This is a genomic window from Anabaena sp. PCC 7938, from assembly GCF_049315035.1.
Taxonomy (GTDB): domain Bacteria; phylum Cyanobacteriota; class Cyanobacteriia; order Cyanobacteriales; family Nostocaceae; genus Anabaena; species Anabaena cylindrica.
The window spans coordinates 350,172-465,514 of record NZ_CP186034.1 but is presented as its reverse complement, the minus strand read 5'-3'; the positions used below and the strand labels follow the sequence as shown (position 1 = coordinate 465,514).

At 38.6% G+C, this 115,343-nt stretch carries 110 protein-coding genes, 1 tRNA gene and 4 pseudogenes (2 of these 115 cut by a window edge); 49 read left to right on the top strand and 66 right to left on the bottom strand.

The window, feature by feature from the left end:
* Together urtA and ACOWPH_RS02270 are read left to right on the top strand one after the other, a co-directional pair.
* Positions 1-1,072 carry the 3' portion of an urea ABC transporter substrate-binding protein gene (gene urtA, locus ACOWPH_RS02275; RefSeq protein ID WP_015213800.1) on the top strand. It extends 188 nt beyond the left edge of the window, so 1,072 of the gene's 1,260 nt are visible here — the last part of the coding sequence; its start codon lies beyond the left edge, outside the window; it ends in the stop codon at positions 1,070-1,072.
* A gap of 22 nt (positions 1,073-1,094) precedes the next feature.
* Positions 1,095-3,203: a sensor histidine kinase gene (locus ACOWPH_RS02270; protein ID WP_015213799.1), complete on the top strand. Its 2,109-nt coding sequence runs from the start codon at positions 1,095-1,097 to the stop codon at positions 3,201-3,203.
* Positions 3,204-3,395: 192 nt separating this feature from the next.
* Here ACOWPH_RS02270 and ACOWPH_RS02265 read toward each other — a convergent pair whose 3' ends face one another.
* The 6 genes from ACOWPH_RS02265 to ACOWPH_RS02240 form a co-directional block, all read right to left on the bottom strand.
* Entirely contained in the window at positions 3,396-3,638 is a 243-nt protein-coding gene (locus ACOWPH_RS02265) for a hypothetical protein (RefSeq protein WP_015213798.1), read from the bottom strand.
* Between the two features lie 324 nt (positions 3,639-3,962).
* The gene (locus ACOWPH_RS02260; RefSeq protein WP_015213797.1) at positions 3,963-4,370 is read right to left on the bottom strand and encodes a type II toxin-antitoxin system VapC family toxin; all 408 of its coding nucleotides are present in this window, start codon (positions 4,368-4,370) and stop codon (positions 3,963-3,965) included.
* On the bottom strand, positions 4,352-4,561 hold the full coding sequence (locus ACOWPH_RS02255) for a DUF2281 domain-containing protein (RefSeq protein WP_015213796.1): 210 nt from the start codon (positions 4,559-4,561) through the stop codon (positions 4,352-4,354). The genes ACOWPH_RS02260 and ACOWPH_RS02255 overlap by 19 nt, the downstream gene beginning before the upstream one ends.
* A gap of 258 nt (positions 4,562-4,819) precedes the next feature.
* Positions 4,820-5,605 carry a hypothetical protein gene (locus ACOWPH_RS02250; protein ID WP_015213795.1) on the bottom strand — a complete coding sequence of 262 codons (786 nt, stop codon included), beginning with the start codon at positions 5,603-5,605 and terminating at the stop codon, positions 4,820-4,822.
* Positions 5,606-5,764: 159 nt separating this feature from the next.
* Positions 5,765-7,045, bottom strand: a complete 1,281-nt coding sequence (gene serS / locus ACOWPH_RS02245) for a serine--tRNA ligase (RefSeq protein WP_015213793.1) — start codon at positions 7,043-7,045, stop codon at positions 5,765-5,767.
* A gap of 339 nt (positions 7,046-7,384) precedes the next feature.
* The gene (locus tag ACOWPH_RS02240; RefSeq protein WP_015213792.1) at positions 7,385-7,954 is read right to left on the bottom strand and encodes a DUF3611 family protein; all 570 of its coding nucleotides are present in this window, start codon (positions 7,952-7,954) and stop codon (positions 7,385-7,387) included.
* Positions 7,955-8,091: 137 nt separating this feature from the next.
* Between ACOWPH_RS02240 and ACOWPH_RS02235 the strand changes: the two genes are divergently transcribed.
* Entirely contained in the window at positions 8,092-8,622 is a 531-nt protein-coding gene (locus ACOWPH_RS02235; protein WP_015213791.1) for a cofactor assembly of complex C subunit B, read from the top strand.
* Between the two features lie 431 nt (positions 8,623-9,053).
* Here the strand turns inward: ACOWPH_RS02235 and ACOWPH_RS02230 are convergent, their stop codons facing one another.
* Positions 9,054-9,371 (bottom strand): DUF3155 domain-containing protein, encoded by a 318-nt coding sequence (locus tag ACOWPH_RS02230; protein WP_015213790.1) that lies wholly within the window; start codon positions 9,369-9,371, stop codon positions 9,054-9,056.
* A 609-nt stretch (positions 9,372-9,980) separates the two neighbouring features.
* On the opposite strand from ACOWPH_RS02230, the gene ACOWPH_RS02225 reads away from it, so the two are divergent.
* Positions 9,981-11,333, top strand: a complete 1,353-nt coding sequence (locus tag ACOWPH_RS02225; RefSeq protein ID WP_015213789.1) for a GAF domain-containing sensor histidine kinase — start codon at positions 9,981-9,983, stop codon at positions 11,331-11,333.
* A 153-nt stretch (positions 11,334-11,486) separates the two neighbouring features.
* On the opposite strand, the gene ACOWPH_RS02220 is transcribed toward ACOWPH_RS02225, so the two are convergent.
* From ACOWPH_RS02220 to ACOWPH_RS02185, 8 genes are all read right to left on the bottom strand, one after another.
* The gene (locus ACOWPH_RS02220; RefSeq protein WP_015213788.1) at positions 11,487-12,728 is read right to left on the bottom strand and encodes an S-layer homology domain-containing protein; all 1,242 of its coding nucleotides are present in this window, start codon (positions 12,726-12,728) and stop codon (positions 11,487-11,489) included.
* A gap of 285 nt (positions 12,729-13,013) precedes the next feature.
* The gene (locus ACOWPH_RS02215; protein WP_015213787.1) at positions 13,014-13,706 is read right to left on the bottom strand and encodes a hypothetical protein; all 693 of its coding nucleotides are present in this window, start codon (positions 13,704-13,706) and stop codon (positions 13,014-13,016) included.
* Between the two features lie 523 nt (positions 13,707-14,229).
* The gene (locus ACOWPH_RS02210; RefSeq protein ID WP_015213786.1) at positions 14,230-15,870 is read right to left on the bottom strand and encodes an iron uptake porin; all 1,641 of its coding nucleotides are present in this window, start codon (positions 15,868-15,870) and stop codon (positions 14,230-14,232) included.
* Positions 15,871-16,247: 377 nt separating this feature from the next.
* A complete protein-coding gene (locus tag ACOWPH_RS02205) occupies positions 16,248-17,831 on the bottom strand; it encodes an iron uptake porin (protein ID WP_015213785.1) in 1,584 nt (527 codons plus the stop codon).
* A 620-nt stretch (positions 17,832-18,451) separates the two neighbouring features.
* The gene (locus tag ACOWPH_RS02200; protein WP_015213784.1) at positions 18,452-19,051 is read right to left on the bottom strand and encodes a Crp/Fnr family transcriptional regulator; all 600 of its coding nucleotides are present in this window, start codon (positions 19,049-19,051) and stop codon (positions 18,452-18,454) included.
* Positions 19,052-19,346: 295 nt separating this feature from the next.
* The gene (gene phoU / locus ACOWPH_RS02195; RefSeq protein WP_015213783.1) at positions 19,347-20,015 is read right to left on the bottom strand and encodes a phosphate signaling complex protein PhoU; all 669 of its coding nucleotides are present in this window, start codon (positions 20,013-20,015) and stop codon (positions 19,347-19,349) included.
* Positions 20,016-20,041: 26 nt separating this feature from the next.
* Entirely contained in the window at positions 20,042-21,385 is a 1,344-nt protein-coding gene (locus tag ACOWPH_RS02190) for a sensor histidine kinase (protein ID WP_015213782.1), read from the bottom strand.
* 53 nt (positions 21,386-21,438) lie between these two features.
* Complete coding sequence (locus ACOWPH_RS02185) at positions 21,439-22,194, bottom strand: winged helix-turn-helix domain-containing protein (protein ID WP_015213781.1); 756 nt, start codon at positions 22,192-22,194, stop codon at positions 21,439-21,441.
* 539 nt (positions 22,195-22,733) lie between these two features.
* On the opposite strand from ACOWPH_RS02185, the gene ACOWPH_RS02180 reads away from it, so the two are divergent.
* Together ACOWPH_RS02180 and ACOWPH_RS02175 are read left to right on the top strand one after the other, a co-directional pair.
* A complete protein-coding gene (locus ACOWPH_RS02180; RefSeq protein WP_015213780.1) occupies positions 22,734-23,717 on the top strand; it encodes a hypothetical protein in 984 nt (327 codons plus the stop codon).
* Positions 23,718-23,812: 95 nt separating this feature from the next.
* A complete protein-coding gene (locus ACOWPH_RS02175; protein ID WP_015213779.1) occupies positions 23,813-24,892 on the top strand; it encodes a hypothetical protein in 1,080 nt (359 codons plus the stop codon).
* Positions 24,893-25,193: 301 nt separating this feature from the next.
* Here ACOWPH_RS02175 and hisA read toward each other — a convergent pair whose 3' ends face one another.
* From hisA to ACOWPH_RS02160, 3 genes are all read right to left on the bottom strand, one after another.
* The gene (gene hisA, locus ACOWPH_RS02170) at positions 25,194-25,967 is read right to left on the bottom strand and encodes a 1-(5-phosphoribosyl)-5-[(5-phosphoribosylamino)methylideneamino]imidazole-4-carboxamide isomerase (RefSeq protein WP_015213777.1); all 774 of its coding nucleotides are present in this window, start codon (positions 25,965-25,967) and stop codon (positions 25,194-25,196) included.
* An 81-nt stretch (positions 25,968-26,048) separates the two neighbouring features.
* Positions 26,049-26,393: a DUF3593 domain-containing protein gene (locus ACOWPH_RS02165; protein WP_015213776.1), complete on the bottom strand. Its 345-nt coding sequence runs from the start codon at positions 26,391-26,393 to the stop codon at positions 26,049-26,051.
* Complete coding sequence (locus ACOWPH_RS02160; protein WP_015213775.1) at positions 26,390-26,725, bottom strand: DUF2499 domain-containing protein; 336 nt, start codon at positions 26,723-26,725, stop codon at positions 26,390-26,392. Before ACOWPH_RS02160 ends, ACOWPH_RS02165 begins: the two co-directional genes overlap by 4 nt.
* 33 nt (positions 26,726-26,758) lie before the next feature.
* On the opposite strand from ACOWPH_RS02160, the gene csaB reads away from it, so the two are divergent.
* A complete protein-coding gene (csaB, locus tag ACOWPH_RS02155; protein WP_015213774.1) occupies positions 26,759-27,811 on the top strand; it encodes a polysaccharide pyruvyl transferase CsaB in 1,053 nt (350 codons plus the stop codon).
* 278 nt (positions 27,812-28,089) lie between these two features.
* On the opposite strand, the gene ACOWPH_RS02150 is transcribed toward csaB, so the two are convergent.
* The 3 genes from ACOWPH_RS02150 to ACOWPH_RS02140 form a co-directional block, all read right to left on the bottom strand.
* Positions 28,090-29,379 carry a hybrid sensor histidine kinase/response regulator gene (locus tag ACOWPH_RS02150; RefSeq protein ID WP_042465858.1) on the bottom strand — a complete coding sequence of 430 codons (1,290 nt, stop codon included), beginning with the start codon at positions 29,377-29,379 and terminating at the stop codon, positions 28,090-28,092.
* Positions 29,380-29,489: 110 nt separating this feature from the next.
* Positions 29,490-31,298, bottom strand: a complete 1,809-nt coding sequence (locus ACOWPH_RS02145) for a putative bifunctional diguanylate cyclase/phosphodiesterase (protein WP_015213772.1) — start codon at positions 31,296-31,298, stop codon at positions 29,490-29,492.
* A 20-nt stretch (positions 31,299-31,318) separates the two neighbouring features.
* A complete protein-coding gene (locus ACOWPH_RS02140; protein ID WP_015213771.1) occupies positions 31,319-34,447 on the bottom strand; it encodes a GAF domain-containing protein in 3,129 nt (1,042 codons plus the stop codon).
* Positions 34,448-34,822: 375 nt separating this feature from the next.
* On the opposite strand from ACOWPH_RS02140, the pseudogene ACOWPH_RS02135 reads away from it, so the two are divergent.
* Together ACOWPH_RS02135 and ACOWPH_RS02130 are read left to right on the top strand one after the other, a co-directional pair.
* Positions 34,823-35,963, top strand: a pseudogene (locus ACOWPH_RS02135) (protein kinase domain-containing protein).
* A 235-nt stretch (positions 35,964-36,198) separates the two neighbouring features.
* Positions 36,199-36,909, top strand: coding sequence for a DUF305 domain-containing protein (locus ACOWPH_RS02130; protein WP_015213769.1), 711 nt, complete (start codon positions 36,199-36,201; stop codon positions 36,907-36,909).
* A gap of 75 nt (positions 36,910-36,984) precedes the next feature.
* Here the strand turns inward: ACOWPH_RS02130 and ACOWPH_RS02125 are convergent, their stop codons facing one another.
* The 5 genes and pseudogenes from ACOWPH_RS02125 to gndA all read right to left on the bottom strand — a co-directional run bounded on the left by ACOWPH_RS02125 (position 36,985) and on the right by gndA (position 43,188).
* The gene (locus tag ACOWPH_RS02125; protein WP_042464764.1) at positions 36,985-37,725 is read right to left on the bottom strand and encodes a DUF4435 domain-containing protein; all 741 of its coding nucleotides are present in this window, start codon (positions 37,723-37,725) and stop codon (positions 36,985-36,987) included.
* A gap of 297 nt (positions 37,726-38,022) precedes the next feature.
* Positions 38,023-39,687 (bottom strand): annotated as a pseudogene (locus ACOWPH_RS02120) (IS1634 family transposase).
* Positions 39,688-39,802: 115 nt separating this feature from the next.
* The gene (locus ACOWPH_RS02115; protein WP_042464761.1) at positions 39,803-40,090 is read right to left on the bottom strand and encodes a DUF4435 domain-containing protein; all 288 of its coding nucleotides are present in this window, start codon (positions 40,088-40,090) and stop codon (positions 39,803-39,805) included.
* A 3-nt stretch (positions 40,091-40,093) separates the two neighbouring features.
* Positions 40,094-41,536, bottom strand: coding sequence for an AAA family ATPase (locus tag ACOWPH_RS02110; protein ID WP_015213767.1), 1,443 nt, complete (start codon positions 41,534-41,536; stop codon positions 40,094-40,096).
* Between the two features lie 221 nt (positions 41,537-41,757).
* The gene (gndA, locus tag ACOWPH_RS02105) at positions 41,758-43,188 is read right to left on the bottom strand and encodes an NADP-dependent phosphogluconate dehydrogenase (RefSeq protein ID WP_015213766.1); all 1,431 of its coding nucleotides are present in this window, start codon (positions 43,186-43,188) and stop codon (positions 41,758-41,760) included.
* A gap of 218 nt (positions 43,189-43,406) precedes the next feature.
* Here gndA and ACOWPH_RS02100 point away from each other — a divergent pair, with 218 nt between their 5' ends.
* Positions 43,407-44,198 (top strand): Ycf66 family protein, encoded by a 792-nt coding sequence (locus ACOWPH_RS02100; protein ID WP_015213765.1) that lies wholly within the window; start codon positions 43,407-43,409, stop codon positions 44,196-44,198.
* On the opposite strand, the gene ACOWPH_RS02095 is transcribed toward ACOWPH_RS02100, so the two are convergent.
* Positions 44,195-44,404 carry a hypothetical protein gene (locus tag ACOWPH_RS02095; protein ID WP_015213764.1) on the bottom strand — a complete coding sequence of 70 codons (210 nt, stop codon included), beginning with the start codon at positions 44,402-44,404 and terminating at the stop codon, positions 44,195-44,197. The genes ACOWPH_RS02100 and ACOWPH_RS02095 overlap by 4 nt on opposite strands.
* Before the next feature lie 572 nt (positions 44,405-44,976).
* Here ACOWPH_RS02095 and pgsA point away from each other — a divergent pair.
* From pgsA to ACOWPH_RS02080, 3 genes are all read left to right on the top strand, one after another.
* Positions 44,977-45,483 (top strand): CDP-diacylglycerol--glycerol-3-phosphate 3-phosphatidyltransferase, encoded by a 507-nt coding sequence (pgsA, locus tag ACOWPH_RS02090; RefSeq protein WP_042465853.1) that lies wholly within the window; start codon positions 44,977-44,979, stop codon positions 45,481-45,483.
* Positions 45,484-45,619: 136 nt separating this feature from the next.
* The gene (locus tag ACOWPH_RS02085; RefSeq protein WP_015213762.1) at positions 45,620-45,856 is read left to right on the top strand and encodes a hypothetical protein; all 237 of its coding nucleotides are present in this window, start codon (positions 45,620-45,622) and stop codon (positions 45,854-45,856) included.
* Positions 45,857-45,916: 60 nt separating this feature from the next.
* On the top strand, positions 45,917-46,180 hold the full coding sequence (locus tag ACOWPH_RS02080; protein WP_015213761.1) for a hypothetical protein: 264 nt from the start codon (positions 45,917-45,919) through the stop codon (positions 46,178-46,180).
* A gap of 64 nt (positions 46,181-46,244) precedes the next feature.
* On the opposite strand, the gene ACOWPH_RS02075 is transcribed toward ACOWPH_RS02080, so the two are convergent.
* Entirely contained in the window at positions 46,245-47,177 is a 933-nt protein-coding gene (locus ACOWPH_RS02075) for an NAD-dependent epimerase/dehydratase family protein (protein WP_015213760.1), read from the bottom strand.
* A gap of 235 nt (positions 47,178-47,412) precedes the next feature.
* On the opposite strand from ACOWPH_RS02075, the gene ACOWPH_RS02070 reads away from it, so the two are divergent.
* The 5 genes from ACOWPH_RS02070 to ACOWPH_RS02050 all read left to right on the top strand — a co-directional run bounded on the left by ACOWPH_RS02070 (position 47,413) and on the right by ACOWPH_RS02050 (position 52,781).
* Positions 47,413-48,555 (top strand): glycosyltransferase, encoded by a 1,143-nt coding sequence (locus ACOWPH_RS02070; RefSeq protein ID WP_015213759.1) that lies wholly within the window; start codon positions 47,413-47,415, stop codon positions 48,553-48,555.
* A 112-nt stretch (positions 48,556-48,667) separates the two neighbouring features.
* Positions 48,668-49,426 (top strand): sugar transferase, encoded by a 759-nt coding sequence (locus ACOWPH_RS02065; protein ID WP_015213758.1) that lies wholly within the window; start codon positions 48,668-48,670, stop codon positions 49,424-49,426.
* Positions 49,427-49,900: 474 nt separating this feature from the next.
* On the top strand, positions 49,901-50,980 hold the full coding sequence (gene gmd, locus ACOWPH_RS02060; protein ID WP_015213757.1) for a GDP-mannose 4,6-dehydratase: 1,080 nt from the start codon (positions 49,901-49,903) through the stop codon (positions 50,978-50,980).
* Between the two features lie 23 nt (positions 50,981-51,003).
* Complete coding sequence (locus tag ACOWPH_RS02055; RefSeq protein ID WP_015213756.1) at positions 51,004-51,948, top strand: GDP-L-fucose synthase family protein; 945 nt, start codon at positions 51,004-51,006, stop codon at positions 51,946-51,948.
* A 224-nt stretch (positions 51,949-52,172) separates the two neighbouring features.
* Positions 52,173-52,781, top strand: a complete 609-nt coding sequence (locus ACOWPH_RS02050) for a 5-formyltetrahydrofolate cyclo-ligase (RefSeq protein WP_015213755.1) — start codon at positions 52,173-52,175, stop codon at positions 52,779-52,781.
* Between the two features lie 3 nt (positions 52,782-52,784).
* Here the strand turns inward: ACOWPH_RS02050 and ACOWPH_RS02045 are convergent.
* From ACOWPH_RS02045 to ACOWPH_RS02030, 4 genes are all read right to left on the bottom strand, one after another.
* A tRNA-Pro gene (locus tag ACOWPH_RS02045) sits at positions 52,785-52,858 on the bottom strand.
* A 120-nt stretch (positions 52,859-52,978) separates the two neighbouring features.
* A complete protein-coding gene (locus ACOWPH_RS02040) occupies positions 52,979-53,344 on the bottom strand; it encodes a DUF1818 family protein (RefSeq protein WP_015213754.1) in 366 nt (121 codons plus the stop codon).
* A gap of 7 nt (positions 53,345-53,351) precedes the next feature.
* Positions 53,352-53,870 carry a hypothetical protein gene (locus ACOWPH_RS02035; RefSeq protein ID WP_422665662.1) on the bottom strand — a complete coding sequence of 173 codons (519 nt, stop codon included), beginning with the start codon at positions 53,868-53,870 and terminating at the stop codon, positions 53,352-53,354.
* A 281-nt stretch (positions 53,871-54,151) separates the two neighbouring features.
* Entirely contained in the window at positions 54,152-54,388 is a 237-nt protein-coding gene (locus ACOWPH_RS02030) for a DNA-directed RNA polymerase subunit omega (RefSeq protein ID WP_015213752.1), read from the bottom strand.
* 107 nt (positions 54,389-54,495) lie between these two features.
* On the opposite strand from ACOWPH_RS02030, the gene ACOWPH_RS02025 reads away from it, so the two are divergent.
* Positions 54,496-55,041: a hypothetical protein gene (locus tag ACOWPH_RS02025; protein WP_015213751.1), complete on the top strand. Its 546-nt coding sequence runs from the start codon at positions 54,496-54,498 to the stop codon at positions 55,039-55,041.
* 16 nt (positions 55,042-55,057) lie between these two features.
* On the opposite strand, the gene ACOWPH_RS02020 is transcribed toward ACOWPH_RS02025, so the two are convergent.
* Complete coding sequence (locus ACOWPH_RS02020; RefSeq protein ID WP_015213750.1) at positions 55,058-56,209, bottom strand: extracellular solute-binding protein; 1,152 nt, start codon at positions 56,207-56,209, stop codon at positions 55,058-55,060.
* Between the two features lie 565 nt (positions 56,210-56,774).
* Between ACOWPH_RS02020 and ACOWPH_RS02015 the strand changes: the two genes are divergently transcribed.
* The gene (locus ACOWPH_RS02015) at positions 56,775-57,149 is read left to right on the top strand and encodes a hypothetical protein (protein WP_015213749.1); all 375 of its coding nucleotides are present in this window, start codon (positions 56,775-56,777) and stop codon (positions 57,147-57,149) included.
* On the opposite strand, the gene cobT is transcribed toward ACOWPH_RS02015, so the two are convergent.
* The 3 genes from cobT to ACOWPH_RS02000 form a co-directional block, all read right to left on the bottom strand.
* Complete coding sequence (cobT, locus tag ACOWPH_RS02010; protein WP_015213748.1) at positions 57,126-58,256, bottom strand: nicotinate mononucleotide-dependent phosphoribosyltransferase CobT; 1,131 nt, start codon at positions 58,254-58,256, stop codon at positions 57,126-57,128. The genes ACOWPH_RS02015 and cobT overlap by 24 nt on opposite strands.
* Positions 58,257-58,338: 82 nt before the next feature.
* On the bottom strand, positions 58,339-59,073 hold the full coding sequence (locus ACOWPH_RS02005) for a DUF2232 domain-containing protein (protein ID WP_015213747.1): 735 nt from the start codon (positions 59,071-59,073) through the stop codon (positions 58,339-58,341).
* Positions 59,074-59,086: 13 nt separating this feature from the next.
* Positions 59,087-59,785: a Crp/Fnr family transcriptional regulator gene (locus ACOWPH_RS02000; protein ID WP_015213746.1), complete on the bottom strand. Its 699-nt coding sequence runs from the start codon at positions 59,783-59,785 to the stop codon at positions 59,087-59,089.
* A gap of 414 nt (positions 59,786-60,199) precedes the next feature.
* Between ACOWPH_RS02000 and ACOWPH_RS01995 the strand changes: the two genes are divergently transcribed.
* Both ACOWPH_RS01995 and ACOWPH_RS01990 read left to right on the top strand, forming a co-directional pair.
* Entirely contained in the window at positions 60,200-64,669 is a 4,470-nt protein-coding gene (locus tag ACOWPH_RS01995) for a hypothetical protein (RefSeq protein WP_096713171.1), read from the top strand.
* A 448-nt stretch (positions 64,670-65,117) separates the two neighbouring features.
* On the top strand, positions 65,118-65,825 hold the full coding sequence (locus ACOWPH_RS01990; protein WP_015213743.1) for a sugar transferase: 708 nt from the start codon (positions 65,118-65,120) through the stop codon (positions 65,823-65,825).
* A 61-nt stretch (positions 65,826-65,886) separates the two neighbouring features.
* Here ACOWPH_RS01990 and ACOWPH_RS01985 read toward each other — a convergent pair whose 3' ends face one another.
* The gene (locus ACOWPH_RS01985; protein WP_015213742.1) at positions 65,887-66,720 is read right to left on the bottom strand and encodes a carbohydrate ABC transporter permease; all 834 of its coding nucleotides are present in this window, start codon (positions 66,718-66,720) and stop codon (positions 65,887-65,889) included.
* A 150-nt stretch (positions 66,721-66,870) separates the two neighbouring features.
* Here ACOWPH_RS01985 and ACOWPH_RS01980 point away from each other — a divergent pair, with 150 nt between their 5' ends.
* The gene (locus ACOWPH_RS01980) at positions 66,871-68,517 is read left to right on the top strand and encodes a metallophosphoesterase family protein (protein ID WP_015213741.1); all 1,647 of its coding nucleotides are present in this window, start codon (positions 66,871-66,873) and stop codon (positions 68,515-68,517) included.
* A gap of 122 nt (positions 68,518-68,639) precedes the next feature.
* Here the strand turns inward: ACOWPH_RS01980 and ACOWPH_RS01975 are convergent, their stop codons facing one another.
* From ACOWPH_RS01975 to ACOWPH_RS01955, 5 genes are all read right to left on the bottom strand, one after another.
* Positions 68,640-68,855: an NAD(P)H-quinone oxidoreductase subunit O gene (locus ACOWPH_RS01975; RefSeq protein ID WP_015213740.1), complete on the bottom strand. Its 216-nt coding sequence runs from the start codon at positions 68,853-68,855 to the stop codon at positions 68,640-68,642.
* 277 nt (positions 68,856-69,132) lie between these two features.
* Positions 69,133-70,092 (bottom strand): hypothetical protein, encoded by a 960-nt coding sequence (locus ACOWPH_RS01970; protein ID WP_015213739.1) that lies wholly within the window; start codon positions 70,090-70,092, stop codon positions 69,133-69,135.
* A gap of 268 nt (positions 70,093-70,360) precedes the next feature.
* Complete coding sequence (locus ACOWPH_RS01965; protein WP_015213738.1) at positions 70,361-71,194, bottom strand: DNA-formamidopyrimidine glycosylase; 834 nt, start codon at positions 71,192-71,194, stop codon at positions 70,361-70,363.
* A 133-nt stretch (positions 71,195-71,327) separates the two neighbouring features.
* Positions 71,328-71,546, bottom strand: coding sequence for a photosystem I reaction center subunit IV (locus ACOWPH_RS01960; protein ID WP_015213737.1), 219 nt, complete (start codon positions 71,544-71,546; stop codon positions 71,328-71,330).
* A 230-nt stretch (positions 71,547-71,776) separates the two neighbouring features.
* A complete protein-coding gene (locus tag ACOWPH_RS01955; RefSeq protein ID WP_015213736.1) occupies positions 71,777-72,361 on the bottom strand; it encodes a PAP/fibrillin family protein in 585 nt (194 codons plus the stop codon).
* Positions 72,362-72,607: 246 nt separating this feature from the next.
* On the opposite strand from ACOWPH_RS01955, the gene ACOWPH_RS01950 reads away from it, so the two are divergent.
* Positions 72,608-72,844 carry a DUF3134 family protein gene (locus ACOWPH_RS01950; RefSeq protein ID WP_015213735.1) on the top strand — a complete coding sequence of 79 codons (237 nt, stop codon included), beginning with the start codon at positions 72,608-72,610 and terminating at the stop codon, positions 72,842-72,844.
* 82 nt (positions 72,845-72,926) lie between these two features.
* Positions 72,927-74,030: a phospho-N-acetylmuramoyl-pentapeptide-transferase gene (gene mraY / locus ACOWPH_RS01945; RefSeq protein ID WP_171815784.1), complete on the top strand. Its 1,104-nt coding sequence runs from the start codon at positions 72,927-72,929 to the stop codon at positions 74,028-74,030.
* A 230-nt stretch (positions 74,031-74,260) separates the two neighbouring features.
* On the opposite strand, the gene ACOWPH_RS01940 is transcribed toward mraY, so the two are convergent.
* The gene (locus ACOWPH_RS01940; protein ID WP_015213733.1) at positions 74,261-74,440 is read right to left on the bottom strand and encodes a PCP reductase family protein; all 180 of its coding nucleotides are present in this window, start codon (positions 74,438-74,440) and stop codon (positions 74,261-74,263) included.
* 281 nt (positions 74,441-74,721) lie between these two features.
* Between ACOWPH_RS01940 and ACOWPH_RS01935 the strand changes: the two genes are divergently transcribed.
* Positions 74,722-75,321 carry a pyridoxamine 5'-phosphate oxidase family protein gene (locus tag ACOWPH_RS01935; RefSeq protein ID WP_015213732.1) on the top strand — a complete coding sequence of 200 codons (600 nt, stop codon included), beginning with the start codon at positions 74,722-74,724 and terminating at the stop codon, positions 75,319-75,321.
* A 104-nt stretch (positions 75,322-75,425) separates the two neighbouring features.
* Here ACOWPH_RS01935 and ACOWPH_RS01930 read toward each other — a convergent pair whose 3' ends face one another.
* Together ACOWPH_RS01930 and psb28 are read right to left on the bottom strand one after the other, a co-directional pair.
* Positions 75,426-75,941, bottom strand: a complete 516-nt coding sequence (locus ACOWPH_RS01930; protein ID WP_015213731.1) for a MogA/MoaB family molybdenum cofactor biosynthesis protein — start codon at positions 75,939-75,941, stop codon at positions 75,426-75,428.
* A gap of 50 nt (positions 75,942-75,991) precedes the next feature.
* Positions 75,992-76,327 (bottom strand): photosystem II reaction center protein Psb28, encoded by a 336-nt coding sequence (gene psb28, locus ACOWPH_RS01925; RefSeq protein ID WP_015213730.1) that lies wholly within the window; start codon positions 76,325-76,327, stop codon positions 75,992-75,994.
* Positions 76,328-76,396: 69 nt separating this feature from the next.
* Here psb28 and ACOWPH_RS01920 point away from each other — a divergent pair, with 69 nt between their 5' ends.
* The gene (locus tag ACOWPH_RS01920; RefSeq protein WP_015213729.1) at positions 76,397-78,157 is read left to right on the top strand and encodes an alkaline phosphatase; all 1,761 of its coding nucleotides are present in this window, start codon (positions 76,397-76,399) and stop codon (positions 78,155-78,157) included.
* Between the two features lie 248 nt (positions 78,158-78,405).
* Here ACOWPH_RS01920 and ACOWPH_RS01915 read toward each other — a convergent pair whose 3' ends face one another.
* Positions 78,406-79,515: a CobW family GTP-binding protein gene (locus ACOWPH_RS01915; RefSeq protein ID WP_015213728.1), complete on the bottom strand. Its 1,110-nt coding sequence runs from the start codon at positions 79,513-79,515 to the stop codon at positions 78,406-78,408.
* A gap of 630 nt (positions 79,516-80,145) precedes the next feature.
* Positions 80,146-80,292: pseudogene (locus ACOWPH_RS01910) on the bottom strand (Uma2 family endonuclease); the annotation flags it as partial.
* 147 nt (positions 80,293-80,439) lie between these two features.
* Between ACOWPH_RS01910 and cysS the strand changes: the two are divergent.
* From cysS to ACOWPH_RS01890, 4 genes and pseudogenes are all read left to right on the top strand, one after another.
* Positions 80,440-81,921, top strand: coding sequence for a cysteine--tRNA ligase (gene cysS, locus ACOWPH_RS01905; RefSeq protein ID WP_015213727.1), 1,482 nt, complete (start codon positions 80,440-80,442; stop codon positions 81,919-81,921).
* The gene (locus ACOWPH_RS01900) at positions 81,887-83,056 is read left to right on the top strand and encodes an AI-2E family transporter (protein WP_242043215.1); all 1,170 of its coding nucleotides are present in this window, start codon (positions 81,887-81,889) and stop codon (positions 83,054-83,056) included. The genes cysS and ACOWPH_RS01900 overlap by 35 nt, the downstream gene beginning before the upstream one ends.
* A gap of 129 nt (positions 83,057-83,185) precedes the next feature.
* Entirely contained in the window at positions 83,186-84,622 is a 1,437-nt protein-coding gene (locus tag ACOWPH_RS01895) for a TldD/PmbA family protein (RefSeq protein WP_015213725.1), read from the top strand.
* A 91-nt stretch (positions 84,623-84,713) separates the two neighbouring features.
* Positions 84,714-86,064 (top strand): annotated as a pseudogene (locus ACOWPH_RS01890) (TldD/PmbA family protein).
* An 85-nt stretch (positions 86,065-86,149) separates the two neighbouring features.
* On the opposite strand, the gene ACOWPH_RS01885 reads toward ACOWPH_RS01890, so the two are convergent.
* From ACOWPH_RS01885 to ACOWPH_RS01875, 3 genes are all read right to left on the bottom strand, one after another.
* Positions 86,150-86,380, bottom strand: a complete 231-nt coding sequence (locus tag ACOWPH_RS01885) for a Ycf66 family protein (RefSeq protein ID WP_350341317.1) — start codon at positions 86,378-86,380, stop codon at positions 86,150-86,152.
* A 144-nt stretch (positions 86,381-86,524) separates the two neighbouring features.
* Positions 86,525-86,902 carry an STAS domain-containing protein gene (locus ACOWPH_RS01880; protein WP_015213722.1) on the bottom strand — a complete coding sequence of 126 codons (378 nt, stop codon included), beginning with the start codon at positions 86,900-86,902 and terminating at the stop codon, positions 86,525-86,527.
* Between the two features lie 55 nt (positions 86,903-86,957).
* Positions 86,958-89,309: an ATP-binding SpoIIE family protein phosphatase gene (locus tag ACOWPH_RS01875; protein WP_015213721.1), complete on the bottom strand. Its 2,352-nt coding sequence runs from the start codon at positions 89,307-89,309 to the stop codon at positions 86,958-86,960.
* Between the two features lie 435 nt (positions 89,310-89,744).
* Between ACOWPH_RS01875 and ACOWPH_RS01870 the strand changes: the two genes are divergently transcribed.
* Both ACOWPH_RS01870 and ACOWPH_RS01865 read left to right on the top strand, forming a co-directional pair.
* Positions 89,745-89,942: a hypothetical protein gene (locus ACOWPH_RS01870; RefSeq protein ID WP_015213720.1), complete on the top strand. Its 198-nt coding sequence runs from the start codon at positions 89,745-89,747 to the stop codon at positions 89,940-89,942.
* The gene (locus ACOWPH_RS01865) at positions 89,939-90,322 is read left to right on the top strand and encodes a type II toxin-antitoxin system VapC family toxin (protein ID WP_015213719.1); all 384 of its coding nucleotides are present in this window, start codon (positions 89,939-89,941) and stop codon (positions 90,320-90,322) included. Before ACOWPH_RS01870 ends, ACOWPH_RS01865 begins: the two co-directional genes overlap by 4 nt.
* A 187-nt stretch (positions 90,323-90,509) precedes the next feature.
* On the opposite strand, the gene ACOWPH_RS01860 is transcribed toward ACOWPH_RS01865, so the two are convergent.
* Positions 90,510-90,599: a nucleotidyltransferase domain-containing protein gene (locus tag ACOWPH_RS01860; RefSeq protein WP_350341316.1), complete on the bottom strand. Its 90-nt coding sequence runs from the start codon at positions 90,597-90,599 to the stop codon at positions 90,510-90,512.
* 278 nt (positions 90,600-90,877) lie between these two features.
* Here ACOWPH_RS01860 and ACOWPH_RS01855 point away from each other — a divergent pair, with 278 nt between their 5' ends.
* Both ACOWPH_RS01855 and ACOWPH_RS01850 read left to right on the top strand, forming a co-directional pair.
* Entirely contained in the window at positions 90,878-91,069 is a 192-nt protein-coding gene (locus ACOWPH_RS01855; RefSeq protein WP_422665660.1) for a hypothetical protein, read from the top strand.
* Positions 91,069-91,461 (top strand): type II toxin-antitoxin system VapC family toxin, encoded by a 393-nt coding sequence (locus ACOWPH_RS01850; protein ID WP_015213717.1) that lies wholly within the window; start codon positions 91,069-91,071, stop codon positions 91,459-91,461. The genes ACOWPH_RS01855 and ACOWPH_RS01850 overlap by 1 nt, the downstream gene beginning before the upstream one ends.
* Before the next feature lie 274 nt (positions 91,462-91,735).
* On the opposite strand, the gene ACOWPH_RS01845 is transcribed toward ACOWPH_RS01850, so the two are convergent.
* Both ACOWPH_RS01845 and coaD read right to left on the bottom strand, forming a co-directional pair.
* Positions 91,736-92,407: a hypothetical protein gene (locus ACOWPH_RS01845; RefSeq protein ID WP_015213716.1), complete on the bottom strand. Its 672-nt coding sequence runs from the start codon at positions 92,405-92,407 to the stop codon at positions 91,736-91,738.
* Positions 92,314-92,868 carry a pantetheine-phosphate adenylyltransferase gene (gene coaD / locus ACOWPH_RS01840; protein WP_015213715.1) on the bottom strand — a complete coding sequence of 185 codons (555 nt, stop codon included), beginning with the start codon at positions 92,866-92,868 and terminating at the stop codon, positions 92,314-92,316. The genes ACOWPH_RS01845 and coaD overlap by 94 nt, the downstream gene beginning before the upstream one ends.
* Before the next feature lie 303 nt (positions 92,869-93,171).
* On the opposite strand from coaD, the gene lgt reads away from it, so the two are divergent.
* From lgt to ACOWPH_RS01825, 3 genes are all read left to right on the top strand, one after another.
* On the top strand, positions 93,172-94,050 hold the full coding sequence (gene lgt / locus ACOWPH_RS01835; protein ID WP_015213714.1) for a prolipoprotein diacylglyceryl transferase: 879 nt from the start codon (positions 93,172-93,174) through the stop codon (positions 94,048-94,050).
* A gap of 187 nt (positions 94,051-94,237) precedes the next feature.
* Positions 94,238-95,050 carry a precorrin-4 C(11)-methyltransferase gene (gene cobM, locus ACOWPH_RS01830; RefSeq protein ID WP_015213713.1) on the top strand — a complete coding sequence of 271 codons (813 nt, stop codon included), beginning with the start codon at positions 94,238-94,240 and terminating at the stop codon, positions 95,048-95,050.
* 103 nt (positions 95,051-95,153) lie between these two features.
* Positions 95,154-95,507 carry a phenylpyruvate tautomerase MIF-related protein gene (locus tag ACOWPH_RS01825; protein ID WP_015213712.1) on the top strand — a complete coding sequence of 118 codons (354 nt, stop codon included), beginning with the start codon at positions 95,154-95,156 and terminating at the stop codon, positions 95,505-95,507.
* 84 nt (positions 95,508-95,591) lie between these two features.
* Here ACOWPH_RS01825 and ACOWPH_RS01820 read toward each other — a convergent pair whose 3' ends face one another.
* A complete protein-coding gene (locus tag ACOWPH_RS01820) occupies positions 95,592-95,735 on the bottom strand; it encodes a hypothetical protein (protein ID WP_171815783.1) in 144 nt (47 codons plus the stop codon).
* 54 nt (positions 95,736-95,789) lie between these two features.
* Here ACOWPH_RS01820 and rlmN point away from each other — a divergent pair, with 54 nt between their 5' ends.
* Positions 95,790-96,860, top strand: coding sequence for a 23S rRNA (adenine(2503)-C(2))-methyltransferase RlmN (gene rlmN / locus ACOWPH_RS01815; protein ID WP_015213711.1), 1,071 nt, complete (start codon positions 95,790-95,792; stop codon positions 96,858-96,860).
* Between the two features lie 65 nt (positions 96,861-96,925).
* Here the strand turns inward: rlmN and ACOWPH_RS01810 are convergent, their stop codons facing one another.
* Positions 96,926-97,105 carry a hypothetical protein gene (locus tag ACOWPH_RS01810; protein ID WP_015213710.1) on the bottom strand — a complete coding sequence of 60 codons (180 nt, stop codon included), beginning with the start codon at positions 97,103-97,105 and terminating at the stop codon, positions 96,926-96,928.
* Positions 97,106-97,643: 538 nt separating this feature from the next.
* On the opposite strand from ACOWPH_RS01810, the gene ACOWPH_RS01805 reads away from it, so the two are divergent.
* From ACOWPH_RS01805 to ACOWPH_RS01790, 4 genes are all read left to right on the top strand, one after another.
* Positions 97,644-97,820, top strand: a complete 177-nt coding sequence (locus ACOWPH_RS01805) for a DNA cytosine methyltransferase (RefSeq protein ID WP_244887741.1) — start codon at positions 97,644-97,646, stop codon at positions 97,818-97,820.
* On the top strand, positions 97,801-98,112 hold the full coding sequence (locus ACOWPH_RS01800) for a DNA cytosine methyltransferase (protein ID WP_052334516.1): 312 nt from the start codon (positions 97,801-97,803) through the stop codon (positions 98,110-98,112). Before ACOWPH_RS01805 ends, ACOWPH_RS01800 begins: the two co-directional genes overlap by 20 nt.
* A 116-nt stretch (positions 98,113-98,228) precedes the next feature.
* Entirely contained in the window at positions 98,229-98,696 is a 468-nt protein-coding gene (locus tag ACOWPH_RS01795) for a hypothetical protein (protein WP_052334515.1), read from the top strand.
* An 87-nt stretch (positions 98,697-98,783) separates the two neighbouring features.
* The gene (locus ACOWPH_RS01790) at positions 98,784-99,050 is read left to right on the top strand and encodes a hypothetical protein (RefSeq protein WP_042464750.1); all 267 of its coding nucleotides are present in this window, start codon (positions 98,784-98,786) and stop codon (positions 99,048-99,050) included.
* 22 nt (positions 99,051-99,072) lie between these two features.
* Here the strand turns inward: ACOWPH_RS01790 and uvrC are convergent, their stop codons facing one another.
* The 7 genes from uvrC to ACOWPH_RS01755 form a co-directional block, all read right to left on the bottom strand.
* The gene (uvrC, locus tag ACOWPH_RS01785) at positions 99,073-100,950 is read right to left on the bottom strand and encodes an excinuclease ABC subunit UvrC (protein WP_015213709.1); all 1,878 of its coding nucleotides are present in this window, start codon (positions 100,948-100,950) and stop codon (positions 99,073-99,075) included.
* A 165-nt stretch (positions 100,951-101,115) separates the two neighbouring features.
* The gene (locus tag ACOWPH_RS01780; RefSeq protein ID WP_015213708.1) at positions 101,116-102,024 is read right to left on the bottom strand and encodes an NF038130 family PEP-CTERM protein; all 909 of its coding nucleotides are present in this window, start codon (positions 102,022-102,024) and stop codon (positions 101,116-101,118) included.
* A gap of 322 nt (positions 102,025-102,346) precedes the next feature.
* Entirely contained in the window at positions 102,347-103,543 is a 1,197-nt protein-coding gene (locus ACOWPH_RS01775; protein ID WP_015213707.1) for an LL-diaminopimelate aminotransferase, read from the bottom strand.
* A gap of 161 nt (positions 103,544-103,704) precedes the next feature.
* Positions 103,705-104,040 (bottom strand): thioredoxin family protein, encoded by a 336-nt coding sequence (locus ACOWPH_RS01770; protein ID WP_015213706.1) that lies wholly within the window; start codon positions 104,038-104,040, stop codon positions 103,705-103,707.
* Between the two features lie 209 nt (positions 104,041-104,249).
* Positions 104,250-105,029, bottom strand: coding sequence for a PspA/IM30 family protein (locus ACOWPH_RS01765; RefSeq protein WP_015213705.1), 780 nt, complete (start codon positions 105,027-105,029; stop codon positions 104,250-104,252).
* Positions 105,030-105,311: 282 nt separating this feature from the next.
* A complete protein-coding gene (locus ACOWPH_RS01760; protein ID WP_015213704.1) occupies positions 105,312-105,989 on the bottom strand; it encodes a PspA/IM30 family protein in 678 nt (225 codons plus the stop codon).
* Positions 105,990-106,092: 103 nt separating this feature from the next.
* On the bottom strand, positions 106,093-107,280 hold the full coding sequence (locus tag ACOWPH_RS01755) for a hypothetical protein (protein WP_015213703.1): 1,188 nt from the start codon (positions 107,278-107,280) through the stop codon (positions 106,093-106,095).
* Positions 107,281-107,305: 25 nt separating this feature from the next.
* Between ACOWPH_RS01755 and ACOWPH_RS01750 the strand changes: the two genes are divergently transcribed.
* Both ACOWPH_RS01750 and ACOWPH_RS01745 read left to right on the top strand, forming a co-directional pair.
* The gene (locus ACOWPH_RS01750; RefSeq protein ID WP_015213702.1) at positions 107,306-107,851 is read left to right on the top strand and encodes a DUF721 domain-containing protein; all 546 of its coding nucleotides are present in this window, start codon (positions 107,306-107,308) and stop codon (positions 107,849-107,851) included.
* Positions 107,852-108,276: 425 nt separating this feature from the next.
* Positions 108,277-108,591 (top strand): hypothetical protein, encoded by a 315-nt coding sequence (locus ACOWPH_RS01745; protein WP_015213701.1) that lies wholly within the window; start codon positions 108,277-108,279, stop codon positions 108,589-108,591.
* Between the two features lie 137 nt (positions 108,592-108,728).
* On the opposite strand, the gene menB is transcribed toward ACOWPH_RS01745, so the two are convergent.
* Complete coding sequence (gene menB / locus ACOWPH_RS01740) at positions 108,729-109,562, bottom strand: 1,4-dihydroxy-2-naphthoyl-CoA synthase (RefSeq protein WP_015213700.1); 834 nt, start codon at positions 109,560-109,562, stop codon at positions 108,729-108,731.
* 308 nt (positions 109,563-109,870) lie between these two features.
* On the opposite strand from menB, the gene ACOWPH_RS01735 reads away from it, so the two are divergent.
* Both ACOWPH_RS01735 and ACOWPH_RS01730 read left to right on the top strand, forming a co-directional pair.
* The gene (locus ACOWPH_RS01735; RefSeq protein WP_015213699.1) at positions 109,871-110,059 is read left to right on the top strand and encodes an RNA-binding S4 domain-containing protein; all 189 of its coding nucleotides are present in this window, start codon (positions 109,871-109,873) and stop codon (positions 110,057-110,059) included.
* A gap of 248 nt (positions 110,060-110,307) precedes the next feature.
* Positions 110,308-110,568 carry a hypothetical protein gene (locus ACOWPH_RS01730; RefSeq protein WP_015213698.1) on the top strand — a complete coding sequence of 87 codons (261 nt, stop codon included), beginning with the start codon at positions 110,308-110,310 and terminating at the stop codon, positions 110,566-110,568.
* A 42-nt stretch (positions 110,569-110,610) separates the two neighbouring features.
* Here ACOWPH_RS01730 and ACOWPH_RS01725 read toward each other — a convergent pair whose 3' ends face one another.
* On the bottom strand, positions 110,611-111,579 hold the full coding sequence (locus ACOWPH_RS01725) for a glycosyltransferase (protein ID WP_015213697.1): 969 nt from the start codon (positions 111,577-111,579) through the stop codon (positions 110,611-110,613).
* A gap of 452 nt (positions 111,580-112,031) precedes the next feature.
* Positions 112,032-113,369 carry a carboxyl-terminal processing protease CtpB gene (gene ctpB / locus ACOWPH_RS01720; RefSeq protein WP_015213696.1) on the bottom strand — a complete coding sequence of 446 codons (1,338 nt, stop codon included), beginning with the start codon at positions 113,367-113,369 and terminating at the stop codon, positions 112,032-112,034.
* Between the two features lie 319 nt (positions 113,370-113,688).
* Here ctpB and ACOWPH_RS01715 point away from each other — a divergent pair, with 319 nt between their 5' ends.
* Together ACOWPH_RS01715 and ACOWPH_RS01710 are read left to right on the top strand one after the other, a co-directional pair.
* Positions 113,689-114,444, top strand: a complete 756-nt coding sequence (locus ACOWPH_RS01715) for a YdcF family protein (RefSeq protein ID WP_015213695.1) — start codon at positions 113,689-113,691, stop codon at positions 114,442-114,444.
* 18 nt (positions 114,445-114,462) lie between these two features.
* Positions 114,463-114,939, top strand: a complete 477-nt coding sequence (locus ACOWPH_RS01710) for a DUF2887 domain-containing protein (RefSeq protein ID WP_081593670.1) — start codon at positions 114,463-114,465, stop codon at positions 114,937-114,939.
* Positions 114,940-115,087: 148 nt separating this feature from the next.
* Here the strand turns inward: ACOWPH_RS01710 and recJ are convergent, their stop codons facing one another.
* Positions 115,088-115,343: the 3' end of a single-stranded-DNA-specific exonuclease RecJ gene (recJ, locus tag ACOWPH_RS01705; RefSeq protein ID WP_015213694.1), read on the bottom strand. 2,048 nt of this gene lie beyond the right edge of the window; 256 of the gene's 2,304 nt are visible here — the last part of the coding sequence; its start codon lies off the right edge, out of view; its stop codon occupies positions 115,088-115,090.

Genomic DNA, 115,343 nt, shown 5'->3' with positions numbered 1-115,343 from the left:
CAATGCCAAAGGAGGTATTTTAGGTAGAAAAATTCAACCAATTATTGTTGATGGTAAATCCGATTGGAATACATTTGCGAAACAAGCTAAAAACCTGATTACTAAAGAAAAAGTAGTTACAGTTTTTGGCTGTTGGACTTCCGCCAGTCGTAAAACAGTAAAGCCTATATTTGAAATATACAATCATCTATTGATTTATCCTGTTCAGTATGAAGGACTAGAAGAATCGCCAAATATTGTTTATACAGGTGCAGCCCCAAACCAACAAATTATTCCAGCCGTAAAGTGGTCTTTTGATAATTTAGGTAAACGATTTTTCCTGGTTGGTTCTGATTATATTTTTCCTCGGACAGCCAACGCAATTATCAAAGATCAAGTAACCGCTTTAAAGGGAGAGATTTTAGGAGAAGAATATATACTTTTGGGTAGTAATGAAGTAAATAACGTCGTCGCTAAAATTTTAAAAACTCAACCCGATGTCATTTTAAATACAATTAATGGTGATAGTAATATTGCTTTTTTTAAGACCTTACGACAAGCGGGAATTAGCTCTGATATAATACCTACTATTTCCTTTAGTATTGCTGAAGAAGAATTGAAATCGTTACCAAACAAATATGTAATTGGTGATTATGCAGTTTGGAATTATTTTCAAACTATTAATAATCCTAATAATAGTGAATTTACTCAAAATTTTCAAAAAAAGTATGGAAAAAATAGAGTTACATCTGACCCCATTGAAGCTGGGTATTTTGGAGTTTATTTGTGGGCGCAAGCAGTTAAAGCTGCTGGTATAGATGAAGTCAATATAATTCGGGAATATATCAAAGATCAAAGTTTTAATGCACCGGAAGGAGTTGTATACATAGATGCTAATAACCAACATACCTGGAAAACAGTTAGGGTTGGGAAAATTCAGTCAGACGGACAATTTAAAATTGTTTGGAATTCAGGTAAACCAATTCGTCCCATACCTTATCCTATCTCTCGTTCTAAAGCTGAATGGGAAATATTTATAACTAATCTTTATCGAGGCTGGAATCGAAACTGGGCTAATCCTAATACTAATTAGAAAAATACTTTAAGATTTGGAAGTGAAGGATTTGAAAAATAAAAAACTTGTTAATAAACTTCTGTTTTGGTTTTTATTAATTGCCTTAGTACCTCTGAATATAGTTACCTCTATACAATATTACATGGTCAAGAATTCTTTAACAAAAGAAGTTGATAATAATTTGGTGTCTATTGCAGACAGTAAAGCAAAATTTTTGGATTTTTATATTAATGAAAAACAAAAAAATGCGGCAATTATTGCACAAATGTCAAATATAATAGAGGCAACAGAAAAATATCAAAAAGCTTTTAATGAAAATGGAATTAATGCCAGAGAATATGAGCAGATAGACAAAAGATATCGTCGGTCTATTACTAATTATTTAGATATATTTACTTATTCTGATATCTTGTTAATCTCTCAATCAGGAAATACTATATTTTCTGTAAATAACAGTAAAGAAATAATAGGGAAAAACTACTATCAAGAAAATTATAAAAATTCTGAACTTGCAAAAGTATTTGACCGTGCCAAAACATTAATGCAAGTAGAAATATCGAATTTTACCTATTATATATCTAATAATGAACCCGCTGCTTTTATTGCTGCTCCTATTTTTAAGAATAATCTGATTATTGGTGTAGTAGTGCTGCAACTGAATAATCAAGAATTTAATAAAGTAGTCAATGACTATACTGGATTAGGCAAAACAGGTGAGATAATTGTAGCTTCATTAGTTGATGAACGCATAATTTTTACTGCTCCAACTAGACATGACCCAAAAGCAGCTTTTCAAAGATATATCAATATTCGCAACGATAAATCACACCCACTCAATCAAGCAAATCAGGGAATTAAAGGCAATAGCATCACAATTGATTACCGGGGTCAAGAAACAATTAGTGCCTGGAGATATTTACCTTCTTTGAATGCAGGAATTTTGGTAAAAATGGATGTAGCAGAAGTATTTACACCCTTAAAAACCCTCCAAAATATTGTTATTCTTTTAGGAATTATTACACTTATATTAGTTATAGTGGCAGCTATAGCAGTAGCAAAATCTATTTCTCAGCCAGTTATTGAACTTACCGAAATAGTTCAAGAATTTGCTCAAGGAAATCTCAAAAAACAAGCATCTGTTCTTAGCAATGATGAAATTGGTCAATTAGAACTGTCATTTAATCGCATGGCAGCACAACTTAAAGCATCCTTTGAAACCATTCAAGAACGGGAACAGGAACTGACTACAGCCAAAGAACAACTAGAAAAAGTTTTAGCAGAGGTGCAGCAGGAGGCACATCAACTAGCTTCTCAATTGATTCAAAGTGAAAAGATGTCGAGTTTGGGACAGTTAGTAGCGGGTGTGGCCCATGAAATTAACAACCCCATTAACTTTATTTATGGTAATCTCACTCCTGCCAATGAATACATTCAAGATTTACTCAGACTGCTAAAACTTTATCAGCATCACTATCCTCACCCAGTCAAAGAAATTGAAGATGAAGCAGAAGCAATAGATATTAACTTCTTAATTAAAGACCTTCCTAAGCTGCTGGCTTCAATGGGAATTGGTGCTAAAAGAATTACAGAAATTGTACGTTCACTGCGAAACTTTTCTCGTTTAGATGAGGCAGAAATGAAAGCAGTAAATATCCATGAGGGTATTGATAGCACACTAATGATTTTAGAAAATCGTTTCAAAGCCGCATCTAATCGTCCAGCAATTGAGGTGATTAAAAACTACGCTGATTTACCACTAGTAGAGTGTTATACAGGGCAACTTAATCAAGTATTTATGAATATTCTTGCCAATGCAATTGATGCTTTGGAAGAGAGCAAAATCAAGAATTTTGTAGGTTTAGAGAAACTCCAGATTCAAATTTACACGGAATTAATTAATGACGAGCAAGTAAGTATTCGCATTATAGATAACGGTGTTGGTATCCCAGAGAAATTAAAAAAACTATTGTTTGATCCTTTTTTTACTACTAAACCTATAGGTAAAGGAACGGGTTTAGGTTTATCTATTAGTTATAAAATTATTACTGAACAACATCAGGGAAAATTGCAGTGTATTTCTTCTCCTGGAAATGGTACAGAATTTATAATCACCATTCCCTTATATCAAAATCTTAAAAAGGTTAACTAAGAGACTTCTAATCAAAAAATGTACAAAAATTTCTTGTGCGTGTAGGACGAAAAGCCCGCTAATCAATAAAGAACGGGCATCATGCCCATCCCACAAGATTGGATATAGCGGTATGCATTTGAATGAAATACATCTTCACTACCAGTTTATTGATTGAGTAAAGCTAAAATAGCAGAAGCATCTACAACAACTTCACTCATTCAAACTTTCCTCTTTTCGTTCCTGAATTAATTCTTCAGAAAGTTTTCTACTAGCAGGAATATATTTTCTAAAAATAGCCTGAGCATTTTGCACAGAAGTTTGCAGATGATGTTCAATTGGGCGATCTTTTAATACAAGCACAGCGTTATATTCTCCCATTGGAATATCTACAGAAGAATTGACTAATAATTTACCATCATTTGTTATAGTTACTTTTATGTCTAGTGTTTTCATAGTTAACTCAATTAGTAAATGATCATGTTAATGATACTAAATATGTCAGAATCAGGATGTCCCGGATGTTTTTTAAAAATTCATCTATATTTTCAGAAATTGCATTTTGTCTGAATCAGGATGTCCAGGATTTGAGGATGTACAGGATAATTTTTAATATTTATCTACATTTTCAAAAATTGCGCTAATTCAAACATCTCAGAATTTCAAAATCAAATATTATCCTGTTAATCCTTTAATCCTGGATATCCTGATTCTGACAGTTAAATATTAATAGAAATCGGTGCATTACATTTCATTAACGCACCCTAAAAGATGAGCGATCTATTTCATCAAATAAGTATTAAGCTCAGAATATTGAGAAAATAAACCATCAATACTGGCTAGTTTTGCTTGATACTCTAGTGTTGTAGCAATAATTAAACGGTCAAATGGATCTTTGTGAACAGGAGATAAATCTACAGCACGACAAGCAATTTCCGCAGTCAAGGGAAACAATGTAATACCTGCTGGTTTTAATGCTTCCTGAAACCATTGATTAGCAGTACAAGGTAATTCTAGCCTTCCTCGTTGTTGTGCCAGTGCTATTTCATAACAGGAAATAACGCAAATACCTACTTCGTCAGCCGTTTCAATAGCTTCTCTCCAATGGGTAGGAAATTTATCAAATTGTTGATTAATAAACCAGAACCAAATATGAGTATCAAGGACTATTATTTGAGATATTCCCACTCTTCTTCATTGACAATAGGTCTAACTATATCACCTAATGTTTTACCTTTACCAGCGATAGAATCAGGAGGAGTACGGCGTTTTTTTGCTGGTAATTTATGTTTGAGAAATTGAATAAAATCTAAAACTTCTTGTTGTTTATCTGCTGGTAATTCTCGAAAATTTTCTAGAACTGCTTGTTCAATAGTCATAGTTTTACATCTAGGATTATAATGTAATTATATTATATTAATCACTTTTCGTCTGAATCAGGATGTCCAGGATTTGAGGATGTACAGGATGATTTTTAATCTTCATCTACATACTCAGAACTTGCGCTGATTCAAATATCCCAAAATATCAAACTCAAATATAATCCTGTTAATCCTTTAATCCTGGATATCCTGATTCAGACAGTTAAATATTAATAGAAAACGGTGCGTTACATTTCATTAACGCACCCTACAAGTTTACTCTGAAAATTTCTCAACCCAAATAATATCTTTATCAATTTGCAAAATTTGCCTATCAATAGCTACTTTCATATCTTCACTTGGGCGCAATGCTTTTTCCTTTTGATAGCGAATTCTACGCCGCTCATGGGCGGCTAGTTTAGAATTATAAATACCTAAAAAATCTCTACCAGCATAAATACTACGTGAACGAGAATCCGCTTGAATTGATCTCATATTAGCTATTAATTCACGTTTTTGTAATTGCAACTCTTTTTTTTGTTGTTTTAGTTCTTTCAGAAGTATTTTTTGTTCTTTAGGAGAGTTAGGTGTAAAATCTATAAATTCTTGTAATTTTTCCACAATGCTTGCTAAAAATACTATGTATTGTTCTTTAATACCCATTATTAAATAATCTAAAATTTTATTATTTTGAGTTACTTCTGTTTCAAGATTATTAGCTATATTAATCAGTTCTTCTATTTTGGCTTGCGCTTTCTTATCCCATTCCTCTACCTGCTGGAATGTGGAGAGATTTTTGAAATCACACATCATTTCCATATAGTTACTCTCTATTTTTAGCTTTTCTAGTTGTATTTTGTTACATATTTTGTTATAATTTTGAGCAAAGTTTTTTCCACTGGGTGTTAAAAATACCCAAAAAAGTAACCCTAATGATAATGATAAGAATCCTATAGCCACTATAGGAGCAATACCAACATTAAAGTCTTTTGAAAAAACTAACCAACAGGAAAAAATAGCTATACAGAAGATTGCAGTAATAATTATTTGAAACTGAGGCATAATAGTATTTACATAGATAATATGCAAGATAATATTTTATCCGATTTTCATAAAAATTCTGAATTTTTATTATATGTGAATCCTATAATCAGGGATTATACAAAATTGATTTGTATATCCCTTTATGTATCGGTGTTTTTAGTCGTCAACCCCCCTAAACTACAAAACCTCCCTCCCTAAAAACGATCGCAATACTTCAGGTACTTTAATCGTCCCATCTGGTTGCTGATAATTCTCCAAAATTGCCGCCATAGTCCTTCCTACAGCTAAACCAGAACCATTCAAAGTATGCACAAACTGCGTCCCTTTCTTACCAGCTTCCTTAAATCGAATATCCGCCCTTCGTGCTTGAAAATCAACACAATTAGAACAACTAGAAATCTCTCGATATTTCCCAGAAGATGGCAACCACACCTCTAAATCATAAGTCTTTGTTGCCCCAAAACCTAAATCAGCAGTACATAAATTAATCACCCGATAAGGCAATTTTAAAGCCTGTAAAATACTCTCTGCACTTCCGACTAATTTCTCTAATTCATCGAAAGAATCTTCCGGTTTTACTAATTTCACCAACTCAACTTTATTGAATTGATGCAACCGAATTAAACCCCGCATATCCCGTCCATAACTTCCTGCTTCTCGACGAAAACATGGAGTATATGCACAGTGATAAATTGGTAATTCTTCCGCGTTGATAATTTCCCCCCGATAAAAATTAGTCACAGGAACTTCCGCAGTAGGAATTAACCACAATTCATCATCTGCACATTTAAAACTTTCTTCTGCAAACTTGGGTAATTGTCCTGTTCCTGTTAAGGAATCAGTATTTACTAACAACGGTGGACTAATTTCTATATACCCATTTTCAATATGCTTTGAAAGCATAAATTGAATTAATGCTCTTTCTAAAGCAGCACCCGCACCTATCAAACTCACAAACCGACTTTGGGCAATTTTTACGGCTCTTTCAAAATTGAGAATACCCAATTTTTCCCCAAGTTCCCAATGTGGTACAATATTCTGATTTTGGGGTATATATTCATCTCCCCATTTTCTTACTTCTGTGTTGTCGTTTTCACTTGCACCAATGGGTGTAGAATCACTGGGTAAATTAGGAAGTGCTAACAGTGATTCTTGAATTTGCGCTTTTAATTCTTTTTCCTGGGGTTCTAATTCGCTTAATGTGGTTTTGAGAGCGTTTCCTTCATCCTTTAAAGCTTGAATTTCTGGATCTTGAGGATTAACACCAGATTTTACTTTTTGTCCGACTAGTTTACCAATTTCATTGCTACGGGCTTGGAGTTCATTGCGTTTTGTTTCTAATTCCCGCTGTTTTTGGCTCAAATCTAATATGGGCTGAATGTCGTATTTACCACTACGACTGTTCAATTTGTCTTGTACGAATTGGGGATTTTCTCTAATTTGTTTAATATCCAGCATTTTTTGGTTGTCAGTTGTTAGTTGTCAATTGTTAATAGTAGGGGTTTAGCGCAATGCTCATGATTGTCAATTTAAACCCAAATCCTTACCATATCTCGCTCTCAGCCTTTGATTGGGAATGCTATCACAAGGCTCTATCTAGATATGTCACAAAAGGAAGGCAGAGCCTTTTATAATTCATTCCCATACAGAGTATGGGAACGAGAAAACGAGAAATTTTTTAGAATTCATTCCTATACAGAGTATGGGAACGACAAAGAGAAATTTGTTTAATATCTAGCATTTATTGGTTGTTTTCGGTCGATTCTAAGTTGTTATATCATTATCTTTCTGAAATTCTCACTTGGTAATGCGATTTAGTAAAAATAGGGACACAACCAGTCCTGCAAAGTGGGCTGAAATGGTGTTTGTGTTTGCTTGAACTACGAGCATATCTAAACCGCTAATAATCCGCGTAGGGTCGAATAGTTGGGTAGTTACGGCTTGGGGAGATATTGACCTGGCTACCAGTGTACCGACGATCGCTTGCGCTCCTAATAGAGTAACCAGTATTCCTCCTAAATTCACCCATAGCCCCAATCTTAAAACTTGCACTGTTTCGAGTTTACGTGGGCGATTGCTAGGATTGGGTGATTGTAATTTTTTGCCAATTGTGGTGTACCGATAGGCTAAGTAAATTCCCACACCTAAAACAACCAGTCCACAAATGGCGAGAAATACACCAAATCCAGTTCCAGGATTGTTATTTGGACTTCCTGATCTTTGACTAAAGATGGCAAATAATAAAACAATAATCCCAGAAATGACACCCAGTACTAGTTGAATCCACAGACTAATCCAACCTGCCAAGCGAAAATGTTTAGCGATCGCTAGGAGATTAGTTGATGGGGTTTCGGAGTTTTGTGACATAAATAACTGGGGATTGGGGACTGGGGATTGGGGATTGCTAAAAAACAATTATTGTATACGCTTAAAATCCTGACAATCCTCATCAATAATAATTGATAATAAGTAAGTCTGATCCAGTCAAAAAGTAACAATTAATTATGGATACTGCTATTGTGCCATCTACTTTCCTGCTAACTTTGTTGTTATCAGTGGGGCTGTTCTTTTTTATTCGCGCTTCTACTAAAGACCGCATAGAAAGAGCGCAATTAATATCTGAGCAAGACGAAGCCGCTTTGATGAGCCAACTGAAGGAGTATTTTTTATCCCGATCCTATCGTGTGACATCTGTAGATAAAGAAAAGAATCAAGTGACTTTTGAAGGGTTTGTCAGACCTAGCTGGTTTTTAGCTATATTTTTGACTTTTTTAGCAGCTGTTGGCTTTGCTTGTCTATCACTAGTTTTAGCTCAACTTTTTTCTAGTCAAAGTCCATTTTTATTTTCTTTAGTGCTGCTGTCACCTTTAAGTGGTATATTTTATTGGCAAAAATCTGGAAGACTTGAGAAAGTGTCACTCAAAATGGAATCAATCCAAAGGGAACAACACTCCTCAAGTAAAATAACTGTGATTGGCCATCGAGATGAACTTGCTGAGTTACAGAGGGCTTTACAGTTAGAGATGGTTGATTGAATCTTGGTTGCTAAGACAATCACCTAATGATGAAGTGCGGACTTCTGACTGACTGTTGAAAAAACGGAACAGTAGGGAGGAGGCAAAACAAATCTAGTGTTGGCAGTTTTTCTTACGACTTCTGTCGTAGGGAAAATTTTAGATTGGTTGACAGAGGGTCTTGGCAATCCAAATCATAATAACACGATTAAAATGCTTGTAAATGCGTTTATCTCTGTTGCTACTCCCTGCTGCATCAGCATACTAGATATCAATTCCGGCAACTGAGTCGGCTGCAAAGGAGTTGATGTTCCAATTTGGAGAAGCTCTACTGGCAGTTCAGCTACAAACTTAAAGAAAATTGAATTTTTGCATAAACTGAGCAATTTTGCCAGTTAATTAATGTCAGAGTCAGAAGTCAGATTCAATGCGGAAGAGGATCATTTTAGATGTTAGCGACTGCCCACAGCCACTAATTCTTGACCAGCAGGAGGTTCCAAAACTCGCAGGCTGGGAAACAAGAAATGATTTTCTTCTACGTATTGAGCGCCAAACAGACCTTTTTCAGCCCAGAAATAACGGTCTGTGGTGTGTTCGTTTCTTTTTACAAGTAGCAAGGCAGGAGGCAAAATACCCTCAGCTTGAATGAATTTTCTCGCTGCTGTCACAGGTTTATCTTCGCCACTCTCGATGCTATATTGAGGCACGTGTTCTAAAATCCGTCGTCCTTCTTGGCGACGACGACTTTTCCGTTTACGTCTCCTTGCCAACCTATTGTCCTCCTCTTTCAAGCTAAAAGATTGTAGTCATAGCTACAAAACCCGTCGTAATTATATGAGTTATAATTTAAAAAATCAATAGTTTTTAATGTTTTGATACAACAAAATTTATCTGTTTGAACTTTAGAAAAAATATTACTAGGTTGTGTGGGAAGTCAGGAGGCAGAAAACAGCAGTTATAAGGGAAGAAAGGTTGTTTAATACAAATGAGTGAACCTGTTTAACCGGATAGTTCTTTTCGCTATGCTTAACTAAAAATATCATTCCCGGAAATAAAGCATTAATGAGAAGATTTAGGTAAGCTTGATAAAATGAGGTAGTAAACAACTTAGTGTGTTTTCTAATTTTCCCTGCTATGGAGCATAGGAAAAAATAACTATCTACTAAAAAAAGCTGAAAAATCTGATATACAGCAGAAGTCAGGAGTCAAACTGGCTTGGTATCTAGGTTTCAATTCTGATTCTGTACCGTATGGCTACGCCACGCAAGCTATCGGCTGACGTTCACGGCGAAGCCTCATTGATCTGCAATCTGCTGTAATTTGCTTTCTTGTCTCCTGCTTTTTTGTACTAGTCCTTAATTCTGAGCAAAAACCAAAAAATGTTAATGTCTGCCAGTTCTGATTTTATTGCTCTGTGTCGAGAGCAAATATCGCTGCTAACCCAAGGACTGGGAGCGTCTTTGAGTGTTGTATATTTAACGCAGGAATTGGTAGAAACTTCTACGGGTGAGGCCCAACTAATTCCGGTGGTTGTTTACCCGGAAACTTCAGTATTAAGGACAAGGGATCAATTGGCAGAGACGGCATTAGGTAAGCAAATACAATTTGATTCGGTTTTGAGATTACCAAATCAGCAGGGGAAGTTACTGACAGCAGGATCAGTGCTTCCTACTCCTTTACAGGAATCTGCAAATAAAGATTCAGCCCAGCCCAATTTAGAAGATGAAGAGATATTCTGTGGTAATCAAATTGTTTTACCGCTGATCTATGAGGGTGTGATGATGGGATTGTTGGTGACGGGGAGGGAGGACAGAACCTGGGATGAGGGAGAGGAAAGGGAAATTCAACGGATAGCCCAAACTATAGCGATCGCTTGTATTTTAGATCAACGTCGGGCTTGGTTGGAGCAGCAGTTACATCAGCAACAAATTTTCCAGGAAGCACAACGGGATTTGTTAGATAATCTTTTGCACCAGTTTCGCAACCCTTTAACCGCTATCCGCACTTTTGGGAAACTGCTATTTAAGCGACTGCGACCGGGAGATACTAACCGGGATGTAGCAACTAGTATTGTCCGAGAGAGCGATCGCTTGCAAGAATTGCTGCAACAGTTTGATCAAGTAATTGACCTCAGTGAGGCAGATTTAAAACCGATTTCTCTCAGAGAATCTCAAGTTGTGGAAGCATCTGTACAAAAAGATGTCAAGCCACTGCTATTACTGCCGGGAACAGGGGAAAAGGTAATTGATTGCTCACTAACAGATTTATTAATACCATTATTAATATCGACTCAAGCTATTGCCCAGGAGCGCAATCTCGATTTGATCGCAGATATTCCTGAAAATTTACCGTTGGTAAGAGCTAATATCAAAGCATTACAAGAAGTTTTGAGTAATATTATTGATAATGCTTTAAAGTATACCCCCGCCGGCGGTAAAATTTGGATTCAAGCAGGGCAAAAAAGAACTAATTTTCAAGGGATAGCGATTAGTGACAATGGGCCTGGTATTCCACCGGAAGACTTAGAACATCTGGGTGAAAGACATTACCGGGGTGTACAAGCACAAACAGAAATTCCTGGTACAGGTTTAGGAATTGCGATCGCAAAACAATTAATAGAACAAATGCAAGGTGAAATAGAAGTTTTCAGCCCTGCATTTAACTTAAACATGAACTCACTTGCAAACCCAGGAACGAAGTTTATTATCTGGCTACCTGAAGTTAAACGCTAGTAGAGATGTTCATAGCAATTCCCAAGCTCATGAAATACACCCCACCCTCTCGTTGGTAAGGGGAGTGTTGGGGAGGGGTAATTTTGTAGATCATGCTTAATGGGAAACGCTATATTTGTAGAGAGGTTACATGAAACGTCTCTACATTATTTGTTATTGGAAGGAGATTAACAGGTTTTGATTAATTGTCATTTGTAAATCGGTGTTGGGTTCAATGGTGATTAAATCAACGCTATTCTTACCGAAGAAAAGACCAATTAGCGCCCCAATACCAGCACCTCCTAGCACTTCTTCTGTGGCAATAGCGCGATCGCCTGTCACCGCAGATACCGCCGCTGCTGCTCCTGCACCCAATACGGTATTTTTGATAATTGAACTAGTGCTAGTTCCCTTTCTCACAGTTTCGGTTTTGGTGATCACATCAGAAGTTGCACTAATGTTATATTGTTGACCGGATGGCAAAACTAATCTCTGAGCCACAAATTGAGAACCACCCTGTGCTGGTCTGAGTTCACCTATAACCTGGCTACCAGCAGGAATCACTACCGCACCATCTTGGGTAATCACATTTTGTGATGTTGTCAAAGTTAAAGGTGCAGTTTCATCTTTGGTGACAAGAATTTTTTCCGCCTTCTCATACTTCACAGGAATAGTAGTTCCTTGGGGAATGGTGATAGATGTCAGTGGTGGCGGAGTAGTTTGCAGAGCAACAATATAAGGTGAGTTAATTGCTGTAGCTTGATTAGAACTCACCAATGCTTGGTAAATAAAAGCTGCTACCTGCGCCCTAGAAGCAGTAACACCGGGATTGAGGAAGTTAACGTTAGGATAGTTGACTACAATTTTTCTTTCTGTTGCCGCAGCGATGGGGGTGCGGGCATAACCAGAAATACTAGTGGAATCGTTGAAGTATCCCAAGGTGCTTTCAACATTACTAGTAGCAGCATATTCCAAACCGTTAGCCAGAGAAACTAAAACTTGTTCGCGGGGAATAGCTTGGTTTGGTCTGAAAACATTGCCTGGATATCCAGATAGGAAACCGATGGTGTAAGCCTGTCTAATGGCACTGTATGCCCAATAATTAGTGGGTACGTCGTTAAAATTGATTGGTTGCCGTTGTGCTGACTTATTAAAAGCCTTGTTAATCATCGCGGCAAATTGAGCGCGTGTAACCGGTTCTTCTGGACGGAATGTACCATCAGGAAATCCTGCAATTACACCCCGTTGTGATAATTGTTGAATAAATTGTGATGCCCAGTAGTTAGATGAGACATCTGAAAAACTAGTTTGAGCTAGGGAGGGTGTAGCTGTTATTAAGGGTGCTACAGTACCCACTGTGACACTCAAGGCCATCAATAGGGCTGTTTGTGATTGCAAGCGATTTAAATTTAACATTGGTTTTACCCTGTAAAAATTATGTGTTCTTTTTGTTAACTGTTCTGTTAACTACCTAGACAATTTTGACATTAAACAGTTCCCTCTGTTTCTTATATTTTGTCAATAGTTTTACCTGTAGCTTTGGTAATTGTAATAAATAGGACTTTAGGAATAGAGGTGCATAGGGCTTTAGTAATACAGTAAATATTACTGAGCATATAAAAGCAAGCGATCGCCCACATTATTTAGAGTGGCGATCGCTATTCTAGATTAATGAAAGTTGCAACTTCAATTACATTAAGTCTAGTAACGAGAAAGCACTAAATTGGACACAAGTGTGATATCTAAATCATCTTCCGGTCGTAGAACAAAGACATCAGCTTGTTTTTTCCGAATTAGTACACTTGCTAAAGCTCCTGCTGCACCACCACCAAGAGTTTCCAAAATCTCAATTCTCTTGTTACCTGTAATCAATGCAATCACACTAGCAGCACCTGCACCAATAGCAGCATCAGTTAATATCTGTCCAGTATTACTTCCCTGGGAGATTCTTTCAGTTTCAGTAATAGTTCTAGAGTTGGCATAAATCTGCTGCCGCTGCCCTGAAGCAAATACTAATTCTCTCGCTACAAAGCGTACACCTTGGTTATTTACATCATCTCTATTTCTCGAATAACTACTATTTAAATTGACTGGTTGTAATTCTCCGATAACTTCAGTTCTAGCGGGAATCAAAACATTTCGGTTACTGTCGATAATATCGTTAGCTATTATCAGAGTCAGAGGTAATGTCTCTCCAGGATTAACAATTACCTTCTCTTTTTCATAGGTAACAGGTAAGGTGACATTGGCCGGAATAGTAGTATTTCGAGATTGATTAAGATTGAATTGTGCTTGAGCAGGAGCAAAGGCAAACAAGGGGGTAACTGCACCCGTAGTAATTGCCACTGCCATCAGTGCCGCAGTGCTAGATTTCCAACGCATAAGACGACTCATAAGGTAGGTTCCAATAACTTGCGATATCTCTGAAGACGTGAATTGAGTAGGATAGTTTCTTTTGTTATCTTCAGGAGAAAACCTATTGACGCTCACACTCAGGTTTTACCTTTCTGTGACGATAGAGGCAGAGCCTCTGTGATAGCATTCCCAGTCAGAGACTGGGAACGAGATAATCACTAGCAGTAAGTCCCCTCACTTGAATTTTGTACTCAAAATCAGTAGGGACTTACGACGAAATAGTTAAATCTAGCAAATAAACAGCTAATAATGTGCAAACAAAAACCCGGCCTTGGGCGGGTTTAAAATTGTAGGACAGAAGAAACGCCTACTTTGCTAATAACTCAACCTGAGTTCGGTGTTAGGAGTTAGGAGTTCGGAGTTTCTCCTATGCCTACGGCACGGCTTCGCCGAACGGAGTTATGATTTTTAAGAGCGAGAGAATAAGGGTTTGAGACTCCTACTGGGGGCGAGTTTTCCACAAATTATCTTATGTCGAACTCAGGTTAACTCAACATTCAAATTAGAAGCTGAATGTAGTACGTAGAGTACCTACATAGATGGTGTCGTTATTATTGTTGTGTTCAGGATTAAAGATTACTAGCAAACCGGGGGTAATCATAATGTTGTCGGAAATTTTCATTTTGTAGAGAGCCTCTGCATGATAAGAAGTACCAGATTCTTTCGTAAAATTACCAGGAAGAATGTTATTAGGATTGCTAACATCAGTAACTTTAGGAGGTTGACCGAAGATTAGACCTAAGGTGTTACCTTGTCTACCGAAGTCTTTCACACCCAGGGTAGTAGCCCAATAAAAAAAGCTTGCATCTTCAGGTCCAACCTGGTTGTTTGCTGTGGTGTAACCAACCCAACCACCAAGAGTCAATTTAGAACTTGGTTGGAAGGTAGCTTGCAAACCGTAGTTGTCCGATACAACAGGAACAGGAACGCCGAAATTATTCACAATACCATTGGCGTAGGAACTTCCTGTTTTGCCAAACAGGTCTGTTGTACCGGCTTTCTGATAAGTGCGAGCATAGGTTAAACCAACATTGAAAGCTTTATTTGGCTTGAAAGCTAACTGCCCGAAAATAGTGTTATTACCATCGAAAATCCCGTTCTTATCAGCAGGATTAGCAGCACTATTCCTACCTGTAGCAAAATAAGCTGCACTTAAAGTCAATGGGCCTTGAGGATTAAAGTTAACAGTTATACCTGCACCGTCATTAGCTTGGCGATAGATGGGGCTGAAACGTCCATAACGGGAGAGAGCGCCTGAACCACTGCTTCTAAAATCAGGGTTGAAGACGTTGACGTTTTCATTCAACTCACCACCAACAGCATCAATCTTGACACGAATTCTTTCCCCAAAGTTGAAAGCGTAGTTTAGTTTGTCAACTCTGACACTATTATTAGTATTACCGTCATAACCCAAACGGGTCATGTTAGTGCCTGTAACGCCATTGTTTTCGATGATATTTTTCGCTTCCAAACGGGTTTGCAACAGATCTGTACCCATGAAGCTACTTTCTAAGCTCAGGCGCACCCGGTTAGAAAAAGTGGTGTTGCCGTCTAATTCAGCATTAGGATTGGTACCTTCTTTATTATCAGCTTGCTTATCACCAAATGCCTGAGACACGCTGAAAATAGCCTCACCCTTCAGCTTGGTGGTGGTGGAGAATTGATTAGCTTCTAATTCAGCAGTACGAGCTTCTAAAGCATCAACACGACCGCGCAGGGTTGCTAATTCAGCAGAAAATTCTTCTTGTAAACGCTGTAAGGTAGCTAAATCTTCTTTGTTTACCATGTCAGCGGTAGCTGTAGCAATCAGTTCGTTAACCCGGTCTAAGCAGGCATTCAAACCAGCTGCAAATTCATATCGGGTCAAAGCACGATTACCACGGTATGTACCGTTGGGATAACCTGCAATACAGCCATAACGCTCAACCAAAGACTGCAAAGCTTGAAACGCCCAGTCTGTAGGTTGTACGTCAGAAAATTGAGAAACGGAAGTTACTTGACCGATGCTGTTTGATTCTTTGGACAACTGAGCAACGCTGGTTGCTTGTTCGTTAACTTCAGCCGCTAACGCGCTATTCGCAGACAAAAATGTAGCTGCAATAACTGGACTTACCTTGAGGATATTCCAAAATAATTTTGTCATTTTTTTACTCACACACACTAAAAAAAGGATTTTTTGAATTTGGTAAAGGTATTGATACTACTAAATTAATGTTCTTCAGTTTTTTTATAGAAAACGAAGTTCCAAATCGTTGAAAGCTTTATTAAATAGGCATTTACTTGAAAAAAATGGCTCTCCTAGACTTCATTTGATAAATTAATACTAAAAAACACCTAAAACATTTGATATAAATAGATTTCGCTAAAATTAGGATCAGAGATTTAATAAAAATAACACAAGAGCCATAATTAATTCATTAGACATCTGAACGAAAAAAATGTATAGAAGTTCAATGGAACTTCTATACAAGGGTTCTAGTAAATGCACATTCAATGTTTACCAGATGTCCATTACTCAAATTAGAAGCTGAAGGTGGTACGCAGAGTACCAATGTAAATTGTGTCTCTGTTATCGTTATGTTCAGGATTCAAAATCACTAACAAACCAGGTGTAATCAGAATGTTGTCAGAAATCTTCATCTTGTACAGACCTTCTATATGATAAGAAGTACCGTTGTCGTCTCCATTAGCAATATTGCTAGTGCTGGTAGCTTTAGGTGGTTGACCGAAGATTAGACCTAAAGTGTTACCTTGTCTACCGAAGTCTTTTATGCCAAGGGTGGCAGCCCAATACCAAACATCAGCACTCTTGTTTGTAGTTTCTGATTTTACATCAGAATAACCGCCCCAACCACCAACTGTAATTTTGTCAGTGGCTTTAAAGCTTGCTTGCACACCGTAGTTGTTTAAAGAGGCCGGTTCATTGTTAACTACTCTGTTAGCAAAACTACTACCGGTGCTATCAAAGATGTTCTGAGAAGAACCATAGTAGCTACGTACATAGGTCAAGCCAATACCCAATTTATTGCTGGGTTTAAATTCCAATTGAGCCAGTGCTGCATAGTTACCATCCAATAAGCCACTACCAGCACTAGGATTATTAGCTTCGTTTGCTAAGTAACCAACGCCAAGGCTAATTTTTCCTTTGGGATTAAACTGAACTTGTAAACCAGCTTCGCCACCATGACGATAGATGGGGCTGAAACGACCATAGCGAGATATAGAACCGCTACCACTGCTACTGAAATCTGGGTTAAAGCTATTGAAGAAGTCGTAGAAGTCTCCACCGACAGCGTCAACTTTTACTCTGATATTTTCACCAAAGTTAAAGGCATAGTTCAACTGGTCAAGTTCAACGCTGTTGTTGTTATTGCCATCAAAACCAAGACGAGTCATACTCGTACCGGTTCTAGCACCATCAAATTGGATATTATTGCGAGCTTGTAGACGAACTTGTAGCCTGTCTGTACCAGTAAAGCTGCTTTCTAAGCTTAAGCGTACCCGGTCAGAGAAAGTTACATTATCTTGTAAGTCATCACCACTACCATCAGCTTTTTTGTCACCAAAAGCACCAGACAAAGCAAAAATAGCCTCACCCTTCAGTTTGGTGGTGGTGGAGAATTGATTAGCTTCTAATTCAGCAGTACGAGCTTCTAAAGCATCAACACGACCGCGCAGGGTTGCTAATTCAGCGGAAAATTCTTCTTGTAAACGCTGTAAGGTAGCTAAATCTTCTTTGTTTACCATGTCAGCGGTAGCTGTAGCAATCAGTTCGTTAACCCGGTCTAAGCAGGCATTCAAACCAGCTGCAAATTCATACCGGGTCAAAGCACGATTACCACGGTATGTACCGTTGGGATAACCTGCAATACAGCCATAACGCTCAACCAAAGACTGCAAAGCTTGAAACGCCCAGTCTGTAGGTTGTACGTCGGAAAATTGAGAAACGGAAGTTACTTGACCGATGCTGTTTGATTCTTTGGACAACTGAGCAACGCTGGTTGCTTGTTCGTTAACTTCAGCCGCTAACGCGCTATTCGCAGACAAAAATGTAGCTGCAATAACTGGACTTACCTTGAGGATATTCCAAAATAGTTTTGTCATGTTCTTACTCTCACACACACACTTAATGAACATCAAAGTGATGATAAAGCCCCGTTACAATTCAGGGTATTCACTCACAAAGTTTCAGTAATGACTATACATTATTTATCATAGTTAGCACAACCCCCCTTGTTAATTTTTGACCTATCAAACTAAGTTTGGTGATAAAACCCACAGAGGGTAAGGAGTATGGGGTATGGAAAAAACTAAAATTCTAATAAAGTTATAAAGATGTGGAAGGATACAAGATGGCATTAGACATATTCGACAAAGATTAATACTTCTAGAGTCCGAATTTCAGAAGTTTTTAGCTGACTGCTTATAGTTCTGTTTGTGCAAATCTGGGGAAGTGGAGGATGGAGGAAACATCTTTATGAGGTGGCTGTTGTAGTTAAGCTGAATAGTTTAGAATCCTCAGCAGATGAAACACAAATATAATTCCAATTCGCCATGAAATGTAATTATATGGATATTGAAAACTTTATCTAATTCTGTATCTCTGACAGAAACGTTAGCCATACGCAACGTAGTGAAGCTTTTGATTAGTGTTTTGTTCGCAAAGCATTACACAGGGAAGGAAAGAGTCTCACGCTATATTTGCAGAGTTGAGATGCACCCCGCTAATCCAATTGCCCTCTTGTTAACTTGGGTGGTAAGTTCAGAACTATACTCCGTTTGTAACGTAATATTTTTCCTTCTTCTTCAAATTTCTGCAATAGGCGTGTAACTGTGACTCTAGTTGTGTTGAGTACCTCTGATATATCCTGATGAGTTATATTTAGATCAATTAGTTTACCCTGTTCTAAGTCACGACCAAATTTTTCACTTAACCACACTAAAAATTGCCACAATTTGAGGGAAGTTGGTTTTCGATGTAGTATGCTTATCAGTTCTTCTGCTTGTTGAATGTGGCATAACAAAGAGTTGATATCTTCATGCCAAATGTTAGGAGGAACAATGCTCGCCTCGACACTTGTTAAACATTCAATTTGGTAGGGTTTGACTTTGGATAAAGGATGGCCAACTATATCTCCTAAGCCCCAATATCCTAAGGTGATAGCTGCTCCATTTTCATTCCAGGTTGAGGTACGAACTATACCGCGATCAATACGCCATAAAACATCATTGCCGATGGGAATTACTGACCGACGAGTAAATAAATGTTGGGGAAATTGTTTATTCTCAGGAGATCTTAGGGTTTGGTTAGTAGAATACGTCATTTTTGGGTAAATGGGTAGGGAATTTAAATGAAGTATCCTGACAAATAAACAGATGAATGTTCAATAAGTAATTAGATAGAAGATATTTTTTAAGTTATCTTCCATTTACTGTAATAGTGCAAGTTTAAGGATAGGTTAGCTTTTAGCTAAAAACGATAAAAACTCTCACGCTAAACCCTATCCACCTTGAAAGCCATAGTTTTTTGGAAGTCCTTAAGTACCCAGGCAAAATGAATTACACAGATTATTTTCCTGTTTCCTTTCTCTACCAATGAATTTAATTTTGTCTGACTGCTTAAGAACGTTGACCTGTGACAATGTATGCTACTCGTTGACCAATATTAGTAGCATGATCTGCCATTCGTTCTAGACAACGAATTGCTAATGTTAAGAGCAGAATTGGCTCAATTATCCCTGGAACATCTCGTTGATATGCTAATATCTGATACAGATGCTCGTAAGCGTTATCCACAGCATCATCTAAATACTTAATACGCCGTCCACTGACTTCATCCAAATCGGCTAAAGCCACTAAGCTGGTTGCTAACATTGCTTGGGCATGATGAGACATCAATGCAATCTCTGGTAGAGTGTCATGGGGTGGATAAGGAAATATTTTAATGGCGATTTTGGCTAAATCCTTGGCGTAATCGCCAATGCGTTCTAGATCTCTGACTAATTGCATATAAGCACTAAGGCAGCGTAAATCTTGAGCCGTGGGTGCTTGTACTGTCATGATTGATGTACAGTCAGATTCTATTTGTCTATAAAAACGGTCAATTTTTTTATCTAATCGGGGGAGTTCCTCAGCTGCTGTTAAATCGCGGGCAAATAATGCTTGGTGACTGAGGCGAAATGATTGTTCTACCAAAGCTCCCATACGCAATACATCGCGTTCTAACCGCCTAACGGCGCGTACTGGCTGTGATTTTTCAGAATTGGAATCATGAATAACAGCTTTCACACTTGTAATCTCAAAATTGTATTTTTTTAACTATAATCTTGCTTTGGTGAGTTTGCCATTATGCTTGGTAGATGAATTTGCATCCAAGCGCCACCTGTTTCTGGATGGTTCATGGCTTTGATTTCTCCACCGTGGGCGATAACCATCTGCTGGACGATCGCTAAACCCAAGCCACTACCAGTAATTGCTGTTGTTGTTTGGCCTTGAGGAAGTGACTCATGATGTCTGGCTTTATCTCCTCGATAAAATCGCTCAAACACATGGGGTAAATCAGTTGCAGCAAAACCAATACCGGAGTCAATGATATTAATTTCCAAGATTTGAGAGTTGCGATCGCTAAAAGCATTGCTATTGAGCAATTTATTAACAGAGATAATATTAATTTCAATGTAAATAGTTGTCCCTGGGGGGCTGTATTTGATACTATTATCCAATAAATTGACAAATACTTGGTAAATACGAGATTTATCGCCTTGAATGTAGATGTTTTCGAGTCCAGAATAGGAAATATTCAGATTTTGATGTTTTGCAAGTGGTTCTAGAGTTTCCCACACCGAAGCGATGAGCGATCGCACTTCCACTGTTTCTAGATGCAATTGCATGGTGGAATTTGTTTCCATTTGCGTCAGTTCTAACCAACTTTGCACTAAATTAATCAGCCGATCCACTTCTTGCATCAAACGGTTAACCCAACGATCCAAAGGTGGTTCTAAGCGGGATTGGAGAGTTTCTGCTACCAAACGAATAGAAGTCAGGGGAGTTCTCAATTCATGAGCTAAATCAGAAAAAGAGCGATCGCGCTGCTGATTCATATCTAGCAACGGTTGGCGATTTTCTAAAAATACCCCCACTTGTCCTGCCACCAAAGGTAAACTAGAAGCCTGTAAAGTCAAAGGCTTTAACTCTAACATAGCTGTAGCATTTTCACGAGACGGGTGAAAAACCCATTCTCGCACTTGCGGCTTTTGCCAATCACGAGTTTGTTCAATTAACTGATCAAGTTCATAAGACCTTACCAACTCTAACAACAAACGTATCTGTCCTGGTTGCCACCTTTGCAGATGCAAGATCTCCCGCGCCTGTTGATTACACCATAGCAATTGATTTTCTTCATCTACTTGCAAATATCCTAGAGGTGCAAAATCTAGTAATTCCTTGTAAGTTTCCAACGACAACTGCAAATCTTGCCTTTGTCGCTTCACCATTGACATTTCTTGCCGTAAGCGTGGTAACAAAGGCAACCCTATCCTACCAGAACGGGAACTTAACGGCTGGAGTACTTGCTCCAAATAGCCGTTCATTTGCACCTGTTGCCACAACAAGAATCCAATACCGACCACTAAACCCAGAAAAAATCCTAATAAAAGCATTTGAGTAGTTAGTTTCTATATAACTACTAAAAACTAACAACTATCCTCAACAATTAGCCAAACCGATAGCCAAAACCTCTCACAGTCACAATATATTCTGGATGACTGGGGTCTTCCTCTAGCTTTTCCCGTAACCAGCGGATATGAACATCCACAGTTTTGCTATCACCGACAAAATCTGGACCCCAAACCTGATCTAGTAGTTGCTCTCGTGACCATACCCGGCGAGCATAACTCATAAACAGTTCCAGTAAGCGGAATTCTTTAGGTGATAGATTTACCTCTTGGCCACGAACCAGCACCCGGCACTCTTGAGGATTTAAGCTAATCTCCTTATACTTTAGTACTGGAATTTGCGGCACAATACTTAAACGTTGTTGACGGCGCAGTAAAGCGCGACAGCGAGCCACCAATTCCCTCATACTAAATGGTTTAGTCAGGTAGTCATCTGCTCCCACTTCTAAACCCAGCACCCGGTCAGTTTCACCACCTTTGGCACTTAACATCAAAATTGGGACAGAGTTGCCTTGATGACGCAACAGACGACAGATATCCAGCCCATTAATTTGCGGCAGCATCAAATCTAAAAGCACCAAATCAAAGGGTAATTCTCCAGAATTGGGTTCGCAGCTTTTGAGGTATTCTATAGCTGCTCGTCCATCAGTAGCAGTGATCACTCCATACCCTTCTTCTTCTAAGGCCACAACAAGCATTTCCCGGATGAGTTCTTCATCTTCCACTACGAGAATGCGGCTGGTTTGTCCAAGATCCGTTTTGGCAGAATACTTAGTTAATTCGCTGGTATACATTGATAACACAGGGTTTTGAAACTATATTTGATATCGATAATCCTTGAACTGCCGACAATCCACATTTATTTCGAGTGTATCTATTTTTGGTAGATTGTGCTGTATATAACAAAATAACTATACTATAAATCACATTGTCTACTAGCGACAAAGTATTTTTGGTGACTTTGCATATTTATCCCGATTTATCCGAAATGAGTTAAATTCTGTCTTGACAATCATAAATTAGTTGAGTATGATTCTAGTACAAAATTACTATATCTTGTGTTTTACAGACTAAGCTTAACCGGAATAACTCTCGGCTACAAAGTGTGCTTTTACTGCTGTTTGTAGTAGATATCTGTAGAAATTAAATATGCGTTTTTCGGAACTCTCGTAAAGACGTTCCATGAAATGTCTCTACATTCTTTTTCGGAGATATTTAGTATTTATACTGAGTTAAAAACGCCGTTTGAAAAGCTAATCTTATGTCTGCATAGGGTATATTTTGTATATCTGTACTACCCATGTAATCATTACCTATTTCCTGGAGTTGAAATATGACCGCAAGTGTAATCAAAGACAGCAAACAACAACTAGTACAGGAATTTCAACAAATTCGTGCAGAAAGAAAAAAACTAGAAGCCAAAATAGCCACAAAACAAGAGGAAGCAGAAAAAGCCAAAAACCAAGAAATTTTAACAGCAGCTTCTACCTACACCGTTGATAGTATTGTTAAAGGTTTAGCTGACTTACAATTAGAATTTGGTAGCATCGTTAACGCACTTTCTGAAAAATTAGCTCAAGAAAACTCTAAATTAGATGAACTCAATCAAGCCATAGAAATAGAAACTCAACGTCTACAAGAACTACAGCAAATTAGAGTTGTAGCAGATACATTAGATATTTTTACGCAAGAACATCAAGAAAAGTTAAGAATTTTAGAACAAGATACGGCTAATAAACGGGAATCACTAGAAAAAGAAGTTGCTCTCAAGCGTAAAGAATGGCAAAAAGAGCAAGCTGAATTTGCAGAAAAACTGCAAGCATATATTGAGTTATTAGCTAAAGAACGTCAGCAGGAACAAGAAGAATATCAATATAAATTAGAAAATACTCACAAACTAAATACAGATACTTATCAAGCTATAAAACGTAAGTTAGAACTGGAAATACAAGAAAATACCCAACAGAAAGAAAAAGATTGGGCAGAAAGAGAAAAAATCCTCACTGAACGTCAACCCCTAGTCACTGAATATCAAAAGAAAGTTGCTGCATTTCCTACTGAATTGGAAGAAGCAATTAAGAAATCTAGAGAAGATGCAATTAAAGACACTAGCCAAAAAGCAAAAGTTGAAGCTGATTTATTTGAAAAAGAATGGGAATCTACAAAACAGAGTTATGAAGCTAAAATTCAATCTCTGGAAGAAACAATTCAGAAACAGATTCAGCAAATTGAAGGTATTTCTACTCAACTGCAAACCGCTCTTACACAAGCGCAAGATTTGGCAATGAGAGCTTTTGATAGTTCAAATTCTAAATAGTGCTTAGTTCTGAATGTTGATAATGTTGGGTTTCCTTACGTCAACCCAACCTACAAACGTTAGTTAGATAGTTTAATATTTTTTAGAGGTTAATTATGGTAGCAAAAAAACCAACTGATAAAAACACAAAAGCGGAAATTCTTCAGGCTTATGAGGATTTAGTCAAAGAACAAGTTGCTCTTAAAACAGAATTGTCAAAAGCACAAAAAGAACCCCAGTCTGTACCTCAAGAAAAACCAAAAGCAGAACCTAAACCAGTTATGACTCAGCCTACTAGTATTCAGCAAAAGATGAATAACACTATTGATAGCTTGATGAAAATTCAGCTAGGTTTTGGTGGTGCTGCAAATGAATTATCAGAACAGCTTAGTACAAAAGCTTCTAAATTAGCAGAAATTGGGGAATCTGTAACCACTGAAATTCAACAATTATCCCAACTACATAACTTAGAAGTATCTGAAAATATTTTAGATACTCTAATTGAGTCTTATGATGAAAATGAAAAAGCTTATCATGAAGAATATAGTGAACGCTATGAGGTTTTATCACAAGAAATATTAGAACTGAGGAATACTTGGACAAAAGAACAGGAGGAACATCAACGGACAATTAAAGAACGGAATGATAATCTCAACAGAACTCGACAACGGGACGCAGCAGAGTATAAATATGATTTAGAACTCCAACGTAAATTAGCGAGTGATGAATATGAACAGCAGCAGAAAGTTTTATATAAAGAACTGGAAGAATTGCAACAAGTAACAGAAAAACAATGGACTGAACGAGAAAAAACAATTTCTGAAGGAGAAAAGCAATTTGAAGAATTGAAAACTAAGGTAGAGGCTTTCCCGAAAGATAAAGAAGCTGCAATTAAAAAAGCAACTGAGGAGGGTAAAGGTATTGCTAGTTATCAAGCGAAAGTAAAAGCCGATTTAAATGCTAAAGAAGTAGAAGGACAAAAACGTTTTTATGAACAAAGGTTACAATCTTTAGAATTGACCATTACTAATCAGGAAACTCGACTACAGAACCTATCTAAACAGTTAGAATCTGCCCTCAAACAAGTTCAAGATTTAGCTGTTAAAGCAATTGAAGGAACTGCAAATGTAAATTCATATCAGGCTATTAAAGAGATAGCCTTAGAACAGGCAAAAAGTCAGGTAAAAAATAAATAATTCCGGCTTTACATTTTTATATTTGGTTAGACATCGACCGAATTTAAATAATGCATATCCTCTAATCCTTGTAGAGACGTTCCATGGAACGTCTCTACATTTTTTTTCGGAGGGGTCTATTCTGTTTTTGGTTTTCCTAGTCCTTTAGGAGGCTGAGGTTTTTTAGCTTTTGTGTATATCTGCTGTGTTTTAAGCTTTGGCTTAGAAGTTGCTTTTTGGTTAGACATCGGAATTCACCTTGACCTTCGATGATAATTTTATCTACAAAAGTAAGATAAATTATTCCCGAAATCTGGAATGTTCAAGCAAAGCTAGAAAAATCTAAGTTGGGTGGAATATCTTGAATGCGTCCTGGTCCGATCGCACGTAATGCTTCTTTGAGGATAATATCTTCAGTATACAAAGCTTTGCCAACTATTACGCCTGTTACACCTTGGGGTTCTAAGGCTAATAAACTTAACAAGTCGGTAATTGAACTTACACCACCAGAAGCGATGATAGGAATGGAAATTGCAGCTGCGAGTTCTCGTAATGCGTCCAGATTTGGCCCTTCTAAAGTACCATCACGGTTGATATCGGTGTAAATAATGGCTGCTGCACCTAGTTCTTGCATTTGGGTAGCGAGTTGGGTGGCTAAAATTTCAGAGGTTTCTAACCAACCGCGAGTTGCAACTAAACCATTACGGGCATCTATGCCAACTATAATCTGTTGGGGAAATTCTTGACAGAGTTGTTGAACTAGCTGGGGTTGTTCGACAGCAACGGTGCCGAGAATTGCCCAATTTACGCCGAGATTAAATAATTGTTGCACACTGGAGCGATCGCGCAATCCCCCACCTACTTCAATGGGGATAGAAACCGCGTTAGTGATAGCTTCAATTGCGGCTAAGTTAACGATTTTTCCGGCTTTTGCGCCATCTAAATCAACTAAATGCAATCTTGTCGCACCTTGTTCTGCCCATAGTTTGGCAACTTCGACGGGGTTTTCGCTAAATACTTGCGATCGCTCATAGTCTCCTTTATAAAGTCGCACACAACGACCTTCGAGTAAATCAATTGCTGGTATTACTTCCATAATTGGTAATGGGTAATGGGTAATGGGTAATTGGTAATTGGTAAGGTGCTAAAAAAAGCTGAAATCCGTGATTGTGATTGCTTACAGTAAATAATTATCTTTCTCCTGCTCCCTGCCCCCTGCCCCCTGCGTTTCCTGCCTGTCACCTAAATCTCGCACTGCTTGGCGAAAACCTAACACTAGTACAATGTTGGCAAGAGTTAAAAAGACCTCTGCACCACCATGTAACCAATCTATATTGGCTAATTGTTCTCCATAAGCGACTTTGGCATAAATACCTGCGGGGATAGTAACGCCGACGAATACCAAAGTACCGTAAAATCCATATAGGGCTAAACGTGGCATTTGCGGACTGCGGCTGATAAACCACAAGAAACCCAAATAGGGAAACAGAGAAAGGGCAAAAAGGGTTTCTTTTGATATCATTGCTCTGATTTGATAGTTTTTGGCTCAACTGGGTTTGTAGACTTGGTAGAACGCCAAATCCACACCGCTGCTGCCCAAAGGGTAAAATTACCAACTAATGTCATGGCAGCTTGCAGCGTCACTATCCATTCTAGCGATTCGGCGTTGTCGAAATAATGCCAAGTGCAAGCACACATGGCGCTGATTAAAGCTGGTAACATGGCAAAGGACAATCCCCACCAACTACGGTTTTTTGTGAGTTCACCATAAGTCCAAATTAACCAAATAGCGACTATCCACTCAATGACGCTAGAAATATGAATTATCCAGGTGGGAATCGAAAGAGCGTGCATAATTAATTCAAAATTCAAAATCTAAAATTTAAAATGGTGAAGATACGGGCGTTATTGTCTGGGTATTACGGTAAAGGTAATGGTGGTGATGAAGCTTTGTTGGCGACACTTCTGCAAATGCTACCACCTGATGTAACGCCTGTGGTGCTTTCTGGGAATCCTGAGGAAACTAAAAAGCGTTATGGTGTGGAAAGTTACAACCGTATGGCGTTTTTGCAGATTATCAAAGCTTTGCGTTCCTGTGATGCTTTCATCTGGGGTGGTGGAAGTTTAATGCAGGATGCGACTAGCAGCATTAGCCCTTTTTATTATGGGGGATTAATGGCTTTAGCTCAAGCGATGGGTTTGAAAACTGTAGCTTGGGGACAGGGAATAGGGCCTTTATTGCGATCGCAAACTCGTTGGTTAGCAAAGCGAAATTTTGCTCTTTGTACTAAAATCAGTGTACGCGATCGCTCTAGTGCGGCTTTATTATCAAATTGGGGCATACCTCATATTCTTGCACCTGATCCAGTTTGGGCTTTAGAATCTAAACCAGTAACAGAATTAGCAGATTTACCAAAACCTAGAATTGCCGTTATTTTAAGAAATCATCCCCAACTTACAGAAACTCGGTTAGCAAATTTAATCCATGCCTTAGTTGATTTACAACAAGCTACCCAAGCATTTATTTTATTATTGCCTTTTCAAAAAAGTGAAGATTTAGATATTGCAGAAAAAATTCAACTGCAATTAAAAGATGTTAGTAAAATTATCTGTGCAGAAGATCCACAACTTTTAAAAGGTATATTTCGTGGTGTAGAAATGGCAATAGGGATGCGTCTACACAGTTTAATTATGGCAGCTAGTGAAGGTTGTCGTTGTTTTGCTTTGAGTTATGACCCCAAGGTTAACCATTTGATGGAAGATTTAGAAATACCTGGATGGGATTTAAAGGATTTACCAACTGATGTAGATTTAATGAGTAAAACCTGGATTCAATATTATCACAATAGCGAAGCATTATCATCTGAGAAAATACAATCTTTAGTAAATGGAGCTTTTTTACATCGGGATTTATTGAGAGCATCATTGAGTAATAAGTAGGGCTAGGAGTCAGGAGTTCGGAGTTCGGAGTCAGGAGTCAGGAGTTAGGAGTTCGGATTAGAAGAATAGTCTTGAATTTGGTCAAGTGATAAGTTTTTGATAGTTTCAACGCTTATTCCTTGAACCTGATTCACCTTTTTAACCTTCAAACTCTTGATACAGCAGTTTGCGTAGTTAGGAGGTACAAAATCTAAATTGAAACCTATACACAAAGCCAGTTCTACTCCTGACTTCTGACTCCTGAATCCTGACTCCTGCTGTATGTCTTTACCATAATTTTACAATTTTGAGATTGGAAGTTCAATCACAAATTCTGAGCCTCCTTCAGGACAATTATGATAAATTAAATTACCTTGATGAAGATCATTAATAATTTGGTAGGTAGTAAATAAACCTAATCCATATTTTTTACCAACTAATTTTGTCGTAAAAAATGGCTGAAATAGACTAGATCTATTTTCTGCGGCAACTCCTATGCCATTGTCTTTAATACTGATGATTATTTTATTGTCTGTAGTGTGTGTATGAATCCAAATTGTAGGTTGAAATGAATTATCAAGATTTAAATTTATTTTTGCTTCCAGGGCATCAATAGAATTTTGCAAGAGATTTATTATTGCTTGGTTGAATAGATTTACATAACCAGTGAATTCTGGAATATCTACATAGTCTTTGATAATAGAAATATTAGGTAAATCATCTTTTATTTTAAATTGATAACCTAATGTGACGATAGTGCTATCGATATTTTCGTGAATATCAAATATTTTTATCCCTGATTTATCAAGACGATAAAAAATATGTAGAGCTTGAATGACTGAGCGAATTCGTTCTGCTCCGGTGCGAATAGAATGAAGAATTCTTGTGAAATCTGGAAGCAGAAAATCCAGCTCAATTTCTGCCATAAAATTTTTGATTTGTGGAGTTGCATCTGGAAATGATTTTTGATAAAGTCGAATCAGATTAATTAATTGTTCGCTATATTCAGAAGCAGGATTAATATTACAAAGAATGAAACTGAGTGGGTTATTAATCTCATGAGAAATTCCGGCTGCAATTCGGCTGGCATTAATGAGATTTTCTTTTTGAATAAGTTCAGATTGGGCATTTTGTAATGACAGAAACATAGTCTGTAGTTTTTCATTGCTGGATATTAAATCCTTTTGTAAATTTTGGATTTTTAATTGAGTTCTTACTCTGGCTAGTACTTCTTCTAAATGAAATGGTTTAGTAATGTAGTCAATACCTCCAACTTCAAAGGCACGAACCTTATCATCAACTTCATTGCCAGCACTTAGAAAAATCACGGGAGTTGAACTAGTTTTGGGGTCATTTTTTAAATATTTACATACTTCATAACCTCCAATTCCTGGCATATTGATATCTAAAAGTATCAAATCAGGAAGAAGTGAATTAACAGCCATTAATGCTGCTTGTCCGTTGATTGCTTTCCGAATTTGATAATTTTCTTTAGATAGAAAATCGGATAAAAAACGAATATTTTCAAGTTTGTCGTCAACAATGAGAATATCCGCTATAAATGCGTTATTTTGTGGACGCATATTCATGGTTTTTTTTAAGTAAAAACAAAAATTAGACAATTGTGAATTTTGGATTGACCCCACGAAAAAATCCGGGGCTTGTACCATTAAGAACTCATTGGTTATTGATGAGATTATTAAAAATTTGTCGATATTAATTTAGCTAGATTGTCAGAATCTAGAGGTTCAGAAAAAAAGTAGCCTTGACCAAAATGACAATCTAATAGTTGCAGTTGGCTTAGTTGTTCAGCAGTTTCAATTCCTTCGGCTATGAGAGTCATGCCCATTGTTTTGGCAATTTGGATAATTGCAGTTACCAATCCCAAACTATCAGATTTTTCAGTTAAATGCTGAATAAATGAGCGGTCAATTTTGAGGTTATCAACAGGAAAATAATGCAAATAGCTGAGTGATGAATAGCCTGTGCCAAAATCATCTATACTTAATTGAATATGTCGTTCTCGCAAATTAGAAATAATATTAGCAGCAGAGGCAAAATTTTCCATGATGGCTGTTTCAGTGATTTCTAGCTTTAAGCATTTTGGCGAAAGTTGACTTTCTATCAAGATATTATCAATTTGCTCAACAAGGTTAGATTGAGAAAACTGGTAAGCTGATATATTAACGCTGATGGTAAATGATAAATCTACAATCTGTTGTTGCTGCCAGAGACGAAGTTGCTCACAAGCTTCTTTAAGTACCCAGTGACCTAGTTTTAAAATCAAACCTGTTTCTTCTGCAATAGGGATAAATTCTACTGGAGCAATACATCCTTGAGTAGGATGATTCCAGCGAATCAGGGCTTCAGCACCTATAATTTTGCCTGTTGCCAGATTAATAATGGGTTGATAATTGAGAACAAACTCTTGTTGTTGAATGGCTTTCCGTAAATCTGTCTCCATTTGTAATCGTTCACAAGCAGTTTGATGCATTGTCGCTGCGAAGATTTGGTATTGGTCCTTACCTGCGAATTTGGCTTGATACATGGCTATATCGGCATCTCGCAGCAAAGCATCAGGGTCAGAGTAAGTTGAGCAGTCGGCAACAATGCCAATGCTAAATGAGAGAAAAATTTCTCGCTCTTGGAGATAAAAGGGGTGGGCAAAATGGTTAGAAATTCCTTCGGCTATGTGAATAATTTTAACAGGATCAGAGAGTCTGGTGAGCAAGAGAACAAATTCATCACCTCCTAAACGTGCCAAGACATCTTCTGGATGTAAAAGGGATTTGAGACGTTGAGAAACGGCAATCAGTAGCTCATCTCCTACTGGATGTCCTAAAGAGTCGTTGATAATTTTAAAGCGATCGCAATCCAAATAAAATACAGAAAATTGATAATCAGAATTTGACTCTTGTTCTTTGATAGCTTGCCAAAGTCGCTCCATTAACAATGCACGGTTAGGTAGCTTAGTCAATGGATCTTGAAAAGCCATTTCTGCAAGTTGGGAATTGGCGATTTCTAGCTGTTGGGTACGTTCTTTTACTCGTTCCTCTAACTGTGCATTAAGATCGCAAATTGTTTGTTGAGCTTTAATGATTGTCAGTTGATGTTGAACCCGTGCTAATACTTCTTCTATATGGAATGGTTTGGTAATATAGTCTGCACCACCTACTTGAAAAGCCTGGACTTTATCAGCAACATCATCTGCTGCACTTAAAAAAATGATGGGAATATGAGCCGTCTTGGGATTTGATTTCAGTTCTTGACAAACCTGATAACCATTCATATCCGGCATTCTGATATCTAATAAAATTAGACTAGGTGGAGCCGCTACAGTTGCGGTAATTGCCATTGTGCCACTGAGTGCCTTACGAGTCTGGTATCCATTGCGCTCCAAAATACTGGAGAGGAGACGAATATTTTCCAGAACATCGTCAACAATTAAGATGTTGATATGAGTCGGTTTTTGTGGTATAAGTTGATTTGTGTGGCTGTCAATGGTCATAAATTTACCTTAAAATATCCTCATTCTTTTGGTTGCGTTAATAACATCAATTTGTCAAACTGATAACTTTCAATCAGTCCCGTTAAGGCTGCAATCAAAGAAGTTTGCTCAGGGGGGATTTGAGCAATGAGGTGAAGACTACTCATATCATTACCTTGGACTGCCGCAAAGTGTAATTCATGAATCCATTCCGCTGGCATAATAGCTAAGGCCTTTTGATCAAGAACATATTCGGATGAAAACGAAATTGTGTTCAGGGTAATATCACTGTCAGAAGTCGATTCATACAAGTATTCTATTTGAAGATACTTGGATAAGATTTCTAGAATTTCTTCCCAGCGGAATGGTTTGCTAACAAAATCGTCACAACCTGCGTCTAAGCTTTCCTGTCGCTGTTCGGTAAAAGCACTGGCAGTGAGAGCAATAATTTTAGTCGGGGTGAAACTTTGTTCAGTTGCTAATTCTTGTTCTAGTTGACGGATGCGCTGAGTTGCTTGATAGCCATCAATAATAGGCATATGCATATCCATAAAGGTGAGGTGAGGTTGCCATTGCTGCCAGAGTGCGATCGCAATTTGTCCATTTTCAGCTTCCTTCACTTCAAAGCCTAATCTGATCAAGATTTTACTCAGTAGCAATCTGTTAGTAGCATTATCTTCAGCAATCATAATCCGATAGTGCTGCCCAGGTACAATACTGATTGCATGATCAACGGGAAATGAACTGGAATTAGGGATTGCTTTTGTCAAACTAACTGGAATACTAAAACTGAAACAACTACCTTGTCCTAGTTTGCTAGTAACACTAATTTCTCCACCCATCAACTGCACAAACCGCTGACTGATTCCCAATCCTAAACCTGTTCCTTCTTTAGATCTTTGACCTGCTTGTGTTTGCTGAAATGCCTGAAATAAATCACTCAGTTCTTCGACGGCAATACCAGGGCCTGTATCCTCAATTGCGAATAAGAGGATATTCTCTCTTCCTGCATCCCCAGTAAATGACTCCTGACTACTAACTCGCAAGGATACACTTCCTTTTTCAGTAAACTTAATGGCATTGCCTAACAGATTAATGAGTACCTGACGCAATTTGTTTTCATCAGTTTTGATATGCTGAGGAACACTAATATCACAGTTAAACCTTAGTTGTATGCCTTTAGATTGTGATTTCATCAGAAACATGGCTTCCAAACTGTAAAGCAACTTATGCAAATCAAACTCTGTTTTATAGAGTGAAATCCTGCCAGCTTCAATTTTCGACATCTCCAGCACATCATTAATCAGCGCTAACAAATGTTCACCACTTTGGTTAATAATTTCTATATACCGTTGATAGTCAATAGTTAAGGATTTATCCTGCTGCATCAACTGAGTAAAGCCCAGAATGGCGTTGAGGGGGGTACGCAGTTCATGACTCATATTCGCCAAAAATTCACTTTTAGCCCGATTCGCAGCATCAGCAGCTTCTTTAGCTCGTTTGAGTTCCTCTGCCTGTTGCTGGGTTTGGGCAAGTAGTTCTGCTTGTTGCACCGCTACCCCCAATTGATTACCAATTTGGGTGACAATACCAATTTCTGCCTGTTGCCAGTTGCGGGAATTACTATTTTGATAAACTGCCAACAAACCCCAGAGCTTTTTGCCGCAAAAGATGGGAGTAATAATATAAGCTCGTGCTTGCAATTCTTCTAAAAGATTGAGATAGCAAGAATCAAATCCGGCTGTGTAGATATCATTAACGCAGCAGTAGGTATTTTTTTGGCGCAACATACCGCCTTTGTTGTCTTGTAAATAGGTATCATGGCTCAAAACATCTGTAGTACTCAGTTTAGTGGTGACACAATTGGGTTGATCTACAGCGGTTTGGGTAAGTTTGGGATCTTTTGCTCGTCCAGGTAGCAAGATATTCCATTTTTGATTTACTGACTCAGAAACTAATTCCCCACTCCAATCGGGTTGGAAGCGATAAATCAAAACGCGATCGCACTCTATAGTTTGTCGTAATTCTGTAGTGGTGATATTAAAAATTGATTCCAAATTCAGGGTTTGACGCATTCGCAAAATTACCCTGTTAATCGCCTGTTCCCGCTCTGCCATCGCCCTCATCGCAACTTCAGCGGCAATTCGTTCGCTAATTTCACTTTCCAGGGCGTTATTGGCTTTGACAAGTGCAGCAGTACGCTCTTCAACTCGGAATTCTAGTTCTTCATAAGCATGGTCTTTTTCTTCTTCTGCCCATTGTCGTTGCAGTTCAGCAGCAGCTCGTGCGGCAAATACGTTCAATAGTGTTGTGGTGCGCTCATCTACTATAAATGGTTTAACATCAATAATGCAGAGATTACCAATCACATTTTGATTGATATCTAGTAAGGGCAAGCCTACATAACTCTGTGCGTCCATGTTTTTGAGCAATGGAGGATGAGGAAAAAGCTCTTGCAACTGACTTGGATAAGAACACAATACCCGATTCTCTACTACTTTTTGGCAAGGAGTATCCGTTAATTCATATTCAATATTTTCTGCTAAATTGGAGACAGCCCAAAGCGCCAAAGTACGCAGACTAGGTGTGGAATTATTAACAGTTTTAGACACTAGCGCGTAGGACACATTTAAGGCTGTGGCTAGGTTCTGCACCAGCGCCGGAAAAAAATCGTTTCCAGTCACCGAAGCAGTTCCAGCTACAATCATTTCCAAAGTTTCTTCGGTGCGTTGCCGTTCTGCTATTTGCTTTTCTAATTCTTTGTTGATGCTTTCTAAGTGTTCTGGTGTTCTTAATGCCAAAAATTGCGGCAGGAGTTCTATTAGTTGTAAAGCCGTATAACAAGACACTAAAGCAGTCATAGCGCGTTCAATGCCAGAAATCCAGTAGTCTGGATGCCATAGAGTCCAAATATCAAGCAGGTGTCCGATACCACAGAGGACAATAAATGCCCCAAAGAGGATAAATACTTTGGAGAAGGGAATATCACTCCGCTTGCGGACAAAGTAGATCAGCATGACTGGAATAGAGAAATAAGCGATCGCAATTAGCGCATCACTGACTAAATGCAAACCGACAAGAGGCGTTTGCCAGAGATAGCAATGTCCATGGGGCATATATGAATTATCCACCAAAAAACGCGGAAATAATTCCCATAATATTGTTTGCATAGTTTCACCTTGTTGTCATTAATAGGCATTATCATTAATCCAATACAGGGAGACTGAGAATATCTCAAATGTGTAAAATATTTAACTCTGTCACCAAAAATTAGGCAATTTTACATAAGAAAATCACTTGTTTACCAACCAAATCAACTGACACGAACTCATACTTAAATTTCTTAAGTAATCAGAAATTTTCATCTTTACTGGCTTAAATTGTTACACTAAAAACCCTAAAATGCTATCCCAGATAGAACTTTAAGCTATTGACTTAAACTTAGGGGTCAGTTTCCCTTCTGCCTCCTAACTCCTGCCAAAATTTAATCATCACCCTTTGGCAACCCACAAGGCACAATAAAGACAAGTACGAGTTATTTTTTTATGAGTTACTGTCTGAACCCCCATTGTTCCAAACCTGAAAACCCTAATGATGTCAAGTTTTGTCTAACTTGTGGCACGAAGTTACTTCTTAAAGAACGCTATCGCGCTATTAAACCCATCGGACAAGGTGGTTTTGGTAGGACTTTTTTAGCAGTAGACGAGGATAAACCCTCAAAACCACCCTGTGTCATTAAGCAATTTTACCCCCAAGCCCAAGGTACAAATACGGTACAAAAAGCGGTAGAATTATTTAATCAAGAAGCAGTACAGTTAGACGAATTGGGGCAACATTCCCAAATTCCTGCACTTTTGGCATATTGTAGCCAAGATGATAGGCAGTATTTAGTACAGGAATTTATTGATGGACTCAATTTAGCCCAGGAATTAGCACATAAAGGTGCTTTTAATGAAACGCAGATTCGGCAATTATTGAATGATTTATTGCCAGTGCTGCAATTTTGTCATGCTAGACAAGTTATTCATCGAGATATTAAGCCAGAAAATATTATTCGTCGGAGTAGTGATCATAAACTCGTTGTAGTAGATTTTGGGGCTGCTAAATCTGCCACAGGCACAGCTTTGAATCACACAGGTACAAGTATAGGTAGTCCCGAATATGTCGCACCAGAACAAATGCGAGGGAGGGCGATTTTTGCCAGTGATATTTATAGTTTAGGTGTAACTTGTATTAATCTTTTAACAGAGCGATCTCCCTTCGACAGCTATGATACCCACAATGCGACTTGGATTTGGGGACAATATCTTAAAACTCCCGTCAGTAAAGAATTGAATCAGATTATTGACAAAATGGTAGAAAGCATCCCCAGCCGTCGCTACCAAACAACTGATGAAGTTCTTAATCATTTAAATCGTCACCAGTCACCAGCAAATATCCCAACCGCGATAATCACTAAACCCGTCACCCCAGTATCCCTTACTTCTCCCCCCACTGTTTTTAATCAAACTTCTCCTGAAATTGAAAAAGAATTACAAGAACTAAAAAACACAATTTACAGGTGGTAAGGTACAACCACAAAATGTTCCTGAACAACCATCTAATCCTACATCTGTACCTACTAGTAATAATCCTATAGACAAAGAACTAGAGGAAATGAAAGCTAAGTTTATGGGTAATGGGTAATTGGTAATTGGGAAGGATTCAGGATACAGAATATTTGATATAGCAGGGAACTCTTAACAGAAGAGAAAAATATTCTTCTTCTTCCTTCTTCCTTCTTCCTTCTTTCTCCTGACTCCTGACTCCTGACTCCTGACTCCTGACTCCTGACTCCTGAATTCTTACTCAAAATAAATTACATCAAGGCTTGACTCTCCAGCTAACTAGAGACTTTAGAATGAAATCAGGAAATATTTAGATGCTCCCTATGCAACTTTCTACACTAAAAAACAGCTTCTTGTCATTGACCTTAGTAGCGATCGCTTCTGTACCCAGTGGATTGTTAACGGCCTGTTCTACAACTGATTCCCAAAACCAAGCATCCAACCCTGCCACCACTGCCACTACTACAAATGACAAGCAACCAATGGATCATGGTAGTGGCATGATGAATCACAGCATGACAATGGATTTAGGCCCAGCCGATGCCAACTATGATTTACGCTTTATTGATGCCATGATTCCCCACCATCAGGGTGCAACCGTAATGGCCAAAGAAATAGAACAGAAATCGAAACGCCCTGAAATCAAAAAGCTAGGAGACGAAATAACCAACGCACAAAACCAAGAAATCACCCAGATGAAACAGTGGCGTACAACTTGGTATCCCAAAGCGGGAGATAAACCAATGGCTTATGATGCCAAAATGGGACATGACATGGAAATGTCACCTGAGCAAAAGCAAGCCATGATGATGAATATGGATTTAGGTGCAGCTGATGCAGAATTTGACCTGCGCTTTATCAACGCCATGATTCCTCACCATGAAGCAGCTGTAGTGATGGCAAAAGATGCTTTGCAAAAATCTCAGCGTCCTGAAATTAAAAAATTGGCTGAAAATATCATCAAATCCCAAGATGCAGAGATTAACCAAATGAAACAATGGCGGCAAGCTTGGTATAAAAAATAGATATCGACCGAATTTAAATATGCGTATCCTAGAACCCTTGTAGAAATAAATTCTTAGTGCGATGTAGCGATCGCACTAATTCAGTTCTCTAGCTAGTTTGTCTTTGATTTCTTGCATCTGTTGATTTTCGACAGCATTATAAAGAAGGAGATATATTAAACTGGTGTTTAACATAGTCTTAACGTCTCGTCTTCCAAGATTTTCGATACGACTAATTGTGTTATTAATATCTTTGTATTCACTTAGAGCCTTTTTTACTTCTTCTATTTTTAAATTCTTTAATATTGTAATGAGTTTTCTCATAAAAGGCTCAACAAATTGGTCTAATACACCATGTCCACAGCAAAATGACAAAATATCTTCTGGACGTATTGAGTATTGTTCTATTAACCGATTTTGTATATCAGGAATACCATGTATAAGAATTGAGTCATACCAAGCATCATCATCCATTACTTCTTTTAGTTTTTGTAATGTATCTTGTACTCTATCTTCAATGCTTTGAAATAATGTCTTCTCATCTCCAATATTGTCGAATTGACTATTTTGAAAGTTCAAAATTGTTCCAAATGCTTCGTTATTTATAAGATGATTAAAATTATTCCTTTTGGCTTCTTTGAAGTAGAACCAAACGTAAAATATAGGGGAAACTCTTTGGGAAATATTTTCAAGTAAACTCTGAAAATCATAGCTTTCGGTGGTTAAACTTTTGCATATTTCATTTAATGACAAATGATTACACTGAAAGTTCTCTTTACTATAAACAACTGTATGGTAAATATAGTTAGCGATATACCAAATATCTTTATCGTACAACCCACATTCCGCAGATGTGACTCAGATTATTGATATTTTTGAAAAATTCTAGCTAGGAAAATTTTATCTACCTAATTTTTCTGGCTGAATTTAACTTTATTTGCCAAAAGATAGAGCTTATTAAGTAAGAGAACTCCACAAGTTTTTAAAATAGATTCTCTCTCTCAATTAAAGTAGTCATTTTCGGTAAAATAAACATGACAATTAAAGCCAAGAATATTTCCGTCTTCGCTAAAAACTTCTATTTACTACTTTTACCCTTGAACTTTCTACATCTTTTAGGTCAAATAAACCACATCAAGTAATTAGATAATATTTACTACAACTCTTTCCTAAATATCTGACAATCTTTTCACGTTCCTCCGTTAAATTGCTCATTTGTTTCTGTCCATTTATGATTACCAAATGTACAGCCTGAAACATCTGAAATACCCACCTCATTGTCGGTTTATTTGTGATTTTCTTAACTTGATTTCTAATCCCATCATCAAATTTAGCTAATTCTTGCCTTAATTTTCTTTGGGCAAGGTTATAGACTAACAAACACAATCCCATTATCATTGCTATTGCTTCTACTCTTTCCGGGGTTTTGACAAATACGCTTGATGTAAAAAACAATGGGTCTTTTAAAAATCTAAATCCTCTTTCGTTAGATTGTTGAGCTTTGTATTCTTCTAATACCTGTTCATCACTCAATTCATTTCTATCTAATACATTCGTTGCTAATATAAATCTCCCTGCTTTGATTTTTTCAGTTTCTATTACTTCTCCCCTTGTTTCTATTTCACCTTTAACTTGATATTTTATTTGACTTGGTTCGGTCAATTTGCTTGGTCTACCTGCTGTTTTATATTCTGGTTTCTCTATGTATTCAATTTCTTTTGTTTGGTGATATTTCCAGGATTTTGATAGCTTTTCTATTGCTATTTTAGCATCTGCCTGACAGGCAAACTCTTGCCTGGATAGTTTACTGAGTGCGGCTTTTGCTTTTGATTCCTGTTTTTTTACTTGTTTTTCTACCTGTTGGATACTTGATTTTTTTCTTATTTCACTTTCGACGATTATCCATCTTTGTTTTATGCCTCCATATTCTGATTCTTTGGCTGCTATTTTATAGCCTGGTATTTGACCATTTTTCCATTCTGATTCTTTTATATCTACGATTTTATTTTTTGCTTCTTTGATACTTATTGGTACTCTTGTTATCCATTTCAGTTCTCTCATTGCTGCTAAGTTTTCTGTTGTATACAAGGCACTATCTGCTACACTTATTCCCTCAAATGTCCATTGTTTTTAAATTCTTTTAATCTCTCTACAAATACACTTTTATCATCTACATTTCCTGAGTCTACTTTTAAATATAATGGGATGTCTCCATCTCCTGTTACTATCATGTCTATGATAAATTGTTTGAGGTCTGGTCTTTTATCTCTTGAGTATCCATGAACTATTTCTATTGCTTTCATTTCTGGTTCTCTTTCTAATTTATCCTCTGCTGTTTCTTGTTTTGTTTGTTCTATTTCTTCGATTTCTTTTTGTACTCTCCTTCTACACTCATTGATGTTCCATCTAAATGGATAATATCCGTTTCTACTTGGAATTTATGGGCTGCTTTTATGGCTACTGCTGTAAATATTTTTGTTGTTCCTATTTGATGATATTTGTCTAGTTCTCTTCCTAGTTTGTCGTCATTTAAATGCTCTGGTAATACTCCTTCTCCTATTAGATGTTCTGTTGCTTTTCCTACGAAAAATTCTCCAAATAGGTATAATGGGCGCTTAAAAACCCTAATCCATTTAAGATCATTGCTTTTACTACTTGTCCTGGTGTTAGGGTTTCTTTTGTTTTTATTCCTACCATTTTATTCACTTCTTCTACCAATTCCATCTCGTCTATTATTCCCGCTACTATTCCTAAATGGTCTATATCTAGGGTTTGTATGGCTTCTTGAGACTCTTTCATGGCTTTTCCCCTCTCTATTTGACGCTTATTATTTTAACAAATAAAAGCCTGAAATCTTTGCTAGGCAATCTTTTCAGGCTTTTCTTTCTCTCAATTTTTAATTCCTAAATTTGCTTTAGTATCTGCGGAATGTGGGGTACAAGTATTCGCAATCACTATCAATGCAAATAATAAATTTTCTATTAACGAACTCTTTAAAGTTCTTCAAAATAGATTTTCCACGTGTTCCTTTTTTATTGGGATATGGAAAATAAATTCTATTTCTTAAATTCGGTTTAACATTTTCAATAATAAGTCTCCAAAATTCTTCATCATAAAAATCTTCAACCAATACAGAAATATCACACCTCTTCTGACGAGCCTCTCCTTCGATTCTTTCAGCAGCAACTTCATACAAATTCATTAATTACCGTCCTCCCTGAAACCCCTTAAAAGCCAATTTATTTAAATATATATCATTCGCTTTAATTCCATAATAGGTTCGTGCTTCTTCAAGTGATCTAATTTCATCCATATTTCTTGCTTTCCCAAGCAAAGTGCTGAAAGTTATAATGTCAGGAAGCAATTCCAGGTTTTCATTGATGTTGTGATTTATATTGTGAATAAATTCAATGCCTTCTTCAACCCCACTGACTTTTTTAATCAAAGTATTAAGAGTTATATTATTAGGCTTGACATGAGATGATTCACTACAGGTTTCTGCTGTCATTAAATCAAAAATATCTTTTGCATCTTTATAATTATTGAGCTTGGAAATAAGAGTAGTAAATGTTATGACATCAGGATCAATCGTATTTTCTTTCAGGAAATCCAACAATTGAAGGCATTCATCTTTTGTAAATAAAGTATATTCATTAATTTTGCGATTAAATTGATAAAGTTTACGTGACGTGTCCCCTGAAAAGCTGCCAAAAATATTTTTTATTTCTTGTACACGCTCTCCTAATTGATCAGTTTTTTCTTTTAAAATGGTACTTTCTGTTACTAAATCTGAAGTTGACTGAATATCTTCTATTTGTGTGACTTCTTCAATCCAGCCTTGATACCAAACAGTTGGTGAATGAGTTGTGATGATAATTTGGCAATTTGGATTTATCTGCCTTATGTTTGAGATTAAACTCCTTTGCCAATCAATATGCAGCGATATTTCCGGCTCGTCCATTAATAATATATAACCTTTCCCGTCTTGAAGTAAGGTTGTTAATAAGATAATCAACATCTGTTTTTCTCCAGATGACAGATTCTTTGGTAATATTGGTGTTTGAATACCTTCTTTTAAAAAGTGAAATTTCTTTTCATTAAATTTTTTTTCTGTATCACTAAATAGTTGAGTTAATATCTTAATAAATGTATTTTTAGTTTCATAGATAGATTCAATTTTATCTAATTGATTTCTTCTTGTTGCTTTATCATCTATTTTAAATATTTCTTCTACTTGATTAGATAAATCTCTTTGATAAGTAACGAATTCTTGTTTTAACTTATCCAGTTGGTAGTCAAGCAATGTAGTATTTTGTTTTAACTTCTTTTCAACAACATCAAAAGTATTAATAAAGTTTATATTCGGTTGATAATTAGTAATTTCTTTGTTTGCTGTTATACTTCTACTTTCACTATTAACTCTGACGACAATATCATCTTCTAACTCGATAATTATTTCATCAATGGGATCAAATAACCTAAAATCCAATTTGCTATCTTCAACAGGCAATACTGCTTCGTAAAGCATTCGTAGTATCGTTGATTTCCCTGAACCATTTTTACCAATTAAAACATTTACGTCTTCATTGAGCGTCCATAAGAAATCATTTCCCCACAAATTTTTAATTTCAATTTTTCTTATATACATAGCTTTTTTATGTTTATGAGATTATTTTTTATTTTTAATGACAATCAATATTATTACTATTACTACTGGCACGATATTTGTTCAGTGACTATAGCATAACTTTTGAACTAAATTCAATAGCATCTTTATCTTACGATTAAGGGCGGGAAAACCCCGCCCCTGTAGTCAAACTTGCCGAAATCAACAGCAAGGACTTACTTTAAAGCTTAACCAGAAGTATCTTACTTCTTAGCTTCAGCAATGGGAACCCATTCAGTGTGGAAACTGCCAGACTTATCAGTACGGAGATAAGTATGAGCGCCGAAATAGTCGCGTTGTGCTTGAGTCAAGTTTTGAGGCAAGCGATCGCGGCGGTAACTATCGAAGTAATCTAGAGAAGCACTAAAAGCTGGAACAGGAATACCCAACTTAGCAGCAGTAATAATTACTTCCCGCCAAGCATTTTGTCTATCCAGAATTGTTTGCTTAAATTCAGGTGCTAATAGCAAGTTTGGCAAAGCTGGATTTTCGTCAAAAGCCTTCTTAATCTTATTCAAGAAACCAGCGCGAATAATACAACCACCCTTCCAAATCCGAGCCATTTCACCCAGATTCAAATCCCAATTGTAAGTTTTGGAAGCTGTAGATAACAGAGCCATCCCTTGAGCATAAGAACAGATTTTGGAACAATAGAGTGCATCACGCACCATGTTCACAAAAGCCTTGATATCTCCGGTATACTTAGCAGTAGGGCCAGTCAGTTGCTTAGAAGCAGCAATCCGCTCATCTCTGATTGAAGAGAGAATCCGAGCATTTACAGCAGCGGTAATTGTTGGAATCGCAACGCCCAATTCTAAAGCAGTTTGTACAGTCCAACGTCCAGTTCCCTTTTGACCGGCAGCGTCAACAATCAAATCAACTAGGGGTTTCTTGGTTTCTGGATCAACGTAGGGGAAAATATTAGCTGTAATCTCAATCAAAAATGAATTGAGTTCATCAGTTGTATTCCATTGGGTAAACACTTCATGTAGCTGAGTAGGGTTAAGTCCAGCCACATTTTTCAGCAAATCGTAGGCTTCTGCAATTAACTGCATATCACCGTACTCAATACCGTTGTGTACCATTTTTACATAGTGACCAGATCCACCAGGTCCAATATAGGTAACGCAAGGGCCGTCATCGACTTGAGCAGCGATCTTGTTGAAAATGGGGGACAAGTACTCATAGGAACTTTTTGTACCACCAGGCATCAGCGAAGGTCCATTCAGCGCACCTTCTTCACCACCACTGACACCCATACCAAGATAGCGTAATCCAGTAGGTTCTAATTCCTGAGTGCGTCTTTCAGTATCTTCAAACCAAGAGTTCCCACCGTCGATAATGATATCACCTTCTTGTAGCAAGGGCTTAAGCTGTTGAATTACTGCATCAACAGGCTTACCAGCTTGTACCATCACCAAAATTTTACGGGGACGTTCTAGTGCAGCAACAAATTCTTCCAAGGTGAAGGCGGCAACAACGTTCCGTCCTCCTGCACGCTGCGCCATGAAAGCATCGGTTTTTTCACGAGAGCGGTTGTAAACTGCAATTGGGAAGCCATTACGCTCAACGTTGAGAGCAATGTTCTCGCCCATAACGGCTAATCCAATCACACCAAAGCTTTGTAGGGTCATAAATTTGTTTGGCTAACTCTTGCAGATCCTTTCTCTTTAAGGGTAATCCGAGATTTTCGCTTCACTCCTAAAGAAGATATTAAGAGTTGATGTAGACGAAAAAGAATCACAACTAACATCAATAATTAATTTTAATTTGTATCTAAGTCAACAATTTAGTCACAAAATTTGCAAAATTAAAATATCGAGTCAAATGAAACAGTAAGGAGTATCCAAAAATGCTGGCATATGTCCTAGCGTTAGTCGTCGGACTTGGGAGTTTAGCCATCTACATGGCAGCTTTCTTCTTCCCTGAAATCCACCGTAAGAATGATTTTGTCTGGAGTGGTGTGGGGCTATTTTACGCTTTGGTATTATGGATTTTTACACCGCGTATTACTGGCGGTCTTTTACTCGGTCATGTAGCCAGTGTAGCTCTGTTGGTTTGGTTTGGCTGGCAAACTCTCTCATTACGGCGACAACTCACACCAGAGGTACAACAAACGCCAATACCCAGTCCTGAACTAGTGAAGATGAGTATACAAGAACAGGTATCTAATTTTTCTGTGCGGGAAAAGCTGGGACAATTACCAGCCTTAATTGGCGGTGTTTTCAGTGGTGTCAAAGGTAAGCTACAGCAAACTGTGAGCAAAAAACCACCTGCACCCATAGATAAACCTACAGTGGAAATTATTGATAAAATAACTCCTGTTCCAGAACAAGCAAGTGCAACAGAAACATCACCTGCTGAAGCGGTAACTGTTCCCGCACCAGAACAATCTGTTGAGTCTATCCCCACGATTGACACGGAAGCACCAGCAGCAAAGGTGAGTGAGGAAGTTACACCTGAAAATGTACCAGAAGCAACACCCCCAAATCCTCCTACTCCTGAATTAGTCGCAGAAGCACAACCAGAAACTGGGGAACAACAACCAATTCCTGTTGAGGAAGTTGCCCCAGATGCGGTACTTGCGCCTCCAGCAGAAGCACCACCGGAAAAATTACCGCCAAATCCAGAAACTGGGAGTTAGAAACTGGGGACTGGGGATATAGGAAAATCATCTGGTTCCCAGTTCCTTTTGCTGTTTATGCCACACTTAGGGCAGGTACTAAATGACTTTTCTTGTTCGATTTTTAAAATCATCCCAATTCCAACATGAAGGCGATGTGATATGACTTTCACACCACTTAAATCAAGAATTTCTGTTAGAATTTTAATATCTCTTTTACCAGTCATAATTTTCAATTTATCTAAAAATGGACTAGGTTGTATTTATAGTTAATAATAAATATCCTTTGTATGTCAACCCCTGCAAGACTTTTAGCTACTATTTGATACATTTTTTATGCTATTTAATGAAATTAACTATAGCCTTTCCCACTCTAGTTTAGATACAAAATTACCCCTCCCCTTACCAAGGGGAGGGTGCGCGACAGCGCGGGTGGGGTGTATTTCATGAGCTTGGGAATTGCTATAATACTTTGGCATAACAAGTACCGAAGATCCTTAAAATTTAACTGTCTGAATCAGGATATCCAGGATTCAAGGATTAACAGGATGATATTTGAGTTTGATATTCTGGAATATTTGAATTAATTTAATTTCTGAAGCTTCAGATTAATTTTAATAAAACATCCTGTACATCCTCAAATCCTGAGCATCTTGATTCAGACAAGAAAATTAACTGTTTTAACTAGTGTTCGGTTGTGAGGTAGTATTAGCATGGGCGTTGAAGTTAGAGTAGTGCGTTAAGTGTAAATCAAATGTAACGCACTGCTTTCTATATTGATATGAATAAAAAAATGCAAATGAATTTGCCCAACTGGATTACTTTTTCTCGACTTTTGGGAATACCATTTTTGCTTTATGGTTTATACAATCCCACTAATGAAGCTAAATGGATATGTTTAACGATATTTTTAATTGCAGCTTTGACTGATTGGTTAGATGGTTATTTAGCCAGAAAACTTAACCAAATTACTGATTTAGGTAAGTTTCTTGATCCTTTAGTAGATAAATTATTGGTACTTGCACCGTTATTGGTTTTGGTGGAATTAGGAAAGATACCAGCTTGGGGAGTATTTGTGATTTTAGCACGGGAATTAGCGATCGCAGGTTGGCGAGTTAATCAAACCACCATCACCGGTGCAAATATTTGGGGTAAACTCAAAACAGTCAGTCAAATCATAGCCATATCACTACTAATTGCACCCCTATCACCAGTTTGGCAACTGCCCTCATTAATTGCCTTTTGGGTGTCTGTGACTTTGACTGTAGTATCTGGTATAATTTATTTTATACCACCTAAAATTTAACTAATACCCCATAATCGTCCCAAAAAACCAGCCTAACTTACCTTAGTTGTGTTGATTTATTAAATCTGAGACAAAAATTCGACATAAATCGGAAATTCATGAGAATATAAAGAAAATATTAAATAATTCAAAACTCATGATAACTGCTAAATTGATCCAACAGCTTTGGGCTATAATTGAATCCACCCAAGTCAGTACCCTGCTCCAGTTTGACGATAACGCTTTAGTACAGTTGCTCATCCAGCAACTAACAGCCAAGCAGAGTCTTGACGCTAAAGAAACTCCGAGCATTGATACTTACATCAAATCTAAACTGCCCCTAATTCGTGATACGGCTGAAAGCAGAATGTCTCTTGGGCAAGGCAATAATTAGCACAACTAACCAAATAGTTATTCATTGCTAAACATATCTCTAAAGTCTAAACAGTATAATATGATTAATCACTGGCTAAGTATTGCCCTAGTAGCTTATCTAATCGGAGCGGCGATTGAAGGGGTTAGTGCAGCCGGTCATCTATCTCATTCAACAACAGATCTAAATAAAAGTACACAAGAAAATCCTCAAGAATCTGGAAATTCTCATGTTTACAGTTGGCGAATTATCGCTGCTATTGCCTCAGTAAGTTTCTGTGGAGCTTTTTGCTGGCCTTGTCGTTTGCTGCACCGTTCACTTAAAGACGGTAATGATAGTTTTTAAAATAATTCATAATATTTTAGTAAGTGTCCCCAACCTTAGCAGAATGGGGAATTATGACGTTAGGTTAAACAGCCTTTAAAATTTCGTCATCCACAGAAAAATCTTTTTCTATTTTATCTCTGCCACTAGCTAAATAATCGCTTTCTAAAGAATCTTTCAAACCAGAAATTAAATCATATTCAGGTTGCCAGTTTAATTCTGTCATTGCTTTATTCACCGAGGCGAAAAAGTGTTGTACTCGCATGGGGAAGGCTTTGCGCTTGCCGAAATCAAATTTTTTCGGGTCATAATGGACAATTTTAACATCATCTGGTGATTTGCCAGCAGCCACAGCGCAAGCACGAGCTAAACCATCAAAAGTGACAAAGCGATCGCCTGATATATTATAAATCTGCTGGATAGCTTTTTGATTGCCGATCACCTGAGACATTGCTTGAGCTAAATCCTGGACATGACCTAGCTGGGTGAGGTGCATTCCATTCCCAGGAATTGGAATCGGGCGATCGCGTACAATTCTATCAAAAAACCAGCCTTCCAATTCGTTATAGTTTTTCGGCCCGTAAATATAAGTTGGACGAATAGAAGTAAAAGGAATTCCTGATTGTTGCAGATAAGCTTCCGTTTCATGCTTACCTTTGTGACGACTCTTAGGATCAACAGCATCACCTTCTATATGTGGCATTTGGTCAGACTTGAGATATACCCCAGCCGAACTCATATAGACAAAATGTTGGACACGTCCTGCAAAAATTTCTGCTAGTGGTTGCGTATCAGTGAGTTCCCTGCCATTATTATCAAAAATGACATCAAAGTTTTCTTGTGATAACTTGGCTTTTAACTGGCTAGGGTCAGTGCGATCGCCTATAATTTGTCCTACTGCCTCTGGTGCTGGAAAATTACCGCGATTAAACAATACCACCTCATGCCCAGCCTCTACCAATAGCTGAGTCAAATAGACACCGATAAACCTAGTTCCACCAATAACCAGAATACGCATAAATTCTCAATTCCTATGTCAGCTATTTTCTTTCATCACCATTATCTTTGAGGTTATCAGGTTGCAGCATCATCCTGGAACATCTTTTGGTAGGATTACATCTTGTGCCTAATTGAGAACCACAGGGAATAGGTAATTGGTAATGGGTAATTGGTAATTGGTAGAAGTTTTTCCAATCCTCCTGCCCCTTGCCCCCTGCCCCCTGCCTCTTACCCCTGTCCCCTTACATTAAACTGTGTCCTTGAAATATGCTTTGGTTCATGAGTGGCTCACACCTAAAGCCACAGGTGGTTCAGAACTTGTTGTCCAAGAAATTTTGAATCACATTGATGCTGATTTATATGCCCTAATTGATTTTGAATCTAGGAATCCTGAAAGTTATCTTTACAAGCGTCAGATTGGGAGAACGTTTCTTCAGCACTTGCCATTAGCTCGCACAGGTGTACAAAAATATCTACCGTTGTTACCATTAGCGATCGAACAATTAGATTTGCGCCAATATGATGTAATACTATCTTCCTCCCACGCCGTAGCCAAAGGAATCCTCACAACTCCTGATCAGATGCATATCTGTTATTGCCACAGTCCTATGCGCTATGCTTGGGACTTGACATTTGATTATTTAGACCAAAGTAAACTTGGTAGAGGCACAATCGGGTGGATAACTAGATATTTATTGCATAGTTTGCGTCAATGGGATGTATTGAGTGCAAACCGGGTTGATTACTTTATTGCCAACTCTGAGCATACAGCAAGGCGGATTTGGCGTTGTTATCGACGAGAAGCAAAAGTCATTTACCCACCAGTGAATATTGATAACTGTCCCTTTTCATCCGAAAAAGAGGATTTTTATCTGATCGTTTCCCGATTAGTGAGCTATAAACAAGTATCCTTGATTGTTCAGGCTTTTAATCAACTAAAACGACCATTGGTGGTGATTGGTACAGGACCAGAAATGAAAAATCTGCAAGCGATCGCAAATCCTGATATTCAAATACTAGGATGGCAACCTGATGATGTAGTAAAAAAATATATGGCTCGTGCTAAAGCCTTTATCTATGCAGCTTGCGAAGATTTCGGCATAGCCTTAGTAGAAGCCCAAGCTTGTGGCACTCCAGTCATTGCTTACGGAGCAGGAGGCGCTCTAGAAACTGTTCGAGATATTCGCGCTTGTTTCGATACAGGAACAGGTATATTCTTTAAAGAACAAACAGTAATAGCTTTAGTAGATGCAGTAGAAAAATTTGAAGTCTATCAGGATTTTTTAAAATATGAGTATATAAGATTACACTCAACCCAGTTTTCTCAACAGGTTTTTGCCGATAGATATCTAGGTTTTCTCAATCAGTGTCAAGAAAAAAGACCGTTCCCCAAATAATGGTCAAGGTTATTGTATTTTTTTTGTAGGTTTTTGGGAATATCACCCCAGAATCACTGCCTTTTAGCTTTAAGATCGGGATTATGTGTGGTGTGGATTATTAAGGAGTATGATGACTGCCCAGAGCTCACTCCTCTCCGGCAAGCGTTACCCACGTAAAGATGCTAGTGCCTCGATGCATACTTTAGCAAAACGTGGTCAAAAAGCTAAACCCCCCAAGGTAAAACCTAGAGGTTTCGCTTTTCAGGGTTTAAACGGAGAGTTTGCCAAACGACTGTTCGATATTGCATTTTCGCTATCGATTTTGATTTTGTTTTTCCCCATATACATAATTTTGGCTTTACTGATTGCTGTCAGTTCAAAAGGCCCAATTTTTTATGTTCAGGAACGGGTTGGCAAGAACTATCGCCGCTTCAAATGTATTAAATTCCGTACTATGGTGAGGAATGCCGACGAAATCCTCGTCCAAATCATGGAAACATCCCCAGAGTTGCGCCAGGAATTTGACAGCACTTTTAAGCTCAAACAAGACCCCCGGATTACCAAAATTGGTCACTTTCTGCGAATTACCAGCTTGGATGAATTTCCCCAGTTTTGGAACGTTTTAACAGGAGATATGAGTGTAGTTGGCCCACGCCCCCTAGTAGCGGAAGAATTACCAAAATATGGCTGTCATATCGAGCATATTTTAACCATCCGTCCAGGAATTACTGGATTATGGCAAGTATCTGGACGTAATGATATTCCTTATCCACGGCGAGTCCAAATAGATCTGCATTATGTCAAATTCAGGAATTTTTGGCTAGACTTATGGATCATCTTGAAAACGATTGATGTAGTTATCATGCCAAAAAATAACGGGGCATACTAAAAAAATACCCGAATTTGAGTTTATGGGGCAATTCATGAATTGCCCCGTAATTTTGGACTTTTGTATAAATTGTTGAAGCAGCACTTCATACGGAAATGCTTTAAGAACATACAGCAGGAGTCAGGAGTCAGGAGTCAGGAGTAAAACTGGCTTTGTGTATAGGTTTGAATTTAGATTTTGTACCTCCTAACTACACAAACTGCTGTAAATTTTATTCAGTCTTTATAAAAATCAATAATCAATGAAATTTTGGCAAAGATTTGAAAAATCACCAAATTATACTCAGAGCTTAACCCCAGATCATGAGAGAATGAGTTGTTAAAGTACTTTTTATTAAGTATATTGGTCTACATTTAAGTTTTGATAGCAACTAAGACTTGTATGTTTATAATCAGACAGTTTTAGCAATGATTCACCAACGTATTTGTTATATCCGGTAACTTTTACAACATCAATAACAAGGAATAATTGGGAATGACACAACAAAAACGAGCTTTGATTACTGGTATCACTGGTCAGGATGGTTCATATCTGAGTGAGTTTTTGCTAGAACAAGGTTATGAAGTTCACGGTATTATTCGTCGGACTTCTACCTTCAACACAGACCGTATTGATCACATCTACGAAGATCCTCATAAAGATGGGGTCAAATTATTACTTCACTATGGCGACTTGACAGACGGTACTACACTGCGCCGGATCTTAGAAGAAGTCAAGCCTGTAGAAATTTATAACCTGGGCGCTCAATCTCATGTCAGAGTCAGCTTTGATTCACCAGAATATACAGTAGATGCGGTTGGCATGGGAACCCTACGTTTATTAGAAGCTATCCGTGATTACCAGCAACGGACAGGGATTCAAGTCAGGTTCTACCAAGCCGGTTCCTCGGAAATGTACGGCTTAGTACAAGCCGTACCTCAAAGTGAGACCACACCCTTTTATCCTCGGAGTCCGTATGCTTGTGCTAAAGTTTACGCCCACTGGCAAACAGTGAATTATCGTGAATCTTACAACTTGTTTGCTTGTAATGGCATTCTGTTTAACCACGAATCTCCTCGTCGAGGTGAAACCTTTGTTACACGTAAAATTACTAGAGCAGTTGCCCGTATTTTTGCCGGGAAACAAAAAAATATATACATGGGAAATTTGGATGCCAAGCGAGATTGGGGCTACGCCAAAGATTACGTAAAAGCTATGTGGTTGATGTTGCAGAAAGACGAGCCAGATGATTACGTGATTGCTACGGGTGAAACTCACTCGGTGCGCGAATTTCTCGATTTGGCTTTTGGCTATGTGAATCTCAATTGGGAAGATTATGTGGAGTTTGATGATCGTTATCTGCGCCCGGCTGAAGTAGATTTGTTAATCGGTGATCCTACCAAGGCACAAAAAAAGTTAGGTTGGAAACCTTCTGTAACTTTCCCAGAACTTGTATCCTTGATGATGGAAGCTGACTTGCAAGCTTTGGGTTACACTTCCCCTAATGGAGATGGTTCACAACAACCCAAAGATATTGCTACTACTCGTCAGGAACTAGGCGCTCTCCACTTTTGATTTATACCCCTAAGGATAAAAATATGACTGCCTTAGAACTAAAAAATAAACGGATTCTGGTGACGGGTGGGGCTGGGTTTCTAGGTCGTCAAGTGATAGATCAGCTTTGCAAAGCTGGGGCTGATCGTGAGAAAATTACAGTAACGCGATCGCATGATTGTGATTTGCGGGTCTGGGAAAATTGCCAGCGTGCAGTTGACCAACAAGATATTGTTATTCATCTAGCTGCTCATGTTGGCGGTATCGGCCTCAACCGCGAAAAACCCGCAGAGTTATTTTACGATAACTTGATGATGGGAACCCAGCTAATTCATGCTGCCTATCAAGTGGGTTTAGAAAAATTTGTCTGTGTTGGTACTATCTGCGCTTATCCCAAATTCACACCAGTTCCATTTAAAGAAGAAGACCTCTGGAATGGCTATCCAGAAGAAACTAATGCTCCCTATGGAGTTGCAAAAAAAGCCCTTTTAGTTCAGCTGCAATCTTATCGACAGCAGTACGGTTTTAATGGTATTTACTTGCTACCAGTGAACTTATATGGGCCTGAAGATAATTTTGACCCCAGAAGTTCCCACGTTATTCCAGCGTTAATTCGCAAAGTTCACGAAGCCCAAGTTAAGGGAGAAAAGCAACTTCCTGTTTGGGGTGATGGTTCTCCTACCCGTGAATTTCTGTATTCAGAAGATGCCGCACGGGGGATAATCATGGGTACTCAATTATACAATGACTCTGACCCAATTAATTTAGGAACAGGTTATGAAATCTCTATCAAGGATTTAATTAATCTGATTTGTGAATTAATGGAATATGAAGGGGAAATTGTTTGGGAAACTGAGCAACCCAATGGTCAACCACGACGCTGTTTAGATACCGAAAAAGCAAAGCAAGCCTTTGGATTTACTGCTCAAGTTAGCTTCCAACAAGGGCTAAAGAATACCATTGACTGGTATCGTCAACACGCTGCATAGGTAAAAAAGCAGGAGTTTGATCTCGTTCCCAGTCTCCGACTGGGAATGCCATCACAGAGGCTCTGCCTCGTTGTCAGCAAAAAGCTTTCTAGAATTGATTCCCATACAGAGTATGAAAATGAGAACAGGACTTACGCAAGATGTGACCGCAAACCTGATCCTTCCGTAGCAGTAATTCATGAATTACCGCTACTTTCGTTGTGTTATGCGTAAGTCCTAAAGAAATGAAAAACTTTGATTCAAACATCAAAAATTGGACATTGCCAAAAACTGATTTACAGCTAAATAAGACAAAACTCCGGCGTAACCTGCTCAAACAACGTCAATCTCTGAGCGTAGAAGAGTGGAGAGAAAAGAGCGATCGCATTTGTTTACAAATCCAAACCTCAATTCAGTTTACCCAAGCAACCACTATCCTGGCCTATTTCAGCTTTCGTCAAGAACCTGACCTCAGTCCACTTTTTACAGACTCTCAACACCGTTGGGGATTTCCTCGCTGTGTGGGTCAGTCCCTATCTTGGCACTTATGGGAACCTCGTGATCCGCTTCAAAGTGGCAATTATGGCATTAATGAACCCCATTCAGAAGCACCAATCATCCACCCTGATGAAGTAGATTTAATTCTCGTTCCTAGCGTAGCTTGCGATCAACAAAAATACCGTTTAGGTTATGGTGGTGGATATTATGACCGTTTGTTGAGTTCTCCAGCTTGGACTAAAAAACCTACCCTGGGCGTGGTTTTTGACTTTGCCTATTTATCTCAACTACCTGTTGCAAATTGGGATAAACCGTTACAATCTGTGGTAACTGAAGTGAAACTACATCACATTTAAAAATCGGAGCGGCGGGATTCGAACCCACGACCTCCACTACCCCAAAGTGGCGCGCTACCAAGCTGCGCTACGCCCCGGTTACTTAACTTGAAATTTTAGATTTTTGGATTAGGGATTATTCCAAACTTAAGCATCTAAAATTAATTAAGTCACTCCTACGAGAGTAACATGAGTTTCAGGAAAATAGCAAGCCTCTTTCAAAAGATTTTTAGCATTACCGTAGCTTGCAATAAACCTGGTACAGCCTCAGCTTCCCATTTACCTTCTACACCCCTGCCTGTATTGAGGATAAAGCGTAAATTATAGGAGTTGGGATAGCCTTCTACCTCCATCCACAATAAATTGCTTTCAGCTTCACAGGCGATTTTTTCTTCATCCATTAATTCTGTGGCTAAATGCTTCATTGTCTCTCCCAGCTGGTTTAATAGCCGACAAAAATCATTTAATTCAATTTCGGTTAATTCTATCGCCCAGTCGTCTGTACCTACTAAGCCTTTAAATTCTGCTGCGTCGGGATTCCAGCCTATACGCCAACCTTTACCGCTTTTTATGATTTTGTACATGGTTTTTTTAACGCAGAGGAACGCGGAGAGGTTTTAGGATAGGCGGGTTGAAGATATCGACAAGAACTTGGACTAGTTGATTGCGTTGGTTGCGGGTGAGTTTGGTGATGGCGGTGCGATCGCTCTCTAGTGGATTTTGCTTTAAGGAATCATTACCTGGATAGGAGGCTTCATAGATAGTTTCATTTGCATTTAAGTAATCTGCCAAAGTTAATTTCCAATCTAAGCGATATATGGGCGATCGTCCTTTCACATAAATGTGGTAACGAATCATCCGACTAGCTAAGGTGTTTTTTTCGGCAACCTTGCCAGTGTCTTTGCTTATATATTGGTTTTCTTTGGGCAGGTTTGGTAATTGCTGGTAAACCACTTGCCAAACATCGCTAGGGCTGATTCTCTGAGCTACAGCAGGTGAGATGCTAGGAAAATTTGAGCTTCCTAAACCCAAGGTAATTACACTCACTGCAATCAAGATAATTATCAGTCCTGAGTTGAACTGCAAAAATAAAAATTTTTTCTTATTCATCTCCAAACCTTTATGGGCGTGGTTTCCCCAGCCTAGATTGTATTGCGTCTTACAGAAAACCTATGAGTAGTTAAACAAAAAGGGAATCGGGGAGTAAAAACCAGGAAAAAATTTTCCCAATCCCGTGTAAATTATCAATACCTTGTCCAAATCGAAAAAAGTCTTGATTTGTAGGTTGGGTTGAGGTACGTTCACGTAGTGTGCCGGAGGCATAACCCAACAAATGCGTCGGGTTGCGCTGTCGCTTAACCCAACCTACAAAAAATCGACAAGGTATTGAATTATAATTCGCCGATAATCTCTGGTTGAGTCATTTCATCAGACATCTCAATAATTGCTCTGAGTACGGGTTTCATCATCACATCTTCGTTATTTTCAAAGTCTTCATAACGCCGACGCTTGGCACGATTTGCCACTTGAACTGTAATCCGATAGCGATTTGAGGCGGCGCTAATGAGATCCTCAGCACGGTGCATAATCTGAGACTGGGTTGTCTCGAACTTGGAACGCTTCAGCATAGTTAGTGTTTGTTGGGATTCTTCCTCAGTTTAGCAGTACTTATGGAAGCTGAGAGATTTGAATCACATAATATTAGAAGGATACAGAATTTTTTTCAGATGCGCTTATGTCTAAATACAACGTAGTTACTGGACAGAAATCTCTTTCGCTCATACTGAGCTTAAGTCTTAGCACCTTTGCTATTTTACCCACCCTTCCCTCACGGGCTGAAAGTATACCCCAGCCTTCTGATGCACCACTGGAACTGAATGTACTCACTAAGCCCACAGATTCTGTGATTACAGCTAACACTATCAACCCTAAAAACTTAACCATTCCTAGTTTATGGTGGGCAAAGGAAAATTCCGAAAATAAACTTCTAGATAACTGGATAGCATACCCAGCTTCTGAAAAAGAAACAGCCCGTGTAGACTTGATTGTGAATCAGCAAGTTTGGAGCTTACTAGACTATTTAGAGCGATATAAATTCGTTAACGGATTGGGTAGCATGGCTAGGAATTTTGGTTATAACATCCGAGTTTTTAATTATCAACAGGAAATGTTAGCAACTTATACTTGTAATTCGGGGAAAAGTCCAGCTTTATGTAATATCAAAATGAGTATTCAAAGTAAATTAGGGTTACGTCAAAATCTCCAGTTAACTGGAGAATAAAATTCAGTATTAACAATTAACTTGCATTTTTCATCTTGATAAATAAAGACTCATATTGCTTTGTTGCTGCTGGTGACAAGGGTAATAAAAATTCGCTTTTGTCAAAAACTTCCGGGTTTGTCAATAACAGATTTTCTAATTGTTTTTGGATATCAGCAGCAACAATATTTTTTGCTATTGGCGAATTAGTTTTAGTCAGTACGGCAATTTTTTTGGCTATATTTGGTTGCCAACAAAAATCAATCCATTGGGATGCTAAAGCTCTTTTATCAACTCCTGCGGGACTTACCCATAAGTCTGCCCAAATTGCTGTTCCTGATTGGGGAATTACTGCGGTCAGTTTTGGATAACGACTGAGTAAAGGTATCACATCATTTGACCAACCTACTGCTAACCAAGTATCCCCGGTGATGAGAGGTTCTAGATATGTAGTGGAGTCATAGAATTTTACTTGTTGATTTAATGCCTTTAATTCTGCCTCTAAGGAGGGAATTTGGTCAAGATTTTCTGTATTATATGATTGTCCCAGTTTCTTTAAAACCAGACCAATTATTTCTCTGGGGTGATTGAGCAGAGAAATGTGCGATCGCAATTCACTACGCCATAAATCACTCCAATCTTTTGGTTGCCAATCTAATTTTTGGAACTTTTCCCGATTATAAACAATTACCGTATTACCCCAGCGATAAGGCGCACCCCAAACTTGTCCTTGAGGGTTAACATTACCTTGCTTGTCTCGTGTTACTAGTTGTTGCCACTTTTGCTCTAAAACAGGCCATTGTTTAATTTTTTCTGTTTGTAATGGTTGAATTAGTTTCTGTTCAATTGCCGCTTTTAGCCAATAGTCTCCTAATGTCACCAAGTCTGATTTAGATGTTGTTTGACTTTGGTTGAACGGGATATAACGCTTCCATACCTCTTGATTATCAGTTTTTGGTTGCTGCCAAGTTTGTAATTTCCGAAATAGATCATAAATTTGATCAATGGGGACAAATTTTGATTTTACCTCTGACTGCAAACTTTTGTGAAACTGATTAACCACTTGAGGAGGTATAGAACCTTTTAACAACTGTACATTGAGTTGTATTTGGTTTTTACCATTACACCCAATTAGGAGTTGGGAAACTACGAATCCGCTTGTACCTACCAAAAAAGACCGTCGATCCATTGATTTTTTACTTTGGGACTATAATGAACTTTTCTAAATAAATTTAAGTTGTTGATCTGATGATTGAGCAAATAGCGGTGTAACTTTCTAATTTTAGACTTTTGGGATAGATTTTCAAGGTAATACCATCTAACAATTGCCAGTATAAATCGCAATTCTCTATGAACTCGAATTTAATCATCTTTATTGACTAAACCACATCTACTTTGAAACCAATAGTTTTTTCTTAATCGGGTTTTGTTCCTAAATCCTTTACTCTTCCCTGTTCCCTTTTGAAAAACTCCAGTTGTCAACTTGGATGAGGTTTATTTTGATGAAATATAAATAAATCCTAAAGAATTAACCAATTTTTAGCATAGTTTATGTCAATAAACGTAAAATATCTAACTTCTTTTGCCTAAAAACGTGAGCAAACCGTTGATATTTGTGGAATTGTATGTATAAATGATAATTTTAGTGAGCAAACTACTCAAAACATCTGAAAGATTAAATAAATCATAAATATTTTTAACATCGGAAGTAAATTGAATAACATAGAGAAACTATTTTGTGATCAAGGTATTAAATGGAGCCGTTACAAAAACAAATACTGAATTTGAGCGAAAAGGTAGATGCTATCTATCAGGTGATTGAAAAGCTTGACAGGAAACTATCTCAGGGTTTGTCTGATTGCTTTTTAGAGCAAAAACAGCCAAAAGACAATTATCTAGAAAATCATGAAGTTGAACTTTATAAGTTTAGAGGACGGAGCAGTTGGAATGCTGATTTAGAGCATAAGGATGTATTGATAGATGGTATTTATCCAGATATTAATCCCCAAGCTGGAGACAAGCAAATAACGCCAGAAATTCAAATCCAAAGACTGACAGCGCAATTAACAGCAGCTTATAATCGCATTGCGGCTCTGGAGGAGCAACTACTGCGAGAGCGAATTCACTAATTGGTCAAGTTGGGCTTCAATAGCTGCTAAAAGTTGTTCTTGCTGCCAATTTTGATTTAGATAGGCAGCGATACAAGCGGCTCCAGCACCAACACCTTCTTTAACAAAACCCTGCTCATAAGCTCGGAGTTGGGGATAACGAGAATCAGCAAAACTTAACTTTGTCGCCAAGAGGGGAGGAGTTTCTTTGCCCCAACTAACGCTATTTTTACCTAAACTGAGGGCTAAATCAACGGTAGCCCCAGTAGGATCTTCTGCTACCCAACGAGTCGTACCAACGACTATAGCTTCTGGTTGCCAAGATAAAGAGTAAGATTGAGCGATCGCTTGAGCCAGAGCATAAACAGCCAGCATTTGTGTACCACCAGCTAATAGAACTCCACAACGACGACTAGCTGCGATCGCCATCCCAGCTACCACCACTTGCATAGGATCTCCCACCGCTGCTACAAGCGATAGAGGATCAATAGGATTTTGATTTTGAACTTTCTCTAAACCGGCTTGCACCACAGCCAACTTTTGCTCATGGTTACAAACAGGATGACTACTGTTAACTTTACCTACAGCATCAATCCCTAAACCAGTTAAAATTGCCAACGCAGTCGTAGTACCACCCACAACGCACTCACTTAAAATTAAATAACTCTGTGAAAGATTAGCACTCAGTTGAGAACCCCAACGTAAACCCTGTGCCAACAAATGTTTTACCGTAGCCAATTCCATAGCTACACCTGTACTTAAACATCTAGCGATCGTACCACCCAAATCAATAATTGGCACAGATGGAAGCTGTGGTAAACCCGCATTAAATAAATAAACTGGTAACTTCAAACCAGCCACTACAGCACGAGAAATCAGCACAGGAGAAGCGCCAGCAGTCAAAGGTGGTAGGGGATACTTAGGCTGATGTGCAGCACCATAATACAAAAACTCAGCATCAGCACAAGCCGTATACCGTCGATCCTCTGGAGTCAAACCAGCCGCCGAAATTCCGGGTAGCAAAGCAGTTTCTGTAAAACCCAAAACACAAGCAAACACAGGAAGACTACCACAATAACTTTTTAACCATGCTTCACCCTGTGCAATTTCCGTATAAATCTTAATCATAGTCAGGCGTTTAAAGTACAGAGTGCTGAATTTTGAATAATTCTTAATTACGAATTACGAATTACGAATTACGAATTACGAATTAACCCTCATAATCCATCAGCACTTGTACCCAACGTGGAGGACGGGGAATAGGATTTCCCAAACGATCTAAAAGTAACCATGCGGCCAGATGTACTACAAACAAATAAATCAAATTGTTAAATGCAACTAAAAGCACCGCACCCACTTGGATAAAAAATACACTTGGAGTGGCCAATATTTCCAACTTCAGGAAAATCCACTCAATGATTTCTGTCACCTGGTTAATCACATAAACCCACAGATCTTCACCAGATAACACTGACAGCAACCACAAGCGAAAAAACACACCCAATGTACCCAACAACATACCTAAAGTAATCGAGACAATCCAGGGTACACGGCGATGCCAAGTCGCCCCCAATAGAACACCCATCAAAGCAAAGGGCATCACAAACAAAATACTGCGAACTGGCCCCATCAGCACCGCTAACAGTAAGCCGGAAGTCACAGCAGCCATCCATGCAGCACGTTTACCCCAGCGTAAGTAAACCAGAGCGATGGGAACAGGAAAAAATATTCGTAACACTGGCCCTAAGGGAAAATAGAAATTAATAAACCAAATCAAACTAGCAGTACTAGCTAAAAATGCTGTTTCTACCATCCTCAAAGGTGCATCAACCTGAAGTTGGGGGCGTTTCAACTGCTTTTGTTTATCTAACTGATTATTGGGGGTTGATGATACAGGAGATGGGTTTTCCTCCGGTTCATCTGGCAGAGAATCTAAAATATTCATACTGAACAAGGTGTTAAATAATCATTTTTTCCAAAGCTGACACATCGGGGATGCACATAACATCTTGCTCCCGTACAATCAAGCCTTTTTTTTCCAGCCTTGTCAATACACGTGTCACTGTTTCCCGTGCCAGACCACTTAAACTACTCAATTCCCGGTGAGGTAAATTGGGAATTTCTGTGCCTGTCTGTCCTCTTTTTCCCTGTCCTTCTGCCAAAAATAGCAAGGTATCTGCCACCCGCGATTGACTATCCGATTCTCGCAGGCGTAACCGCCGATTTACTTGTCGTAACCGTCTCGCCATTAATTGCGCCAATCTGAGTCCTGCTAAAGGTTCTGTTTGCAACAACTTGACAAAATCTTGAGCAGGCATACTTCCAATCATTGTTTGAGTCAGAGTAATAACATCAGTAGAACGGGGAACTTCATCTAGTGCCGCCATTTCACCAAATAATTCTCCATGCCCAATAATATTTAGTGTTACCTCTTTTCCTTCTAAATTGTAGGTACGGATTTTTACCCATCCATCTACAATAAAATACACAGAACCACCCCAGTCATTTTCTAGCAAAATTACTTGATTGGCAGGGTGGGTACGGGTAACAAGATGGGAGAGGGCTGTTTCCACAATAGATTCAGGCAACCCTTCAAAAAAGGGCGCTGAAGTGATCCAGTTATGAGCGGATGTCTGCAAGCTATATCGATCTTCCATTAGGACATATTTATTAAAGCTGCTATCAACTGAACAAGCAAGATCGTGTTTTAAGTCCAAGCTATAAAATTACAGCCGCTTTTTAAAGGGAAACTAAACTATGTTACACAAGAAAACGACCAGATAATTTTTTCTTAGCAATCTTTATTTTCTCTTAGTGTTTGCTCATTACGGACACATGATTTATTCTTAAGTTCAAAGTATAACATTAAGGATGTATTCTACACTTAACAAAGTCCAAAATTGGGTGACCTGCCTGAAAAGGGAGCAAACCCTGAGGATCAAGTTGCATCTCCCACTAATTCATAACATAATTGCCCTCAGAAGTCTGAGCAATAACTTTTGCCACTGAGAACTTCTGTAATCGTAAATACCATAAAAATCAAAGTACATTTCTAAATAAGGTAATTTAACGTGACTTCCCGTGCAGATGAAATTCACAAGCTGATTGCAGACATTGACAACTTACTGTCTAACAGTGGCAATCGTCTCTCTAAACTGCTGTCTGGTCAAGGACAAGAAGACAAAGACGTTTTACAACGAGTGCGAGACTTTCTTGTAAGACTCGACGAAAGTGAGGAATCAGAAGAAAGCAGCGTCCCCAAGCAGTCTGAAACTCCACCATTATCATCTTTGTTGACGAGGTTTGTGGAGCAAGAGCAGAACCAATCAGCCTCACATTCCTTTCCATCACAACAAGAACAAAGTAATTTTACCGCAGGGCAATTCAAAGATGAAATTTCGTTTTTGCTTCAGCCCTTACAAGCAGAATTATCAGGATTGCTGGAAGAAAGAGCTGCTCTTGTCAAGGAAATTAGGCAGCTAGAGCAAAAGCGACTGCAAAACTATTCCTTAACACAGCAGTTAGCGAACCAAGAGCAGATAATTTCTGAATTTTTGCAAGTGCTAATCAGTCGCTTAGTGCCAAATTTATTACCACATTTGACACGAACTTCGCCTAATCCTCCCGGTTTGTTAACAGATGAACAAAAGCAAGAAGCATTAAATTCTGCTATGCAACCTATTTTGGGTTCAGCGGAGGAGACAGATCGATTAGCTACTCTGGCAAGGGAGTTAGATCAACGCTTGCTATCACTAGACGGAACCGTCAATGTTGTCTTTGGTTCACTAGAGCGTAACATCACCACTTATCATCAGTCTTTATCCCAAGCACTGGCAAAAATGCACAGTCAGGGAATCCAAGGTGAACAGTTGATGGCAAATTTTTTGAATAATTTGACTCAGCATTTACAACAACAATCTTCAGATGCTCAATCTTTTCTGTTTGGTGTAGATACTCAAACAGTATCATCGTCATGGTTAGACGTACAGCCAGCGTCTGATAATTCGGAGGAATTAATTCAGGATATTGCTACTGAGACAGAAGAATATTCTACTGTGGAAAATCTGGATACAGTGTTGTCACAACTGACAGCAGATGATTCACTAGCTTCAGTTACTGCCACTTTTATTGTTCCCAATGAATTACCAACAGAGGGTGCTGTTGAAGAAGAACTAATCCAGAATATTGCTGCTGAGACAGAAGAATATTCCACTGTGGAAAATCTGGATACAGTGTTGTCACAACTGACAGCAGATGATTTACCAGCTTCAGTTACTGCCACTTTTAATGTCCCCAATGAATTACCAACAGAGGGTGCTGTTGAAGAAGAACTAATCCAGAATATTGCTGCTGAGACAGAAGAATATTCCACTGTGGAAAATCTGGATACAGTGTTGTCACAACTGACAGCAGATGATTTACCAGCTTCAGTTACTGCCACTTTTAATGTCCCCAATGAATTACCAACAGAGGGTGCTGATGATGTAGATCAACTTTATGCAAGTTTGTTTGGTGGTGAAGAGACTCCCAAACCAACAGATGCGATTATTTTGCCTGTGGTAACAACAGGTGATATATCTACTTCAGAAACTGATTCTCCATTAGCATCTCAGATTGTCGATAGTATATCCTTATCTCCAATTATTCAGGAGCAACAGGAGGATGATTTGGTGTTGTCAGAAGAGGAGATATCTACTTCAGAAACTGATTCTCTATTAGCATCTCAGATTGTCGATAGTATATCCCCATCTCCAATTATTCAGGAGCAACAGGAGGATGATTTGTTGCTGTTGTTAGATTCTGTTGATCAACAAGATTTAAATCTTTTATCAGAGAGTTCTGGTACTTTCATAGAACCAACAGAGCAACTATCTGAGTTATGGGGAGAATCATTGTTAGCAGAGGAGACGCAGCCACAGGTAGAATTTGCCAGCATTTCTACAGTCCTCGAATCTCAGCCAGATAGCAGTGATACAATTACAGTCCTGACTGACTTATTGGTTGATGCCAGCAGTGACGAACAACTTCCATCCCTCGATGCTCCAGAAACGATAGTAGAAGAGACGTCCATCATTTCTTCTGCCGGGGAAGACAAAGATTTAGTAGCCACTTATATTTCTGCTTCACCACAGGAAAATTTACTGTATTTAGAAAATACGGAAACGGAAGGTGTGCCAGATATTGTTCTGGATGCAGTTCAGTTGCAGCAATTGAATCAAGATTTAGCTAATTTTAATTGGCAGTTAAATTCTGACTCGGAACAGACAACAAATTCAGAAAGTTTACAAAATTCATTTTCAGAAAGTTTGCAAAATTCGTTGGATGATAGTCAGTATCTGCTAAGTACAGGTTGGCCGATGGCGGAATCTCCTGGCAGCGAACAAACAGAGAATATACCAATAGTGGCAGTTTCTAATCTAGATATTCCCCAAGCTGAATTAGATTTGAGCCAAAATACTGAAAAAAAAAAGGAAGGTACTATTTCGGAACCCGAAGATGCTTTGTTTGTCAGTGACATTTTGAGTGATGATTCTCAGGTGAATATCAATGATCTAGAAGCCGTTTGGTATTTAGGTATTGATTTGGGAACAACGGGAATTTCTGCGGCGCTGTTAAATCATTCCAGGTTGGTTGTTTATCCAATTTACTGGTCAGCAGAAACCCAACTAGGCGAAACTGCTTTTGAGCAATCATTTCGTTTACCGGCAGAGGTTTATCTACCTACGGCGAGTATTCCCCACTCAGAGGCTGAAAGTGCGGAAACCGGGGGGGTGGCACAGGCACAAATATCTGATCATGTGGCTCAAAATTCTACTGGCTCTCGATCTACGTCAGAACTACAACAACATCTTTATTCTGCCCATTTAAAGCCTTATTTACACGTGGCTATTCCCTATAAAAATACGCAACAGAAATGGGAACCAGTATTACAATTGAATGAATTTTCTGCGGGGCCTTTGATTTGGGTGGTGCGATCGCTCTCTAAATTACTATTAACTCTCAAGTCGGCTCAAGCTAGTACTACTCCAGCTTTAATTGCTCATGCTGTGGGTATAGATATGGAAACTTTTGCTCACATCATTAATAAAGTTACGGGTATTATCTGTACTTGTCCATCTAGTTGGTCAGAACAATATCGCTTTAATGTGCGAGAAGCCATACTCACAAGTAAGCTCGTATCCCATCCCCAACAAATATTTTTTGTTGAAGAAGCGATAGCTAGTCTACTCCCAGAACTTGATCCTGCTAATAATTTAAAATCAGTCCAATTAAATGAAAATCAGGGTTTGCATCCTTTAAAAACCAGCGAAATTCCTATCCAGGGTAACACCCTAGCACTAAATATTGGCGCAACTGCCACAGAAATGGCATTAGTCGATTTACCCACAGACTTGAGCCAATTAACATACAGAGATTTCATGCTCCATAGTTTTGCCTATGCTGGTAAAGCCATTGAGCAAGATATCATCTGTCAGTTACTACTACCACCAAAATCGCGCCAACCCCGTGGGCAAATACAAGTTGATAGCAACACCTCTAATGGTCATCCTTCTCTGCGAGAAATTCCTGGTTTAGACCAAATACAGTGGTCTAGTTTGAGTTGGGAAGGGTTAGAACTACCGCGAGTTGGGGAACCAGATATTTCTGCCCGTATCCGTTTCCAGCAAAGGTTAGAGAGTTCTTTGCTAGGACAAGCTTTATTAGATACTGCCTTGAGTCTGAAGCTAATTTTGCAGCACCAAGAATCTTTTACCCTAGAATTAGCCGACCAATGTTGGATATTGCAGCGACGAGATTTAGAAAGCCAAGTTTTTGTACCTTATGTGCGTCGTCTCAACCGTGAACTCAATAAATTATTAGTAGCTCGTGGTATCCCTACAGAAGCTATTAACCAAGCAATTCTCTCTGGTGGAGTCGCTTCTATTGGTACAGTCAACCGTTGGTTAAGACAAAAACTTCCTAACGCTAAAATTACTCAAGATTTATATCTGGGCGAAAATGGCGCTCCTAATTGCAGTCGAGTTGCCTATGGTTTGGCTACGTTACCTCTGCATCCCCAGGTTTTAGAAATACCCAGGCAACAGTATACAGATTATTTCTTGTTTGCTGAATTGCTCAAACTTTTACCTGATAGCGTGCCGGAGGCATCAGCCATGCGTTCTCTATCTTTTGGTGAAGTTCTGCAATTATTTGAGAGTCGCGGTATTAATACTCGTATTTGTCAACAGCGGCTACTGGCTTTTTTAGAAGGTGAATTACCTGCGGGTATCATTCCTTACAGTAATAAAGACGATGTCTCAGATATTAGTACCACATTAAACCCTCTGTGGTTGACAACAAGCTCCCAGGAAAATCCTGATTATCAAGCGATCGCATCCGCACCACTTTTTGAAAAACAAGGCAATCTTTCTTATCGTCCTAATTCTCAACAACTTCTATTTCTACGTCGCTATCTAGACGCTATTAAAGCTAGTACTCTGCAATCACTAGATGAACCACATACAGTTAATTTTTCTGTATCAAGAAATCCTGCTTATTAATATTGCAGAAAAAACTTCCTCCAAAAGGAATAGATTAAAGTACACCTGGAAAGATTTACGGAAATATTAATTGAATCTTCATGAATCATGCCTACTCTTGAGTAGAAACACTGTCTATTCACGAGTAGGTATCTATTTCAACACTACTTGGTTAAGGGCGGAAGAAAAAACCTTTACCCTTTACCCTTTAAGCCTTTTCCAAACAAACTCAAAATTTTCAGGCTCTTGTTCGAGGAATACTGGTATCTTTTATTTCATTAAAGGATTTTAACAGGTTTACACAAAAAACATCAAAAATTTAAAATTCCTTGGCTAAATTAAAAGATTGTATGAACTTATCTAGTTTTACTTTCTTCTTTCACAAAAAATTACTTATAGTGTGACTGTATTTAATAAAACTTACTTTAGTTGACAAAACTAAAAATGTAAGCAAACAACATTATTAATCATGTCCCTGTCTACTATTACAACTAAAACAATAAATTATACTGTGGCTAATTTAGGTGTTCTGAATCATCCGCACGTGGTTGACTTATCACCTCAGTCTAACCACCCATCAACTACTAGTTCGACAAAAAGACTCATTGACATTCTCGGAGCAATTGTTGGTTTAATAATTACATTACTGGTTTCAGTACCAGTAGCGATTATTACCTTAATTATTGATCCAGGCCCCATATTATATTCTCAAATCCGTTGTGGTCTCAACGGACGCACCTTTCGGATTTGGAAGTTCCGTTCTATGGTGGTTGATGCAGATAAACTGAAATCTATAGTCAAAAATCAAGCCAAAGGACACATTTTTAAATCTACTGATGATCCTCGTATTACTACCTTGGGTAAGTTTTTGCGACGTACTAGTTTAGATGAACTACCCCAATTTTGGAACGTCTTGATGGGAGATATGAGTATAGTTGGTACTCGTCCACCCACCCCCGACGAAGTCGTTCAATATGCACCTCATCATTGGGAAAGATTACGAGTCAAACCAGGAATAACTGGAGAATGGCAGACTCACGGACGTTCTAATATTAATGATTTTGAAACTATTGTCCACATGGATATAGACTATCAGCGTAAATGGTCTCTTACCTATGATTTGATGTTGATTTTTAAAACCATCTGGGTTGTATTACAGAGAAAAGGTGCTTATTAAAATAATTCGTAATTCGTAATTCGTAATTCGTAATTATTTATTTTCCCCTCTACTCCTCTGTCTATCCCTTGACACCGCTACCCGTATCGGTAGGGACAATAAACCTTTGTAAAAATAAAAACAATAACAACACTGGAGCAATAGAAATTACTGAACCAGCAGCTACCAATCGCCAATCTAGAGAAAACGTACCTGCTAATTTGGCAACTCCTAAGGGTAAAGTATATAAACTTTCATCTTGGATGACAATTAAAGGCCACAAAAAGTCACTCCAAGCGCCAATAAATACAAAAATAGCTAGGGTGATGAGTGCTGGACGAATAGCAGGTAACATCACGAACCACCACAATCCTAGCTCTGAACTGCCATCCATGCGGGCAGCTTCTTCTATTTCTTTGGGGACACTCATAAAAGCTTGTCTGAGTAAAAAAATCCCAAAAGCAGAAGCTAAACTGGGGAAGATAATGCCTAAATAACTATTTGTTAAGCCTAACTGGACTGTCAGAATATATAAAGGAATCATGACAATTTGGAAGGGAATCATAATTGTAGAAATAATGGCAAGAAAAATCCCATTTCTGCCTACAAATGACAATCTTGCTAAGGGATAAGCAGCTAAAGCACAAAATAGCAGATTTAATCCCACGGTCAGTAAAGACACCAGAATACTATTATATAAATATTGTCCAAAAGGTAGAGATTCCCAAACACGAGCGAAATTATCTAATGTAGGTTGACTTGGCCATAACTGCGGTGGTGACTGTAAGATATTTTCTGTAGACGATTTTAAGGCTGTACTAATTAGCCATAGTAAGGGGAAAAGGGTTAGGAGTGCGATCGCACTCAACAAACTGTATATGATGAAAGTTTGCAGTTGTGATTTTTTAAAATTCATATTTTTGTCTCACGCTTCAGGCGCAGAGGCACTCTAGAGGAATCAAAAATGTGGTCTAAATAGATGATCGGGAAAATTTCTCTAACAACTGTATCTATTTTGGTATTATGTCTTACGCTAGTAGGCGTGTGTTCCTGGGGGAAGATAATTATGATATCACCACCGCAACTGCTGACAGACCCATTTTTGCAACTACCAACAGAAAATTCTGTGCGCGTAGTCTGGTTTACAGAGTTTGCAGGTGATAAACACTTAGTTATTTACGGTGAAAAACTGGATAAAAGTTCAATTGCAAAAACTACTAAACTCAGCCGCACTAGAGAAGACCAACAATCAAGAGTAGCAAATCAAACTGAACCCGGACAAATTTATCAAAAACCAGTAAAACGTGAAATTTGGCGACACGAAGCCGAAGTTACAGAGTTAAACACTAATCTACGAGTTCCCTATCACGTCACCAGTATACGAGAAGATGGCGATCGCGCTACTAGCGAAATTTTTACTCTTGCACCTTCCCCAAAACCCGGTACACCTTTAAAAATTCTCCTTACCTCTGACCACCAGCTTAAACCAATGACGGCCGCAAATCTGCAAAAAGTGGTGGAAACAGTGGGAAGAGTTGACGGTGTATTGTTTGCAGGAGATTTAGTCAACGTTCCAGACCGCGCTTCAGAATGGTTTGATGATAATCGCGGAAATGCTTTATTTCCAGGTTTGCAGGGTCGCGCTAATTATCAAATGGAACATAATAACCTCAAGGTAACTTACACGGGTGGGAAAATTATTCAAAATGCACCTATGTTTACTTGCATTGGTAATCATGAAGTCATGGGGAGATTTGCTAGAACAGAAAGTTTAAATGATGAATTTAATGATACGATTCCCCGTGAAGTTGCTCAAAAATTGTATGGCGAAACATCTTTAAAAGATAATTATTTTAATACTGAAACCTACGAAGAAATTTTTACCTTACCCCAGAGTAAAGAAGGGGGTAAAACCTACTACGCGGTTACTGTTGGTGATATTCGCTTGGTAGTTTTATATATCACAAATATGTGGCGACATCCCCAATTAGATTCAAAAAGTAAGGGTAGATATAGAGAGATAGAAAAAGATTTTAATCATCCTGAAAACTGGGGTTATGGACAGTTAATTTATGAGCCAATTTCTGAGAATAGTCAACAATATAATTGGCTGAAACAGGAATTAAAAAGTCCTGAATTTGAACAGGCAAAATATAAAGTTGTCATGTTCCACCATCCACCTCATACTTTAGGAGATAATATTGTTCCGGCTTATACTAATCCAGTAGCTATAATTGAAAGAGATAAAGAGGGAAATATCAAAGCAGTTCGTTATGAATATCCGAAAAATGCAGATTATATTATTCGTGATGTGATTCCTTTATTAGAAGCTGCTAAAGTGCAGTTAGTATTTTATGGACATTCCCATTTATGGAATCGCTTTGTTAGTTCCAGTGGAATGCACTTTTTAGAAACTTCTAATGTTGGTAATTCTTACGGTGCTGCTTGGGGTGAAAGAAAGCGAGAAGTACCAACAGGCTATCAAGAAGATTATACTGAAATTGGCGATCCTAATGGTTTAAAACCAGTGTTACCAAGCATTGCACCATTATTAGGAGAAGATGGTAAACCGATATCTTATATTGCTAGTAATGATATTACCGTTTTCAGCATTTTCAACACCGGAACAGGTGCTATTAGCAGCTATCGCTTTGATACCAGAAAACCCAATTCTGAAGTTATTAAGTTTGATGAATTCCAGATTAATAGGTGATTGGTAAGAGTTATTTACTAGTTACCAGTTAATCAGACATAAATCAATCAATTAGGTAAGGTGGGTAATACCCACCACAAGTAAGACCTCAAGTGTATAAATTCAGCACAATGCTGGAAAGCTTATTTAAACTCTTCCAACTGTTCCAACTTTAACCAAATATTGGGTGTTGCTACTTTTCCAAACTTAACCAAAGCGTAATCACCCTTGATATCGACAATTTCCCCTTGGCTATCAAACAAATAAGCAGGGAAGCGAGAATCACTAGCTTTAGCTTCTATACTATTTTCTAACTTTTCGCGGATAGCGCGAACCATATTTCCTTTTTTAACTGCCATGAGTTCCCCTCGTTCCAAAATAAACGCGTTTACTCAAAATTTTATCTTGCTCCCAGACCCAAAGGCATAATTTCTTTGCTCAAATAAGATAACCGCCTACTCTCAGGTAAGCGGTTGAGGAGATTTTATGTCGTTTATTGCTAGATAGTTCTTCCTTATCAAGCCGATAATAACAAATCTAAAACCTGTTGTCAACCCTCCCCATACTCTATATTCTGAACTTTGATTAATTTTCAAATTATTTTGGAAATTGCTGATTTGTCAATTTTCCCATCAATTATTGGGCAAATCTAGCTAATAATTCCTCACGAGATAATTGTAGAAGCAAAGGAGTAAATTCTTCCCTGGTCATGGCTATCAAAAACTCGATAATTTTTGCTAACTCTGAATCAACTTCCCCAAAACGTACTTGCATGATACTTTCAATCATAGCGCGTCGTTCTCTTTCTACACCTTCTTGTCGCCCTTCTTGTCGCCCTTCTTGTCGCCCTTCTTGTCGTCCTTCCTGGAGTCCTTGTTTTTTTAGTTCTTCCAATTGTTGTTGATACATTTCTGATAGTTTCATAATCAACTCCTGGTCATCTTTATCAATATCTTGTTCTTGACGTTGACGAGCCGATAAAACAGCAATCAGGTCATGTACTAATTGTATAATATGGGAAAGGAACGGGCTGTTTTTAGGTATTGCTTCTAATTCTTCAACTGCTTTTCGTTGGACTTTCCCTTTACCTAATATCCTGAGAAACAGGGTTTCTGGTGTGCTGGGGAGTTGATGAATAGCAATAATTACGGTTTTTAAACCCTCTCCTAAAAAATAAATGCCTTTACTCCAGTTTTCTTCATCGACTGTAGTATTAAAACTTGCTAGGAGTTCCACTGAAGCGGTAGGAGAAAAAATCCACAACCGGGGTAATTCTGCCTCATTTATACGGGTATTGTTGCGGTTAGATTGACGCTCTATGTCCGCATGAATGTCAAATAATTTACCCATACAACTGCGAATTTCGCTTTTGGTGACTGCATTGCGGAATGGCTCAAATATAGCATAATTTGTCGCCATTCGTCCTAGTAGTCCGAGTATTTCTAGACTTTGTGTAGGTTGAGGTGAAGGAATAAATAAAACGTCAATTTGTCTTACTTCTGCTGTGATATCTTTGCTGGTTTCTACTTGACCGTAAGGTGTTAATAGTTCCGTTAGATATTGTTTTGCAAATTGATCATGTATAAAGCGAGTCATTCAAGTTGATTTAAAGACAGAAATATTAATTTTACACTCTTTGGATAAGAGACTTCCAAATAGAAAATATCCCAAAATTTCTTGTGGTGCAGGACGAAAAGCCTGCTAATAATACAAGGACGGGCAGGATGCCCATCCCACAAGATTGGATAGCGAAGCGCTGCTGCAAGCAGTTCATCTTTTTTGTGGAGTTCTCTAAGATGTAGTAACAACGAAAATGTAGGGGTTTAGCAGCACTCGCTACGCAACATTAGTGTCAACTTAACCCTCATTTCTGACACTGAGAACAAAAATGACTAGATCGCCCGCCTAACTTAATACGCTGTATGACATTACCACAAACTTTACAAAGTTCCCCAGTGCGGTTGTAAACCCAAGCCTCACCACCATAATTACCGTTAACACCTTTAACGTTGAGGAAATTACTAAAAGTTGTCCCACCAGCGGCAATACTGGCAGATAAAACTTGAATAATTGCTGTTTTTAAAGGTTCAATTTGTTTGCTGCGTAATTCTGTGCAGATGGTTGTGGGTAAAATACCACTTTTAAACAAAGCCTCATCAGCATAAATATTACCTAATCCTGCAACTATCGACTGATCTAACAGGGCAGTTTTAATGGGACGGCGAGATTTTTGCAGTTTATTTGCTAAATATTCAACGGTGAACTCTGGTGAAAATGGATCTAATGCTAGTTTTGCTAAACCTGTGATGATGCTTTCGACAGGTACTCCAGAGGGAACATACCATATTTGCCCAAAAGTGCGCTGGTCAACAAAGCGTAATTCTTGATGTTCGCCAAAAAATAACCTGACCCTTGTGTGTTTGTGTAAGGGTTCATGGTTATTTTGCCATAATAATTGACCAGTCATTCGTAAATGAACACCTAGCCATGAAAGTGGGGAGAGTTCAGCTAAAAGATATTTACCCCGACGATGCCAAGATATAATGGCGCTTCCTTGAATATTTTCTATAAACTCGTGAACAGAAAACGGGTAGGCGACTGTGCGTTCTAGCAACACATCTCCCCCCGTGATCTTTTGGTTAAGGGTTAATTGATTTAAACCCCGTCGAACTGTTTCAACTTCAGGCAATTCAGGCATTTGCAGAGTAATTAGTGCTGGGTGTTGAGTTGGGAGTAAGACCGCAATAGTTAATTAAGGGCATGAAATCAGCATTTAACAGTTTACTGCTTTTCCATACTTTCAGACTCAACACTCAGCACTGTGATGTTGCTTACTTTTTAGCAGCAGCCTTAGCTTTGGGTGCTTCCACTTCGATTAATTCATCTACGGCGAAGTTATTGGTATTGATCCCAGAGTAATTGACATTGGAGAAGCGGACAATTACAGAGTATTTGATGCCGCTTTGATCTATAGATGCCACGGTTCCTACATCTTGAAACCAGTAGGATTCTGGGCGGAGGACGCGTACTTTAGAACCACGTTGAACCATGATTATCTTCCTTGTGAATTAATTAATCGCCAATAAATTAGGGCTAATTGTTTTCACTCTACAACCTGAAGGTCTTTGCTAGAGTGTTTGTTAAGTTATTTGTCAAGGAACAGGAAATAGGGAAGGGGGAAACGGAGGAACGGGGAACAGGGTAATAACCCAATTACCCTCTTGACAAAGTACCTATAATAGAATAAGGTCGTTCGCAACACTTCTTGCGAATTAATATTTTATGACTTACTCAAAACAAAGACGCTGCCCTCGTTACCTCTGCCGATTCTCAAATCTTGATCTATGTAGGTGATGTCTAACCATCCTTGTTGGCGATCGCTCTTGATGGGAAAATCAATAGCGGTGAATTTCTGACCGGATTCAATTTGTTGGATGAATTCTGCTGGTGACTTGTAGTCAATTAGCTTTTGTAAACCAATAATAGAACGCTGAAATTTTACTTGGACTCGACGTTCTGAGACAGGTTCAAATTTAGCTGCTACGCTAATTAATCCTTCTAAAGAAGGTAGTCCGTAAATTTCAGCTATGTTATAAACACTGGTAGTTTCTACTCGAATAGATTGGTAAATCTGGCCAAGTTTATATAGGGGAAAGCGATCCAGGTTTAACAAAGCCTTGCTGGTCGTGTAAAGTAGTCGCCAATTGCCTTCTAGTAAGTGGGTAGCTTCTAAAGGGCGTGGAGTGGGGTTAAAGTCTTCTAAACTAGCGATCGCAGCTAAGATAGCCTGTTTTTGGGTTTCAGTGGCCAGCAAACCACGATTTGTCGGAGCGATCGCATTCAAGAGAGTAGATTTGACTATCATTGCCTTATACCTCAAACTGTTTTGATGAAATCAGCATTAACAAAATATTAATGTTCTATGTATATAATCTGTTGTGCAATCAACTCAGAATGCTCTCCTGTTGATGATACATAGGGTTATTAAATAAATTTTTTTGTTTAATTCGGATTTATCAATCAAAGAGTTGAATCATTAACTTAATAATCCCGTATCAAATGATAGACTCTTAATGTCTAGTTACATAAATCTCTTCGTGTCTTCGTTGATATGTTAAATTCTCCCCTACGTAAAGAAGCTTGTAACCAGCGAGCCGCTGTAATTCCCCAAAATCCAGAGTCCTCTATGTTGGACTATGGGCAATTTAGGGGTAGTTTCATGGCGCGTGACGTTCACGAATCAACAGTTGTGGGAAAAAAAGCAAAAATATCCAACTTTTTGGGTGGAGAATACGGATTTAGCACCATTGAGGATGATGAAGGGAATATCAGCATAGATAAGGATTAGCCTTGAGAGTGGTGGAGACTGATTTTCATTGATAGTCCTTGTGGTTTGATTTTTTTAAGTGTGGAGTGAAGGGAAAATTTCTGTGGACGCTAAAATATCTCCTGACCAAGGTTCAAACATTTCTGGAATCGGGCTGGCCTCTCTGTTAGCCTTCTCATTGAGTACATCTGCTTTAATTTTAGATTGGCTGGGAAATAGATTACCCTGGCATACTGTCTCCTTAACCATGCCGTTTTTGCTGTGTGCTGTAGGTGCGGCTGCTGCGGGTAATTGGGTTATACCCTTATTACAAGCATTAAAAACAGGGCAAATTATCCGAGAAGATGGGCCTCAAGCACATCTGAGAAAAGCTGGAACTCCCACTATGGGCGGTGTGTTTTTCATACCTGTAGGGGTGATGATTGCCTGTATCTTGTCTAATTTTGCTCAAGATGTGGTCGCTGTTTCAGGTTTAACACTCAGTTATGGCTTGATTGGCTGGATTGACGATTGGCAAATTTTGCGCCGTAAATCAAATAAAGGTATATCTCCGAAAATGAAACTGGCTTTGCAAATTATTTTTGCGGCTTGTTTCTGTTTATGGATGATGTTGAATAGAGATTTTAGTATAACAAATATCGCTTTACCTTGGGTCAGTTTTTCTCTACCTTTAGGATTAATGTTTTGGCCTTTGGCTGGTTTTGTGCTAGTTGCAGAAAGTAACGCTACTAATTTAACTGATGGAATTGATGGGTTAGCGGGGGGAACAGTTGCGATCGCTATTTTCGCATTAGGCGCTGTCATTGCACCAACCTCACCAGATCTGATGATATTCTGTGCAGCAGTCAGTGGTAGTTGTTTAGGATTTCTGGCACATAATCGCAACCCAGCCCGTGTATTTATGGGAGACACTGGTTCTTTAGCATTGGGAGGGGCTTTAGCTGCTGTAGCGCTATTGACTAACAGTTTAGTAGCTTTGTTTATTCTCAGCGGCATCTTCTTTGTAGAAACCCTATCTGTAATGGCACAAGTGAGTTATTACAAAGCCACCAAAGGACCAGATGGTAAAGGTAAGCGTCTATTTAAAATGGCTCCTCTACACCATCACTTAGAATTAACTGGCTGGTCAGAACTGCAAGTAGTTACAGTCTTCTATATTATTGCTGCAATTTTAGCTACCATCTGTTTGACTATCATTAAATTTTGAGATTTTCAACACATTAACGAAGACAAAAATATAAACCTCCTATAAGTTAGGGGGTTTTTATATGGGATGAATCCTTTTTCTTTGAAGATTGCATTAACTTGTTGATTGTGAATGCTTATAAAGTCGGCACAATCAAACCGATGTATGTTGAGTTTCGTAAAAACCGTGAAATGATCTATTGATTGAATTTACATTTTGTGATACGAGTGTAAACTTTTTCGCCGATGTAATTAGTCATATTTTTTATTGAACTGTTTCTTAACCTGTTCGTAAATTTCAATAGTGATTAGAGTTATACTATTATCTTGAGCATAGGTTTCAATCTTTTTGCGGGCAAAAGGACGGACAAAGAAAGGAATATCTTTGAGTTTAGCTTCGGCTTCAGCAGTCCATTTAATCGGTTCAGTCATTGATTTTGAGGTTAACATCTGCACTATAACAATAATTTTATCATCCGCAAATACCTTGAGAAGGTTGTTGTGGTAATTGTTTGAGAATTCGCTGAAACTGAGTAGTATATCTACTTAGAGCTTGCTGATAACGTGGCGTAAGCCATAAAAGTTTTTTCGTTAAGGCTATGAGTCAGAATTAGAGGAGGTAAGTAGAAAGGCACAAAAAACCTCTTTCCCTCTGCCTTGTCATAACAACAATTTTTAATGTCAACCTAATCTTATACAAGGAATTATATTTTATGCCTCGTCAATTTGGCACTATTGCTTTTACTCCCGCAGTCAAAGCCATGCAAGAAAAAATGGGTTCACGTGAAAACTATGAACGCTTTGTGGCTAAAGGTGCAGATAATAACACCATTAATCCTGATTTGGAAGAGTTTATTTCGGGAATGGAAGGATTTTATCTAGGTACTGTGAGTTCTAATGGCTATCCTTACATTCAGTTTCGAGGTGGTAAAGCTGGATTTTTGAAGATTCTCAATGAGAGAACTTTAGGCTTTGCTGATTTTCGCGGTAATGTGCAGTATATCTCCGTGGGAAATCTATCTGAAAATGATAAAGCATTTCTATTTTTGATGGATTATCGTCATCGCCGCCGCTTGAAAATTATTGGTCGCGCTCGTATTGTGGAAGATGATCCTGTCATACTTGCTCAAGTGCAGGATAAAGACTATGACGCAACTGTGGAAAGAGCAATCATATTTGAGGTTGAAGGTTGGGATTGGAACTGTCCACAACATATCCCGATTCGTTATTCAGAAGCGGAGGTAGAAGCGATGCAGTTGAGAATTAGGGAATTAGAGGAGCTTTTAGCAGAAGCTAGGAATATGAGTCAGTAGTCAGGAGAAAGAATCAATTTTGACGTTTAAATCCATAAATTTTGAGTTATTTTCTCTAGAAACTTGCCATCTTGTCATCTTGACTTGATAACTAGCAACTTGATTTAATTCTGAATATTTCCTTTCACCTGTTTTACCAAATGCACCAATTCAGGTAGAATCAGCTTTTCCATTCCCAGTCGCACAGCGTTACTAGAACCGGGAAGAGAGAAGATAATTTTGTTTTGATATACACCAGCTATAGCACGAGATGCGATCGCTCGTGAACCAATTTCTTGATAACTTAAAAAGCGAAATAACTCACCAAATCCCGGTAAAGTCTTTTCTAACAACTTTTCTATAGCATCATAAGTGGTATCTCTAGGTGCAATTCCTGTACCACCATTAAATATTACAGCATCTAAATTAGCATTTTTCCCCAGCAATTCTATTTGTTGTTGAATCTGTGCTGGTTCATCTTTGATAATTGTGTAAACTCCGATAGAGTGATGAGCAGTCAACAACAATTGCTGAATCAGTTGACCGCTTTTGTCTGTTTCCGGGGTACGTGTATCGCTGACGGTAACTACAGCACAAGTTACCGCCATTTTGAGTGAGTCTGGGTGTGGTTGAGGGTGCATGGATATTTAATTTTTAGCCAATAACCAATGACCAAAGACTAATGACTACTCTATGATTGGCTCAATCCCAGTCCGTTTTCATTAGCATAGCGATCCATAAACCGCATAAAGCGATCCCATTCTTCAGGGGTTTTCATAAGGTAAATTGCTTCTAAAGCTTCTGGTTTACCGTTGACAAATTTACCCTTAACTTCACGGGTGATCATTTCCCCCTCTTCGTCAATCATGTACATCCCGGTGATTTCTTCGTTGCTACCTTGTGCCAAAATCTGCGGATTGGTGAAGATAAATGTTGCTGTACCTTGATCACCACTGCGCGATCGCGTTAAGCGTACCTCTGGAATTACTTCTTCGTCAACGCCTTTAGAAAATTGAATTTTCGCCATGATGAATGAATTTAAACTTTTGTGATCATTAATGTAATATTCTCTCATCATAGAGCAGGCATTTCACCTATGGCAGTTAAATCTAGTTCACAATTTCGCTTAACGAGCAGTTTATTAGCTGGTATCTTAACCCTGGTAATTATTATAGTCGGAGCTATCGCTGCTAATTCTACCCCAGTAACAACCACAACCAAAAACGTAATTATCATGATTGGGGATGGTATGGGTTGGGAAATGGCTCGCGCTGCGGCTATGACCAAAGGATATAATTATACATCAGGGAAGGGAGAAGGACTGAGCTTTCAAACCCTGGACAATTACGCCCTAGCTACAACCTATGGTACAACTGTTGCTCCTGGTAATGGCGTTTTCAACACCAGCAACTCTGCATTAACTAACTCTATTTCTATTACAGGTGGTAGTCCTGTTTTACCAGGATTCAAATTTCAACCCATATTTAACCCAGGGAATAAACCATCAGGTGGTGCAGAAAATCCCATTGCTAATGCAGTTGGTAACTTAGTTGGTTATGATCCGATTCGTGGTGGGATCAATCCTTGGACACCTGGAAATGATCCTGAATATATCAAACACAGTTATCCTGACTCAGCGAATACAGCAACTACACTTTATACCGGAGTTAAAAGCTATAATAACGCTATTTCAGTAGATATATTTGAAAAACCGCTAGAAACAATTCTCAAAACTGCTGCTGATGTTGGTAAATCTACAGGGATTGTCACTTCTGTCCCGATTGATCATGCTACTCCTGGTGCAGCAGCAGCTAATGTTAATCGTCGGAATAAATATGATAGTGATTACCCGACTTTAGACAGCATTTTACAGCAAGAACTCCGCATTTATCAACCGACGGTGATTTTAGGTGGTGGTCATCCTCTCACAGGTTCGAGTAGTCAATCTTTACCAGCGGGAGTAGAACCACCGACAAAATTTGAATATATCACTAAATCGACCTATGCAGAATTGAGTAAAAACCCCAATCAAAACCGCTATAATTATACATTTTTAGAAAGGGGGAAAGATGCTGCTGCTAAATTAGTGGCTACTGCGAGTAAGTTAGATCCAAATAAGAATCAGCGTCTATTAGGATTATATGGAGCGCGAGGACAAGAAGGAAATCTCCCTGTTAGTACAGCTAACGGAGACTACAGCAATACAGGTTTGAGTATCTTTTCTCTGTTTTCTTCTCAAGGACAAAAACCTGACACAGTCCGTCCCTTACTTCCTGGAGAAACAGATAAATCATTTATTGCTAAAGAAATTAACGAAAATCCCACTCTCAAAGATTTAACAAAAGCCGCTTTAGCAGTTTTATCTAAAGACAAAGACGGATTTTGGTTAATGGTAGAAGGTGGTGATATTGATTGGGCTGCCCATGATGATAACCTAGATAATTTAATTGGGACAGTATTGGATTTTGATCAAGCTGTCCAAACTACAATTGACTGGATTAAAAACAACGGTGGTTGGGAAAATAACCTCCTGATTGTTACTGCTGACCATGACCATTATCTAACTTTAAATCCCAATTTTGAGGAACTTCTAAAAGGTAAAGGTGCAGAAGCTTTAACCGCTGAATTTGATCCTACAAAAGCAGGTCATTTTTGGGGTTCTGAACCTCAAATCAAATATGGTTGGGGAAATCATGCTAACCGTCCAGTTCCTGTTTACTATCAAGGTAAAGGTGCGGAAGTTTTAACTAATTTTATTGGTAAAGGTTTTAAGAATTATGGTTTTGATGTTCCGGGGGTTAATGGTTTGGTAGATCAAATCCACATCCATCAAACTCAATTAGCTGCGGTTAAATGAGTGATACTAATTCTATCTATAGCAATTCCCAAGCTCATGAAATACACCCCACCCGCGCTGTCGCGCACCCTCCCCTTACCAAGGAGAGGGTTGGGGAGGGGTAATTTTGTATCTAACTAGTTTATTGTGGACAGGAGATAAAAAACTGAAAGAAGAATTAATTATAAAAGGCTTTCAGCAATTTTTTGAACCGAAAAGTTTTTGAATGTTGGGTTTCCTTGTGTCAACCCAACCTACCGAACTAATAATTATTTCCCAAATCCTTTACCTCGACTAACTGAAGGAAGACAGATGCAGTTTTCTAGCTGCTTGATTAGAGTATCTTCATCAAGGTTTTGACCAATTAGCACTAACTGATTTTTCTTTTCACCTTTCCATTCATCGTCATCAATTGTGAAGCGTTTACCGCAAAGGTGGAAAATATGACGTTGGGGACTTTCATCAAACCACATAATCCCCTTAGCACGGAAGACGCTTGTGGGTAGTTGGTTATCTAAGAAATATTGAAATTTTCTAATTGAAAGAGGTTTATCACTTTGGAAAGATATGGAGATAAAACCATCATTTTCTAAGTGGTCGGAATGATGGTGATGATGTTCATGGTCATGATGATCATGTCCACAGGTAGAATGATCATGGTCATCATGATGGTCATGTTCATTATGATGATCATGATGTTCGTGTTCGTCTGTTTCTGCATCAAAATATTTATCAGACTCAAACAAACCGACACTAAGAATTAAAGGAAGTGGAACCTGGGAGTTTGTAGTCCGAATTATTCTTGATCCTTCCTTGAGATTGTTGATTTTTTTCTCCAGTGACTGCAAAGTGTCTTCATCAACTAAATCAGTTTTGTTGAGGATAATTACGTCTCCATAAGTAATTTGACTCAAAGCTGCTTCAGAGTTGAATAAATCCAAGCTATAATTTGCGGCATCAACTACGGTGATAATAGAATCTAGGCGAGTTAAATCTCGTAATTCTGAACCCAGAAACGTCATTGCTACAGGTAATGGATCTGCTAAACCTGTTGTTTCTACAACTAGATAATCTAGTTTTTCTTCCCGTTCTAGAACTTTGTAAACAGCATCAACTAAGTCATTATTAATTGTGCAACAGATACAACCATTATTTAATTCCACCATGTTTTCGTCGGTGGAAACTACTAATTCGTTATCGATGCCAATTTCACCAAATTCGTTGACTAAAACAGCAGTTTTTACACCTTGCTGATTGGTGAGAATATGATTGAGTAAAGTGGTTTTACCGCTACCAAGAAAACCTGTAATAATAGTGACGGGTAAACCTTGTTTGGGAGCTTCCATTGGGTGAGATTCGGAGGTGGCTGTTGTTTGCATAGTTAATGAAGTAGGATCTTTGTGTATTTTAAATCTTATCTTTATTTTAGCTACTCGACATTAATTTACGGTAACATGATCAAGCAATAGTCCAGTTTAAATACCAGCTTGAAAAGTCTAGTTAGCAGGAAAGTTAGGATACATAGCAATCCTATTGGATTTATGTTCACGTAGTGTGCCGGAGGCATCACGGAATTTTTAAAACAAACCGCAGAGACGCAGAAAGCGCAGAGGTAGAAAAAGAGGTGTTTATAAGCTGTTAAGCACCTAAATTTGATAATCCTAAAATGTTTAAATCTTGTGGGGTGGGCATCTTGCCCGCCAGACTTATACAAATTAAATGCACAACAGCTTATCTTATTTAGGATTGATATATAGCATTCCCAAGCTCATGAAATACACCCCACCCGCGCTGTCGCGCACCCTCCCCTTACCAAGGGGAGGGTTGGGGAGGGGTAATTTTGTATCTAACTAGAGTGGGAAAGGCTATATAGCAATCCTATTTGATTTATGTTCACGTAGTGTGCCGGAGGCATCACGGAGTTTTTAAAACAAACCGCAGAGACGCAGAGAGCGCAGAGGTAGAAAAAAGAGGTGTTCATATCTTATTTAGGATTGATATATGTCATTCAAAAACAGAATAATCCACTCATGATTGCCTAAAGGTCGGTTCAGTTCCACAATTACTCCATGATGTAATTCATAATACTTTTCTTCTGGTTTCCATTGCACAAATTCCTCAAAAGTTACTGGTTTGGTTGTGGGTAATGCTTGAATCCTACTTTACCTTCAGATGTTGATAAGACTACGATGTATTACTAATAATAATGGTAGCTAATTTTTAGCCGTTAAAATTTTCACTTATTCCATTGTCATCAACTTGCGTTATCATTGTTTATCGTCAGATTGCCGCATTACTCTGTTATGACCCTATCTATTTACAATACTCTCAGCCGTCGTCAAGAACAATTTACTACCGTCGAACCTGGCAAGGTTAAAATGTATTACTGCGGCGTGACGGTTTATGATTACTGCCATTTGGGTCATGCTAGAGCTTGTATTGTCTGGGATGTGGTGCGTCGATACCTTCAGTTTATCGGCTATGATGTCCGTTATATCCAGAATTTTACTGATATTGATGATAAAATTCTCAGACGCGCACGGGAAGAGAATTCGACGATGGAAGCGATCGCAGATCGCTATATTCAAGCATATTTTGAGGATATGTCACGGCTGGGAATTAAAGAAGCTGATGAATATCCCCGTGCAACACATACAATGAACGGTATTCAGCGATTAATTCACGATTTAGAACAGAAAGGTTTTGCTTATCCCGCTGATGGTGATGTGTATTATTCTGTGCGGAATTTTGCTGAATATGGCAAACTTTCGGGACGCAAGTTGGATGATTTACAAGCCGGTGCGAGTGAACGGGTAAATGTAGAAGACGCGGAATATCAAAAGAAGAAAGATCCCTTTGATTTTGCCCTGTGGAAGGCTGCAAAACCTTCAGAACCTGCGTGGGAATCACCTTGGGGAAAAGGCCGTCCTGGATGGCATATTGAATGCTCGGCAATGGTGCGCGATCGCTTGGGTGATACCATTGATATTCATGCTGGTGGTGCTGACTTAATTTTCCCTCATCATGAAAACGAAATTGCCCAATCAGAAGCAGTGACGGGTAAGCCTTTAGCAAATTACTGGTTACACAACGGTATGGTGAAGGTAGATGGTGAAAAAATGTCCAAATCTTTGGGCAACTTTATCACTATTCGGGAATTGCTAGATCGTGGTGTAGATCCAATGGCTGTGCGGTTATTTGTGATGATGGCACAATATCGCAAGCCGATAGATTTTACCGATGAAGCAATTTTAGCAGCAACCAACGGCTGGCATACTTTAAAAGAGGGTTTACTTTTCGGTTATCAGCATAGTAAAGAATTGGGAACTGAGAAAATTATTTCCTCATCAGCTTCGTCTTCTCTGTCACCTGTCACCTGTCACCTGTCACCTAATACCTACGTTGAGAGATTTAAAGAAGCTGTTGACGATGACTTTAACTTCCCTGGTGGATTAGCAGTAATTTTTGAATTAGCTAAAGAACTAATTCGGGAAGGAAATATTATTGTTCATCAGGGAAAAACAAAAACCCCCCCGGAAGAATTACGACAACACTGGCAAACTCTAGTTACTTTAGCAGATATTTTGGGTTTAACTGCCCAACCAGAAGCAGAAACTCCGCAACAAGATGGTTTAAGTGATGGGGAAATTGATGATTTAATTCAACAAAGACAGGAAGCACGGAAAGCCAAAAATTTTGCCCAAAGCGATCGCATTCGTGATCAACTTTTAACCAAAGGGATTACTTTAATTGACAGCCGCGAAGGTACTCGTTGGCATCGTTGAAGAAGCAGGAATATCAATCACCAATCACCAATCACCAATCACCAATCATCAATCACCAAATATGACAGAAAAAAAGATTTCCCTTTCAGAACTGCTTCTCATTGTTGCAATTGGTTGTTTGGTGATTCTCTTGTGGCAATTACAGAGTTTGTTGGTAACATTAATGATTGCTGTGGTTTTAGCATCTGCGATCGCTCCCATCGTTAATGCTGCCGAAAAATTACGCATCCCCCGTTGGTTAGGTGTAATAGTCGTGTATATTAGCTTAATTGCAGGATTAGTAGGTGCAGGCTTAATCATTGGCCCATCTGTTTCTGAGCAAATCCAACGACTAGCTAATAAATTGCCTATATACTTAGAAAATTTGCAGATTACAACTGAAAATATAGCTTTGCGAATGGGAATCACTCAAATAGAGACAATTGAGCAATTCCTGGATATTCAAGCCCTGACAAAGTGGGTATTTAGTTCTAGTCAGCAGCTACTTGTGCGTTCCTTCGGCTTGACTCGTGGCATTCTTGGGGGAGTGGTAAATCTGATTTTAGCTTTAGTCATTTCTGGATACATGGTTGCTGGGAGTAGCAATTTAGTAAAAGGGTTAGCGGAATTATTTCCCCAACCTTGGGATCAACACTTAGCCGAACAAGTTGCGCCAATTTCTCGCCGTATGGGGGGTTATGTTCAAGGTCGAGTTTTGGTTTCAGCTATTTTAGGTGTCGTTATCACCCTAAGTTTAAGTGTTTTGGGACTATCAGAATTTGCCTTAGCACTTGGTGTAATTGCTGGATTTACAAATTTAATTCCCTTTATCGGGCCAATCTTAGGAGCGATTCCGGCGTTAATTGTCGCTATTCCCGAAGGAGGATTAACTTTTTTGTGGGTTCTGCTGTTATTTGTAGTAATTCAAAATATAGAAAGTTATGTTCTTGATCCCTTGCTCGTCGGTTCATCAGTGCGTGTTCATCCCTTGTATCAACTTTTAGCAGTATTAGGAGGAACACAGGTTTTAGGAATTATTGGCGCTGTAATTGTTCCCCCTTGGGTGGCTGGTGTCGCAGTGTTGTTAGAAAATCTCTATCTACGTCCAAAAATGTTAGCTCAAGGTAAGTCATCTGTAGTTGAGTTAGATAATTGACTATGGGCAAATAAGTAAAAATTACTAGGTAAAATATTTTAAGTGCCAAAAAAATTACCAAATTTGTGTTTATAAGATAACTTTTGTGTTAAGCATAATAACTTAACCAATCTTTTTATAATTTGCGTTATGTGGTCAGAATTAACAAAAGCGATCGCTCATCTCAACATTCCTGCTGATTGGATCGGTATTCGTGCCGTCAAGGAAACAGCATCCATTCATTTTGTGCGTGATGGTTTACCTAAAAGCAACGGTAAATATTTGACCACAGGAGCTATGTTAGAAGTAATGGTAAATGGTTGTTTAGGTTATGCCGCTACCAACTCTCTATCATTACCATCCTTACAAACTGCCTCCCAAATAGCCTATAAACAAGCACTGGCAGCCAGTGAATGGTGGATATATAAATTTAATGAAAATACACGTCCCAAGGTTGTAGGCGAATATAACTCACCTTTTGTAGAACCATTTGATGCTATTAGTCCAGGAGAAATTAACGATTTACTGATTCGGGTTTGCCAAAAGCTGAAAATTAACGACAAAATCGTCCAAACCACCGCCAGAATTAACACCAGCGAGAAAGAAACTTGGTTTGTCAGCAGCAATGGTTCAGAAGTGTATCAAAAAATTCTTTCCCTGGGAAATCATTTTGGTGCGATCGCTCAAGATGGTGCGATCGTTCAGCCACGTACTAACAATGGCACAGAAGCCAACTCTTATCAAGGCGGATGGGAACTATTAAAACAAGATCATCTCTGGTCTCAAGTGGAGAAAGTCAGCGAACAAGCATTAGAATTATTAACAGCCCCAGAATGCCCAGATACCCGCACCAATTTAGTTTTAGCACCAGACCAAATGATGCTGCAAATCCATGAAAGTGTTGGTCATCCTTTAGAAATTGACCGCATTTTAGGAGATGAACGCAACTATGCCGGAGGTAGTTTTGTCACTAAAGAAGATTTTGGTCAACTCAAATATGGTTCATCTTTGATGAATATTACCTTTGACCCCACCGTAAAAGGTGAATTTGCCAGCTATGGTTTTGACGACACTGGTGCAGTAGCTACCAAAGAATATGTCATTAAAGAAGGAATATTACAACGGGGTTTAGGCAGTTTAGAAAGTCAGTCTAGAGCAGATTTACCGGGGGTAGCTTGCGCTCGTGCTTCTTCATGGAATCGACCAGCTATAGACAGAATGGCTAACTTAAATTTAGAACCAGGAAACGCCACTTTTGATGAAATGATTAGCGGTATAGAACAAGGTGTTTATATGGAATCTAACCGTTCTTGGTCAATAGATGATCGCCGTTATAAATTTCAGTTTGGTTGTGAATATGCAAAATTAATTGAAAACGGTAAACTTACTAAAACCATCCGTAATCCTAATTATCGTGCCACCACTCCAGAATTTTGGCACAGTTTAATTCAGGTAGGAAATGCTGATAATTGGCAAATGTATGGAACACCTTTTTGTGGGAAGGGAGAACCTAATCAAGCCATTTGGGTAGGACATGGTTCACCGTTTTGTGTATTTGCTAATGTTGAGGTTTTTGGAGGAGGTTAGGAGGAGTTTTTTTAACGCAGAGGTACGCGGAGGTTAGCGCAGAGGTTCGCTGAGTTTTTTTGTGTTTGCTAATTGTAGGTTTAGAATAGTTATGAAATTTGCAGAGTTATCAGTTTTAGAAAGTAATTTTAATCAGTTGGTAGAAGGTTTGTTGATTAAGAAAATGGCAACTGAACATTTTACTGTGAGACTTAGCAGTGAAATTAGTCAGTTTACTCGCTTCAATCATGCTAAGGTGCGACAAACGGGATTAGTGGTTGATGGTTGGATTAAATTGACTTTAATGGCAAATCAGCGCAGTAGTTTTCGTCAATTTCCTTTTACTGGAGATTGGGAAATAGATTGGCAATTAGGATATAGTGCTTTACAAGAGTTACGTGATGAGTTGACTCTATTACCTATTGACCCTTATTTGGTTTTACCAACGGGGAATAATACTAGTAGAGAAGTTAATTCAGGTAAATTGTTAACTCCAGAAACTTTAGTTTCTCATATATTAGAAGCAGTTACTGATTTAGATTTCACTGGTATTTATGCTGGGGGATTTGTGATTAGAGCTTATGGTGATTCTGGCGGACAAAAACACTGGTTTGTGACTGATTCTTTCACTTTAGATTATTCTTTGTTTAATGAATTAGGACAAGCTGTTAAAGGTACTTTTGCTGGCAGCAATTGGGATGAATCTAATTATATTGCTAAAATAAATGATGCTAAAGAGCAATTAGTCATGCTGTCTCGTCCCGCAAAAGAATTACCAAAAGGACAAGTACAAAACTTATTTTGCACCGTCCGCTGTTGCTGAATTATTGAGTATGCTTTCGTGGGGTGCTATCAGTGAAGCCGATATTCAACAAGGTAATAGTGCTTTGGCTGTTTTATCACGTCAAGAAAAACAACTTTCACGAAAGTTCACTTTGAAGGAAAACTTTCAACAGGGTTTAGTTCCGAGATTTAATGATTTAGGAGAAATGGCAGCACCAGAATTAGATTTAGTAGAAAAAGGAATTTTAATTAATACTTTAGTAAATTCTCGGACTGCTAAGGAATATAATAAACCCGCTAACGGTGCTAATAGTTCAGAAACCTTACGTGCGCCAGAAATAAGTCCTGGTAATTTAGCATTTGCGGATATTCTCAGCAGTTTAGATACAGGGTTATATGTTTCTAATTTGCATTATTTAAATTGGAGCGATCGCCCTACTGGTAGAATTACAGGTATGACACGTTATGCCTGTTTTTGGGTAGAAAACGGCGAAATAGTTGCACCTATTGAAAATCTGCGTTTTGATGAAAGTCTCTATCGTTTTTGGGGTGAAGAAAATTTAGTTGATTTAACCGATTTTCAAGAATTCATTCCCGATGTCGGAACTTATGAAAGCCGTCAATTAGGTGGTAGTTTAGTTCCTGGTATGCTAGTGAAAGATTTCACTTATACTTTGTAAAAATATTGTGCAAAGATGCAAATGAGTTTTCTTATCTTTGTGTCTTTGCATGAAAATAATCTAAAACTATCTTAATTATCTCTACTTATTTTCTATCAATTGTACTAAATACAATATCTTTGATGAGTAAGTAAGTAATTAATATGAACAACAAAAATTGTACAAACTGAAGAATAGGATCTAATCTCCAACCTTGAAACAATAGGATGAACCCGCAAAATAGCATGATCAATGGTACAAATATTAATTGAATAATATCAAATACCAATATTAAATTCCTAGATTTAGATCTGCGTAAAAATAGCAAAAATAGCATGATTAAAAAGTAAGCAACCGCAAAAAGTAAATAAATAATTCCTATTAAACTAGTGCTATTTCTACCAAAACTGACTTGAGCTAAAGTGAACATTGATCAAAAATCCTGTGAGAAAACCTGCGGTTGGTACTACTACGAATTATTTTAATCACTTTCCCCATCTACTTCAGCTTGCATGGCTTCTAAGTAGGCATCTAACTCCTGAGTATTGGAAAACACCTCAGAGAGAGGAACAGCTTTAACGATATCAAATACTTTCTTCACTTGAGGAGTAGGATGGGTAAAATATACCTTACCCTCTCTTGATTTCATCGTTTTTCGTGCCTTGGCAAGAATTCGCAGTCCGGCACTGGAGATAAAACTCAATTTCTGGAGATCTAAAATCAGGGTTTGGATGTTCGGTGTCAAACTATTGTGAATAGATTTATCTAAATCCGTTGCTGTCAGTGTATCAAGCTGACCGTCCAATGCTAAACACAAGGTAGTGGGGTTAGTAGTTTCTACGTAGATTTGCAATGACATAGATTATTATTTTGTAATTAGTATTTATTTGTAGTTTAGCTGAAATTGGGTGATTTTAAGCTACTTTAGCGATCGCTTGCCGGACTGTTAAAACGTTCTGACCGTTGATATAAACATAGTCTACTTGCTCGGCGAGTTCTTGCACCAAAAAAAATCCAAATCCGCCCAGAGAGCGCTCTTCATCATCCATCATCATATCTGGTGAGGCAATTTCAGTTAAGGGATTAAAAGCCTTGCCACTATCTTTAAAAGTCATTATTAACTGTTGATCATTGATTTCAATCCGCAAGTCAATATAAGCGCTGCTGTGATTTTCATAACCATATTGAATAATATTGACTAAAACCTCTTCCACAATTAACTGGGCATCTTCAATCAATTCCACAGTCAGACTAGCTGCCTGCAAAATCTTACCTAAGCTTTGTTTCACTGTCTCTAACTCAGTTAACTCACTGTTGAGAGTCAGATTCCATTCCATAACATTTACTGCTTGAGAAAAAGGACTTGACGGTAGATACTGCACAGCTAACAAGGTAATATCATCTGATTGCGGTGCCTCCCCCACAAACTCCTGACAAAAATGTACAATTGTGCGAACCGCACGGGCTGGGTTGCTTGGTGGATAGGATGTCATCATCTCAATTAACCGGGCTTCAGAAAATATCTCACCCTGGGAGTTCATCGCTTCTGTGATGCCATCAGTATAAAGTAGGAGCAAATCGTTGGCAGCAAGTACATACTCACTTTCCTCAAACAGAGAATCTTCATACAGTCCTAGCGGTGGACTAGTTTCCAAATCTAGATACTTAACCTGCTGATCGTGTATCAATATGGGAGCATCATGACCACCACTGGCATAAATAAATTTGCCACTACGTAAATCAATTACACCGCAAAACACGGTAACAAATAAACATTCTTCATTTTCAGCACATAGTTGTTGATTAACAGTTTGCAGAATTTCGCTAGGGGTATGGAAGGGTTTGGTGAGAGTGCGAATTAAGGTGACTGTGCGTGCCATCAGTAGTGCTGCGGGGAATCCTTTATCAGCGACATCACCAATAATTATGCACAAGCGATCGCTTCCCAAGAGAAAAAAGTCATAAAGATCACCACCCACAATCCGCGCAGGTTTCAATAAAGCAGATATCTGATATGGCGAATTAGGACTGCTATCCACAGTAGTTCGAGGAACCATCGTGCGCTGAATTTGGGCAGCAATAGAAAGTTCACTCTCTAGTTTTTGTTTAGCCGCAGTTGTCTCTTGCAGATTGCTGATATAGAGTTGCAGAGAGTCGCGCATTTGCCGAAAAGATTGGGTTAACCGTCCTACCTCATCATCGGAAGTAACTGCGGGTAGCTTGGTATCAAGGTTGCCCTGAGCCATTTCTTGGGTGCTAGTGTTGAGTTCACGCAAAGGACGCGTAGTAAGTTGAGAAATAAAGGCAATTACCACACATATCAACAACATATCTTTCGACATGGAAACAATTACCAACCACAGGTATTGCTGCTGAAACTGCTCTAACTTGGCAGATGGAAATGTGATGCCGACAATCCAATTTGTAGAGTTTACCTTTGTCGTCACTAAAATGCCTTGGGAATTATTTCTAGCATTAATCAACCCCGTACTTGGTTGCTGGTTATTTAAATTATGATTTTGCCCAGATAAAGATAGATGAAGTAGTTGGGAATTTTCTGGTTTGACAATCCATTGAGCATTTGATGGTGAAAACACAAAATAATTACCCAATTCTAGACCATGTGATTGATTGTTCTGGGCTAACTTTTTTGCCATATTAGGAGATACCCAATCTAAATTAACTTCCATCACCAGCCAAGTGATAGTTTCTGGATTACTATTAACAGAGACAGGAAAGCAATAAGTGATAGCTGATGGATGATTAAGGGGATAGGGTTGTGTCCAAAACGGTAAGGTAGCTGGGGTATTGCCCTTGATTTGGCAGCGATTTAGCCAAATTTTGCTTGCTTCTAGATTAAGTTTGGTGTATTTTCCCTGGCGGTCATAGTACCATCCAGTCTCAGAAATATTGCTGCCATTAATGAGTGCAACTGCCTGAATTTGAGGCTGTTTTTCGACTAGGGTTGTTAGTATTGGTAATAGTTCAGTTTGATTAACAGCATTGGAATTTTGTGCTGATTTTTCAATACCATAAATCGACAGCAGCATACTTCTTTCAATGGCTTGTAGTTTCCCTTCCATCTCATTGGCAACAGTGTCAATTCGAGACTGAGCTAAATCAATTAACCAACCATCTACACTTTTTTGTAACAGTTTGCGGGCTTGCCAATAGGAAACCCCATAAATAGCAATCGCTGCCACAACACAACTAAATATCAACCGATGGGTAATACTTTTAAATCGAAATATGGATAGCTTCTTCATAACTAAATTTGTTTATAAAGCGGTGTGGATAAACTCATATTTGATATAACAAGTCCTCTCGTAATACAAATATTGATGTCTATTGGTTAATGGTTGTTTTGATGTATGCTGTATTAAAAATAGCATATTATTGTCTGAATCAGGATGTCCAGGATGTGATTGGATGATTTTTTGTGTTGTGGTTGTCTGAATCAGGATGTCCAGGATTTGAGGATGTACAGAATGTGATTGGATGATTTTTTGTTAGTTGTTGATGATTGTTATAGAGAAAGGTTAATTTTTATGAAATGACCGTAATAATCAATATATCATTCACTTCTAGTAATCATCCTGTGAATCCTTTAATCCTGGGTATCCTGATTCTGACAATTTTATAATCTGTAATATCGTCATTATGTTACAATCTGAATTGAGAGAAATTAGGAGCATAAAACTATGCCATTAATCAAAATACCAAGACATTATCTTGTATCTCAAGATGAAGATTCAATTACAGTAAATGTACCACAGTCAATGCTATTAAATTGGAAAAAGGACTATGAAAAAATTATTCAAGCTAAAGGAATTTTAAAGCATAAAAAAGCAGCAATATTAGCTCATTTAGATACTCTACGTCAGGAATGGGAAGAATGAGATATCTTTATGATACCAATATTTTTATTTACTATCTAGCCGATGACATCACAGTTAATTCATGGTTTACAGAAGAATTTCTGAATTTACACGAAATTCTAATTTCACCGATCATCCGCATTGAATTACTGAGTTTTGCAGGTTTATCAAAAGAGGAAGAACAGTCTATTGAAGATTTACTATCCCAGTTTAACTCAGTTCCATTGTTACGAGAAATTGAAAATCAGACAATCCAATTAAAACGACAATATAAAATTAAGCTTCCTGATGCAATTATCGCCGCTACAGCAATAAATCAAGCCGCATTTTTAGTAACCAGAAATATCAGTGATTTTAAAGGAGTTACTGGGCTGAAAATTGAAAATCCTTTTGTTAATTAATTTCTGCGGCTTGTAAACTCCTTTCAGCTTTTTATAACAGTTTTTGTTGTTCAGGATTTATATTACTAAACCATTTTGTATAAATATTACGAAAAATACACTATCATGATTTTTTAATTGTTCAAAATTAGGAAAAATAGAACTGACTAAAACATTATATTTTAGGCATAAACCAGAAATTAATTGACTAATTTCTCACTTTTTTGGAAATAGTTAAAACATCCTTTGACACAATTAAAATATCAATGTCTGAATCTGGTTGTGCTGTTCCTCTAATCCTAGTTATCTTGATTCAGACAGAATATTAAGTAGATATTCATGAAGTGAGCTATAAGAACAAATACATAAACAACAGCCATTAACTATCAAATAACAATCCGGTAAATCCTTTAATCCTGGGTATCCTGATTCTGACAATATGTTACAATTTGATATAGAGGTAAAAGTAAACCAAAATTCTGTAATTCAATTTGGAAGATAAGACAATGCAACAAATTAATTTTGATGCTCGTGTAGATGAAAATGGTTTTTTGTATCTGAAAATGCCTTCCAATTTTGCCGGAATGGAAAATAACAGGAAAACTTTTATATCAAGCTCATCCTATTTCCTTACCAAATCGAAAAGAGAACAAAATTGATATTAATCTTGTTCGCAGTATTTGTCATCAAATTAGAAGTTTACCTATGCTTGATAGTAGAACTCCTGATGAAATTATTGGTTATAACGAGTTTGGAATCCCAGAATAATGGTTATTGATACTTCTGCTATCATGGCAATTATTTATGCTGAACCGGAAGAACTGATTTTTATGCAAATTATTAACGAAAGCGAAGATTGTTTACTTTCTTCTCCAGGTTATGTTGAAGCATCAATAGTTTTGGGTACTAAACATGGTCAGCAGGGTGTAGAAAATTTAAATTTATTAATTGCAGCATTGTCTATCACTATTGTACCTTTTACTGTAGAACAGGCACAATTAGCAAGTGCAGCACTCTTGAAATTTGGTAAGGGTCGTCATCCTGCAAAACTGAATATGGGAGATTGTTTTTCTTATGCTTTGGCAAAATCTACAAATCAACCTTTATTATTTAAAGGTAATGACTTTATCCACACCGATATTGATCAAGTGAATTATTAATTGATGCGACAGCAGAATTCAGGAGTCAGGAGTCAGGAGTCAGGAGTCAGGAGTCAGGAGTCAGGAGTCAGGAGTCAGGAGTAAAACTGTCTTTGTGTATAGGTTTGAATTTAGATGTTGTACCTCCTAACTACACAAACTGCTGTATCTGATTTAGACATTTTAACGTTTATAATAAATCATCATGTATGTAATAAAAATTGGATGCAATACCAAAAAAAGGTAAGGCATCAATATAATTTTCAACTTCGCCACAATTATGAATTACGAATGATCATCTTTTTTTAGAATTGGGTGAATTACGCTGCTTTGGTATATCTCCTCGCAGTTGTAAACGACCATTAGTAATAATTCGCAACATTTCCTGAAGATCTTGTTCGATATTTTCCAGGACATTATCAGCATATTGATCAGCACCATCTTCAATTTCTTGAGCTTGTGCGATCGCACTTTGTCTCATTTCCTCCAATTCTTGCATACAAGCACGTCGTTTTTGCTCAATTTCTGCCAGAGTATCTTGCATCATTGCATCACACTCTTGCTGCACTTTTCGCCGCAACTGTTCAGCCTCCCGTTCTGCCTGTCTGATAATATCGCTCTCAGCCAAAATTTGCGCTCTTTTGGCTTGCGCTGATTCCACAACCTGTTGTCCATATTCTTCCGCTTCCAGCATGATTTCCTCCTTTTGTTGGAGGAGTTCTGCCGCTTCCTGAAACACCGACGGTAAAGAAACGCGCACAAAATCAAGCTGTTCTAGTAGCTTATCTTCATCTACTAAGGTGCGTCTTACTAAGGGAATTTGTAGACCAGAAAGAACAATATCCTCCAGCCGGTTGAGTTCTAGCTGAATGTCTACACCTGTTGGTCCAGTAGGCTGCTGCTCTGGAGGTGGAGGGTTGTTTCCGTTGTGATTAGATTCAGGGCGGGAGAGTTTTGGTTGTAGCATTGGTATATATCTAAGGCAATGTGTGGGGGAACGAGATGATCGACAGAGCCACCAAACTTTGCAATCTCTTTTACCACACTACTACTTAAAAAACTATACTCATTTGAGGTTGCCAGAAAAACTGTCTCAATTTGAGTAGAAAGTGTTTTATTAGTGTGAGCCATTTGCAGCTCGATTTCAAAGTCGGAAACCGCTCTTAAGCCGCGTAACAAAACTTGTGCTTGTCGCATTTGGGCATAGTTAACGGTCAGACCGTCAAAGCTGTCTACTTCCACATTAGGTAAATGTTTTGTAGTCAGACGAATTTGGTCTATTCTTTGTTGTACTGTAAACAGTGGCATTTTGTTAGGATTTCGCAATACAGCCACTATCACCCCATCAAACAGCCGACTACCCCTCTGAATGAGGTCAAGGTGTCCTAAAGTAATAGGGTCAAAGCTCCCAGGATAAATAGCAATCATTCATATATATCAAACGGCTTTAGGTAATTATAGCGACAGAAGAGGCAGGGGAGTAGGGAGTAGGGAGTAGGGAGTAGGGAGCAGAGAGCAAGGGGGCAGGGGGGAAATTTCTTCTGAACTCCTGAACTCCTGAACTCCTGAACTCCTGATAGCGTTCACGTAGTGTGCCGAAGGCATAGCGTGGCGTTAGCCATACTCCTGAACTTCTGCCTATTTCCTATTTTGAATTGATTTCCACCCAGCTTATGATGTTTAAGGTCGGGAACGTAGCAGTAGTCAATCAACTCTTTTAGGTAATTTTGCATGGAACTGGATTTTTTTGCTTTGCCCTTAGGGTTTCAATTTACTTCTCCAGGACCGATTTTGTTAAAACTAGGGCCAATAGTTATCCGCTGGTATGGTTTGTTGATAGCTTCATCTGTGTTAATTGGCGTTAGCCTTTCCCAGTATTTGGCAAAACGTCGTCACGTTGACCCAGAGTTAATCAGCGATTTGTCAATTTGGCTGGTAATTGGAGCTATTCCCGCAGCCAGGCTATATTACGTTTTATTTCAATGGTCAGAATATTCCCAGCATCCAGAACGGATAATTGCGATTTGGCAAGGAGGTATTGCCATTCACGGGGCGATTATCGGCGGTGTAACAGCGGCGTTAATCTTTGCCAAACTTAAAAAGATATCTTTTTGGCAATTAACTGATTTGGTAGCGCCTTCGCTGATTTTAGGGCAAGCGATCGGACGTTGGGGAAATTTTTTCAATTCTGAAGCTTTTGGCGACCCTACAAACTTACCCTGGAAGTTATATATTCCCCCTGAGCGTCGTCCCCATAGTTTGGCTAATTTTGAATACTTCCATCCCACGTTTCTCTACGAATCTTTGTGGGATTTAATGGTATTTGCGCTGCTGCTAACTTTATTTTTTCGTGCTTTATCTAGCAAGCCAAGGCTAAAAGTTGGGACGTTATTTCTAGTTTACTGGGTAGCCTACAGCTTAGGACGTTTATGGATTGAAGGCTTACGCACAGATAGCTTGATGCTAGGTTCGCTGAGAATAGCGCAGATAGTCAGTTTAACAGGAATGTTTTTTGGTTTGGCTGGTTTAGCCTGGCTTTATTTTCTTAAACGTCCTTTACCCGATGTCGTTTCCCCCTCCAAAGGTGATGTGGAGAAGGGACTGGGATGATGGAGAGGTTAATAACCCAATGACCGATGTCTAAATGACTAAAAATAAAAAATGCCCCAGAGTTCTCTCTAGGGCTTAACCAGGGTGCATCTACCATTTCTCTCTACTAGGCAAAGGGAGTTAATCCGGAAAGGCTCTGAGCAAATGCCAAAAATTTTTTTGCTGCTGAATTGTTATGTGAGTTTGTATGAGTGAATATACGAATAATTTGAGTTCCGCTAGTGTGATGCAACATCCCTTAGCATCAGCGGTGTATATTGTGGGAGCAGGGCCTGGAGATCCTGATTTATTGACGGTGAAAGCCCAAAAACTGCTGGCTGCTGCTGATGTAATTTTATTTGCTGATTCTTTAATACCAGAACAAATTTTAGATATTTGTCGTCAAGATGCCCAGATTATTCGGACGGCAAATAAGACTTTAGAAGAGATTTTGCCGATTATGATTGAAGGGGTGCGATCGCATAAATCTGTGGTTCGTCTTCATTCCGGTGATCCTAGTCTTTACAGTGCTATCCACGAGCAAATGCAGCTTTTAACTGAGGCAAATATCCCTTTTGAGGTCATCCCTGGGATCAGTGCTTTCCAAGCTGCTGCGGCTAAATTGAAGGTAGAATTAACTGTGCCTGGTTTAGTGCAAACTATCATCCTCACCCGCATCAGCGGACGCACAGAAGTCCCCGCGACAGAAGAATTAGCTACTTTAGCATCACATCAAGCTAGTCTTTGCCTATATTTAAGTGCGCGTCATGTCGCTGATGCTCAAACCAAACTACTAGAACATTACCCAGCACAAACCCAAGTAGCAATTTGCTTTCGCGTTGGTTGGCCTGATGAAAAAATTATGGTTGTTCCTCTTGACGAAATGGCAACTTGTACCCACAAACAACAATTACTCAGAACGACACTTTATATAATTAGCCCCGCACTATTACCAGTAACAGGCCGTTCTCGTTTATACCATCCTGAACATAATCATTTGTTTCGTTCATCTCATCAATAGGGAATAGGGAATAGGGAATAGGGAATGAAAGATAAAATTAAAATGTTCTCAGTTTTTTATTAACGCTACGCTAATACAAACATCACATACAACGGTTAATATTATGCCACTAATTAAAGTTCAAACTTCTGTATCTGCCCCGGAAAAGAGTGAAATTGAATCAATGCTCAAAGGTCTTTCCGCTAAGTTAGCGAAACATACAGGCAAACCGGAATCCTATGTAATGACTTCTTTTGAGCCAGAAATACCCATGACTTTTGCCGGAACTACAGACCCAGTTTGCTATATTGAAATTAAGAGTGTTGGCACAATGAAATCTGAACAAACTTCAGCGATGAGTCAGGACTTTTGCCAGCAAATTAACTCTTTTCTGGGTGTTCCTAAAAATCGAATTTACATAGAATTTGCAGATGCAAAAGGTTCGATGTGGGGTTGGAATAGCACAACTTTTGGTTAATAAAAGAATCTAATTTGAATTTGGAAAAAATAGTAATAATTCAGGAGTCAGGAGAAAGAAACAGTTTTTGCATAAGTCCTAATTTTATCTATCTAAGGATTCAGGATACAGAATGTTTGATATAGCAGGGAACAGACGAGAAAAATATTCTTCTTCCTCCTGACTCCTGACTCCTGACTCCTGACTCCTGACTCCTGACTCCTGACTCCTGACTTCTGCTGTAATCACGAATTATTTTGACAGGTTGTAAGATAGAGATCCTGCATCAATTAGTAATTTTTTATGTCTGCTACACCGTTTGTATCTCAAGTAGGTTTACCCACATCCGAAAATTCTGAACTTGTTCTCCCCCTCCTCGGTGCTTCGGTAGCGGAGTTAACTGCTTGGGTTCAGCAGCAGGGACAACCTGCTTATCGGGGTAAGCAATTGCATAATTGGATATATGATAAGGGAGTGCGATCGCTCGCTGATATTTCTGTGTTTCCAAAAAGTTGGCGTGAGCAAGTTGCGGATGTTCCCATTGGCCGCTCAAGTCTACATTACCGTTCTGTTGCCCCTGATGACACTGTAAAATATCTGTTGAAACTGGCAGATGGGGAAATTGTCGAAACTGTTGGTATCCCCAGTGATAAGCGGTTAACGGTATGCGTTTCTACTCAAGTTGGTTGTCCGATGGCTTGTGATTTCTGTGCTACGGGTAAAGGAGGCTATAAACGCAATCTTAGCTGTGCAGAAATTGTTGATCAAGTATTAACTGTACAAGAAGATTTTCAGCAACGGGTGAGTAATGTGGTGTTTATGGGGATGGGTGAACCGTTGTTAAATACGGAAAATGTCATCTCTGCAATTAAATCCATTAATCAAGATGTGGGGATAGGAGCGCGATCGCTCACAGTTTCTACTGTAGGCATCCGCGATCGCATTCGTCAACTAGCCGAACACCTGTTTCAAATTACCCTTGCTGTCAGTCTCCACGCACCTAACCAAGCATTGCGGGAACAACTCATTCCCAGTGCTAAACCCTATCCCATAGAAGACTTACTCGATGAATGTCGAGAATATGTGGAAATAACAGGACGCAGAGTCACCTTTGAATATATCCTCCTCGCTGGGGTAAACGACTTGCCAGAACACGCTTTGGAATTATCAAAACGTCTGCGAGGTTTTCAAAGTCATGTGAATTTGATTCCTTACAACCCCATCGAGGAAGTAGATTATAAAAGACCAAACCGCGATCGTATTCAAGCCTTTGTTAACGTTCTCCAGCAGCAAAACACCGCTGTTAGTGTCCGTTACTCCCGTGGTTTAGAAGCTGACGCAGCTTGTGGACAATTGAGAACAAGCAAAAGGTAATTCGTAATTCGTAATTCGTAATTCGTAATTCGTAATTACAAATTATTTAACTAGTCCCCAGTCCCTTACCTTTTGGCGTAAATACCTGGGGCATAAGCCTCAATTACTTTACCAGTGCGAGTGCAGGTGATCATCAAGTAATCACAACTTGGGCATTGTGTCCGTGTGATTTCACTCTCAGCAATATAGTGACGTTCAGCTGCACTGCCGCAATTTGGGCAGTGAATTTTTTGTAAAACTTGCATTTTAAAACCCCTGGATTTAATAAAATTTTGGAAAAATTTGAAAAACTGTAACTCTAGTCAGTAAATATTTCAGCCGTAAAATTGGCTAACTTTTCTTAACAAACTTTAACAGAAAAAATTTTGATATTCATTAGTCATTATCCTAACCCTTATACTTCATCGCCCTCACACTTTAGATATAGAAATTTACCTTTGCTGTGATTTCTTCTGAGGTTATTGGTGATCCCTAGCTATAAATCTTTGAGACAGTTGCGTTTTCCCTCTTGTTTCAAAATAGTCTGTCTTTGTATTCAACCGCTACAGACTGAGAAAAACTGTAGTTTAAGTCACAAAATTTGTATTTTTATATTTAATTAAGATTTGGTATCCGGTGAGTATCTCACCAAAATGGAATTAATACAGCGCTGTTGCAGATTATTGTAGCTTCTGAAACTTAGTAGATAAATATACCACATGATTTCAATTTTTGAAGATGTTGTCTTAAACTTTGCTATAATATTGAGTCTATTTGTATTAGATACTACTTAACTAATTTTTTATGGAAAAATTTAAACTCAAATTTGCTGATCTCTTCGCAGGTATTGGAGGTTTTAGATTAGGCTTTGAAAAAGCAGGATATGACTGCGTATATTCATGTGAAATTAATGAAGCTTGCCAAAAAGTCTATTTTAATAATTTTGGGGAAATGCCTGAAGATGATATTCAGAAAAATTGATTTTAAAAATTTACCTGATTTCGATGTTTTAACGGCTGGTTTTCCTTGTCAACCTTTTAGTATTTGTGGCAGAAAAAAAGGCTTTCATGATACTAGAGGAACTTTATTTTTTCATATATGTGAAATCATTGAATATATAAAACCTCCTGTAGTTATCTTAGAAAATGTCAAGCATATATTGCATCATGATCAAGGTAAAACATTAGAAATAATATTATATTCTTTGGAAGATATAGCCTTTCCCACTCTAGTTAGATACAAAATTACCCCTCCCCAACCCTCCCCTTGGTAAGGGGAGGGTGCGCGACAGCGCGGGTGGGGTGTATTTCATGAGATTGGGAATTGCTATATAACGGAAACATAAGTCCTAAGTCTCTGAAAACAGCATTTATCAACATTATTGATTTTGTGCAAACACATCCTGAACAATCAGAAAATGTGTTAAGATTACTCCTAAAATTTATCCAATCAGCTAAGGATGCCAACTTAGTTGAAGTTATTAAATTAACCAATCCTGAAAAGTTAGATATAAAAAGTTTAGTCAATGCTTTAGAAGAGCATTTTAATTATAACTATAAAACGAAGGGTGGCTCAAAATTACCTGTTATTGCCTTCTATGCTATTTATCAAATTTTAGTGAGAGAAATTTCTAGGTATCAGTCATGCACACTGGGAGAATTAGGCAGTCATACAGCTTCAGACAGAACTTCTAAGACTGCTGGAGATATTGATATTTTTGATGAAAATAATCATCTTGTTGAAGCAGTAGAAATAAAACATGGACAAGAAATAACTTTGCAAATTCTTTATCGTGCTAAAGAGAAGATTCTGAAATACAATCCTCGCAGATATTATATCCTTTCCCACTCTAGTTAGATACAAAATTACCTCTCCCCAACCCTCCCCTTGGTAAGGGGAGGGTGCGCGATAGCGCGGGTGGGGTGTATTTCATGAGATTGGGAATTGCTATATATCCTTACTTCAAAAGATGTTAAAAAATCAGAAGCTGCTCAAATTAATGAAGTTATTAAAGAAATGGCTTCAGAACATGGATGTCAAGTAATTGTTAATGGAATTATACCCACAATCAAATATTATTTAAGGTTAATCATGTCTATTACTGATTTTATTGAAATTTATTCTAAATTAATAGAATTAGATACTGAACTTCAAAAAATTCACAAAGAGAGATGGAATGAAATTTTAGCTAGATTAATGATTGATGATTAATGCCAAAATAAAGTTAAATTACTCATGATGGATGAAAATAATTATAAATCTCCTGCGCTAAATGAGTTCCAATTCCCGAAACTTCAGCTAGTTGTGTAGGTGTAGCTTGACGGATATAATCAACAGAACGAAAATGAGCTAAAAGCAACTTTTGCCTATGTTGTCCTAAACCGGGAATTTCATCTAAACGCGATCGCTTTAATTTATCACTTCTTTGTTGACGATGAAAACTCACCGCAAACCTGTGTGCTTCGTCCCGCAAGCGTCGCAGCAACTGTACCCCCGGTTGTTCAGCGTCTGTTTTTAAAGGTTGAGATGAGTCAGGTAAAAAGATTTCTTCACGCTTTTTCGCTAAACTCACAACCCGTAAATCTGCAAGTAAATCCATTTCTTGTAAAATGGCTACAACGGAAGACAACTGACCTTTACCACCATCAATCATAATTAAATCAGGCCAGTCAGGATTATCTATGCGTGATAATTTTGGATCTTCGGTATATTTTCTAAATCGTCTTTGAATAACTTCTGCTAAACTAGCAAAATCGTCAGAGTGTCCGATAGTAACATTAGGATTTTTTATTTTGTAATGACGGTAATATTGTTTTGCTGGTAAACCATCAATAAACACAACTTGAGAAGCTACCGCATTAGAACCTTGAATATGAGAAATATCATAACCTTCAATGCGCTGGGGTAAATCGGGTAAATCGAGAATAGCAGCTAAATCTTGGGTAGCTTGAAGATTACTATTTCCCAATTTTTGCATTCTTTGTAACTCAAATTGGGCGTTACGTTCCACCATCTCGATTAATTCTGCCTTAGTTTGTCGCAAAGGAGCTAAAATTGTCACTTTTTTACCTTTGCGTTGAGTTAAAATATCCGTCAAAAATTCCCCGTCGGATAACTCATGTTGTACCAAAATCTCTGTTGGAATTTCTACACTTTCCGCAGTTTGGTAATGTTCTTCTAAAACTCGTTGTAAAATAGCCCCAGGTTCAGCGTGCGCATCTGCTACAAACCCCAAACGTCCGACTAATTGACCTGCACGAATTTGGAATAATTGAATACAAGCGTGTTGATCATCTGCGGCTAAGGCTATGGCATCTCGTGACACAGTATCATCAGGTAAGGATACTTTTTGTTGTGCATTTAGAGATTTTAGACCAGTAATTTGATCACGAACTCGCGCTGCTGTTTCAAAATTCAATTCTTCAGCCGCAGTTTGCATTTGCGCTGTTAAAATATCAATTAGTTCCTGAGTCCTGCCTTGGAATACCATTGCTACCCTTTGAACAATTTTGCGATATTCTTCGGGAGAAACTAATTTTTGACAAACACCAGGACAGCGACCAATATCATAATTTAAACAGGTACGGTCTTTAAATAAAGGTTGTGGTCTTTGTCTAAGGGGAAATATGCGTTTACACAAGTGGACTATTTCTCGCAATAGACCAGAATCTGTATAAGGTCCGTAGTATTTATCTTTGGCTTTTCCTAATTGGCGTTTGCGGGTAATAAAAATACGCGGATAGTCTTCTGACCAAGTAATGCAGAGATAAGGATATTTTTTATCATCTTTGAGTAAGACGTTAAAATATGGCTGGTGCTGTTTGATTAAATTGGCTTCTAGTGCTAAAGCTTCTACTTCGGTGTCAGTGACGATAAATTCAATTTCTGTCACCAGCTTGACCATTGTGTTGATGCGTTCCGTTTTGTTAGTGGAGTCACGGAAATAGGAACGGACACGCGATCGCAATTTGCGAGATTTACCTATATATATTATGCGATCACTCCCATCTCGCATTAAGTAAACCCCCGGTTCAGCAGGAATCTCCCCAAGACGGTTTTCTAGTCTTTCAGGATTTTTAACTAGTGGTAATGTTTGAGCAGATAAATTCACGGTTAAAGTTAGGTAATTTGACAGATATACCCTTCTTTATTTTAAGAAATATTTATAAGAATTTGGCTGCCGCAATTAAGGAATGCAAAATAATTGTTTGCAACATATAGAGTTTAGCAATGCTAAACCCCTAATTTCTAGATTGATAATGTTGAAATCTGCTTCTTAAGCAGACACTTTTTTTAGTTTACGTTGTGCAGCTACAATACCAGCAACACCAAACACACCAAGCATTACAGAAGGTTCGGGAACTGCTTGAGGATCACCTTGAATGGTGACTTCGTAATTACCATTATGGGATGATGTATTGTCGTTTGAATTTAAACCTGAAGCAGTAGCATTAAAGCTGTAGAGATAGTCAGTGACTCCATTATAGGTGTACTTGACAACTTCACTGGCTTGAAATCCAGCGGGTAGTAAACTAGCAAATGTAGCAAATGGTGAACCTGGTGCAGAATAAGCAGCTTTTAAATTGTAGTGACCTGCTAACCCAATTTTAATCAAGCCAGTCGCATCATCTTGGTTAACATAGGAGATATTAGGGTCGCTAGAGCGTTGAAAACCTTTGATATTAAAAAATGCACTATAGGCTAAGTTACCTAAAACTGTTCCAACATAGTTAGCTTTATTCGCTTGAGTTAAGAATGTATTAAACCAAGTAGTAGCAAGATTATTTGCTCCATAGGCTGTACTATTTCCTGAGCCAGTGCTAAACCAGTCTGCATAAGTTAAGCTGCTGAGAGTAATATCTTGACCACCAATTTGCCCTGACAAAGTGGTATTTTTAGTGAAATCATTTGCAGTAAAAGTTCCTTGTTCAGTGCTTTTACGTAATTCAATATTACCAGTAGGGCTGGCGGCGTTACCAGTTAAGACTGCTGCTGCATTTGCTGGGGTGCTAGGTACAAGAACTGTATTGTTACCTGAAACATCATAGACTAAATAGTCACTTGCGGCTGTTCCACCAATAGTAGCACCAGTGAGAGTACCAGCTTGTGCTGGGGTAGCTGCTACAGCACCCAAACCAATCGCCATTGATGCACCAACTAACAATTTTCCAAAAGAGTGTTTCATTTTTTTTAGAGTTGAGTTTAAAGTTATTTCTATCTTTGGGCCGAGTTAATAATAGACATCTCCAAAAAGTAGAGAAGTTCCATAGAACGTCTCTACAAGGGTTCTAGGAAACTTACATTTAATTTTTTGGAGATGTCTAATAGGTTTGCTAATAAGTAGCAGCTATTGCCGATTTAATAGTGGAACACACAAATATACTGTAAGGGAATTTAGCGGTTTATTTGATAAAGCTACTGTATTTTTTCAATAAAAATATGAAGATTATTACCGTATTTATCTACGTCTATTTACTTAGAGAAGCTAGAGAAGTCTGAATTGACAATTATTTCAGAAACTCTGCAATTCTCTCGACAGCGGTTTCTAAAACATCTGGCTCTTGTACCAAAGCAAAACGAACATAGCCTTCTCCAGCTTTGCCAAAACCTGCACCAGGGGAAGCAGCTACACCTGTTTTTTCCACTAGCTCGGTGCAGAATTCAATAGAATTGTTACTCCAATATTCAGGTAATTTTGCCCAAATGTACATTGTTGCTTCGGGTGTGGGAACGTTCCAACCAATACGGTGTAAGGCATTTATAAAAGTATCACGGCGTTGACGGAAGGTATCAACGGCAACTTTAACACCAGCTTGATTTCCTGTCAGTGCGGCGATCGCACCATTTAAAATTCCTAAATATTGATTAAAGTCAACTGCGGCTTTTACCTGTCTTAAAGCTTGAATTAGTTCGGCATTACCGATCGCATAACCTATGCGGAAACCACCCATATTGTAAGACTTCGACAAGGTAAAAAACTCAATAGAGACGCTTTTTTCTGGGTCAGCTTGCAAAATTGAAGGAACTAAGGATTGGGAACTGGGAGTTTCGGCTTCTGTAAAAACTAAATCTACATAGGGGAAATCGTGAACTAGGACGATATTATTTTGCTGACAAAAAGCTACGGCTTCTTTGAAGAAAGATAAAGGTGCGATCGCACTGGTGGGATTATGGGGATAGCTTAATACCATCATTCGTGACTGAGCCAAAACTGAAGCGGGAATATCAGTCAACACGGGTAAAAAATTATTTTCTGCCTTTAATGGCATTGTGTAAATTTGCCCACTAGCTAAATAAACTCCTCCGACATGGGAAGGATAACCAGGGTCTAATAATAGGGCAAAATCGCCGGGATTGAGAATTGCTAAAGGTAAATGAGCAGTTCCTTCCTGAGAACCAATCAGAGGTAAAACTTCTGTTTCTGGGTCAACTTTAATACCGAACTTTTGTTCATACCATTGTGCCACAGCTTGACGAAACCCTTTTGTACCCCGAAACAGCAAATAACCGTGAGTACTAGGATCATAGAGAGATTTGGCGATCGCTTCAATGACATGATTTTCCGCCGGTAAATCGGAAGAACCAAGAGATAAATCAATTAATTCCCGTCCAGCAGCCACAGCAATAGCCTTGGCTCTGTCCATATCAGCAAATACATTAGATTGTAGAGGTTGTAACCGTTTTGCAAATTCCATCTTAGTCATTAGTCGTTGCTGATGAGTCAAAATAATTCGTAATTGATAATTTATAATCCGTAATTATAATTATTATTAGCCCTGATTACAGACCAACAAATCGAAGATTATGGTGATGGCTCATACCCTCTTCAATTACGAATTACGAATTACGAATTACGAATTATTTGCTAATTATTATTTAAATGCTGTTCTAAAAGGCTGAGTAATTTATCTTTGGTAATTACTCCTTCTGTGGATTCTATGAGTTTGCTATCTCTAATTAGCCTTAACGCTGGGACACCTTCCACCTGATACTGTTTGACAGTTAAAGGATTGGGGTCTATTTCCATTTTCACAATTTTCAAGCGATCGCTGTAAGTGTTAGCAGCTAGGTTAATCATTGGCGACATCAATTGACAAGGCCCACACCAGGAAGCCCAAAAGTAAACTAATACAGGCTGATCGGCTTTTAACACTTCTGTTTCAAAGTCAGCATCAGTGATAGTGATTACACCCTTACTCATTAAAGTCTCCATTAGGTGGCATTGATCAAAGTTGACACACAAAATACTTTATCCCAATCTGAGGGAACAGGGAACAGGTGACAGGTGACAGAAGGAAGTTTACTAATTACTCATCCCCATTACCAATTACCAATTACCCATTACCAAGGAAGCAAAATCCCACAACTAAGAGGTGCGGGATTTTCTCAAGTTTCTTGTCTGCAAACGTTTTACATTTGATCCAATTGCTTTCGTAGGGCTTCCAACTCAGAATCCACCGGTTCAGCAGTTTCTACAGGTTTAGCAGTACTGGTTGGTTGAGAGGGGGGTAATTCTGCTATGGGTGCGGGTGCAGGTGCTAATGATGCTTTTAGGGCTGCTAATTCATCATCTACATCACTACCAGATTCTAAACGTGCAAATTGGCTTTCTAAATCTGCACCTGCCAACTCTCCCATAGATTGAGCGCGGGCTTCCTGGATCATTACCTTTTCTTCCATGCGCTCAAAAGCAGACATGGCGCTACTGGTATTCATCCCGCTGACCATACCTTGCAGTTGCTCTTGGGCTTTAGCGGTAGTAATCCGGGCTTTGAGCATTTCTTTCTTGGTTTTAGCTTCAGAAATCTTGCTCTCTAGTTGGATTAAATTGCGCTTCAGGCTATCTACCTGAGTAACTTGCTGATCTAGGCTAGCTTTGAGGGCTGTACCGGTTTCTGTGTAGGTCTTTTTGCGCTCCAAAGCTTGACGTGCCAGGTTTTCGTCACCTTTTTGCAGAGCTAGTTGGGCGTTGCGTTGCCATTTGTTGATTTCATTTTGCCCATCATTGTACTGTTTCTCGGTTCGTTTTTGGGCTGCGATCGCTTGAGCCACCCCCTGACGTAGCTGTACCAAGTCTTCCTGCATTTCCAGGATGGCTTGTTCTAGCATTTTTTCTGGATCTTCGGCTTTACTGATCAGATCGTTAACATTAGAACCAATTACTCTTTTAAGACGATCAAATAATCCCATAAGTTTGTTGTTCCTGTTGAGGTTTACGCGCTTTGTTGGAAAGTTAGCTTTTGTATTGTTTAATAGCTACCTGTTTAAATTTAATCTTTTCAGTTTGGATTGGTATCCTCTCTCCATTCTGAATCATGACACTATAATTCAGCTACTTTAATGTCAGGTAAGTAGTTTTGTAGGGGCGTATTGCAATCTGTCCCTACAGGAGTAAGGCTTACACCACTTTACACTATCAGTAGTGAAGAGAAGATCTTCCACATCTTCCCATCTCCTCATCTCCCCATCTGCCTACGTTTTTTGATCTACCTCGCCTAACATCTGAGTTTTCATCGCTGTCAGTTCAGCATCAATGTTATTACTAGATTTCAACTTAGCAAATCTTGTTTCCAGATCATCACTACTAAGTTGAGCAATTACTTCTGTTTGTGCTTCCATCTGTAAAACTTTTTCTTCCATCCGTTCCCAAGCGCTCAAGCTGGTTGTAGCAGAAACTCCACTCAGCATTTCCTGAAGTTTATAAGATGCCTGGGCAGAACGAGCGCGAGCAATGTACATATCTTTTTTGGTTTTTACCTCCACAATTTTTAACTCTAGTGTCCGCATATCCTGTTTCAACTTCCCTACAACTACTTGTTGCTGATCCATTTGCAAAGAGAGAGAAGCACTAGTTTCTTGGTAAGCTTGGCGTTTGGTGAGAGCTTCCCGCGCTAGAGATTCATTACCTTGTTGCAAAGCTAGTTGGGCGCGACGATACCATTCTTCTACTTGGGATTGAGCAGCGATCGCTTGACGCTCAGTACGTTTTTGAGTTGCGATCGCACAAGCAACCCCTTGCCGCAATTGCACCAGATTTTCCTGCATCTCCAGAAAAGCTCTCTCCATCACTTTTTCCGGATCTTCAGCACCGTTGACCAAATCATTGAGATTAGAACGAATTACCCGCAGAATACGCTTCATCACTTCCATCTTGGCTATGCTCCATTAGGGGGGATTGAGGACTGGGAAGGGAGTAATTGCTAATTGCTAATAAATTATTCTCCCCTGCTCCCCTGCTCCCCTGCCCCCCTGTCTACTTCTGTACACTAGCGTTAATTCCCTTTGCTTTTAATTGTTGCAACCTGAGTTTTACTTCCTCTTTAGTCTTCAACGCACCCAGATAAATATATTTTTGGTTAGGGGATAAATAGGCATCAGGAACTACTTGCCGCGCAGCAGTTAAAGCACCAGCGCCTTGATTATCAACTACCACATAATAGAACCCATCTGAGGATGGTTGAATTTCTTCATTTAGCGTTGGTGAGGTTGCCGTTGACTGAGGCTGAGGTGTTGGAGTGACAGGGGGGACAGGGGGAACTGAAGTTTGGGGAATTACTGGATTTTTTGGAGTTTGGACGGCAATAGCTTGAGGTATTGCTGTCGGAGTTGGTTGGACTTTAGGTTTCAAACCCACTACATCATTAGGATCTTTCACTTCTGGAAATTCACGAGTAGCCAAATTAGGATATTTGGGTATTGGTGTAATTTCTGGTACTGCTATCGGTGGGGTATTACTCTCAGTTATTTCAGGATTTACAGTATTTGATGAAGAAGTAACGTTAAATAATTTACTTAAATTCAATTGCGGTAAAGTTTTGGGATTGAATACCACATAACCTAAAGTCAGACTAGCCAATAACAGCAGTAGCATAGAACCAATCCCCAAAGGTGACAGCAAGCTGTCACTAGAATTACTTGATTTCTTTATTGGTGCTTGTTCTTCAGTCAAACTCCGTAGCAGTGCTTCACTAGATTCTAAATAATCATCTGGCTGTTTAGAAGTATCCTCCGCTGGGAGGAGAACTTGATGTTCAGAAGCCTTAGCCTTTGTCGGTACTATGCTGCTGATGGATGTTGCATCTGCTGGAGTTTCTGTTTTGCTAGACTCTTGGCTAGAAGACAGATGCAAATGATCAATTTCTGCCTGTTTGTCTATCTCTGGGGATGGGCTTTGCTGGGGAATTGGGTTAGTGTTGACTTCTACTGCTGACTGAGTTTTCTCCAGTGTTGCAGTCGTGCCATTTTGTTGAGGTTGATTACTCATGTAAGTCTCTACACCAACTTGTTTTGGCGGACGAAATCCACTGCGTGTGCGTCGGTATCGAGTTAACTCTTGATCTAGCTGCACTTCTAAACTCGCCAGTGCTGTGGCTAGTACTGGCTTTAAGCCAGACTGGTTAGGCGGTTGAGTGCCAGAATCGATTATGGGATTTTGACTCATTGTTTACTTTGTTTGGATATTAAAGATGTCATTCAAATCTGTTAATGATATTTTAGGCATTCTGGAACAGAAAGCCAAATGGCAAGAGCAACCATTTCAATACGTGCTTAAGTTTTGGGTAGAAGTTGTTGGTGCTAAGGTTGCTGCTCAAACTCGTCCTGTGTCAATTCAGCGAGATGTGTTATGGGTAGCAACTTCTAGTGCTGCTTGGGCGCAAAATTTAACTTTTGGACGCAATGCCATACTTGTAAAGTTAAATAAAAAGTTATCTGCGCCTTTGATGGATGTTCGGTTCTCAACTGCTGAATGGAAGCTTACGCCATTAAAAGGAAATCAACCTCCAACGGTTTCACCACCAGAACATCCCAGTTACCTCGGTGTTAAGAGTGGTTCTGAACCTGAAGTTAGAAAATCTGTTGATGATGCTCAGACTGCGTTTGCTCTTTGGGCTATGGCTATGCAAGAGCGATCGCACAATTTACCCCTTTGTCCCCAGTGTCAATGTCCCACCCCACCCGGTGAACTCCAGCGTTGGCTTGTTTGTTCTCCCTGTGCGGCTAAACAGTGTTAAGGGGGGAGTTCGGAGTTTGGAGTTCGGAGTTCGGAGTCAGGAGTCAGGAGTTCAGGAATTTTTTTTAGATATTAGAAAATTATCTGCTATCATATCTAGCCTTGAGCTATGAAACTGATGAATTATCCTAATAAAGTGTGATTTAGGAGTGTGTGAAGGAATAGTTTTAAAACCTGACTAAATCTAAAGCTAAACTTTTAACTTTGATCCCCAATGCTTTTTAGCCAAAAACAAGTATGTAACCACTCTAGTAATTATTTACATATATAACAAGATTCTAAAGACATCCTAAAGTTTATTTTTTAATAAAAATAGCTAGAACCCAGATAAAATAATACCTTTTTGGCTCTTATACCTATTTTGTCATAGAAGGAAAATATTTAAGTGTGATAACCAGCCCTAAACGGCACTAAAGATGAACCCAAATGAAACCTAATCACCATTTAACATCTGCCTGTCGATATTGCCGTCATTACCAACCAGAGGGTCGTCGTGGTGGAATGTGTCAGAAATTGGGCGCACCAGTGCAAAGTACTTGGAAAGCGTGCCATTTAGCACTACCAGCTTTTGCACCTCCTTGGGAAACTTTAGAAGATTCTTGGAGTTTACCAGTAGCAAAACCAGTATTACCTGTGGCTCAAACCTTAAACTCAGATTTAGAAGTTCCAGCACTTGCTCCTGTGGAAGAAATACCAGTTTCTTCGCCACAAGAAGTCAAGACGACAGCAATCCTAATTTAGTTGCCCTTTATTACTGTAATTACTGTAATCAATTTTTTCTTTGTTTGAAATAAAATTTGACTTTAAAATTTTAAGTTTTGCCAATTTTTACTTTTCCAAGATCGCACCTTGCTAACAGGTGCGATTTTGCCATTATTTTAAGGTAACCAAGGAAATTCACGAAAATTCGGGGGACGTTTTTCGAGAAAGGCTTGTTTTCCTTCAGATCCTTCCTCTGTCATGTAATAGAGTAGGGTGGCATTACCAGCTAGTTCTTGTAAACCAGCTTGTCCATCACAGTCAGCGTTAAATGCAGCTTTGAGACAACGAATAGCAATGGGGCTTTTTTCTAAGATTTCTTGCGCCCATTGTATACCTTCAGTTTCTAGTTGTTCTATGGGGACGACAGTATTAACTAAACCCATTTCTAAAGCTTGTTCGGCATTATATTGACGACAAAGATACCAAATTTCTCGTGCTTTTTTTTGTCCTACTATCCGTGCTAGGTAACTCGCACCAAAACCACCATCAAAACTGCCAACTTTGGGGCCTGTTTGTCCAAAAATGGCGTTATCGGCAGCAATTGTAAGGTCACAAATTAGATGTAAAACGTGACCACCACCAATGGCATATCCAGCAACTAACGCGATTACTACTTTTGGCATGGAACGAATGAGACGTTGCAAGTCCAAAACGTTTAAACGGGGAATACCTGCATCATCAACATAACCAGCTTGTCCGCGTACACTTTGATCACCACCAGAACAGAAAGCATATTTACCATCTGTGTGGGGGCCTGCGCCCATAAATAAAACTACGCCAATGTTGGTATCTTCACGGGCATCACAAAAAGCTTCGTATAATTCAAAAACTGTCTTAGGGCGAAAAGCATTACGTTTATGGGGACGGTTGATGGTGATTTTAGCGATACCGTCGGTTTTTTGATACAGGATATCTTCGTAGGCTTTGACGGTTTTCCAGTCTATTTGCATGGGTATGAAGTACGTTATTGTGCTAGAAAATTTTATCGCGGAGTTAAGAAAAATAGATAATTTAAGTTGGTATTTCTAGCTTGATAATAAGCGTTTTTTAAGGTACATCAAACTCTATAATTCGGTAACAATCAAGCAATTTGACGTACCTTAATAACCTTATCTCAGGCCATATTCCGTAAGTAAGAACAAAAAATAAGGTATTTAAGGATAGAATAATCTGCGATCGCTTCTGATGCGGTGTAGCCCATCGCCTTTCTTAAAAGTAAAAAAGCAACGACAATTATTTATTCTCTACCAGTTTTAACATGATTAAGCTAGACCAGTTTTTAAAGTTAGTGGGTATCACCGCAACGGGAGGACAAGCCAAATTGATGATTATTGATGGCGAGATCAAAGTCAATGGCACAATTGAAACCCGACGCGGGCGAAAATTAGAGCCTAACGACCAAGTAACAGTAGCAGGGAAAACTTTCAATGTTGGGGATGTAATTTAAGGCAGGAGGCACGATAGGAAAGGGTTTGAGCCTCATTATCAATAAATTTTTGACTAGACCACTCGTATTTTCTGTAAATTTGTTGTATCCTAGTTTTCCGCAGGTAGTTTTTTACAACTCTATTTCATACGAGCTTTTTGCTGATCTTTCTGACTGTTATTGAAAGACTATATTGGTCTGGCTTAAAATTCAGTCTGGAAATTTTTTGCCTTTAATGTCCACTTGTCAAAATTTTAAATACAGAAACTATGAAACTGATTAAGAAATCCGAAAAACTCCTTCTCGATAAAATCAAGAATATGGAGGAAGAAGAGCAAAATCTGCAAAAGGAATCTCTGTATTCTCCAGAAGCAATAATTGATGAAACAGCATTCACAAGTGAAGAAAATCAAGAACCTCAATATATCCCCTTGCGCGATAATCCAGTAGTTTACTCTATTGGCAACACAGGGTGGCAGGTTTCTGAGATTTGGAAAGATGTGAGATTAGATGATTTTTATGGTGGTTGAGCCGATTTTTTAAGCATCTCTGAACTTTCGAGTTGGAGACTATCACAACCATTCAATGATTTTGGCATTTTCTGGCAATTTTGCCTTTTTTTGTCCTTCAGAACGCGCTCTAGCGGTAAATAAACCAATGGGAGTTTCTAACAAATCTACAAGACTTGCTTTACCAATGATGTTGTTGAAACTTGTTTTTGGTACTTCTTTGAGTAACCAACGTAGCAGACGATAACCGTAGTCTTGAGGTGTCATTTCACGCATCAAGTCTACGCCATGTAGTTCATGTAAATAGCGATTAGAACGTCCGTAACGTCGCCATTGACTAGCTAATTCTTTAATTGTCAATCGGTGACGGTGTTGGACAATGGCATCTGGAGCAAATTCTAAACTGCCAAGATTAGCTTTGAGAATACGCCAACAAATATCTGCATCTCCACCAGTGGTGAGATAGGGACGAAATAAACCTGCTGTGGTGAAGAGGTGACGACGAATTGCTAAATTTGCAGTTTGACCGTAAGGACAAAATTTATGGGCTAGGGTATGTTTTTGAGATAAGGTTTCTTGCTTGTCTGCGTGTTGTTCAAGCAGGGTTTTACCTGGTAGTGCCAAAATTTCACCAGCGACAATTACGACTTCTGGGTTAATGAAAGGCTGAATTAATGAATTTAACCATTGGGGTTGGGGACGACAATCTGCATCGGTAAAAGCGATAATTTCACCTACTGCGGTTCTAATACCTGTGTTGCGTGCGGCGTAAGAACTTTGAATTTTGTTTTCACTTAAGGGCAGGATAGTGATGGGGGAATTTTCAGCAGTTGCTTTGATAATGGAGAGAGTGCGATCGCTACTATTATTATCCACTAGCAAATACTCTACTTGGTCTTGGGGATAATTTTGCGACAACAGACAATTAAGCAAGTCTGGTAAATCTGCCTCACCATTATAAATAGGTATTACCACCGAAACCTTTGGGAGTAAGCTTTGACTGGTATTTGCCTCAACTGGCTGATGACTCATAAATCTGAATTTTTCTGGCTGATATCAATAAATATACAGCAGGAGTTTGGAGTTCGGAGTTCGGAGTTCGGAGTCAGGAGTCAGGATTCAGGAGTAAAACCCTGTTGTAGATGGAGTTTCATTAATATAATTGACCTGAGTTCGACATAAGATAATTTGTGGAAAACTCCCCCCCAGTAAGAGTCTCAAACCCTTATTCTCTCGCTCTTAAAAATCATAACTCCGTTCGCGTAGCGTCTCCGTTCGGCGAAGCCGTACCGTAGGCATAGGAGAAACTCCGAACTCCGAACTCCGAACTCAGGTTACTTGATGTCCTAACCTCCTTGTATGCTGCTATACGTTAGCGAAGTGAGTATTTTAAATTGCAGATTGTTTAATCTAAAATCCCACCCTGTATTGCCAGAGTGGGAGGAGATTAATCACAAAAATACATGAACATCTAACAACGAAGCTTAAAATTTCAAGTCTTCGGCACGAACGCTCAGAGGCTGTGAGTTAGGAATTACAAGGGGTTGAGCAAATTTGCTATTAGACAGAACTGCGATCGCACGGGCATATTGTGGATCACTCAAAGTCCCGATTAAATCTGGATTAGAAGCCAACTGAAGCTCTTGTGCTTCTGTCAAATCTAGTTGAATATCAGGAGTAATCCCCTTATGGTTAATATCTGTACCTTTAGGAGTGTAGTAGTGAGCAATGGTAACTGCTAACCCAGAACCATTTGTCAGTTCATGGACTGATTGCACCAAAGCTTTACCGAAGGTTTGACTACCAACAACAACCGCCCGTTTATTATCCTTGAGTGCGCCGGTGAGAATCTCGCTGGCACTAGCAGAATTACCGTCTACTAACACGGCTAAGGGTCGATTTGTCAAGGCTGTACGATTGGCTTTAGTTTCTTCGCTACCTCCCACACGGTCTACAGTCTTGACAATTGCACCATTGTCATACCACATCCGCGCAATTTCTATGCTTGCTTGCAACAAACCGCCGGGATTTCCTCGCAAATCCAAAACATAGGAATCGACTTTTTGACCGTTTAAGTCACGAATAGCCCGACGCATTTGATCAGCTGCATGGGCGCTAAACTCCCTTAAACGAATATAGCCAACCCGACGACCACCTTCTTGCTTGAGGGTATAACGCACTGTGGGGACTTCTATAGTTGCCCTTGTCAGCTTCAAATCAAATTCATTTTTTCCCGTTCTTCCCAGCCGCAAGGTGATAGCAGTACCAGCTTTCCCTCGAATCAAGTTAGATGCATCATCTACTTTCATCTTGAGAGTTGGTTTACCGTCAATTGCCAGAATCTCATCACCTGTTTTTATCCCTGCTTTGAGTGCGGGGGAATTTTCTATAGCTTCAACAACGGTCAATCGCTTGGTTTTTTCGTTTACTTCCATGCGAATACCAATTCCAGAAACTTCCCCTGATGTTTGACTGGTAAGGGTTTCAAACTGTTTGGGGTCCATAAACCGCGTGTAGGGATCTCCCAGTTTTTGCAGGGCTTCGCGGATGGCTACATAAGCTTGTTCATTGGAAGTATAGTCTTTATTTAACAGGCTCTGCCTAGTTGCTAGCCAATCTTGTTGATTAAATTTGCCATCAACATATTCACGATTCACCAGTTGCCATACCTGGTCAACTAACGCCTTGGGACTATCTTGTAGAGCCGCGTGAACGCACCTCGTCCAAGCTTGAGCAAATACAGATATTGTAGCAGTCGTAGCGATCGCTCCACCAATCAAGGCTACTTGGAGCGGTGAGTGACGTTTCGCAGATTGGTTCATGTATATTCAGATGGAATAGTTGGGTTATTGACAGTTTAGCAATCAGGCTTTCCTGATATTTTTAAGTTTTTATATCCTCATCTTCAGCTATGCTTAATTCATCATTTTTTTCCTTGTAAATGATGTGGAAATTACTGTCTTTTTACTAAGAATAATCTCTTGGATTTTTCTATTTTTACGTAAAAACAACCACAGGATGAATGTGACACTAGTCACAAGACCATCTTTACACCCTAAATTCTTTTTCTAAGATAGCACTTTGTTGACTTGATGGCAGTATTTATCAATATTAGACAACAAAGCTTTTATTTTCTATGTTATGAATCACAAATCTATCATCAATTCATCAATTTACTTGAAGAACAGATTGAGAAAATTTAGGCGGTTGTTACAAAGTATTGCTGTTGCTTTGTGCTTGATCTTGGGTATTTGGTTGACTTTCACTACTATAACCTTAGTTTCTGCTTCCTCACAGCCGATAGATGCTTTTTTGGTGCTGGGGGGCAGCATTCGCAGGGAGATTTATGTAGCCCAACTAGCAAAACAGTATCCCCAAATCCCGATCTTAATTTCTCATGGTTCACTAGATCCCTGTATTTTGCTGATTTTTCAGCGGGAAGCGGCAGATTTAGAAAAAGTCTGGTTGGAGAATTGCGCTAATTCCACCTTTGAGAATTTTTATTATGGCATACCAATTTTGAGAAGTTGGGGAGTAAGAAAAGTAAAATTGATTACTTCAGGTACGCATATTTTCCGAGCCAAGTTGATGGCACAGATTATCTTAGGCGCTCATGGCATTTGGGTAGAACCAGAAGCAGTTAAGGAAATTGGTATTCCTGGTAATCGAGAATCTTGGATAAAAACCATATTAGATGTTATTCGTAGTTTGTTTTGGGCGCTGTTCAGTCAAGTCATTCAGCCTCAATGCTCACAGGTAACAAAACTAGTAGATGTAGATATACAAGCTTGGCAGCAGCGTGGTTTTCAGTGTGAACATCAGGGGAATGTGGGGGAAAATCTCCCCAGCGTTTTATTTGAACTGCTGGAAAAACCTCCCCAACCCTCCCCTTGGTAAGGGCTACGGTGTACACACATCTCTAGACAGGATGCTAAACGTGATCCTGGTATTCCCTTTGCATATCAAACTTCACTAGCTGCGGGAAAAATTCATGTAGTTTATTTAGATGAAATCACAGATACATCATCTTCAATTGGTTTAGGAATTATTCAATTAGTAGTTGCACCAGAAGATGAAGCAGTACAAACAGCAAGAAGTTTAGTTAATTTAGTACAACAAGCAGATGCGGCCAACGGTCGTTATCTTTTAGAATTAGTAGAAATAATGCTCATTTACAAGTTTTCCACCTATAGCCGTCAGGAGTTAGAAACGATGTTTGGATTAACAGAATGGCGACAAACTCGATTTTATCAAGAAGTGCAGGAAGAAACTGAGCTAAAAACTAAACTAGAAACGATACCTCGTCTTTTGAAAATGGGGTTGAGTGTAGAACAAATTGCGGAAGCACTAGAATTAAACATCGAAGTAGTACGACAAGCTATGGAAAAGTAAAATCCAGAAGAATATCAATAACGCTATTCAAGCGATTGCTATTTTCCGATTTGGAAAGTGGTTAGGGTAATTACTAGCGATTTTTAAAGAAGTGTTAACCATAACTGCAAATATTACAGGTAGGTGAATTTATTGTATCTTGCTATTCTCAAAGGAGACTATCAAAGGTGATCATCGCTTGAATAATAGATAAAGGTACGTTGGTAAAATATTCTTGTTGAAATTGTTCTTCGCGGACTGCGGCTAGAAATTGGTTAATCACAGTATCAGCATTGGTTTCGTTACTCGTTTCTGCATTCCAGGTAATTTGCAAAGAACGATCTTGTCGTTGAACTGTAAATCCTAAATACTTTAAAGCTTGAAATCCTAAATGTAAACTCTTATCGCTGATACCCAGTTTTTCT

What these genes read in the sequence shown, in the direction of transcription:
- ACOWPH_RS02265 (WP_015213798.1), bottom strand. Translation starts at nt 3,638, where the DNA reads ATGAAAACACTAGACATAAAAGTAACTATAACAAATGATGGTAAATTA.
- ACOWPH_RS02255 (WP_015213796.1), bottom strand. Translation starts at nt 4,561, where the DNA reads ATGACTATTGAACAAGCAGTTCTAGAAAATTTTCGAGAATTACCAGCA.
- ACOWPH_RS02250 (WP_015213795.1), bottom strand. Translation starts at nt 5,605, where the DNA reads ATGCCTCAGTTTCAAATAATTATTACTGCAATCTTCTGTATAGCTATT.
- serS (WP_015213793.1), bottom strand. Translation starts at nt 7,045, where the DNA reads ATGCTGGATATTAAACAAATTAGAGAAAATCCCCAATTCGTACAAGAC.
- ACOWPH_RS02240 (WP_015213792.1), bottom strand. Translation starts at nt 7,954, where the DNA reads ATGTCACAAAACTCCGAAACCCCATCAACTAATCTCCTAGCGATCGCT.
- ACOWPH_RS02235 (WP_015213791.1), top strand. Translation starts at nt 8,092, where the DNA reads ATGGATACTGCTATTGTGCCATCTACTTTCCTGCTAACTTTGTTGTTA.
- ACOWPH_RS02225 (WP_015213789.1), top strand. Translation starts at nt 9,981, where the DNA reads ATGTTAATGTCTGCCAGTTCTGATTTTATTGCTCTGTGTCGAGAGCAA.
- ACOWPH_RS02220 (WP_015213788.1), bottom strand. Translation starts at nt 12,728, where the DNA reads ATGTTAAATTTAAATCGCTTGCAATCACAAACAGCCCTATTGATGGCC.
- ACOWPH_RS02215 (WP_015213787.1), bottom strand. Translation starts at nt 13,706, where the DNA reads ATGAGTCGTCTTATGCGTTGGAAATCTAGCACTGCGGCACTGATGGCA.
- ACOWPH_RS02210 (WP_015213786.1), bottom strand. Translation starts at nt 15,870, where the DNA reads ATGACAAAATTATTTTGGAATATCCTCAAGGTAAGTCCAGTTATTGCA.
- ACOWPH_RS02205 (WP_015213785.1), bottom strand. Translation starts at nt 17,831, where the DNA reads ATGACAAAACTATTTTGGAATATCCTCAAGGTAAGTCCAGTTATTGCA.
- ACOWPH_RS02200 (WP_015213784.1), bottom strand. Translation starts at nt 19,051, where the DNA reads ATGACGTATTCTACTAACCAAACCCTAAGATCTCCTGAGAATAAACAA.
- ACOWPH_RS02190 (WP_015213782.1), bottom strand. Translation starts at nt 21,385, where the DNA reads ATGCTTTTATTAGGATTTTTTCTGGGTTTAGTGGTCGGTATTGGATTC.
- ACOWPH_RS02185 (WP_015213781.1), bottom strand. Translation starts at nt 22,194, where the DNA reads ATGTATACCAGCGAATTAACTAAGTATTCTGCCAAAACGGATCTTGGA.
- ACOWPH_RS02180 (WP_015213780.1), top strand. Translation starts at nt 22,734, where the DNA reads ATGACCGCAAGTGTAATCAAAGACAGCAAACAACAACTAGTACAGGAA.
- ACOWPH_RS02175 (WP_015213779.1), top strand. Translation starts at nt 23,813, where the DNA reads ATGGTAGCAAAAAAACCAACTGATAAAAACACAAAAGCGGAAATTCTT.
- hisA (WP_015213777.1), bottom strand. Translation starts at nt 25,967, where the DNA reads ATGGAAGTAATACCAGCAATTGATTTACTCGAAGGTCGTTGTGTGCGA.
- ACOWPH_RS02165 (WP_015213776.1), bottom strand. Translation starts at nt 26,393, where the DNA reads ATGATATCAAAAGAAACCCTTTTTGCCCTTTCTCTGTTTCCCTATTTG.
- ACOWPH_RS02160 (WP_015213775.1), bottom strand. Translation starts at nt 26,725, where the DNA reads ATGCACGCTCTTTCGATTCCCACCTGGATAATTCATATTTCTAGCGTC.
- csaB (WP_015213774.1), top strand. Translation starts at nt 26,759, where the DNA reads ATGGTGAAGATACGGGCGTTATTGTCTGGGTATTACGGTAAAGGTAAT.
- ACOWPH_RS02150 (WP_042465858.1), bottom strand. Translation starts at nt 29,379, where the DNA reads ATGAATATGCGTCCACAAAATAACGCATTTATAGCGGATATTCTCATT.
- ACOWPH_RS02145 (WP_015213772.1), bottom strand. Translation starts at nt 31,298, where the DNA reads ATGACCATTGACAGCCACACAAATCAACTTATACCACAAAAACCGACT.
- ACOWPH_RS02140 (WP_015213771.1), bottom strand. Translation starts at nt 34,447, where the DNA reads ATGCAAACAATATTATGGGAATTATTTCCGCGTTTTTTGGTGGATAAT.
- ACOWPH_RS02130 (WP_015213769.1), top strand. Translation starts at nt 36,199, where the DNA reads ATGCTCCCTATGCAACTTTCTACACTAAAAAACAGCTTCTTGTCATTG.
- ACOWPH_RS02115 (WP_042464761.1), bottom strand. Translation starts at nt 40,090, where the DNA reads ATGAATTTGTATGAAGTTGCTGCTGAAAGAATCGAAGGAGAGGCTCGT.
- ACOWPH_RS02110 (WP_015213767.1), bottom strand. Translation starts at nt 41,536, where the DNA reads ATGTATATAAGAAAAATTGAAATTAAAAATTTGTGGGGAAATGATTTC.
- gndA (WP_015213766.1), bottom strand. Translation starts at nt 43,188, where the DNA reads ATGACCCTACAAAGCTTTGGTGTGATTGGATTAGCCGTTATGGGCGAG.
- ACOWPH_RS02100 (WP_015213765.1), top strand. Translation starts at nt 43,407, where the DNA reads ATGCTGGCATATGTCCTAGCGTTAGTCGTCGGACTTGGGAGTTTAGCC.
- ACOWPH_RS02095 (WP_015213764.1), bottom strand. Translation starts at nt 44,404, where the DNA reads ATGACTGGTAAAAGAGATATTAAAATTCTAACAGAAATTCTTGATTTA.
- pgsA (WP_042465853.1), top strand. Translation starts at nt 44,977, where the DNA reads ATGAATTTGCCCAACTGGATTACTTTTTCTCGACTTTTGGGAATACCA.
- ACOWPH_RS02085 (WP_015213762.1), top strand. Translation starts at nt 45,620, where the DNA reads ATGATAACTGCTAAATTGATCCAACAGCTTTGGGCTATAATTGAATCC.
- ACOWPH_RS02080 (WP_015213761.1), top strand. Translation starts at nt 45,917, where the DNA reads ATGATTAATCACTGGCTAAGTATTGCCCTAGTAGCTTATCTAATCGGA.
- ACOWPH_RS02075 (WP_015213760.1), bottom strand. Translation starts at nt 47,177, where the DNA reads ATGCGTATTCTGGTTATTGGTGGAACTAGGTTTATCGGTGTCTATTTG.
- ACOWPH_RS02065 (WP_015213758.1), top strand. Translation starts at nt 48,668, where the DNA reads ATGACTGCCCAGAGCTCACTCCTCTCCGGCAAGCGTTACCCACGTAAA.
- gmd (WP_015213757.1), top strand. Translation starts at nt 49,901, where the DNA reads ATGACACAACAAAAACGAGCTTTGATTACTGGTATCACTGGTCAGGAT.
- ACOWPH_RS02055 (WP_015213756.1), top strand. Translation starts at nt 51,004, where the DNA reads ATGACTGCCTTAGAACTAAAAAATAAACGGATTCTGGTGACGGGTGGG.
- ACOWPH_RS02050 (WP_015213755.1), top strand. Translation starts at nt 52,173, where the DNA reads ATGAAAAACTTTGATTCAAACATCAAAAATTGGACATTGCCAAAAACT.
- ACOWPH_RS02040 (WP_015213754.1), bottom strand. Translation starts at nt 53,344, where the DNA reads ATGTACAAAATCATAAAAAGCGGTAAAGGTTGGCGTATAGGCTGGAAT.
- ACOWPH_RS02035 (WP_422665662.1), bottom strand. Translation starts at nt 53,870, where the DNA reads ATGAATAAGAAAAAATTTTTATTTTTGCAGTTCAACTCAGGACTGATA.
- ACOWPH_RS02030 (WP_015213752.1), bottom strand. Translation starts at nt 54,388, where the DNA reads ATGCTGAAGCGTTCCAAGTTCGAGACAACCCAGTCTCAGATTATGCAC.
- ACOWPH_RS02025 (WP_015213751.1), top strand. Translation starts at nt 54,496, where the DNA reads ATGTCTAAATACAACGTAGTTACTGGACAGAAATCTCTTTCGCTCATA.
- ACOWPH_RS02020 (WP_015213750.1), bottom strand. Translation starts at nt 56,209, where the DNA reads ATGGATCGACGGTCTTTTTTGGTAGGTACAAGCGGATTCGTAGTTTCC.
- ACOWPH_RS02015 (WP_015213749.1), top strand. Translation starts at nt 56,775, where the DNA reads ATGGAGCCGTTACAAAAACAAATACTGAATTTGAGCGAAAAGGTAGAT.
- cobT (WP_015213748.1), bottom strand. Translation starts at nt 58,256, where the DNA reads ATGATTAAGATTTATACGGAAATTGCACAGGGTGAAGCATGGTTAAAA.
- ACOWPH_RS02005 (WP_015213747.1), bottom strand. Translation starts at nt 59,073, where the DNA reads ATGAATATTTTAGATTCTCTGCCAGATGAACCGGAGGAAAACCCATCT.
- ACOWPH_RS02000 (WP_015213746.1), bottom strand. Translation starts at nt 59,785, where the DNA reads ATGGAAGATCGATATAGCTTGCAGACATCCGCTCATAACTGGATCACT.
- ACOWPH_RS01990 (WP_015213743.1), top strand. Translation starts at nt 65,118, where the DNA reads ATGTCCCTGTCTACTATTACAACTAAAACAATAAATTATACTGTGGCT.
- ACOWPH_RS01985 (WP_015213742.1), bottom strand. Translation starts at nt 66,720, where the DNA reads ATGAATTTTAAAAAATCACAACTGCAAACTTTCATCATATACAGTTTG.
- ACOWPH_RS01980 (WP_015213741.1), top strand. Translation starts at nt 66,871, where the DNA reads ATGATATCACCACCGCAACTGCTGACAGACCCATTTTTGCAACTACCA.
- ACOWPH_RS01975 (WP_015213740.1), bottom strand. Translation starts at nt 68,855, where the DNA reads ATGGCAGTTAAAAAAGGAAATATGGTTCGCGCTATCCGCGAAAAGTTA.
- ACOWPH_RS01970 (WP_015213739.1), bottom strand. Translation starts at nt 70,092, where the DNA reads ATGACTCGCTTTATACATGATCAATTTGCAAAACAATATCTAACGGAA.
- ACOWPH_RS01965 (WP_015213738.1), bottom strand. Translation starts at nt 71,194, where the DNA reads ATGCCTGAATTGCCTGAAGTTGAAACAGTTCGACGGGGTTTAAATCAA.
- ACOWPH_RS01960 (WP_015213737.1), bottom strand. Translation starts at nt 71,546, where the DNA reads ATGGTTCAACGTGGTTCTAAAGTACGCGTCCTCCGCCCAGAATCCTAC.
- ACOWPH_RS01955 (WP_015213736.1), bottom strand. Translation starts at nt 72,361, where the DNA reads ATGATAGTCAAATCTACTCTCTTGAATGCGATCGCTCCGACAAATCGT.
- ACOWPH_RS01950 (WP_015213735.1), top strand. Translation starts at nt 72,608, where the DNA reads ATGTTAAATTCTCCCCTACGTAAAGAAGCTTGTAACCAGCGAGCCGCT.
- ACOWPH_RS01940 (WP_015213733.1), bottom strand. Translation starts at nt 74,440, where the DNA reads ATGACTGAACCGATTAAATGGACTGCTGAAGCCGAAGCTAAACTCAAA.
- ACOWPH_RS01935 (WP_015213732.1), top strand. Translation starts at nt 74,722, where the DNA reads ATGCCTCGTCAATTTGGCACTATTGCTTTTACTCCCGCAGTCAAAGCC.
- ACOWPH_RS01930 (WP_015213731.1), bottom strand. Translation starts at nt 75,941, where the DNA reads ATGCACCCTCAACCACACCCAGACTCACTCAAAATGGCGGTAACTTGT.
- psb28 (WP_015213730.1), bottom strand. Translation starts at nt 76,327, where the DNA reads ATGGCGAAAATTCAATTTTCTAAAGGCGTTGACGAAGAAGTAATTCCA.
- ACOWPH_RS01920 (WP_015213729.1), top strand. Translation starts at nt 76,397, where the DNA reads ATGGCAGTTAAATCTAGTTCACAATTTCGCTTAACGAGCAGTTTATTA.
- ACOWPH_RS01915 (WP_015213728.1), bottom strand. Translation starts at nt 79,515, where the DNA reads ATGCAAACAACAGCCACCTCCGAATCTCACCCAATGGAAGCTCCCAAA.
- cysS (WP_015213727.1), top strand. Translation starts at nt 80,440, where the DNA reads ATGACCCTATCTATTTACAATACTCTCAGCCGTCGTCAAGAACAATTT.
- ACOWPH_RS01895 (WP_015213725.1), top strand. Translation starts at nt 83,186, where the DNA reads ATGTGGTCAGAATTAACAAAAGCGATCGCTCATCTCAACATTCCTGCT.
- ACOWPH_RS01885 (WP_350341317.1), bottom strand. Translation starts at nt 86,380, where the DNA reads ATGCTATTTTTGCTATTTTTACGCAGATCTAAATCTAGGAATTTAATA.
- ACOWPH_RS01880 (WP_015213722.1), bottom strand. Translation starts at nt 86,902, where the DNA reads ATGTCATTGCAAATCTACGTAGAAACTACTAACCCCACTACCTTGTGT.
- ACOWPH_RS01875 (WP_015213721.1), bottom strand. Translation starts at nt 89,309, where the DNA reads ATGAAGAAGCTATCCATATTTCGATTTAAAAGTATTACCCATCGGTTG.
- ACOWPH_RS01870 (WP_015213720.1), top strand. Translation starts at nt 89,745, where the DNA reads ATGCCATTAATCAAAATACCAAGACATTATCTTGTATCTCAAGATGAA.
- ACOWPH_RS01865 (WP_015213719.1), top strand. Translation starts at nt 89,939, where the DNA reads ATGAGATATCTTTATGATACCAATATTTTTATTTACTATCTAGCCGAT.
- ACOWPH_RS01850 (WP_015213717.1), top strand. Translation starts at nt 91,069, where the DNA reads ATGGTTATTGATACTTCTGCTATCATGGCAATTATTTATGCTGAACCG.
- ACOWPH_RS01845 (WP_015213716.1), bottom strand. Translation starts at nt 92,407, where the DNA reads ATGCTACAACCAAAACTCTCCCGCCCTGAATCTAATCACAACGGAAAC.
- coaD (WP_015213715.1), bottom strand. Translation starts at nt 92,868, where the DNA reads ATGATTGCTATTTATCCTGGGAGCTTTGACCCTATTACTTTAGGACAC.
- lgt (WP_015213714.1), top strand. Translation starts at nt 93,172, where the DNA reads ATGGAACTGGATTTTTTTGCTTTGCCCTTAGGGTTTCAATTTACTTCT.
- cobM (WP_015213713.1), top strand. Translation starts at nt 94,238, where the DNA reads ATGAGTGAATATACGAATAATTTGAGTTCCGCTAGTGTGATGCAACAT.
- ACOWPH_RS01825 (WP_015213712.1), top strand. Translation starts at nt 95,154, where the DNA reads ATGCCACTAATTAAAGTTCAAACTTCTGTATCTGCCCCGGAAAAGAGT.
- rlmN (WP_015213711.1), top strand. Translation starts at nt 95,790, where the DNA reads ATGTCTGCTACACCGTTTGTATCTCAAGTAGGTTTACCCACATCCGAA.
- ACOWPH_RS01810 (WP_015213710.1), bottom strand. Translation starts at nt 97,105, where the DNA reads ATGCAAGTTTTACAAAAAATTCACTGCCCAAATTGCGGCAGTGCAGCT.
- ACOWPH_RS01805 (WP_244887741.1), top strand. Translation starts at nt 97,644, where the DNA reads ATGGAAAAATTTAAACTCAAATTTGCTGATCTCTTCGCAGGTATTGGA.
- ACOWPH_RS01800 (WP_052334516.1), top strand. Translation starts at nt 97,801, where the DNA reads ATGATATTCAGAAAAATTGATTTTAAAAATTTACCTGATTTCGATGTT.
- ACOWPH_RS01780 (WP_015213708.1), bottom strand. Translation starts at nt 102,024, where the DNA reads ATGAAACACTCTTTTGGAAAATTGTTAGTTGGTGCATCAATGGCGATT.
- ACOWPH_RS01775 (WP_015213707.1), bottom strand. Translation starts at nt 103,543, where the DNA reads ATGACTAAGATGGAATTTGCAAAACGGTTACAACCTCTACAATCTAAT.
- ACOWPH_RS01770 (WP_015213706.1), bottom strand. Translation starts at nt 104,040, where the DNA reads ATGAGTAAGGGTGTAATCACTATCACTGATGCTGACTTTGAAACAGAA.
- ACOWPH_RS01765 (WP_015213705.1), bottom strand. Translation starts at nt 105,029, where the DNA reads ATGGGATTATTTGATCGTCTTAAAAGAGTAATTGGTTCTAATGTTAAC.
- ACOWPH_RS01760 (WP_015213704.1), bottom strand. Translation starts at nt 105,989, where the DNA reads ATGGAAGTGATGAAGCGTATTCTGCGGGTAATTCGTTCTAATCTCAAT.
- ACOWPH_RS01755 (WP_015213703.1), bottom strand. Translation starts at nt 107,280, where the DNA reads ATGAGTCAAAATCCCATAATCGATTCTGGCACTCAACCGCCTAACCAG.
- ACOWPH_RS01750 (WP_015213702.1), top strand. Translation starts at nt 107,306, where the DNA reads ATGTCATTCAAATCTGTTAATGATATTTTAGGCATTCTGGAACAGAAA.
- ACOWPH_RS01745 (WP_015213701.1), top strand. Translation starts at nt 108,277, where the DNA reads ATGAAACCTAATCACCATTTAACATCTGCCTGTCGATATTGCCGTCAT.
- menB (WP_015213700.1), bottom strand. Translation starts at nt 109,562, where the DNA reads ATGCAAATAGACTGGAAAACCGTCAAAGCCTACGAAGATATCCTGTAT.
- ACOWPH_RS01735 (WP_015213699.1), top strand. Translation starts at nt 109,871, where the DNA reads ATGATTAAGCTAGACCAGTTTTTAAAGTTAGTGGGTATCACCGCAACG.
- ACOWPH_RS01730 (WP_015213698.1), top strand. Translation starts at nt 110,308, where the DNA reads ATGAAACTGATTAAGAAATCCGAAAAACTCCTTCTCGATAAAATCAAG.
- ACOWPH_RS01725 (WP_015213697.1), bottom strand. Translation starts at nt 111,579, where the DNA reads ATGAGTCATCAGCCAGTTGAGGCAAATACCAGTCAAAGCTTACTCCCA.
- ctpB (WP_015213696.1), bottom strand. Translation starts at nt 113,369, where the DNA reads ATGAACCAATCTGCGAAACGTCACTCACCGCTCCAAGTAGCCTTGATT.
- ACOWPH_RS01715 (WP_015213695.1), top strand. Translation starts at nt 113,689, where the DNA reads ATGAATCACAAATCTATCATCAATTCATCAATTTACTTGAAGAACAGA.